Origin of the sequence: Streptomyces flavochromogenes (assembly GCF_000717595.1) — a bacterium.
In the GTDB taxonomy this organism is placed as follows: domain Bacteria; phylum Actinomycetota; class Actinomycetes; order Streptomycetales; family Streptomycetaceae; genus Streptomyces; species Streptomyces flavochromogenes.
Genome location: NZ_JNZO01000008.1, coordinates 112,485 through 226,366 on the forward strand (window position 1 = coordinate 112,485; position 113,882 = coordinate 226,366).

Sequence of the window (113,882 nt, forward strand, 5' to 3'; positions counted from 1 at the left end):
TCCTACCCGGTGGGCACGAAGTTCCGCCTCCAGCGCGACGCCGGGGACTCGGCCTCCTTCCACATCATCGACCTGATCGACCTGGAGCAGGTCGCGCCCCCCGCCGCCAAGCCGGCGAACTGCGTCTCCATCACCGAGTACGGCGCCGTCCCCAACGACGGCACCGACGACACCGACGCCCTCCAGCGCGCGGTGACCGCCGACCAGAACGGCCAGATCCCCTGCGTCTGGATCCCCGCCGGCCAGTGGCGCCAGGAGCAGAAGATCCTCACCGACGACCCGCTCAACCGCGGTCAGTTCAACCAGGTCGGCATCCGCGACGTCACCATCCGCGGGGCGGGCATGTGGCACTCCCAGCTCTACACCCTCACCCCGCCGCACGAGGCCGGCGGCATCAACCACCCGCACGAGGGCAACTTCGGCTTCGACATCGACCACAACACCCAGATCTCCGACATCGCCATCTTCGGCTCCGGAGCGATCCGCGGCGGTGACGGCAACGCCGAGGGCGGCGTCGGCCTCAACGGACGCTTCGGCAAGGACACCAAGATCAGCAACGTCTGGATCGAGCACGCCAACGTCGGCGTCTGGGCCGGCCGCGACTACTCCAACCTCCCCGAACTGTGGGGCCCCGGAGACGGCCTGGAGTTCACCGGCATGCGGATCCGCAACACCTATGCCGACGGCATCAACTTCGCCAACGGCACCCGCAACTCGACCGTCTTCAACTCGTCCTTCCGTAACACCGGTGACGACGCCCTGGCCGTCTGGGCCAGCAAGTACGTCAAGGACACCTCGGTCGACGTCGGCCACGACAACCACTTCCGCAACAACACCATCCAGCTGCCCTGGCGTGCCAACGGCATCGCGGTCTACGGCGGTTACGGCAACACCATCGAGAACAACATCATCTCGGACACCATGAACTACCCCGGGATCATGCTCGCGACCGACCACGACCCGCTGCCCTTCTCCGGCCAGACCCTCATCTCCAACAACGCCCTGCACCGCACCGGCGGCGCGTTCTGGAACGAGGACCAGGAGTTCGGCGCCATCACCCTCTTCGCCCAGGGCCAGCCCATCCCCGGGGTCACCATCCGGGACACCGAGATCCTCGACTCGACCTACGACGGCATCCAGTTCAAGACGGGTGGCGGCGAGATGCCGGACGTGAAGATCACCAACGTCCGCATCGACAAGTCGGTCAACGGCTCCGGGATCCTCGCGATGAGCGGCGCCCGCGGCAGCGCGACGCTGACCGGCGTCACCATCACCAACTCGGCCGAGGGCGACGTCCTCGTCGAGCCCGGTTCCCAGTTCGTCGTCAACCGGACCGGCTGACCCCGTGCACACGAATCGAGAGCGAGGACGCATGAGTTTCCGCCACTGGAGATCACGGGGCCTGAGCGCCGTGATCGCCACCAGCCTCCTGGCCCTGGGAGGACCCCTCATGTCCGCCCGGGCGGCGGGCGGCCCCAACATCGCCCTGGGCGACCCCGCCGCGGCGTCCGGATCCCACGCCGAGTACGGCGCCGGGAACATCACCGACGGCAATCAGGGAACGTACTGGCAGAGCGCCGGCAGCAGCCTGCCCCAGTGGGTCCAGGTCGACCTCGGAGCCACCACCCGCGTGGACGAGGTCGTCCTGAGACTGCCCGCCGGCTGGGAGAGCCGCAACCAGACGCTGTCCGTACAGGGCAGCGCCGACGGCACGAGCTTCGCCACCCTCAAGAACTCCGCCTCCTACACCTTCGCCCCGGGCGCCGCCAACACCGTGACGGTCTCCTTCCCGGCGACCCAGGCCCGTTTCGTCCGGGTCGACATCACCGCCAACACCGGCTGGCAGGCCGCGCAGCTCTCCGAACTGGAGGTCCACGCGGCCGACGGGTCCTCGGCCAACCTGGCGAGCGGCCGCACCCTGACCGCGAGCAGCCACACCGAGGTGTACGCGGCGGGCAACGCCAACGACGGCAACCGGGCCACGTACTGGGAGAGCGCCAACAACGCCCTCCCGCAGTGGATCCAGGCCGACCTCGGCTCGTCCGTCCGCGTCGACCGGGTCGTCCTCCGGCTTCCCGACGGCTGGGGCGCGCGCAGCCAGACCCTCAAGATCCAGGGCAGCGCGAACGTCACCGCCTTCACCGATCTGACCGCCTCCCAGGCGTACACCTTCGACGCCGCCGGGGGACGGGCCGCGACGATCGCCTTCGACGCGACCACCACCCGGTACGTCCGGGTCCTCGTCACGGCGAACAGCGTCCAGCCGGCCGCCCAGCTCTCCGAACTGGAGATCTACGGGCCGGCCTCGGGCGACACCCGGGCTCCGTCCGCGCCCGCGAACCTCGCCCTCGCCCAGCCGGCCACCGATCAGATCCGGCTCACCTGGAACGCGGCCACCGACGACACCGGTGTGACCGGCTACGACATCTACGCCAACGGAACCCTGCTGGCCGGCGTCGCCGGGAACGTCACCACCTTCACCGACACCCGGCCCGCGAACCAGACGGTCACCTACCGCGTCCGGGCCAGGGACGCGGCGGGCAACCAGTCCGCCGACAGCAACGCCGTCACCCGCACCGGCGACACCGGCGACACCCAGGCCCCGACGGCGCCCGCGAACCTCGCGATCACCGAGCCCACCGCCGGCCAGATCAAGCTGACCTGGAACGCCTCCTCGGACAACACAGGCGTCACCGGCTACGACGTCTACGCCGACAACGTCCTGCGCGGCAGCGTCGCCGGAAACGTCACCACCTACACCGACAACCAGCCGGCCTCCGCGACCGTCACCTACCGCGTCCGCGCGAAGGACGCGGCGGGCAACCGGTCGAGCGAGAGCAACGCCGTCACCCGCACCGGCAGCGGCGGCACCGGCTCCAACCTCGCGGTCGGCAAGGAGATCGACGCCTCCTCCGTCGTGCACACCTTCGTCGCGGCCAACGCCAACGACAACGACACCAGCACCTACTGGGAGGGCGCCGGCGGCAGCTACCCGAACACCCTGACGGTCAAGCTGGGCTCCAACGCCGACGTCAACAGCCTCGTCCTCAAGCTCAACCCTGACACGGCCTGGTCGACCCGGAGCCAGACCGTCGAGGTCCTCGGCCGCGAACAGAGCGCCACCGGCTTCAGCGGCGTCGCCGCCGCGAAGAGCTACACCTTCGACCCGGCGAGCGGCAACACCGTCACCATCCCCCTCTCCGCGCGCATCGCCGACGTCCAGCTGAAGTTCACCGCCAACACCGGCTCCGGGGCGGGCCAGCTCGCCGAGTTCCAGGTCATCGGCGTCCCCGCCCCCAACCCCGACCTCGAGGTCACCGGCCTCACCACCACACCCGCCTCGCCCGTCGAGTCGGACCCGATCACCGTCAGCGCCACCGTCCGCAACAGCGGCCCGGCCGCCGCACCGGCCAGCGCCGTCGCGCTGCGCCTCGGCGGCACCAAGGTCGCCACCGCGCAGGTCGGCGCCCTGGCCGCCGGAGCCCAGACCACGGTCAGCGCGTCCATCGGCGCCCGTGACGCCGGCAGCTACCAGCTCAGCGCCGTCGCCGACGAGGCGAACGCCGTCGTCGAGCAGAACGAGTCCAACAACACCTACACCCGCCCCACCGCCCTGGTGGTCGCGCCGGTGTCCAGCTCCGACCTGGTCGCCGCCTCGGTGACGACCTCACCGTCCAGCCCGTCCGCCGGTGACACGGTCACCTTCAAGGTGGCCCTGAGGAACCAGGGCACCGCGGCGAGCGCCGCGGGCGGCCACGGCGTCACCCTCACCCTCACGGACTCGACGGGCGCCACCGTCAAGACCCTGACGGGCACCCACAACGGAGCTCTCGCGGCCGGTGCGGGCGCCGAGGTGAACCTCGGCCCGTGGACGGCGGCCAACGGCTCGTACACCGTGAAGACCGTCGTCGCCGACGACGCCAACGAACTCCCGGTCAAGCGCGCCAACAACACCTCCACCCAGCCCCTGTTCGTCGGCCGCGGCGCCGACATGCCGTACGACATGTACGAGGCGGAGGACGGCACCGTCGGCGGCGGGGCGAGCGTCGCAGGGCCGAACCGCACCGTCGGCGACATCGCGGGCGAGGCCTCCGGCCGCAAGGCCGTCAGCCTGGACGCGACGGGGGAGTACGTCGAGTTCACCACCCGGCGCTCCACCAACACCCTGGTGACCCGCTTCTCCATCCCGGACTCCCCGGGCGGCGGCGGCATCGACTCCACCATCAACGTGTACGTCGACGGGGTGTTCAAGAAGTCGCTCCCGCTCACGTCGAAGTACGCCTGGCTGTACGGCGCCGAGGCCGGCCCCGGCAATTCCCCGAGCGCGGGGGCGCCGCGCCACATCTACGACGAGGCGCACCTCCTGCTCGGCGAGACCGTCCCGGCGGGCAGCAGGATCCGGCTCCAGAAGGACGCCGCGAACACCTCCACGTACGCGATCGACTTCGTGAACCTGGAGCAGGTCGCCCCGGTCGGGAACCCGGACCCGGCCACGTACACCGTGCCGGCCGGATTCGGCCACCAGGACGTGCAGAACGCCCTGGACAAGGTCCGGATGGACACCACGGGCACTCTCGTCGGCGTCTACCTGCCGCCGGGCGACTACCAGACGGCGAGCAAGTTCCAGGTGTACGGGAAGCCGGTCAAGGTGGTCGGCGCCGGACCGTGGTTCACGACGTTCCACGCGCCGTCGAGCCAGGACAACACCGACGTCGGGTTCCGCGCCGAGGCGGCGGCCAAGGGCTCGCTGTTCAAGGGCTTCGCCTACTTCGGCAACTACACCTCGCGCATCGACGGACCGGGCAAGGTCTTCGACTTCGCGAACGTCACCGACATGGTCATCGACGACATCTGGAACGAGCACATGGTGTGCCTCTACTGGGGCGCGAACACCGACCGGATCACCATCAAGAACTCCCGGATCCGCAACCTGTTCGCCGACGGCATCAACATGACCAACGGCTCGACGGACAACCACGTCGTCAACAACGACGCGCGGGCGACCGGCGACGACAGCTTCGCCCTGTTCTCCGCGATCGACGCCGGCGGCGCCGACATGAAGAACAACGTCTACGAGAACCTCACCACCACCCTGACCTGGCGAGCGGCGGGCGTGGCCGTCTACGGCGGCTACGACAACACCTTCCGCAACATCCACATCGCCGACACGCTGGTCTACGCGGGCATCACCATCTCGTCCTTGGACTTCGGCTATCCCATGAACGGCTTCGGGACCGAACCCACGACCTTCGAGAACATCTCCATCGTCCGGGCGGGCGGCCACTTCTGGGGCTCCCAGACCTTCCCCGGCATCTGGGTGTTCTCCGCCTCCAAGGTCTTCCAGGGCATCAGGGTGAACCATGTGGACATCGTCGACCCCACGTACAGCGGGGTGATGTTCCAGACGAACTACGTGGGCGGTCAGCCACAGTTCCCCATCAAGGACACCGTGTTCACGGACGTCTCGATCACGGGCGCGCGCAAGAGCGGTGACGCGTTCGACGCCAAGTCCGGGTTCGGCCTGTGGGCCAACGAGCTGCCCGAGTCGGGGCAGGGGCCCGCCGTGGGCGAGGTGACCTTCAACGGGCTGCGGCTGAGCGGCAACGCGGTCGACATCCGTAACACCACCTCCACCTTCAAGATCAACGTCAACCCGTAGTCCGGCCGGCGCGGCACCAGCCCCGTCACTCCCCTCGTGAGGCCGATGCAGGTGGCTTGCAGCCACTTGCATCGGTCTTGCGTGCGTTCTGTCGCGTGTGCCGCGCGACGGGCCCCTGGGCTGCGGCCTCGCGCCCCTGAACTGTCGGTTTCCTGAGTGGCCAACCCGGCCCATCGGCCCTCAACTGTCAGGCAATTACGAAATCAGCGCGATATCTTGCGTTCACTTGTTGATGGTGGTTGAGTGTGCGACGCCCCACAACGCACAGGCGGTGGGGCGACCTCCACGTTCAGGCCCGAAGGGGACCACTCATGAGAAGTGCCCGGTTCCGCCGTACGCGCCGCGCAAGCGCGGTCACCCTCGTCTCCGCGCTCACGCTGACCGCGCTCGCCGCCTGCGGCACGAGCAGCAGCAGCAACAACGGCAGCGGCGGTTCCGAGGGCGGTGGGTCCTCCGACCCCACCGCCCCGCTGGACCCGAAGACCAAGGTCACGCTCACGATCGACTGCATGCCCCCCGCGGCGAAGGCGGCCGAGCTCAAGGAGTGGAAGGAGGACGTCGCCGAGTTCAACAAGACGTACCCCAACGTCACCATCGAGGGCCGCTCCACCCCCGGCCAGTGCCTGGAGCCGCCGCGTTTCACCGCGATGCTCAAGGCCAAGTCCCAGCCGGACGTGTTCTACACCTACTTCACCGACCTGCCGCAGGTGCTCTCCGAGAACGGCGCCGCGGACATCACCGCGTATGTCAACGACAAGAGCGTCCCGCTCCTCAAGGACATCGACCCGAACGTCCTCGGCTCCCTCAAGCAGGACGGCAAGCTGTACGGCCTGCCCACCAGCAACTACACGATGGGCCTGCTGGTCAACCGCAAGCTCTTCAAGGACGCCGGGCTGAACCCCGACGCCCCGCCGCGCACCTGGGACGAGGTCCGCACCGCCGCCAAGAAGATCGCCGGCCTCGGCAACGGCGTCGCCGGCTTCGGCGAGTACAGCGCCGGCAACACCGGCGGCTGGCACTTCACCGCCCAGATGTACAGCATCGGCGGCGAGGTCGTCGACGCGAGCGGCAAGAAGGCCGCCTTCAACAACGAGCTCGGCAAGCAGGTCGCCAAGAACCTCCACGCCATGCGCTGGGAGGACGACAGCATGGGCAAGACCCAGCTGCTCCAGTGGGGCGACCTGCAGAAGCAGATAGCCACCGACAAGCTCGGCATGTTCCTCGCCGCCCCCGACGACATCGCGTACATGGTTCAGCAACTCGGCGCGAAGTACGAGAACTTCGGCATGGGACCCATCCCCGGCGAGAAGAACACCCTGGCCGGAGGCAACAACTACATGATCAAGCAGGGCATCTCCGGCGACAAGATCAAGGCCGCCGTCGCCTGGCTCAACTTCAAGAACCTCACCGTGGGCAAGGGTCAGTTCGACTGGGCCCGCACCAAGCAGGACGCCCTCCCCGTCGGCGTCCCGCAGCCCAACTTCTGGCTGAACGACTCCAAGGCCAAGGACGACGCCGCACGCGTCGCCAACGCCACCATGCCGGTCGAGAACTTCAAGTCCTTCATGGACAACCCCGTCGCCGGCAAGGCCGAGCCCCCGAAGGCGCAGGAGGTCTACAAGGTCCTCGACAACGTGATGTCCGGTCTCCTCACCAACAAGGACGCCGACATCGACAAGCTCCTCGCCACCGCCGAGGCACAGGTCAACCAGGTCCTCGCCACCCAGTGACGGGGACCGGCGGGGGGGGGGCGGCCCGCCCGCCCCCCCCCCCCGCGCCCCCCCCCCCCCCCACCTCACCGCCCACGGCTTCCTCATCGGCGCCGTGCTCTGCTTCGCCTTCTTCTCCTGGTACCCGATGGTCAGGGAGTTCCTCCTGGCCTTCCAGAAGACCGAGAGCGGACAGTCGACCTGGGTCGGCTTCGACAACCTCGTCACCGTCGTCAACGACCCCGCCTTCTGGCAGGCCTGGCGCAACACGCTCCTGTTCACCGTGCTCGCGCTCGTCTTCGGCTTCGTGGTCCCGTTCGTCGTCGCCCTCGTCATCAACGAGTTCCACCACGGCCAGGGCTATCTGCGCCTGCTCGTCTACCTGCCCGTGATGCTCCCGCCGGTCGCCTCGGTGCTCCTCTTCAAGTACCTGTACGACCCCGGCTACGGCCTCCTCAACGAGCTCTTCCGCTTCCTCCACCTCCCCGAGCAGCAATGGCTCCAGGACCCCGACCTCTCCATGCTCTCCGTCGTCATCGCCTCCACCTGGATGAACATGGGCGGCGCGGCCCTGATCTACCTCGCAGCACTCCAGAGCATCCCCGGCGAGCTGTACGAGGCGGCCGAGCTCGACGGCGCCGGGCTGTTCCGCAAGATCTGGCACGTCACCATCCCGCAGACGCGCCTGATCCTCTCCCTGATGCTGCTCATGCAGGTCATCGCCACCATGCAGGTCTTCGTCGAACCGTTCCTGCTCACCGGCGGCGCGGGCCCCGAGGGATCGACCACGACCGTCGTCTACCTCATCTACCAATACGCCTTCAACTTCAACAACTACGGTGCCGCGGCGGCGCTCGGCCTGCTCCTCCTCGTACTCCTGGCCGGATTCTCGGCGGCGTACGTGAAGCTCAGCCGCGCCGAGGACGAGTAGGACCGGGGAGACCAGCATGTCCACACGCACACTCATCTCGCCGGCGCTGCTCGCCCGCCCGCGGGGCCGGGCCCTGTACTGGGTGGTCTTCGCCGTGGTCGTCGGCGGCTTCACCCTGGCGTTCCTCGGCCCCCTCTACTGGATGGTGTCCAGCGGCTTCAAGGACACCCAGGAGGTCGTCCAGACACCGCCGACCCTGGTGCCGCACACCTTCGAGCCCGGGAACTACTCACGTGCCTGGGAGGTCATGGACCTCTCCACGCTGCTCTTCAACACCCTCTACTACGCGTTCGGCGCGCTCGCCTTCCAGCTCGTCCTGGACGTGGCCGCCGCCTACTCCCTCTCCAAGCTCCGGCCGGTCTTCGGCAAGGCCGTGCTCGGCATGATGCTCGCCACCCTGATGATCCCGGCGACCGTCCTCGTCGTACCCCAGTACCTGACCGTCCTGGACCTGCCGATCTTCGAACGCAACCTGCTGAACTCGCCCTGGGTGATCTGGCTGCCCTCGGTGACCAACGCCTTCAACATCTTCCTGCTCAAGCGCTTCTTCGACTCGATCCCCAAGGAACTCCTGGACGCCGCGTCCATCGACGGAGCGTCCCCGATGCGGATCCTGTGGTCGATCGTGCTGCCCATCTCACGGCCGATCCTCGGCGTCGTCTCGATCTTCGCCGTCGTGGGCGTCTGGAAGGACTTCCTCTGGCCGATGCTCACCCTGCCCGACCCGGCCGGCCAGACCCTCAACGTCGGCATCTACTCCCTCGCCAACGGCGTCCCGGTCAATGTCCTGATCGCCGCGCTCACCATCGCGTCCGTGCCGACCCTCCTGATCTTCCTGGTCTTCCAGCGCAACATCATGAGCGGCCTCACGGCGGGCGGCCTCAAGGGCTGAACGGCCGTCCGCGCCACCGCGGGCACCAGCGCCACCCCGGCCCCGGCCACCCCGCCCGGCCACCCGGCCCCCGGCCCCGGCCACCCGGCCCCCGGGCCGACCGGGCGGCCCGGCCTCCCCGCGCCCCGAGGCCTCCGCACCACCCCATGCCTTCGTCGCCGGCCCGCCTCCCATGCCCCGCAGCAACCGGGCCGGCGACGAAGAACCCCGACCTGCCCGAAAGGACCGTCACGTGGCAGCCCCTCACTCGCATCGCACCGACGACTGGTGGCGCGACGCCGTCATCTACCAGGTGTATCCGCGCAGTTTCGCCGACGGCGACGGCGACGGCACCGGGGACCTCGCGGGCGTCCGGGCGAGACTGCCCTACCTCGCCGAACTCGGCATCGACGCCGTCTGGTTCACGCCCTGGTACCTCTCGCCCCTGGTCGACGGCGGTTACGACGTCGCCGACTACCGCACCATCGACCCCGCCTTCGGCACCCTCGCCGAGGCCGAGAAACTCATCGCGGAGGCCCGCGAACTCGGCATCCGGGTGATCGTCGACATCGTCCCCAACCACGTCTCCGACCAGCACGCCTGGTTCCGCGCCGCCCTCGCGGCCGGGCCCGGCAGCCCGGAGCGCGAGCTCTTCCACTTCCGGCCAGGACACGGCGAGAACGGCGAACTCCCGCCCAACACCTGGCCCTCCCAGTTCTCCGGACCGACCTGGACCCGGGTCGAGGACGGCGAGTGGTACCTCCACCTCTTCACCCCCGAACAGCCCGACCTCAACTGGGCCCACCCGGCCGTCCGCCGCGAACACGAGGACGTCCTCCGCTTCTGGTTCGAACGAGGAGTCGCCGGCGTACGCATCGACTCCGCCGCGCTGCTCGCCAAGGACCCGGCCCTCGCCGACTTCGTCGAGGGCGTCGACCCCCACCCGTACATCGACCAGGACGAACTCCACGACATCTACCGGTCGTGGCGTGCCATAGCCGACGAGTACGGCGCCGTCTTCGTCGGCGAGGTCTGGCTCCCGGACTCCGAACGCTTCGCCCGCTACCTCCGCCCCGACGAACTCCACACCGCGTTCAACTTCACCTTCCTCTCCTGCCCCTGGGAGGCGGACCGGCTGCGCCGCACCATCGACGACACGCTCGCCGAACACGCCCCCGTCGGCGCCCCCGCCACCTGGGTCCTCTGCAACCACGACGTCACCCGCACGGTCACCCGCTACGGGCGCGCCGACACCGGCTTCGACTTCGCCACGAAGACCTTCGGCACGCCCACGGACCTCGCCCTCGGAACCCGACGGGCCCGCGCGGCGGCCCTGCTGACCCTCGCACTCCCCGGATCGGTGTACGTGTACCAGGGCGAGGAACTCGGCCTGCCCGAGGCGGAGGTGCCGCTGGACCGGATCGAGGACCCCATGCACGCCCGCTCCGGAGGCAGGGACCCCGGTCGCGACGGCTGCCGCGTACCGCTGCCGTGGACCTCCGGAGCGCCCTGGTACGGGTTCGGCCCCGACGCCGGCTCCGAGCCGTGGCTTCCCCAGCCCCGGGACTGGGACGGCTACGCGGTGGACCGTCAGCAGGCGGACGGGGACTCGATGCTGACGCTGTACCGCGAGGCGCTGAGGCTGCGCGGCTCGGTGGAGGGCTTCGGCGACGGCCCCCTGACCTGGCTGCCCGCGGCGGAGGGGGTACTCGCCTTCGCCCGTGGTGAGGGTCTGCTGTGCCTGGTCAACCTCTCCGCGACCCCGGCCGAACTCCCGGCGCACGAGGCACTGCTCCTGGCGAGCGGCCCACTGGACACCGACGGCCGCCTGCCCGGCGACACGGCGGTGTGGCTGCGGACCTGACGCTGCTCGTACGGCCGCCCCGGCGCGGCACGGCGCTCCCGGCACCGGGGGCTCCGTGCCACCCCGGAGGGCTCCGGCCGCCGGGCGGCCGTGGGTTCAGACCGCGTCGTCGTACCTGCGGAGGACCTGCGGCAGATAGTCCGCGCCGGGACCGAGGCGGTCCGCCTCGGGGGCCGACGACACGAAGGCGACCTCGTCCAGCTCGGGCCCGGCGCCGCGCCCGGTCTCCGCGACCACCAGTTCGGCATGCCGGCGGAGCAGGAGGGCGGAGGTCACGGGCGGGGCGAGGAGATGGAAGCCGAGGCTGCCGAACCGGCGTCCGCGGGTGACCGCGAACAACCGCAACTCCTCGTCGGGGATCCGGACGCCGAGCTCTTCGGCGAGCTCGCGCGCGGCGTCCCGCCGCAGGGCGTCCTCGTCGAGCGGGTGGCCGTCGGCCGGCGGTTCCACCGAACCGCCCGGGAGCGTCCAGCGGCCGGGCGCGGCCGTGGTGGGAGCCCCGCGGCCGACGACGAGACCCCGCTCGGTGGGCAGCAGCACCGTGACGAACACCGACCCCGGCACGCCCCCGGCGGCCCGGAGCACCCGCAGGGCCCTGTGCCGGTAGGAGAGCCGGGCCCAACGCGCCACCAGCACACCGGGCACGGAGAGATCCACGCCCAGACCCGCGACCAGAGGACCGTCGAACGTGGCCGGGTTGCGGGCCTTCGTGACGGTCCAGAGCCGGTCCACCTCAGCCTGCTCCCACGGTGTCAGGACGGGCGGAGGATGCTCGACGAAGCTGATCCGACGTACGTCGAGGAACTCCACGGGCCGCGCCCGGAGGTGGTCGCTACCCGAGGTGGTCACGGAGCACCTCCTCCGCCTCGTCCAGCCGCTCGCGCAGTACGACCGCCGCCCGGACACGGTTCCGGGCGTACGCCTCCAGGGACGGCGTGACCGGTCCCAGCCCGTCGACGACGGTGTTCAAAGGGTAGACCGTGCAGCCGAGGTACGCGGCCGTCAGCCGCACGACGCTCACCAGCTCCTCCACCGACGGCGTCGGGTGGAGGTCGCGGTAGGCGGCGACGAGCCGGGCGAGGCCTTGCGGCCAGTCCGCGTGGGTCAGCACGGTGCGGGGGTCGAGCGCGAGGCGGCCCAGCTCCCACATCGGGTCGCGCCGGCCGGGCGGGTGGAAGTCGATCACGGCGGCGACGCGGTCACCGCGCAGCAGCACGTTCGGCCCTGACAGATCCCCGTGCACGATCTGCGAGGTCGTCTCCGACGGCGCCGTCTCGAGCAGCCGTTCCACGCGATGCAACGCGGCCAGCCGCTCCCTCGCGGCTCGCGCCGCCCACTGCTCGAAACCGCTTCGCGGCGGCTCCGCCTCGTACCGGCGCACCAGATCCGTGAGCCTCACGCGGGCACGCGCCGGATCGAAGGACCGGTCCCTCGGCCCGCGCGTGGGCCGGCCGAGCGGGTGCCGGGCCAGGCCTCTGTGCAGGCGCCCGATCGCCGTCCCGACCGCTTCCCACCTCCGGCCCGTGAGCCGTCCGTCGGCGGTGACCGCTCCGGCGACGAACGCCGTCACCGAGAGCGCCGTCCCCCGGTACGAGGCGACCAGCCGCCCCTGGTCGACGACGGGTCGGGCCCGCGCCACGGGCACACCGCAGAGCCCGGCGTACTCGCTGAGTCCGGCTGCGGCCTCGGCGCGGGCGAGATCCGTGCCGGTCGGGTACGTCTTCACGAACCACCGTTCGCCCGTGGCCGTCTCCGCCACGAAGTTGCGGGTCGCCGTACCGGCCGGCCCTTCGACGAGGGAGGCCGGAACGATGCCGAACTCGCCCGCGAGCAGGAGCGTCACACGGTCGAGCAGCGCTTGGGAGCTGATGGTCACGACCGAGCCTTCCCGCGAGGCGGCGCGATAACCCGGACCATGCCGCTGTGCGGAACGCATGTCACGCTCGGTGACCGAAGGGCAGGCCGTCACGCTCACGGCGCTGGGGCGCTCTCCTGAGGACGCCGCCCGGTTCGAGGCGATGTTCACCGATGCGCGATCCGAGGACCGGACGGAGTTCCTCGCGGACTGCGACACGTTCGGGGAGGAGATCGCCAAGGAGATCCGTACGGCCGAGTTCACCCTGGCCGAGCTCGAAGAAGAGGAACAGAGCCTGGAGCGGCTGCGGCGCTGGCACCGCGACCTGACCGCCCACGGCGTCGCCGCGAGCCTCGGCGGCTTCTCGGAGGACGCCGTCACCTCGCTCCTCATACTCGGCGGGCTCCTCGCCCTGTACGACGGCGCCGAGGTCCTCCTCAAGCCGGTCTTCGGCACCCTCGCCGACCGGATCGGCGCTCGACCCGTGCTCCTCGGCGGCCTGGTGGCGTTCGCCGCCGCCTCCGCCGTGTACGCGATCGCCGACAGCCCCGGCCGGCTGTGGGCCGCCCGTCCGGGTCAGGGCGCCGCCGCATCCGCCTTCTCGCCTTCGGACTCCGCGCTCGTCGCCCGCCTCAATCCGGCCGCCAAGCACGGGCGGGCCTTCGGCAGTTACGGCTTCTACAAGTCCATCGGCTACACCCTCGGTCCGCTCCTCGGCGGCATCCTCGTCTGGGCCGGCGGACTGCGCCTCCTCTTCACGGTCATGGCGGTCATCGCCGCGGCCGTCGCGGTATGGGCGACCGTCGCCGTGCCCGTCGTGCCGCCGCTCCCCAAGGCCCGGCAGACCGTGCTCGACCTGGCGCGCCGCCTGACTCCCGCACGTTCCTGGCTCCGACCGCGGCCTTGTCGGTCGGCGTCGGCTTCCTGCCGGTCTCCTCATCACCGCCGCCGGACTCGGCTGCGCGATGCTCCCCGGCCTCCTCGGCGTACTCACCGGCGCGACCCTCATCGGTGTGGGAACCGGCCTGATCACCCCCCTCGGCTTCGCCGCCCTCGCGGCCGGTACGCCTCAGGAGCGGCACGTTCGGCTTCGCCGCACTCGCCCTGCTGCTGGGCTCGGCCCGCTCCTCGCCCTGCGCCGGAGGGCCGCCTAGAACCGGGCCTCGTCCACCCTCACCTCCGCACCCCGGATCATGTCCATCACCGCGTCCGACACGGCGTGCATCCGGGGCTCGCGGAGGTCGAGGACCGGCGTCGGGTTCGAGACGCCGTGGGCGACGAGCAGGTTCATCAGGGGCCAGAGGGCCCCGGAGCGTCTCGGCAGGGGGATGCCGAGCCCGTCCGGCGCGACGACCTGGGCCGTCGTGACTCCGGCGAGAAGATTGGTGCGGGCCCAGTCGACCACCTGGGACCTGCCGTTCGGGCTGACCCGGAGAACGACGTCCCTCGTGTGGTGCAGAACCGCCAGATAGTTCATCGGGACCGTGAGGCGCCGGACCACGTCGTACGCGGGAGACCCGTCCGCCGGACGGACGCGGAGCAGCGTGTCCAGGACCGGACCGTGGTCCTGGAAGGTGGTCCGGCCGCGCAGCGACAGGAACCGGGCGAGCACCAAGTGGCCACCCCGGCGCGACCAGCGGCGGGGCACGGAGCCGAACGCCCCCTCGTCACCCGGGAGGAACTCCGCGAGCCGACGGGCCTCCTCGCCCGGCTCGGTGACCGGCGCCCGCTCCTCGGTGACGTCGCGGGCCACGGCCGCGTACCGGGCAGCCGTCGTCGCGTCGAGGCGCCGGAGGTCGATGAGATCGCCGTCCATCACGACACCGCCGACCGACCGCGAGATACGCATCTGCTCCAGCTGCCGACGGGCGTAGCGGGTCACGTCGGTCACGTGTCCGTCGAGGCCGATCACCCGGCAGGTCCTCGTCCCCGCGAGGAGGAGGCTGCGCGGCCAGTGGACCGTCACCTTCCCCGGCATCGCGGCGTCCGGGGGATCGACGAGGACGGCCAGTCGCCCCGCCGTGATCGCCGACAGGCAGAGGGACGGCACCCGCACCTCCTCGGTGACCTCGCGTCCCGCGGAACCCCGGCCCGCGTCCTCCTCGTCGTGGACCGACAGCCTCAGCTCGACCGTCGCCTTGAACTCCGCCGGATCGTGATCGCCGCCGTACGTCGTGAACGTCGCGCCCCCTTCGGGGCTGTACCGCACGAACGACGCCCGGAGGACGTCCGCCCGTACCAAGCGGGCGCCCACCGCACCCCCGGAGGAGCGAGGCGCCCACACCACCGTGGTGTCGTCCCCGTACGCGGGGCCCGCGTCCCGTGCACGGTTCCGCCCCGTGATCCGGGGAGACTCCTGCCGCGCGCTCCGGACGGCCGAGAAGGGGATCACGGCCGTTCCCACCGCCCCGACGACCGACGCGCCGGCCACCCAGAACCATGCGGCGCCCTCGACCCAGGCGACGTACCCCACGACGAGGAACACCGGTCCGGCCAGACCGGCGAACGCGGCGAGGATCAGATTGCCGATGAGCACGCCGGTGTAGCCGCGCATGGACCCCTCCTTCAGTCAGGTACCCCGGGGATCATCGTTCTGCCCGGTGCCGTGCCTGAGAAGGGGGCCCGCCCCGATTTCCGGCCTTTCCCGCTCGTACGGGGTCAGGACACGGACCTGCCGAAGAACTCCAGCTCCGCGACGGCCACCTGCTTCGTGGCGTCGGCCCGCCACGCCGTGCGCAGCACCAACTGCACCGTCAGCGCGTCCCGTACCCGCACGTCGACCCGCTGGGTGCCGCCGTCGTCGATGCGGTGCTGCGAGACGTGCGTCTCGCCGGAGGAGTCCTTGACCACCAGGTCGAAGGTGCGCGGGGTCGCCTGGCCGTCGGCCTGCGTGGTGTTCTTCGAGCTGCCGGGGGTGATCAGGACGCTCAGCAGATCGGTCGGCTCGGCGAACCGGGCCTCCATGTACTGACCCGCCGAGTCGCCCGCGTACCCCGTGCCCCACCAGGTGTTGGAGTACCCGTCGCCCGCCAGCTTCGCCTGCTGCCTCGGCGCCGAGTGGGAGGCCGCCCAGGCCACCGGGTGGACCGGGACCCGCTTCGCGAAGTGGTCCTGGATCGCGCGGACGGCCGGCGGACCGCCGACGATGCCGCCGACCACCACGGTGGCGACCCCTGCCGCGATCAGGGCGCGGACGATCCAGCGGCTCCGGTCGCGGGTCAGCCCGGGACGCCGGCCCGCGTACGGGCCCTCGGCCGTCGAGAGCTGCTCGGGAACCATCGGAGTCGCGCAGAAGCGGCAGAAATGACGGCCCGGGGTGTTGGCCAGCGAGCAGGCCGGGCACGGTGTGCCGCCCTGTACGGGGACGGGCGCCCCCGCGGCCCGGACGGTCGGACGGGCGGCCTCCGGACGCGCGGGGAGGACGGGCGCCGCGACGGCCGGCTCGACGGGACGGTTCCCGGGGACCGGAACGAGGAGGGACCGTACGAGCGTGTCCGACGGGCCGTCGGACACCGACCCCGCCTCCGGTACGGGGACGGGCGCGGCCCCGGACACGGGCCCGGACACGGGCTCGGGCGCCTCCGGGGTGGGGGCCACGGCGGGCAGCGGGGCGGTCGCTTCCTCGGGACCGACGGAGGACCGGCTGTCCGTCGCATCGGCGGGGGAGCCGGCCGAACGCTCCGCGGCGGCCCGCGGCGCATCCTCCGCCGGCGTGGCCTCCCGCTCCTCCCGGGCCGTCCCCCCGGACTCCGCAGAGGACGGGGCGGACGAGGCGGACGGCGCGGTGGCGGACGAGCCCTCCGTGCTCGCCGCGGCGGCCGGGCTGTCCCAGCGCAGGAACGCCCCGCAACTGTCACAGAACGACTGGTCCGCCGCACGCACCGGGCTCGCGCAGTCCGGGCAGGGGCGGGACAGGGGCGCGTCACTCATCAGGGTCAAGCTCCTTCGGATGTACGGGAAGAGGTCGCCGGGGAGTTCGTCACCGAGACCGTGAACGGCAGGTGCGCGGGACGGGCCGCGGCCACGACCGCGCGCAGCCGGTGCGGATCCACGGCGGCCGGGTCGGCGACCCGGAGCACCACGTGCAGTCCGGCGACGGGCGCCCCCGGGAACGGTCCGAGCGGCGCGGACGACCAGCTCGCACCCCCGCTCTCGGTGATCTCCGGGGGCACGCCGAAGGCGAGCCGGACCGCCGCCGCGAGCCCCTGCCGGGTGCCGCGCACCCGGTGCAGCGCCACGGCCGAGGCGACCGCGTGGCGGCGGAGGGGCAGCGGCTCGTCGCCGTCCAGCTCCGCTCCGACCCAGGTCGCGAGGTAGTCCACGAAGTCGGCGGGGGCGAGCGCCGGAGAGAAGTACGCCTCCAGGGAGTCCAGGACGTTGAAGAGGGGAGCGAGGACGACATCCAGGCCCGACACGAACCGCTGCCCGAAATCGTCCTCCGCGTACACGGCCGGCAGCGCCGCACCCAGCGGATACGGGGTCGCGAGACCCGGAACCGTACCTCGCGCCGAGCCGCTCACCGCGCCTCGATCACACGGACGCGATGGTCGAACGGGAAGAGCAGCGCGGACGGCTCCAGCTCGATCCGGTCCGTCGTGTCACCCCTGCGGCCGGTCAGCGGATCGGCCGGATGCAGCAGGACCTCGTCCACCAGCTCCACGCCCGGCACCCGCTGGAGCGCCGCGAAGACCTCACCGGCCCGCAGAGGGCGCCCGAACGGCCATCCCTCGCCGTGCGCCCCGCCCGTCAGCGGGTCCAGGTACGCGTACAGCGCGTCCAGCGCCTCCGCCCGTACGCGCTCCGCCTCGGCCGCCCGGAAGGAGTGCAGCGTCGCCACCACCGTCACGCCCTGGTAGAACGGCGGCCCGACGGCCAGCCGCGTGCCCAGCGGGCGCCGCTCGTCGAGGAAGCCCGTCACCCGGGACAGCAGCTCCTCGCCCGGCACGAGCTGCTCGAACCGCAGCCGGCCGCCCCGGTCCGGCACGGCCTGCGGCACGACCAGGACCCGGACCGCGTTGTCGCCCGCGTCGGCGGCGTCCGCGGCCAGGCAGGAGATCCGTGCCGCCTCGGGCGCCGCCCGGCGCGCCAGTTCCTCGTAGTCCCGGGCGGTGACGGCCCGTTCCTGCGCACGGAGGCTGATCGGCGCGCGGGACTTGGCCTCCTCGACGGTCTCCCCGTCCACCCCGCCGCGCGCCGCCTCGCGGTTCTCCACGCGGGCGATGTACGGGATGGAGCTGCGCAGCACGGTGATCGTGGAGCGGGCCACGTTCCCCGCCCGGCCGCCGCCGGTGCCGTACCGGACCGCCCGGATCGCCGCCCCCTTGGGCGGCACGGCACCGAACTGCCGCAGCGTGCCGTCCGGTTGGCGTACGCACGGCCCGAAGGCGATCTCGCCGGTGGTCGCGTCGAGGGTGAAGTGCCGGTCGCCGGGGCGCGAGGAGGCGAAGTCGCGGACGACGGTCCACTCCTGCCAGCCGGCCTCTGGGTCCTCCTCGTCGACGCCGCTGTCCGCCCGCTCGGCGATCTGGAGCAGCAGCGGCGGCCGGTCCACGACCGGCGCGTGCGCCAGCCGCAGCCGCTGCGCCGGCACGCCCTCGGACTCGCCGAGCTGCTCGTTCCGCACCGCCTCCGCGTGCGCCGCGCGGACCGTCCCGCCGATGGTGAACGCCTCCGCCGCCCGTACCGTCGGCGACTCGCTGTACGACGGCAGACCGGCGGCGGCCTCGACGACCCGGCAGCGCACCCAGCCCGCCTCGTGCCCGCCGAGGCGCGACACCGCGTGCCCGGACGGCATGTGCAGCACCACCTCGCCCGGGCGGTTGAGCCCGCCCGTACTGTCCTCGTCGACCTCGCACGCGACCCAGCCCTCGGCCCCGGTCCACGCCTCCCACACCAGGGGCGGCCTGCGCGGATCCACACCGACACCGTCCACCCTGCTGTCCAGGTCGAGGACGAGCACACAGTCCGGCACCGCCGCCGAGAGACCGAGCAGCAGCAGGTCGCCGACGCGGGGCAGCGGAGAGAACGCGGGCACGTCCGTACCGCCGAGGAGATCCTGCGAGCGGTCCTCGGGAGCGCCGCCCGCCTCCTGGCGCAGCATGTGCGTCAACGAGCAGGGAACGACGGTCAGGTCGGCGGCCGTCGCGAAGACGACCGCCTCCTCCGTCTCCGTACGCCCGGTGGACACCTCCGTGCCCGTGGGCAGCACGACCGGCTCCGGCTGCGGCGCCGAGAGCCGGAAGGTGATGTCGGCGCGGGCGGCCGCGGGCGGGAACAGCGTCACCCCGAGCAGGTCGAGGAAGGCCAGGTGGTTCTTCTCCGGGACCCGGTTGAGGCGGTAGACGAGCTGGTCCGCCATGTGCGCGACCGCCTCGACCAGGGTGACGCCCGGGTCCGAGACGTTGTGGTCGGTCCACTCGGGGCACGCCTGCTGGATGTAGCGCTTGGCGTCGTCGACGAACTGCTGGAAGCGGCGGTCGTCGAGATGGGGTGCGGGCAGGGCCATGGTGGCTCTTTCAGTCCTCGGAGGGGATGACGTAGAAGGGGAAGACGAGGTTGCGCGGGTTGTTGGCACCGCGCACCCGGTAGCGGATGTCGATGAAGAGGGTGGTCGGCTCCCCGGGGGCGGGAGAGACCGTGACCTCCTCCACGTCGATGCGCGGCTCCCAGCGGTCGAGTGAGGACATCACCTCGTACCGGACCCGGCCCATCGTCGAGTCGTTGACCGGTGCGAACACCAACTCGTGCACCGCGCAGCCGAATTCGGGACGCATCGGCCGCTCGCCCGGTGCGGTGGCGAGGACGAGCCGCATCGACTCCTCGATCTCCCGGTCGCGCCGGACGAGCGCGATGGAGCCGCTCGGGCCGGTCCGCAGCGGGAAGGCCCAGCCCGCGCCGACGAAGTGCTCACTCAAGGAAAGGTCCTCCTCTGGAATCCATGGGACGGTGCGGCGGAAGCGTCGTCAGAACGGCAGGCTCGCCTTGAGGGGGTTGGGGAACGGGGGAGTCATCGAGATGAAGGCCGGCGCGTTGACCACGGCCTCGGTGAGAGCCGTGACCTTGAACTTCGTCCCGGCCTTGATGTTCACACCGAGCCCCGCGTCGAGCGTGATCCGCCCTGTCGCCGAGAGCGTCAGATCCGCCCCCGACTCGACCTTCACCCCCTTCGCCCCCGTGATGGTGACCGTCCCGTCGCTGTCGATCGTCAGGGTGGTGCGGGCCTCGTTGAGTTCCACGCTCAGGCCCCCCTTCGCGGTGCGCAGCCGGATGCCGTGCGAGGCACGCGTCCGGCCGCCCTCCTCGCGCAGTTCCACGGTGTGACCGGTACGGGAGGTCAGGGCGCGCCACTGGACCCGCCCGCTGGTCGGATCGACGGGCGGCACCCGGTCGGTGGCCGGGGTGTGCTTGTCGACGCCGTTGTACAACCCGGCCAGGACATAGGGGTGTTCGAGGGAACCCCGGTCGAAGGCGCACAGCACCTCGTCGTCCACCTCGGGGAGCATCAGACCGCCGCCCCCGCGTCCGCCGAGTTGGGCCACCCGGCACCAGCCGCTCTCGTACGTCGCCGACAGCCACGGGAAGCGCAGTCTGACCCGGCCGAGCGAGAGCGGGTCCTTGGTGTTGGTGACCAGCGCGACAGCGACACCGGGCATCGGCGGGGCCGCCTCCCCGCCGCCGGAGGCCGTCCCGTACAGCGAACGGAACTGACGCCCGGACACGGTCAGCCATGTGGCGAACTGCCGTCCGGAGGCGAAGACATGCCGTACCCCGGTCGCGGTGTACCGCCCCTCGAAGGGGAAACCCGCGCCCTTCACGGCCACCGGCTGCCCCGGCTTCAGCGCCGGATTGCCGGTCACGGCCACCTCAAGCTCCGCGAAAGAACCGGTGACGTCGTCGGCGAGCGCCGCCGCCGCCTGGGTCACCTCCGACTGCGTGGTGAACGGCGTGTCCGTCGCGGCCAGTTCGGCCGGCCCGAACGGAGCGGAGAGCTGCGCCGGGGTGATGTCCGAGACGATCTCCTTGCTCGCGACCGCGGGCGTCGGGGAGGACAGGGCCTGCTTGGTGCGGGGATCCCAGCCCCGCACGTCGACCTTCCCGACCTGCCCGGCGGCGGTCACGGACACCCGGCTCTGCAGCGTGTTGCTGCCGAAGTCCAGGACGTACGGGCTGGCCGCCGCCGGCGTGGTGTCGGCGGGCGCCGAGGAGGCCGGGGGCAGCGCGGCGAACACGATCCGGCCCGCCGTGTCGAGCGACAGCCGGACGTCGTTCTCGCGTGCGAGCCGGGAGAGGAAGTCCCAGTCGGTGATGTTGGGCTGGGTGGCCAGCTCGTACACCGTCGGCGTCGCGTCGACCTTGCCGAGAGGGATCCGGTTGAGCCCGGCGAGCTTCCGGACGATGTCGGAGGCCGTCATGTTCGGATAGCCCTCGACGCGCCGGCTCCGCAGCAGACGGTGCCCGGGATCGTAGCCGCGCACGATCAGGTACCGGCCGTGACCGGGCGCCGCGTCCACCTCGACGGCCGTGACCTCGCCCGTGAGCATGGGCTCCCCGAGCCTGCCGTCGGTGAACGGGGACAGCACCGCCATCGCGCCGACCTTGAGGAACGGGAACTTCGTGGTGAGGGTGCCGTCCTTGTCGCTGAACGTCAGCTGGAACGCGGACGGGACGTTGACGCTCGCGTCCACCCAGCCCTCGGTGAGGCGGACCGCGAGCGGGTCCGGCAGTGGCGTGCCGTCGAGCTGCACGTGGAGGACGGTGGTGAAGGTCTTCTCGCTCATGAGGCGCCCTCGGTCTCCGGCGTTTCGGTGGTGGACGGGAGCAGCAGTTCGGTTCCGGGGCGCAGCCGCATCGGGTCGTCGATGCGGTTCGCCTCCGCGATGACCCGCCAGCGGGTCGCGTCGCCGTACTCGCGCCAGGCGAGGGAGGCGAGAGAGTCACCGGCGACCGTGCGGTGCACCCGGCGGGCCGAGAGCGCGCCGGACGTCGGGTTCTGCTTCTTGGTCGCGCTGGAGACCTCGGTGAGGGAGAGCGAACACGTCGCACGGATCGGGATCCCGCTGGGGCTGAAGAGGGTGTACGTCGCCGACACGGAGGTCACGTACGCGACGAACTGCACCGTCGAGAACGACCCCCAGGAGAACCGCACCCACGGGGGCGACGGAGCCTTCGCCGCGATGCTCTGCTGGGTCACCTCGCAACAGGACAGCAGCAACTCCACCTGCTGCTGCACGTCGTTCGACGACGGGTCGCCCGAGCGGTCCAGGAAGACCTCCAGCTGAAGCTGGGCCGGCTCGCTGCCGGTGAACTTGGGCGGCGCACCCCGGTCGTACGCGACGGCCTGCTCGGTGAACCAGTGCGCGGAACGGCTCAGTTGGAGCTGATCCGGATTGAACTCGAACTTCACCTCGCCGAGCTTCGCGCCGTACGAACTCGACAGATCGGTCGGTGGCTGGTGGATGGCGAGCGAGGCGCGGGAGAGGCCGCTGGCCGTCAACCCGGCGAAGAACGGGGCCATCTCAGGCGCCTCCCGCGTCGGTGAACCCGTGGTGCGCGATCTCCAGGGTCTCCGTCGCCACGGCCGGACTCGCCGGGTCGAGGGTCGGACCCGTCCAGCGCACCGGCAGTACCTCGACCAGACCCCACTGCGCCACGATCGACCCGTCCGCACGGAGCGCCGCGATCTGCGCGGTCGGACGGGTGATGCCCGTGGCCAGCGACGAGATCCAGGCGGCGACGTTCGCGGTCTCGGGGGTGAGAGGGCGGGTGAGCCGGATGGTGGAGAAGGTGACACGGGTGGGCAGCTGCCAGACGAAGCCGTTGTTGCCCCCCTCCCGGCGCTGCTCCACCTCGACCTCGGAGGAGAGACCGTCACAGCTGTTGAACACGCCGAGGTCCTCGCCGTCGATGGTGAGCTTGAAGAAGACGGTGGATGCGGGGTCCGGCTGCTGGGGCATGGTGACGGGTCTCTCGGATCGGCGCGGTCAGCGGTGGATGGCGTGGTGGTGAGAACGGGATTCCGGTCAGCGGCCGTGGTCGCGGAGGCGGCCCACCCGCTCGCGGTCGGCACGGAGCTCGGCCCGGAGGAGCCGCGAGAGGGGGGTGACGAGACGACGGGCCAACTCGTCGAGATGGGTGGGTGATTCGGGGTCGGCGGCGCCCGGTGCGGCGGAGCGCTGCACGGAGGCCGTGGGCGGAGCCGGGGCGGTCCGGGTGACCGTCGTGGCGGCGCGCGGCGCGTGTGCGGCAGGGGCTGGGGCGGGGGCGGCCGAGGTCCGCTGGAGCGGGGCGGGCGTGACCACGGGGACGACCGGCTCGGGGGCGGGCGCCGTGGCCGGGGTCGCCCCGGCGGCGGTCTGCCGCTGGACCACCGGCCGTGCGACGGGCCGTGCGGCGGACGGCCGGGCCAGGGGGACGACCGGACGGGGAGAGCTCTGGGGTGCGGCCGTGGCGCCGAGGGGCGGAGTGGCCGGAGCGCGCTGAACGGTCGGGGCGGGGGCGGGGGCGGCGGCCGGCGTGAAGAGGGGAACGGCGAGGGGCGTCGCGGGCACGCCCGCGGGCTGCTGGGGACCAGGCGCGGCGGAGGGAGCCGAGGTGCTGGACCTGGACGGAGCGGTCGCGCTGTTCGGCAGACTCGGGGCGAGCGGCCGGGCGGTGGCGAGCGGACGGGCGGTCCGCCGCTGCACCGTGGGCGCGGTGGCACGGGGGAGGTCGGTGACGGTGACGACGGGCGGCTGCGCGGGAGTGGGAGTCGGCGTGGTGACGGGGGTGCGCGGGGCGGTGGGCACCATGGACGCGGGGGAGTCGACAGGGGTCTCAGGTCCCGGTGCGGCCGTGGCGCGCTGGACCGGGGGAGGAGTCGACGGCCCGGTGGGCAGGTTCGCGAGGGGGGTCGTGGGGACGGCCGGCGCCTGGTGCTGGTGCTGGTTCGCGGTCGACCGCTGCACGGGCGCGGACTCGGCCGACGTGGGGAGGGGGGAGGCCGAGGTCGGGACGGGAGAGGCCGGCGTCGGGGCGGGGGCGGTCACCCGCGCGGGCACCTGCGGTCCGACGGGTCCGACCGGCCCGACGGGACGGGGGGCGGGTGTGACGGGGCTGCCGGGCGCAGGCGAGGCCGTCTTGGCCGGGGCAGACGTCGACGATGGTGCGGACGCGCGCGAGATCGGCGCGCCGATCGGAGACCTTCGCGACGTGGGGTTCGCAGGCGACACCGGCGCGTCGGCGGTGGCGCGCTGAACGGGGGCACCGAGTCCGGGCCTGGTCGGGGGAGTCTGCGGGGTGGCCGGCGTCCCGGGGGTGGGGGCGGGTGCCCGTGCGACGAGGGGCGTCGGAGCGGTCGGGCCCGCCTGGGACTTCGGTGAGGCGGCCCGTGCGGGCGCGGCTGCAGTAGTGGGCCCGGTGGCCGCCGGGGAGGCGGTCGTCGCGGGACGTGCCGGCGCGGTCGAAGGCGCGGGGGCGGAGGTGACGGGTGTCCGGGCCGCTGGGGCCGACGGCGTCACGGGGGGCGCGGGGGAGACGGACCTGGCGACGGTTCGGGCCACCGGAGGTGCGGGAGTCTCCGGGGCGGACGGGGCGGACGGGGCGGACGGGGCGGACGGGGCGGACGGGGTCGACGGGGCCAAAGGCATCGCGGCGGCTGCCGCGGAAGAGGAACGTGCGACGCTTCGGGCCACCGGGGCCACCGGGGCCACCGGGGCCACCGGGGCGGCCGGAGTCTCCGGCCGCGTCGGCGCGGAGGGTCCGTGCTTCGGTCCCTGCGCCACGGGCCCGGCGGGCGCGACGGCATCGGCCTTCTGTGCCGGAGCCGTAGGACCGGAGGGTGCAGGTTCCGGTGCCGACGCCCGCCGTGTCGAAGGGCTCGCCTGAGGTGCCGGCGCCGCCAGCGGGGGCGTCGAGCCCGTCGTGTTCCAGTCGCCGCCCGGTGCGCGCCGCGAGCGGCGTACGGGAGGGCGGCGCTGCACCGGGGTGCCGGGTGTGAGGCCGGGAGTCCCGGGCCCGCCGGGGGATGCGGGACCCGGGACGTTCTGGGGCCGACCGGCAGCCGAGGGCTCCGGTGCGGCGATGTCGGGCGCATCCGTGGGACGCGCCCCGTTCTCCGGCGTAGGGGCAGAGGTCGCTGTCCGCTGGACCGGCGCCGTGCCGTGCCCGGCTCCCTCCATCAGGCGCGCGGCACCGGCCGGAGCCAGGTGCCGTGGCGGCTGGACGGGCCGTGCCGAGACCAGTGGCGACCGCCGAACGGGCGCGGGCTGTACGGTCCTCGGCCGTGTGGGACGGTCGGACGGTTGCGTGATCCCGGCCTCACCGACCGTGTGCGCGGACGCCGGAGCAACCCGGTCGTCCGCCCTGCTGGAGGCCACGGCGGCACGCTGGACGGCGGCAGGCGCCGAGCGAGGCGAACCCGAAGCCGCACCCGAAGCCGCGCGCGAGTCCGCGCCCGTGTCTCCGGCCTCGCGCGCCGCGCCGCCACCCCGTACCGGAGCGGTCGTGGCCTCCCCCCGTACGGGACGAGGCGTCGGCGCGGGTCGACCGACCGGCGGCGTCGCGGGCGCACGCTGTACGTCCGGAGCCGCCGCACCCGCCACCGGCAACCGCAGCCCCGGCAGCTCCGTCCCCTCGGAGCGCCCCGCCGACTCCCGCTCGACGGGCAGAGGCACCGCCCGCACCGCGTCGAGCATGACGCCGCCCGGTGCGTCCGGGACCGCTCCGTGGCCGAGGTCGCTCTGGAAGGAGGGGTTCCAGTGGGTCGCGAGCGACGCGGAGAAGCCGTACTCCGCGACGGTCTTCGGACCCCCGGCCAGTACCCGCTGCACGGGCGGCAGCGCCCGCCACGCGTCGCCGGACGCCGCCGGCGCGACGGACGCCGAGCTCTCCTCGCGCACACCGGACTCCTCGCCGCGCGCGTTCCGCGTCCGCGCCGTCCGCCACTTCTCGAACATCCCCACAGTCCCCTCCAACCTCCCTTCCCTGTCCTGTCGTCACGCTTGCGACCGCTCCACCAGCGACGCCACCTGGGCCACGTACCTCCGCCGGTCCGCGTGTTCCAGATCGAGGATGTCGTCCATGCCCCAGTGGAAGTGGAAGGCGAGGTACGCGGTCTCCTCCTCGATCCGGTCGGCCGCGTACGTCACGATTCCCCCAGGCGGCTCCCGGCCAGCTCGACCTCGAAGGACTCCTCGCAATGCGGGCACGCCACGGCGGCCCGGGTATGGCCCTCCGCGTTGATCTGCCGGTAGAAGTCCTGGAGGAACGCCAGGTCGGAGGCGAACATGTTCTCCACCGTCCCGTCGTGGACCGACGGGAGCGTGCCGAGCCGGGTGATGACCCGGCCGAGCAGCACCACGGACAGGTACGCCGGGTTCTCGCGGACCCGGATGTCGCGCAGCGGCAGCAGCTCGTCCCGGGCCGTGGCCAGCCGCATCGCACCGTTGCGGTGCACGGTGCCCGCCTCGTCGACGAACCCGCGCGGCAGCTCGAACTCGAACTCCGTGCGGAGCGGCTCCTGTGGGCGGCCCTGCTGCGTGCCCGCCGATCCCTCGCGTCGCATCAGCCGAGCGTCAGCTCTTCGAAGGTGATGGTGACCTGCTCGGTGAGGGCAGCGGCGTCGCCGGCCTTCGTCGCGCTCAACTCCACCTTGGTGCACCAGGCGTTGCGCAGGTTGTACCGCTTGACCTCGGTGAGCTGGTAGTCCAGGAAGATGATGGACGCGTCCTTGCGGGCCGCGCCCATGTCGCCGGCGATGGACGACGTGATCCACTCGGTGAACGCGGCGGACTGGGTGGCCCCACGGGTCACCGTGCACGAACCGGCCTTCTTCACACCGGGGAGCTTCTTGATGATCGGCTTGCCGTCCGCCGAGACCTGCTGGAACTCGATGACGTCCTGCTCCATCGAGAGGCCGCTGATCTCCTGCAGGGTCTCGACCATGACGCCGTCGATCTGCAGGCCGAAATTGTGGGTGGTGAGGGCGTCACCGGTGTCGAGGGACATGGGGGTTCACTCCTGTTTCAAGGGGCGGATCCGGGCGCGGCAGGCGCACCGGCCCGGGGCCGGAAGGGCGGGGCGACGAGCGGGATCGAGGGCGAGGAGGGGAGGACTACTCCTCCAGCTCGCCCCCGCCGCCCTGGATCTGCGCGAGCCGGAAGACCACGAACTCGGCCGGCTTCACCGGGGCGATGCCGATCTCGCAGACCACACGGCCGAGGTCGACCGACTCCGGCGGGTTGGTCTCCGCGTCGCACTTCACGTAGAAGGCGTCCTCGGCGCGCTGGCCGAACAGCGCGCCCTGGCGCCACTCGTTGACGAGGAAGGCCGAGATGTTGCGGCGGATCCGGGCCCACAGCGACGGGTCGTTGGGCTCGAAGACGACCCACTGCGTTCCGACGAGGATCGACTCCTCGAGGTAGTTGAAGTAGCGGCGGACGTTCAGGTACCGCCACGCCGGGTCGGAGGCCAGCGTCCGCGCGCCCCACACCCGGATGCCGCGGCCCGGGAAGGCGCGGATGCAGTTCACGCCGATCGGGTTGAGCAGGTCCTGCTCGCCGCGGGTGATCTGGAGCTCCAGGTCGACCGCGCCGCGCACGATCTCGTTGGCGGGGGCCTTGTGGACACCGCGCTCGGCGTCGTTGCGCGCCCAGACGCCGGCCATGTGTCCGGACGGCGGAACCACCCGGGTCTGGCCGCTCGCCGGGTCGAAGGCCTTGATCCACGGGTAGTAGAGGGCCGCGTACGGCGAGTCGTAACCGGCGATCTCCTGCCGCCACTTGCGGATGTCGCGGGCGTTCAGCGACGGCGGCGGGTCGAGGATCGCCATCCGGTCGCCCATCAGCTCGCAGTGCGCGATGAGACCGATCTGGACGGCCTTGACCTGCTCCAGGTCGATGAGTCCCTGCTGGTAGGCGGCCATCAGGTCGGGCACGGCGACCATGTTGATCTCGTCGTAGGCCTCCAGGCCGCCGAAGCCGGTGCGGTCGGCGGAGTCGCCGATGAACTGCCCGGACTCCAGGGCGGCGGCGACGTCGGCGCCCGCGTCGACGGCCTGAGCCGGCGTCCGCGCGGGCGGGGCGAGCGTCACGGACTGCGCGTCGGGCCTGGCGAGCTGCCCGCCGGCCGCGGCCTCCTCCAGGAGGATCGTCTTGGAACGCTGCTTGACCTGTGCGACCACGTAGTTGCGGGCGCTCTTCTTGGCGGAGGCGTCGAAGCTCTCGACGACCTTCTCGCCGTCCTTGACGACCAGCTTGAAGCGCTCGGCCTCGCCTTCGACGTCCTGCACCTCGACGGTGAGCGCCCCGCCGGCCTCGGAGCCGGCCGTGATCGCGGCGACCTTGAAGCTGCCGAGCGCGACGGCCTCACCGGCGACGAGCTGCGGCGCGGCGGCGGGCGACGCGTCGGCCGATCCGAGGGCGCGGGTGGCGCCCTGCGCGTCGCCACCGCCGACGCGCACCACGTACGCGGCGGTGCCGCCGTTGTTGAAGAACCCGTATACGGAGTGGGCGAGGTAGTACCCGTCCGTGAAGTCACCGAACGACGCTACGTACTGAGACCAGTTGGTGACGAGCACGGGCTCGTTGAGCGGACCGGCGGGCGCGAGCCCGACGAACGCGGCGACAGAGGTTCCGAGGCCCTCGATGGGACGGGAGCCGCTGGCGACTTCCTCGACGTAGACGCCGGGGGACAGGTACGTGGGCATGGTGCGTGTTCTCCTCGGAGAGCGTGGTTCTGCGGAATGCGGTGGCTCTGCGGTGCCACAGCGTGGGGCGTGCGGTCGCCCGCGTCCGGCCTGCTGCGGTGCGTCGACCTCATCCCGCTCGCCCTCCCCTCGGCCGTGGACAGCTGTCGTACGTCTCCGACTCTCGCCGAGCCGCGCCGCGCCGAGCAGGGGAGAAGGGGCGCTCACGAGGGCAGGCCCGATTGCCCTCACGGACATCGCGCACCCGACGTCCGGCCCGCGGGTCGTGCGCCGGAGACCACGGGATTCGTCCACCCGGACCCGCGGCCCCGGCCGCTGCGGCGACTCCACCGCGGCCGACGGGCTGCCGGGGCACGTCACGCTGCCCCCGAGCAGGGACTTTCGGGCAGCCGGACGCCCCACCCGCGCCCTTAGCGTTCGCCCATGACCATGTGGACCTCTCTGGACCCGGCCGAGGTGACCGTCGAGCCCGGAGCACGGGCCGGCGCCCGGCTGCGGGTGCGGAACACCGGCGACACCGTCGAGGAATACCGCCTCTCGCTCGTCGGCAAACCCTCGGGCTGGTCCCGGATCGAGCCGGACGTGCTCCGCCTCTACCCGGGCAGCGAGGGCACCGCCGAGATCTCTTTCGCCCCGCCGCGCTCCTCGGACGTGGAGGCCGGACCCCTCGCGTACGGCATCCGTGTCGACCCCCGGGAGAACTCCGGCGCCCGCGACGTCGTGGAGGGCCGGCTGACCATCACGCCCTTCACCGAGACGCGCGCCGAACTGCTGCCTCCCGCCCTGCTCGGCCGCTTCCGCGGGCGGGCCCGTATCGCCGTGGACAACCTCGGCAACACCCCACTGACCGCGTCCCTCGTGGCGCGTGACGAGGCGAACCGGCTCACCTTCGACGTACGGCCGAACGCCGTGCAGATCGCCCCCGGCCGCGCCGCCTTCGGTGAACTCGTGGTGCGGCCGCAGGCCGTGCGATGGACCGGCGCCGAGGAGTCGCACCGGTTCACCGTGGCCGTCCGGAGGGCCGGCGACGACACCGCCCTCGACCTCGACGCCACGTTCGACCAGCGCCCCGTCTTCGGGAACTGGCTCGTCGTGGCGGGCGGACTCCTGCTGACGGCCGTGATCGCGTTCGTCGTGCTCTGGTTCAACTTCTCTCCGAAGGTCGTCAGCGCGGCGAAGGATCTCCGGGCGACAGACGCGCCCCGGCCCGCGCCGCAGGGGACCGGTGACGCGCTCCCCGACGCGCCGCCTCCGCCCGGCGGTTCCGGAGGACCCACCCCGGGCGGGAAGCCGCCCGGTCCCCTGCCGCCCCTGACGGACGGAGGGTCGCCGGGCGGCGGCGACGGGACGGGCGACGACCGGAACGGCGGAGGATCGACCGAGGGCGGCGCACCCGGGGGCGGGGGCAGCGGCGGCGGTGGACCGACCCAGGGCGGTTCCGGGCCCGGTGACGGCGGGAACGAGCCGCCTCCGGCCTCGTCCGCCGAGCCGGTGACCCTGCCGCCCTGGCGCCTCGGTTACCCGAAGGACGACGTCGTGGAGTTCGCCCAGGAACGCCTCGCGTCCCTCGGCAACGCGTGCACACTCCAGCCGGGCTGGAACCCGGGCGTGATCGACACGGCGACACGCAACTCGCTCATCTGCTACCAGCGCCTCGTGTACAAGGACGGTGTCGAGAAGCAGAAGAATTCGGCCGAGATCTTCCTGACGGACACGGAGGGCGAGCTCGGACGGGCCACCCTCGTCTCCCTGTGGGCCCAGCGCATCACTCCCGACACGGTGAAGCCCGGATCGACCACGATGCAGACCACCCAGCTGACGGCGGCCTTCTGGTGGGCGTACAACCGCGAGTCCAGCCCCACGGACCTCGCCAGGGAGCGCACCTTCGCCCGCCAGGGCATCGCGTACCTGCGTACGAACAAGGAAGCGCCCAGCACGTACAGCAAGCAGGTCGCCGACAAGATCCGCGCCTACCAGACGGCCGTCGGTCTGCCCGCGACCGGCACGACCGACTGGGCCACGCTCCGCAAGATGATCGGCGGCAGCGTCATGTGACCCGAGGGGCAGGGGAGTCGACGACGGAGGAGGGGGGCCACCCGACGGGTGGCCCCCCTCCTCCGTTCCGTTCCCGCCGTCACGGGGCCCAGGGCGCCCGCCCCTCCAGGACCAGCCGCCCCGCCTTGCGGTACTCGCGCCGCGCCCCCGCGCGTACGTCCTCGCCGGTCACCGCCGAACCACGGGCCGCGGCCAGGTATCCGGCCGTCACCGCGGCCGACCGGATCGCGCCGCCCGCCAGCTCGAACTCCTCGGCACAGCGCGCGATCTCCTCGGCCACGTCCTCCCCCTTCGGGGTGCCCGCCAGGCAGGAGTGCCACAGCGCCACGCGCTGCTCGGGGTCGGGGAACGGAAAGTCCACGACCACGTCGAGCCTGCGCGTGAACGCGTCGTCGATGTTGGCCCGGAGGTTGGTGGTGAGCACCGCGATCCCGTCGAACGCCTCAAGACGCTGCAGCAGATACGCGCTCTCCAGGTTGGCGTACCGGTCGTGCGAGCTCTTCACCTCCGACCGCTTGCCGAACACCGCGTCGGCCTCGTCGAAGAGCAGCACACAGTCCGTGCGGTCCACCTCGACGAAGATCCGCTCAAGATTCTTCTCGGTCTCACCGACGTACTTGTCGACCACCGAGGAGAGGTCCACCACATAGAGGTCCAGGCCCAGTTCGCCCGCGACCACCTCGGCGCCGAGCGTCTTGCCGGTGCCCGACTCCCCGGCGAACAGCGCCACGACACCGCGCCCGCGCCCGCCACCGGTGCGCAGACGCCACTCGCCGAGCACCCGGTCCCTGTGACGCGCCCGCGCGGTCAGTTCGTGGAGCAGACCCAACGGTTCGCCCGGCAGCACGAGATCGGCGAAACCGACCGCCGGCCGGATCCGGCGTGCATGACTGTCGAGCAGCGGCGCGGAGAGCAGCCGGGCACTGTGCTGCACCTGCGCCCGGGTCGGAGCGGTGCCCTCGAAGGCGGCGAGCGCACGTGCCGTACGGGCCGCACGGCGAATCTGATCGCCGCTGAGGCGGTACGCCGCCGTGGCCTCGGCCAGGTCGAAATCAGCTGGCAGGGGACCGAGTTCACGCTGCCACAGATCGGCGCAGCCGGCCGCGCCGATCGGCGCGTCGACGGCCAGGAGCTCCGTGTCCGGCGCCCAGCCGGGGTCGGGCGCGTCGGCGCCGGCGAGAACCACCGTCGTACCGGACGAGGCGAGCGCACGCACCAGCGGCCCGGGCCGCTGCGGCAGCGGCTCGACGACCACGGCGGCGCCGCGCAAGCGCGCCTCACGCAGTACCGTCCGGGCCACCGTCGCGTCGACGGACTCCGGCCGGTACCGCAGGACGGGCCGCCCGGCTCCGAGCAGCGCCGCCACGACCGCGTCCGTGGCCGCCCCCGGCACGCGCTCCCGCAGATGTACGGTGACGGGCCCGGCGGCGGCCACCCGCGCGCCGAGCGGCGTGGTCGCCACGTCCGACTCCGCGTCGGCTGCGGACGGTGTCAGCAACTCCACGCCGACCCCCGACAGATGGGCGTCCATCCGGGTGTCGTCGCCCAGCAGATGCGCCACCACCCGCTCCGGTACGCGCAGGGACCGACCCGGCAGCGGACGGTCCTCGTCCTCGACGTCGAGCAGGCCGCCGGAGCGCAGTGGCGCGCCCGGATGGAAGCGGTCACGTGCGGCGGGGTCGAAGGGCCCGGTACCCGCGAGGTCGAGGGCGAGCGCCATCGTGGCGCGCCGCCGCCCCACATCGTCGTTGAGGTACCCGTAGAGCGCCTCGAAGCCGCGGTCCACATCGGGCGCGAGCGCCACGAGCAGGATGTGCGCATCGAGTGGGGAAAGGCCGAAGGCCCCCGCGAGCGCGCCGAGGCGATCGTTCCCGCCGAGGTCCGGCAACGGGAGGGCGACGTCGTGCGCCTCTTGCGCCTTCTGCGCCTCTTGGACCTCGTGAGCCTCAAGCGCCTCGTGGCCGACGGGCCCCGCGGCGATCCGGCGTGCGGCCTCCGCGGACACGTAGAGCCCGCGCAGGGGATCACCGGCCGTGGGGTCACCGGCACTGCGTACGTCGACGAGTTCGCCGACCCGCGCGCGCAGCACGGCGAGGTGGTCGAGCAGCGGGACACCGAGGACGGCCCGGTCGTGGCTCATGCGCCGGCTCCGTCCTGCGAGCCGCCGCTGCCGCTCTCCAGCGCTTCGGGGGCCTCCAGGGCCTCGGACGCCGCCAAGCCTTCCGTGCCCTCCTCGGCCTCGTCGGGCGTCGGGGCCCGACGAGTCACCCGTGCCGCCCCCTGGCGCCGGATCATCCGGGGCTTCGACGCCACAGGCGCACCCGCCACGCCACGTACGACGATCTCCCCCTCGGTGACCGGGGGAGCCACCGCGTACACCGGCGTCACCGGGAACGGCGTGGTGATCACGACGTCCAGCGAGGGCTTCAGCTCACCGCCGAGCGCCGACCAGATGTCGGCGAGCGAGCGCGACTCGGCGGGCGGGACCGCGACGGAGATCGGCAGAGACGTGGTGATCGAGCGCACCGACTCGGGCACCGCGTCGTCGGGCAGCACCTCGTGCGGGAGCAGCAGCGCCATCGCCCCCGACAGCAGCCGGTGCTCGTCCTCGGGCCGGGAGGTCCAGGCGGTCACCAGGTACGAGAGCCGGAACCAGCGCGGTGGTCGGCGCTTGCGCGTGACGACGCCCTGGGCGTCCCTCTCGGCGTGGGCGCCGCGCTCGCGGCGGGCCACGTCCTCCCGGATGTCGTACAGATACGCGTTCAGGGTCGGGGCGTTGCGGCGGGCCGCCCAGTCCCGGGTCGGCGCGTCGAAGGCGACATCGCCCTCGACGGCGGGCGTCAGCAGCCGGCGCAGCGCCTCGTCGATCTCATGGAGCATCAGATATAGCCTTCGCGGAGCGCGTACGCGACGGCATGCGCCCGGTTGGTGAGCTGCAGGCGCGTCATCAGCGCGTGCAGGATGTTCTTGACGGTGCGCTCGGAATAGGCGAGCTTCTCGCTGATCTGCCGGGTGTCGAGCCCCTCGGCGAGCAGCCGCAGGACGTCGACCTCGCGCGGCGCCATCCCGAAGAGCGGCGCCGCCCCTCCGGTGGCCGCCCCCGCCGTCGTCGCCCGCTGCAAGCGCCCCACCTGGTTCAGCAGACGGCTGACGAGGTCCGGAGGGAGCTCTCCCTCGCCGCGCGCCGCGCTGTGCACGGCACTCAACAGACGTTGTTCGGTGGCCTGATGACGCCAGATGATGGCTCGTACCCCGTACTCGACGACGGCCAGCAGATCGGGCTCGCGGAGCTCGCGTGCGACGAGCACGACACGCTGGTCCCTGCCGCGCAACAGGCGCCGCAGTTCGGCCGTGGTGGGTTCGTCGATCCGCTCGGCGAGCATCACCGCGACCGCCGGGGCGTCCGGGCACACGTCGTCCTGGTCAGGGACGACGTCGACGGTCGGCTGATGCCTCAAGTGGCTGATGAGTCCGGCCCGGCTGAGTGGGTCGGACGCGTGGACGGTCACCGTCACCCGTTTGGTGAGCACTTCCGCTACCTGCTCTTTCTCACTCGCCTCGACCGTCCGTGCGCGGCCGCATGGCGAGGTCCCCGTGGTCTGCTGATTACCGGTCTGATGTGCAGCCGTGCTGCTCTCCGTGGCCGGCGTGCCGGCCACGGTGGTCCCTCACAGGTTGCCGCGCGCCACTCACGTCCCGCTGCCGCCGTGCTAACGCATCGCTGTCGTCCCCCAGAACCTCGGGTCCCGGGCCCTGAACAGCCAATTCGCATGTGGCGGAGCTCACTTGTGGGTGCCCGTGATCCGCTCCACGTCCGTCATCAGCGATTCCAGCCACTCCACGGCCGCGTAGTAGGGCCGAGGAGCCCCCGGTGGCTCGACGGCGAAGTCGGCGAAGTCCCGTGCGCCGACGGCGGCCGGTGTGCCCGGCGTGTCGCCGACGGGGTCCAGACGGGCGGAGACCAGCAGCATGCCCGCGGCCACCCGGTCGCCGATCCGCGTCACCGCCTCGGCCGGCTCCGGGGGCAGGGGCGGGACGACGGTCGGCTCGGGTGGCACGAGCAGCCGGTCCGCACCCCACAGGGTGTGGTGGCCGGACAGCAGGGCGGCCTGCCAGTCCCGCGGGTCGTTCGGTGTGTCCAGCGCCTTCGGCTCGCTCCGGTACTGCGCGTACGCCGATTCCGCCATGATCAGAGCGTGCTGCAGGGACCGGTGACCGGGCGAGGTGGCCACCGGGGCACGCGTCCCGCCCGAGGCGAGCTGCGACGTCGTGGCCACCACGGTCTCCGCGGCGCTCCGGAGCATCGTCGCCACCGACCGCCGCAACTCGTCGTGGGCTCCCTTGGGCCAGGCGAGCAGCCCGAACACGGCGCCGACCGCGCTGCCCGCGAGCACGTCGAGCAGCCGGAACTCGGCGAGCCGCCAGGTCGCGGGGGCCAGCTGGGCGAAGACCAGGGCGACGACCATCGTGAACATCGCCTGGGCCCACCCCACTCCCTTCACCGGACCCAGCGTGAAGGCGACCAGCATCAGCGGCGGCAGAGCGGCGGCGTACACCGCGGTGTCCGTCCCTGTCAGAGCGAGCAGAGCGGCCACGACGACCGCGCCCACGAGGGTCCCGGTGAGGGCCGCCCGCACCGTGCTCCTCGTCTCCCGCGCCGTCGTACGGGTCATGGTGAGTGTGGCGAGGAGCATCCAGAATCCGTGCGGCAGCGTGTCGAGGCCGGCGATGGTCCGTGCCGCCGCGAGCGCCAGCGCGATGCGCACCGCGTTCTGGAAGAACACCGACCGCTGCCCCGCATGCCCGGAGAGCCGCCGCCACCACAGCTGGGGGGCCCGCATCCGCGCGTACCAGAACCGCCCCGGAGCCGGCGCGGGGGCGGCTCTGCCCCGGACGGCGATCTCCGCCGCCGTGGCCATCGCCAGCGCGGCGTCGGCGACCTCCAGGACCGCCGCGTGGCGGCGCAGCCCTGCGGGCGTGGCACCCGGCTCCGCGCCCTCGGACAAGGCCTGACGGGCCTCCTGGAGCCGGGAGCGGGCTGCTCCGGCGCTTTCCCGGCCGCGCAGCAGGGACGCGGTCTCCAGGCACGTGTCGCGCACCGCGCGCAGCACGTCGGGCCAGGTCCCGGTCTCCGCCGGGCCGCCGGGCGGCGGCGGGAGCGACGCCAGCCGCCCGAGCAGTGTGCGGGCGGCCAGGCCGGTGTGGGCCAGGGCCCGGGCCCTGACACCGGGGCCCGCGGGCCGTTCCGCCTCGGGCACCCGCGAGGACCGCAGGCCGCCGCTCAGCTCCCGGACGGCCCGCAGCGCCGTGTCGCCGAGCGTGTACGGGGCTGAGGCAAGCTCGCCGGCGCAGCGCCCCGCGCGGTCGGCGGCCCGGGCGGCCAGCTCGCGGTACGGGACGCCCGGTACGCGATCGGGCAGCAGGAACGCCTCGGCGAGGATCAGCAGCGCCAGGCCGACCGTCGCTCCCACCAGCCGTTCGCCGAGGGTCTCGGGGACGTAGGGCGGAAAGGACGGCAGGATGTACATCAGCTGCAGTCCCGGAGCCGCGCCGGCCGGCCGCGGCCCTCCCACGGCCATGAAGGCAAGGACGAACCCGACGACCAGCATGCCGAGGGCCGCGCTCCACGTCCGTACGGACAGGTAGGTGCCGATGGTGATGAGCACCCAGCAGGCGGGCACCACGGGCAGCAGGGTGGCGGCGCGCTGCCGCCCGGTGCCGGGGATGTGCGACAGACCCGCCATCGCGACCGCGGCGAAGAGCGCGTAGGTGGCGGCGACGGGCGAGTCGAAGCCGTACAGGAAGAGGTAGAAGCCGACGGTGGCGGCGAGCGTGACGCGGACCGACCGCCGTACGGCCGCCGCGTAGGCGGGCGGGAGCCGGGCCTTCGAAGGCCGCACCCCGGGAGTGCCACGCATACCCCCAGGATCCACCGGGACGCTCCGTCCGGCATGCGGCGGGCGTCCGCCCTGCGCCGATCGGTGCTCCCGGGCTGCCCGGCATCCACGCAGCGCGGCGCCGTCGCTCAGACCCCGGCCAGCAAGGAGGCGCCGAGCGGGGTGAGGCTGTGGAGCACCGACGTGCCCGTCCGTACGGTGGTGATCAGACCGGCTCCGCGCAGGACCCCCGCGTGCTGGCTGGCGGCCGACAGCGAGAGGGCGGCGCGCTCGGCGAGCGCCGTCGTGGTGGCGGGAGACCGGAGCAGCGCCAGCACCCGCGCCCGATTGCGCCCGAGCAGCGCCGCCAGCGCGTCCGGCCGGTCGCCCGACCCGTCCGCGCGGCCCGCGCCGGCACCGTCGTCGTACAGGGGATAGACGAGCACCGTCGCCGCCTCAGGGCGGTACATCACCATCGGGCCGGTCGCGAACCAGGACGGAACGAGGAGCAGACCGCGCCCGCACAACGGGATGTCGTACGTCGAAGCGGAGGGCAGGTGCAGCGTCGGCGGCTGCCAGTTCCAGGTCGTGCCCAGTGTGGTGAGGAGGGCGTCGACACCTCCGCGCAGCAGCATCTCCGCCCGGAGCGCGCGATCGGTCAGGGCGTCGCTGCGGATCCGTGGCCAGAGCGGCTCGATCGCCGTACGGAAGTAGCCGCGGGTGTCGGCGACCAGGGCGGCGGTGGCGGCCGGTGCGCCCTGGGCGAGTTCATGGGCCCACCGGCCGGGGCGGCCCAGGCCGCCGTTCCATCCGGCTACCTCCGGTATCCCGAGATCGAGCGCGAGCCGCTCCGGCGGCGTGGATGCGGCCGACTCCAGGGCCTCGGCGAAGTCGTGCGCCGACGGCTGCAGCAGGAAGTCGGGGACGAATCCGTCCTCGGCGAGCAGCTCGGCGAGGACACCCGCCCCGAGGTTCGCGCCTCCCGGCAGGGACGCGTGCCACCGCCGGGCCGCGGTCCGCACCCGCGCACCCCGGCGCAGGCCCGGACACAGACCCGGACGCAGGCTCAGAACGGTCTCCGAGAGCGCGTTCGCCGCCGGAGCGAGCGTGATCCGACGCAGATCGGCGGCGGTGAAGTGAAGGCGGATCATGCCGACCGATTATCGGCCCCACGGCGCCGTTCACCCAGAGGCGACGGCCGACCCGTTCGAGGGAGACGACGCCCGACCCTTTCGCCCGGACGTGAAAGGCGATGCGTCACGGAGGACGAAGGAGCACGCTCCTCGTGTCCACGTCGCCGAACGTGTCCACCGACCGGCCTGAGCCCACCTCGCCGACCCGTGTCCACCCCGGCGATCCGTCTCCACGGCTCCTCGTCCCACCGAGCTCCCGCCGAACCACCTCCGGAGGTCACACCCATGCGCCGCGCCCCCACCCGTACCGCCTGTCTCGTCGCCACGGTCCTGCTCACCGCCCTCGCCGGCGCGCCCGGCCCCGCCGTCGCCAGGGATCTGCCCGACACGTATGTCGTCTCCCGGGCTCCCGGTGTGCTCCCCGAGGGGATCGCGGTCACCCCGGACGGCACCCTGTACGTGTCCTCGGACGGCACGGGCGCGTTGTACCGCGGCCACATCGGCCGCACGGACCTGAGGCCGTTCCCGGCTCGGGGACTGGAGGGCCGGACCAGCACCCTGGGCGTCCACACCGACCGGCGCGGCCGTGTCCTGTCGGTCGGCGGAGCGACCCTGACCGTCCACGACCGGCACGGACGCCTGCTCGCCACCCGTACCGCCGTGGGCGGACCGCTCGGCGCACCCGATCTCAACGACCTGACCGTGACGAAGGACGCGGTGTACGTGACCGACTGGGCCAACCCCGTCGTGTACCGGGCGGACCTGCGGGGCGGCACCCTCGGACCCCTCGAACCGTGGCTCGACATCCGTGAGGCGTTCCCGCAGTTCCCGGCGCGGTACTGGTTGTTGAACGGGATCGTGGCGAACGAGTCGGGCACCACGCTCCTGGTCGCCTCCAACGGCACCGAGGCCGTCTGGCGCGTGGACACCGCCGACCGGACCGTCACCCGGCTCTCCCTCGGTGAGCAGTCCTTCGGGCCCGACGGGATGGTGCTGCGCGGCCGGACGCTGTACGCCGTGCTCAACTACGGTGCGCCGCACGGCGTGTACATCGCCCGCCTCGACGAGGAGCTTCGTACGGGCACGGTGACCCACCGCCTCACGGGTGAACCCTTCGACCTGCCCACCACCCTCGCCCGGCACGGCTGCCGCCTCTACGTGGTGAACAGCCAGCTGGACGAGCCGCCGGGCCGGCCCCCGTACACCGTGAGCGCCGTCGACGACCCGACCTGCCGCACCCCCTGACCCCTCCCGGTGGGCCGCCGCCCCGAGGGACGGCGGCCCGCCGGGGCGGCCTGTCACGTGGCCGGCACCGTGTCCTGGAAGGTCGTGCCCGCCGTTCGGTACGCCCCGACCTTCGCGGCCACCTGGGCCGGGGTCAGGACCTGGTCCTTGACGTGCAGGACGTAGTCGACCTTCTGGTCGTAGGAGCGCGGCGTCGTCGAGGTCTGGCCGGCGAGGTCGATCAGCCACTGGTTGAAGTTGATCGACATCGGACGCTCGGGGAGGTACCGGGCGTCGTGGCGGCCGAACTCCTGGCCGTCGACGTAGTAGACGATCGTGCTGTCGTCGACGGTCAGTACGAGGTCGTGCCAGCCGGCGTAGCTCGTGCGGGACTCGGAGTGCTGGTTGACGGCCTCCCAGGGGTCGGGCCGGTAGGTCTCCCACGACGTGGTGTAGAGGATGTTGGCGGGCTCGCCCCAGCCTCCGTTGGGCAGGTACTCGAAGTCGTACTCGGCGTAGTCGTCGGCCATCGGCGCCTTGAGGTCGTTGATGGTGAAGAAGGTCTGCACGACACGGTCGCCGTCCGGACCCGACACCGGCGCGTCGGAGAAGCGCACCCGCGCCGCGTACGTGCCGTTCTTGAACTTCGAGGCCCGGGTGAGGATCTCGGTGTGCCGGGTGGACTCACCCGTCCCGGCGGTCGAGCTCCGCAGGTTCATGATCGAGTTCGTCCCCTCCTTGGCGAAGGTGACGTTCTCGGGCGCCCAGGTGGCGCCCGGCACCCCGGGACCGCCGGAGTTGGAGCGGACGCTCCAGCCGTGGGCGTCGATCGCCGGGTCCGTGTGACCGGTGTAGTCGAAGTCGTCGAAGAGCGTGGCCCCGTTGGGCGGCGGGGTGGTCGGGGGAGTGGTCGGGTCGGTGGGCGTCGGGGTGGGCTCGTTGCCCGCCGGGGCGGTGCCCCAGACAGGGACGCCGCCCACGGTCGCCGTGACCTTGGACCAGTTGGCGTACGTCGTCTGGGCGGGCCCGAACGAGTAGTCGTCGCTCTGGTTGAGCGCCTGCCAGTTGGAACGGTGGAAGCGCAGCTGCATGTCGCCGGTGTCCGCGCCCGGCGCGAGGGAACCGGCGCCGGCCGTGAAGCCGATCTCCAGGTAGCGGTCGGCGGTCGCGGTGGGGTTGGCGAGCGTGCCGAAGGTGCCGGTGAGGTTCGCGCAGCCCTTCACCGCCCAGGAGCAGGCGTAGGTGTACGAGGCTCCCGCGTCGGCCTTGAAGTAGTAGCGCACCTTGACCTGGCTCAGCGGGACGCTCGACGAGCCGGTGTTGACCACCTTGAGCCAGGGTTCGACCTGGTCGCCGCCGGTCGAACTCTGCCGGTACTGGACGGTGACCGCCTCACCGGCGGCCGCCGCCGGCAGGGCGGTGAGGGCGGTGGCGCCGAGCCCGGTCACCGCGGCGACGGCGAGCGCGGCACGGATCCGCAGGCTCCTGGTCCTTGTGGGGTCGTTCATGGTGATTCCTCTCCTTGGGTGGGGTGCTTCGGGGGTGTCTCCGGTCGGTGGACGGGGTCATGGGGCGGGGGTGAGGAGGGGAGCGGGCGCGGGCGGCAGACGGCGCGGCACCCCGAGGGTGTCGAGCCGTGTCCGGTGGTGGCGAAGGCGCTCCTGGAAGCCCGGCCAGTCGTGGCGGCCGGTCCAGACGACCTCGGCCAGTGCGCAGAGCCGCGGAAACGTGAGGTACTCGGCGTGCGCCGTGGTGGGCACGTACTCGGTCCACAACTGCACCTGGGAGCCGAGGACCTGGGCCGCCTCCTCCGGGCTCCAGTCCGCCGGGGCGGGCTCGTTGCCGTGCACGGTGCGCAGGTCCACGACCTCGCCGGCCTGGCCCGGCGGCTCGGCCGGGCTGGTCGACTGGGGGTAGTCGAGGTAGGTGGTGCGGTGGGGCGCCATGACGACGCGGTGCCCGCGGCGGACGGCCGTCCGGCCGTGGTCGGCGTCGCGCCAGGGCATGACGGTGAAGTACGGCGGGAGGTCGGCGCCGTTCTCGGTCCAGCTCAGCGGCAGCCGCCCCGCTTCGAGGAGGTGGCGTCCGATCCGTTCCATGAACCAGCCGTGCAGGGCCGCGGGGCCCGGCAGCCCCTCCTCGGCCGCTCGGCGGCGCGCGGCCGGCGAGTCGTGCCACTCGGTGGTGGGGCACTCCTCGCCGCCGATGTGCACGTACGAGGAGGGGAAGACGTCCATCACCTCGTCCAGGACGGTGCGGCAGAAGTCGAGCGCTCCGTCGTGGACGCCGAGGATCGTGTCACAGACGCCCCACCGGTCCCAGACGTCATAGGTACGGCCCGGATGGTTGCCGAGCTCCGGGTAGGCGGCGAGCGCGGCCCGGACATGCCCCGGCATCTCGATCTCGGGCACGACGGTGACGCCGCGCTCCGCCGCGTACGCCACCAGACCGGTGAGCTCCGTACGGGTGTAGGCACCGCCGTGCGGCAGTCCGCCGACCTCGGTGAGCCGGGGGAGTGCGGCGACCGGCATGCGCCAGCCCTGGTCGTCGGTGAGATGGAGATGGAGGACGTTGAGCTTGTGGAGCGCGAGGAGGTCCACGTACCGCCGGAGGTAGGAGACGGGCCGGAAGCGTCGGGCGACGTCGAGCATGGAGCCGCGCCAGGGGAAGCGGGGGGTGTCGGTGATCTGCGCGCAGGGCACGGACCATGCGACGCCGGCCACGGGTTCCGCGCGGAGCGCCTCGACGGGCAGCAGCTGGCGCAGCGTCTGGACGCCGGCGAGGAGCCCCTGCGGGCGGGCGGCCCGCAGCAGCACCCCTTCGGCGCCGACGGTGAGGCCGTACCCCTCCTCGCCGAGGCCGGTGAGGGCGCGGTCGAGCGCCAGGACGACGGAGCCGTCCGCACGCGCCGGCAGCGGCAGGCCGGTGGCCGGGCCGAGCAGGGTGCGGAGCAGTCCCGCAGCGCCTTCGGCGCCCGGTGAGACCTTGAGCGCGGTCGAGTCCGTGAAGGTGAACGTGCCGGGCAGGCACTGGAGGTGGGTGGGTTCGGGGACGAGTCGGGGCTGGGGCATCGCGGGGCGTTATCCCTTCACGGCTCCGCCGGTCATTCCGGCGGCGACCCGGCCCTGCAGGACCAGGAAGAGGACGAGGACGGGCAGGGCGAAGAGGGTGGAGGCGGCCATGGTGGCGCCCCAGTCGGTGCCGAAGACATTGGAGAAGGACGACAGCCAGACGGGCAGGGTCCGGTCGTCCTGGTTCTTGATGATGAGCATGTTGGCGAAGGCGAACTCGTTCCAGGCGGTGATGAACCCGAAGAGCGAGGTCGCGAGGAGTCCGGGGGCCAGCAGGGGGAGCGTCACCCGGCGGAACGCGGCGGTGCGGGTGCACCCGTCGACCTGCGCGGCCTCCTCCAGCTCGGCCGGGACCGCCGCCAGGAAGGAGCGGAGGGTCACGATGGTGAAGGGCAGGGTGACCATGAAATAGATGAGGCTGAGGGTCGCGAGCCGGTCGAGCAGGTCGGCGTCCCGGGCGATCACGTACATCGGGATCAGCAGCGCTTCCCAGGGCGCCACCTGGGCGATGAAGACCATGAGGATGAAGCCCCGCCGGCCGCGCCAGTTCATCCGGGCGACGGCGAACGCCGCGGCCAGCGCCACCACGAGGGCGAGCACGACGCAACCGGCGGTCACGAGCAGGCTGTTGCGCCAGAAGATCCAGAACCCGTCGGCGGCCACGGCGTCCCGGAAGTGCTCCAGGGTGACGGAGACGGGCAGGAACCGCGGGGTCTCGGACTGGATGTCGGGGGTCGGCCGGAAGGCCGTGAGGACCATCCAGTACACCGGGAAGACGGCCACGACGAAGACGAGCGCCGCCGCGGTGTTCAGGGGGAGTCGGCGCAGGACGCGCGGGGTCACCGGTCGGCCTCCTGTCGGAGCATCTGTCGGAAGTAGGCGATCAGCACGGCCACGAGGAGGAGGACGGTGAGCGTGGACACGGCCGCCCCGAGGTCGTAGCGGTGGAGCGACTGGGCCACCCGGTAGGCGTACACGGGCAGGGTGGTCGTCGCCTCGCCCGGCCCGCCCTTGGTCACCGCCCAGATCTGCGCGAAGCAGCGGAAGACCCAGATGACCTCCAGACAGAGGACGAGACCGAAGATCGGGCGCAGCAGGGGGAGCGTGACCGAGCGGAAGATCCGCCAGCCTCCGGCCCCGTCGAGCCGGGCGGACTCGTACAGCTCGGCGGGGACGGTGAGCAGCGCGGAGTGAAGGGTGATCGCGGCGAAGGGCACCGACTGCCAGACCACCAGCAGGACCAGGACGGTGAAGGCGGCGGGGCCGTCGGCCAGCCACGAGTACCCCTCGAAGGACTCGAACCCGAGCTGTACGAGTACCCAGTTGACCACTCCGAGCCGGGAGGCGAAGAGCCACTGGAAGACGGTCGTGGTGGCGATGACAGGGCTGGCCCAGGCGAGCACCAGGCCGGTGGTCACCAGGATCCGCATCCGCCGGCCGAGCCGCTGCATCATCAGGGCGACGAGCGTCCCGATCACCATGATCAGGACGACGTTGACCAGGGTCCACCAGAAGGTGCGCCTGACGACCTCCCAGAACTCGGGGTCGGCGAGAACGGTCCGGTAGTTGTGGAACCCCACGAACGCGGCGTCGCCACGGATGAGTTCGCCCAGGCCGTACTCCTGGAAGGAGATCAGCAGGTTGCGGGCGAAGGGATATCCGAGGAGGAGCAGTCCGCCGAGGACGGTGGGGGCGACCAGGAGGTAGGGCCAGAGGGCCGCCCGGTTCGACCGGTGGGGGAGCCGTACGGCGGGGCCGCTCACGAGCCGAGGGTCTTGGTGATGCTCTGCGAGGCGGTCGCGGCCGCCTGTGCGGGGTCGGTACCGGTGAGCACGGCGGTCATGTACTGCTTGATCGGGTTGGTGGCCTCGACGGCCGCCCACTGCGGGGAGTTCGGCGTCGCCCGGCCCTGTGCCGCGCCGGCGGCCATGGCGGCCGTCCCCTCGTCGTCCTGGATCACACGCGCGAGCGAGGTGCGGTTGGGCACGTAACTCATGGTTCTGGCCATGTCCGTCTGCCACTTCTCGCCCGCGAGCGCCTTGACCACCTCGTAGGCGGCGTCGGGGTGCGTCGAGGCCTCCGGCACGATGAGGTCGGAGCCTCCGGTGAAGACGGAGCCGGGCTTCCCCGCGGTCTTGCCGGGTACCGGGAAGAAGCCGAGCCTGCCCTTGAGCGCGGGGTTGATCTCCTCGACGATCTTCGCGCCGCCGGGTACGGCGATGATCTGGGCGACCTCGCCCTTGGCGAAGACCTCGGCCTGCGGGGGCTTGGCCTCGTCGGAGTCCTTGGGGCCCTTGCCGAGGGTCTGGAGCTGCCGGTAGAAGTCCATGCCGGCGCGCGCCTGGGCGGTGTCGAGCGCCCCCTTCCAGCCGGACCCGTCCTTGACCGCGAGGTCGCCGCCCTCCTCCCAGATGAAGCCGGACAGGGTGTACCAGTTCTGGCCGGGCAGGTAGATGCCCTGGGTCTTGCCCTGGTTGAGCTTCGCGGTGACGGTGAGCCACTCGGCCTGTGTCTTCGGGGGCGTGGTCACGCCCGCGCGGGCGAACAGGTCCTTGTGGTAGATCACGACCCGGTTGGCCGCGTACCAGGGGATGCCGTACTGCTTGCCGTCGACCTTCCCCGGCTCGGCGAGCCCCGGCAGCCAGTCCGCGCCGTTCAGCTCGGCGGTCTTGTCGCTGAGGTCGCGGACGCCGCCGCTCGCCGCGTACTGCGCGATCTGGGTGTTGCCGACCTCGATGACGTCCGGGGCGTCCTTGCTGGCGAGGGCGGCCGTGACCTTCTCGCCGATGCCGTCCCACTCCTGGATCTGGATGTCCAGGTCGATGTCCTTGTGCTCCGCCTCGAAGCCGGTGCGGAAGCGGTCGAGGAAGGCGTCGGTGACGCTGTCCTTCATGATCCATACGGTGACCTTCTCCGGTCCGCCGGAGGCTGCCGGGTCGCCCGATCCGCCACAGGCCGTGGCGGTGAGGGCGACGGTCGCCGCGAGGGCGACGGAGCCGGCGAGGGGACGAGTCTTCACGGGCACCTCGATGAATGGTTGACCAATTGGTCAAGTGGTCAGGTGTGTGACCAGAAGGTGGCACGGTCGAGGTGCGTCGTCAATCCCTTGAAAAACATGGGTTGTTCATGGGGTCTCGGGCCAACCACTGCGGCTAGTATCGGACTTACCAGTTGACCAGTGAGGGTGAGGGTGGATGGCATGAAGGACGGCTCCTCCAGCGGGGTGCTGAAGAGGGAGCGGGTACGCGAACACCTGCTGGGCCTGATCGAGGCGGGCGGCCCCGGCGACCCGATCCCCTCCGAGCGCACCCTCTGCGCCACCCTCGGCGTCTCCCGGCCCACCCTGCGCGCGGCCGTCGACGAACTCGTCGCGACCGGCGCGCTGGTGAGGGAACACGGCCGCGGCATGTTCGTCGCCCCCGCCAAGATCACCCAGCGGCTCGCCCCGGACGACGCTGCCTTCACCGTGCCCCGCGCGTCGGGCAGCTGGTCCAGCACCGTCCTGGAGTCCGCCACGGTCCGGGCCGGTGCCCGCATCGGCCGCAGACTCCGCCTCTCGCCCGCCGCCGAACTGCTCTACGTCGCCCGCCTCCGCCTGGTCGACGGCGCACCCATGGCCATCGAGCACCTGCACATCCCGGCGGACCTGGTCGGCGCCGCCCTCACCCCGGAGGAGCTCGAAGCGGGCGACCTCTACGACCATCTGCGGGCGCACCACCGGGTCCACGTCCAGGAGGCCACCCAGTCGATCGAGCCGACCGTCGTCAGCGAGGACGAGGCCGCGCTCCTGGACGTCCCCGTCCTCTCGCCCGCCCTGCTGATCGAACGCCTCACCCTCGACACGGCGGGCCGCCCCGTCGAGTACGTCCACTCGGTCTACCGGGGCGACCGCTACCGCATCGTCTCCCGCCTCGACTTCACCCGCGACGGCCTCGTGACCTCCTCGACGGAGGGGGATGCATACTGACCCGCAGTGGAACGGCGCACGGGGGAGTGGACGGCATGGAGCTGAAGCGGGAGCGCGTACGCGAGCACCTCCTGACCGTGATCGAGAGCCGCCGTCCAGGCGACGCGATCCCGTCCGAGCGCACCCTCTGCGCCACCCTCGGAGTCTCCCGGCCCACCCTGCGGGCGGCGGTCGACGAACTCGTCGCCACGGGCCTGCTGGTACGGGAACACGGCCGCGGCATGTTCGTCGCACCGGACAAGATCACCCAGGAACTCGTCGCCGAACACCGGGCGGCGGGCGCGCCCCGGAGCCGGGGCGACTGGACGAGCACGGTCCTCGAACTCCGCACCGTACGGGCCGGCGCCCGCATCGGCCGCAGGCTGGCCATCTCCCCGGCGGCGCAGCTCGTCCACGTGACACGCCTCCGGCGCGTCGACGGCGCCCCGATCGCCCTGGAGCACCTCCACGTCCCGGCCGACCTGGTACCCGGACTCACCGCCGCGGACATGGAAGGCGGCTTCTACGCGCATCTGCGGGAGCGGCGCGGCATCCGGCCGGCCCACGCGGTCCAGTCGATCGAGCCGACCGTCCTGAGCGAGGAGGAGGCGGCCCTCCTCGACGTGCCGGTCCTGTCGCCCGCCCTCCTCTTCGACCGGATCACCTCCGCCACGGACGGCAGACCCGTCGAGTACGTCCGCTCCCTCTACCGGGGCGACCGCTACCGCATCGTCTCCCGTCTCGCCCTCGGCGACGGCGCGCCCGGCGACCCGGCGACGGACGCGGCGCGGGGCGGGACGTGGTGGGGCACGGTCGAGTGACGACCGCTCCTCCGGTGCGCCGGGTGAACAGGCCCGGGTGGGGGGCGAGGCGGGACTCCTCGGGATGGCGCGGTCAACCGGATCCTGCCCCACGCCTCCTCGCGACCCGACTCCGTCCCGCAGGACGACGAGCACGTCGGGTGCAGCGTCCACGGGGAACCCGTCGCCGTGGTGAACGGTCTCGTCGACCCGGGGGAGTCGTCCAGAAGGCGACCGCCCCGCATCCCCCGTGCTCGGACTCGGCGTGCGGTCCGCGGCGGACCGTCACGGGACGACCGGCGGCAGCGGTTCACGGGCCGCGTGCCAGGCCGCCGGGAGGGCGGCGACTCCCGTCCGCGCGGCGATCACCCCGCCCGCGATGGCGCAGGTGGTGTCGATGTCACCGCGCCCGGCGACCGTGAACCACAGGCCCTCGTGCAGGTCGTCGAGGTGCCCCGCCGCGCACCACAGCGCGTAGGGAACGGTGTCGGGTCCGGACATGCGGTAGCCGGAACCCAGGACCTCCGCGGCGTGCCGGACCGAAGTGCGCTCCGGCATCCGGGCCGCGATGCGCACACCCGACCGGACGTCGCTTTCGGGGAGGCGCGCGGCGATCGCCCGGAGGAACTCCGGCCGCCCCGGAGCGGGCCCGCCCCGGCTTGTCGTCGCCAGAGCGGCGGCGAGGGCGACCGCCACCGCCCCGGCGACCGCTTCAGGATGACGGTGCGAGACCGTGCTCTGGCGGGCCGCCTGCTCGGCGACGACGTCGAGATCGGCGGCGTGCCAGGCGCCGAGCGGGGCGACGCGCATGGCGGCGCCGTTGCCCCAGGAACCCTGGCCCTCGAACTGTCCGGCGACCACCTCCCGCCAGGGCTCGCCCGCTCCGATCCGACGGAGCACGTCGTGCATCGAGGCGCCGTACCCCCGGTGGGTGTCGTCGGCGTAGGCCGCCGCGAAGCGCAGTGCGAGGCGGTCCTGGTCGACGCCGCCGCCACTGTCGGCGAGCTCCCGCACGAGAACGAGTGCCTGGGCGGTGTCGTCACTCCACTGCCACAGGGTCTCCGGGGGCACGGTCCGCGACTCCAGGGCCGCCGGGCCCTCCCGGCGCAGGATGCCGAACCATCGGTCACCGAAGGCGTCACCGAAGGCGAGCCCGTGCAACGAGTCGAGGACGGCTACAGGCACGTTGATCATCGGAGGAGTATCACAGCAGGCTCGCGCCCCCGGCACCGTGTTTATGCGGTGCCGGGGGCGTACCGGCGTCACCGCCGGCGCGCCACCGCCGGCTCGACGAGATACCGCTTGGTCACCGGTGGTCCCGCCCCCCCGGCCGCCCGGGGGTGATCCGGGCAGCAAGAGGCGTGCGAAGGAGCCGAGCCGCGTGCCGGTGCCTCGGGTCCTACGCCGTCGCGAGCGCCAGCGTCGGTGACAGTCGGGACGCCCTCACCGCCGGGTACAGCCCCGCCACCGTGCCGATCGCGAGTGTCGCCGCGAAGCCGCCGCCCACCGCCCACAGCGGTACGACCCACGGCAGCCCGCCCGTCGACGCGTACACCCCCGTCGCCGCCCCGCCGAGCCCCACACCCGCCAGGCCGCCGAGGCCGGACAGCATCAGGGACTCCGTCACGAACTGGATCCTGATCTGCCCCCTGGTCGCGCCCAGCGAGCGGCGGAGGCCGATCTCGTGGCGGCGTTCGAGGACCGAGATGATCATCGTGTTGGCGACGCCGACCCCGCCGACCAGCAGCGCGATTCCGCCGAGCCCCAGGAGCAGCGTGGAGAACGCTCCCTCCGTCGCCGCCTTGGCCTTGAGCGCCGAGGACGGGTCGCCGACCGACACGTTCTGCGGATTCTGCGGATCGATCGTCGGAGCGAGCAGCTGCTGCACGTCCTCCACGGACGCGTCGGTGGACCGCTCGTACACCGTCGTCGGATGCCCGTCGAAGCGCAGCAGTCGCTCCGCGCCCGCCCAGCCGACCAGCGCCGACCGCTCGATCTCGGGCGCGAGCGGCAGTGGGTCGAGGACGCCGATGACCGTGAAGTACCGGTCGTCGATCCAGACCTGCCGGCCGGGCTCGGTGATCCCGAGCCGTTCGGCGGCCACATGGCCGAGGACCACGGACGGGTAGCGGCCCGTGGCGGCGTTCAGCCAGGTGCCGGACGCGAGCCCGCCCCTGAGGACCTCGAGGAGTCCCTCCGTCGCCGCCTTCACCGCGATCCCGCCGGTCTCGGCCTCCGGGATCTTCTCGGAACGGCGCACCGAGCTCGTCAGATCACCGGTCCCGGCGGCCTTCTCCACGCCGGCGATCCGGCCGACCATCCCCACCGCGTCCTTCGGCAGCTTGACCTCCTGCCCGCTGAACATCCCCTCGCCCGGCTTGGCGACCAGCATGTTCGTACCGAGCGCGTCGAGTTGGCGCAGCAACTGAGCTTGGCTGGAGGCGGAGATGCCGACGACCGCGATCATCGTGGCGATCCCGATGGCGATGCCGAGGGCCGAGAGCACCACGCGTACGGGACGGCTCCGCAGCCCGGCCGAGCCGACGTGCAGGACGTCCCGCGGACCGAGCCGAGCGGCCGTGAGTCTCCTCGTACGGGACATCAGGCCGCGCCCTTTCCATCACCGGAGGCGTCTGGTGCACCGGGTGCACCGGTCACACCGACCTCGCCGGAGGCGAGTGACGTGTCCGCCACCACCCGCCCGTCCCGTATCCGCACCTGCCGCGGCAGCCGCCCCGCGATCTCCGTGTCGTGCGTGATGACCGCGATCGTCGCGCCCTCCGCGTTGAGCTCGTGCAGGAGCGTCATCACCGCCTCCCCGGACGCCGAGTCAAGCGCGCCCGTCGGTTCGTCGGCGAGCAGCAGGGCCGGTTCGCCGACCACCGCGCGCGCGATGGCGACGCGCTGCCTCTGCCCGCCCGACAGCTCGTGCGGCCGGTGCTTCATCCGGTCGCCGAGGCCCACCCGGGCCAGCGCCTCGGCGGCCATCTCGCGCCGCCGCGCGCGGGGAAGCCCGGAGTACAGCAGCCCTTCGGCCACGTTCTCCAGCGCGCCCACGCCCGGCACCAGATGGAAGGCCTGGAAGACGAAGCCGATGCGGCGGGCGCGCAGGGCCGACAGCCTGCGGTCCGACAGGGAGGCGATGTCGTACCCGGCGATCTCGACCGTGCCGGCGCTGGGCCGGTCCAGGGTGCCGACGATGTGCAACAGCGTCGACTTGCCGGATCCGGACGGCCCGACGATGCCGAGCAGCTCACCTTCCCCGATGGTGAGGTCGACGCCGTCGAGGGCACGGACACCGCCCGCGTACTCCTTGGTGACTCCACGGAGGCGTACGACCGGGGTCGCCGTCGCACCGGCCGTCGGCGTTCCACCCGGCGTCGGGAGCGGGCTCGTGGTCATGGCCGAGGTGGTCGTCATGCGGACGGCACCCCGACCTTCATGCCCTCGCGCAGCCCCTCGCCGCCGACCTCGACCCGGCCCTGCCCGAACATGCCGAGCTCGACCTCCACGTCCCGGGCCGTTCCGTTCTCGACGACCTGGACGCCGAAGCCGCCGCCGGGCAGGGCGAGCAGCGCGTTCACGGGCACGGTCAGGACGTTCCGGCGCGTCTCGCCGGTGAGCTCGACGGTGACCGGGGACTGGTCGATGCCCTTGACCTTCTCCGGCTGGTCGAAGGAGACCGTGACGGGGATCTTCGGTGTCCTGTCCTGAGGGTCGTCGCCCGCGGACGCGGTCTTCCCGACGGCCGACACCTTCCCCGGAAGCTCCGTACCGTCCGGCAGCCGGACCTTCACCCGCGTCCCGGTCTTCGCCGACTCCGCCTCCGACACGGGGATCGTGAAGCGCACGACCCGCTCGGATCCGGTAACGGTGAGCACCGGCCCGCCCGGCGCGATCCGGTCGCCGGGCGCGGCGCCCGCCTCCTTCACCCGTACCGCACTGCCCGCGAAGGCGATCTGGTCCGGGCCGACGGTGCCGGTCTGCTTCAGGTCGTGGGACTTCTGCCACCGCTTCACGGCGGCGGCCGTCTTCGCCGTGTACTCCTCGTCGACGTCGAATCCGATGTACCCGAGGGCGGCGAGGTTCTCCTCCAGCTGGCGCACGTCCTTGCCCTTGTCACCGGTCTTGAGTGCCCGGTACATGGGTTCGGCGCCGTACATCAGACGGACCGGGCCGCCCTCGACCTCGTACAGCCGCTGGTCCCGTCCGACGACCGAACCGGTCGCCGCGACCCAGGTCAGGACCCCGGCAGGACCCGCGTTGATCTTCCGTTCGCCGAGGTGGCCGAGGGTGCCGTCCTGCTGGGAGCTGTTGCTGAGGTCGCCCCGGGTGACAGGAGCGGTCGCGGCCGGCAGACCCTTCGAGTCGGCGGCGCCGCCGGACCCGTCCGCCGCCTTGTCGGGCGCGGACACGGCGGTGACCGCCGCGCCGCCGCCCGCGACGGCGACGATCGCCGCGAGGGCGAGCACCAGCCGGCGCCGGGCCATCGGCCGCTCGCGGCCGCTCATCGGGCCACGCTCTCGCACGCCTTGGCGGCCTTGTCGAACTTCTGCCTCTCCGCGCCCTGCGGTATCGGCATGGCCGCCTGCGCGCCGCCGTCGAACTTCGGGTCGGGCATGTTGAAGCCGTTCTCCCGCATGCACTTCGCGTATGCGAGCGCCTTGTCCTTGTCGGCCTGTGTGGGCTCCTTCCCGAAGCCGGCGCCGCCGGCCTTGTCCTGGCAGGCCTTGAACGCCTTCTCCATCTTCTCCTTCGACATGCCGTCACCGCCGATGGTGAGCCCGACCCCCTGCTCGCCCGGCTTCGGCTCGGGCACGTCGAGACCCTGTTCGCGCAGGCACTTGCGGTGCTCGAAGGCCTGGTCGGCCTTCTTTCCCTCGTCGTTCACGCTCCCGTCCTTCTTCCCGCTTCCGGAGCCGGCCGAGTCCGAGCCCGCTCCCGAGCAGGCGGTGGCGAGCAGGGTGAGGGCGGCGGCCAGGGAGGTGGCGGCGGCGGCCCGGGTGATCCGTCGAATCGTCATGGCACGGAGCGTGCCGCGAAGGGGTGTTTCGTTTCTCTCAGCGGTTTTGTTTACACCGGCGAAAGGTGGCCTTCGGATACACAGGAGGCATGCGCGTACTGGTGGTGGAGGACGAGGCGTTTCTCGCCGAGATGATCGCCGAGGGGCTGCGCCGCGACGCGCTCGCCGTGGACATCGCGGCCGACGGCCTCGAAGCACTGCGGAAACTGGAACTGGGGGAGTACGACGTGCTCGTCCTGGACCGGGACCTGCCCGGGCTGCACGGCGACGACGTCTGCCGCCGCGTGGTCGGACAGCGGCTGATGACCCGGGTCCTGATGCTGACGGCGGCGGGTACCGTACGGGACCGGGTCGAGGGCCTCGGCCTCGGTGCCGACGACTATCTGTCCAAGCCCTTCGCGTACGACGAGCTGCTCGCCCGTGTCCTGGCGCTCGGCCGGCGTGCCCGGCCCGCCCTGCCGCCCGTTCTGCAGCGGGCCGGGATCGTCCTGGACACCGCCCGCCGCCAGGCCAGCCGGGACGGTCGCCATCTGCAGCTGTCACGGAAGGAGTTCGCCGTCCTGGAGGCCCTGCTGCGGGCCGAGGGCGCGGTGGTCAGCGGCGAGGACCTCATCGAGCAGGTCTGGGAGGAGCACACCAGTTACCGCACGAACGCGGTACGGGTCACGCTGAGCAAACTGCGCGCGAAGCTGGGCGAGCCGCCGGTGGTGGAGACGGTCCCGGGCTCGGGCTACCGGATCGGGTCATGAAAGGGGTCGTGAAGCGGGTCGTCACGGGGGAGCGGGCCCGGTTGACCGCCCTGTACGGGGGGCTTCTGCTGCTCGCCGGCGCCCTGCTGACGGGGGTCGTGTACTTCCTCGTCAAGGAGGGCCTTTACTCGTCGATCAGTCTGGCCGTCACCGGGACCGTGCCGGCGAGGCGGCTGGAGGAGTTGCCGAGCCCGTATCCGACGGCGATCACCAGCGCCGTTCCCGCCAGTCCGTTTCCGGCCACTGCGCAACCGGTGAGTCCGGCACCCGCGAGCCCGGCCCCGAGCGGTGCCGCCCAGCTGCCCAGCGAGGTGCTCGCGATCACGCGGTCGGTGAGCGGCGCGGCGGAGTCGGCGGCGCTGGAGCGCCTTCTGACGGTGTCGCTGATCGTGCTCCTCGTGTACGCGGTGCTCTCCGTGGTGCTCGCGTGGTGGATGGCCGGCCGGGTGCTCCGGCCGGTGGCCGTGATCACGGAGACGGCCCGCCGGCTGTCGGGCGAGAACCTGCACGAGAGGATCGCGCTCGACGGGCCGCCCGGTGAGCTGAAGCGGCTCGCCGACACCTTCGACGGGATGCTCGGCCGGATGGAGGGGCTGGTCTCCGCCCAGCAACGGTTCGCGGCGAACGCCGCCCACGAGCTGCGCACACCGGTGGCCGTGCAGCGCGCGGCCGCCGAGATCGGGCTCGCGGGGGAACCCTCGCCGGACCGCGTCGCCCGCATCCGGGCGAAGCTGATCGAGGTCGCGGACGACAGCGAACGGATCATCGAGGGCCTCCTGCTCCTCGCCGCGTCCGACCAGGGGCTCCGGGAGCGCCGCCCGGTGGCCGTGCACGAGGTGGCCCGCCAGGCGGTGGACGCGATGGCGGCGGAGGCCGCGGAACACGAGGTGACGGTGTCGGTACGGGCCCTGCCCCTGACGGTCGACGGCGATGCGGTGCTCCTCGACCGCCTGGTGCACAACCTGGTCGTGAACGGTGTACGCCACAACGTCCCCGGCGGCAGGGTCGAGGTCCGTACGGGCCCGGCAGGTGTCGAGGTGTCGAACACCGGACCCGAGGTCCCGCCCGAGACCGTGCCGCTGCTCTTCGAACCCTTCCGCCGTCTGACGGAACGCACCCACGCCCCCGGCGAGGGCGCGGGCCTCGGACTCTCGATCGTCGAGTCGATCGCACGGGCCCACGACGCGACGACGGAGGCGTTCCCCAACCCGGAGGGCGGCGGCCTGACCGTGCGGGTGCGGTTCGGTGGGGTGCGGTTCGGTAGGGAGGGGTGAGAACGCGACGCCCGGTCGACGGCGGTGTGGCGGTGGGAGGGCTTGACGGCGCTTGAGGGGGCTCGGCGGGGCTTGAGGAGTCGAGTGGCGCTTGACGACGGCAAAGTGTGAGTGGTTAAGTACTCACATGAAGCCAGAACGTCCCCGCCAGTTGTCCACCGCCGAGGAGCGCCGCGCGACGGTGCTGCGCACCGCCATCGGCGCCTTCGCCGCCCGCGGTTACTTCGGCACCACGACGACCGAGGTCGCCAAGGCCGCAGGCATCTCCCAGGCGTACGTCTACCGGCTGTTCCCGAACAAGGAATCCCTGTTCGTCGCCGTGGTGGAGCACAGTTTCGTCCAGGTGCGGGCCAGCCTGGAGCAGGCTGCCGCCGAGGCGCGGGGCAGCGCTCCGGAGGTCGTCCTGTCGGCCATGGGGGAGTCGTACGCCAGGCTGATCAGCGGCAGCGAGGGCGACAGTGACCTGATGCTCGTGCAGCTCCAGGCGCAGGCGGCCTCGACGTCCGAACCGGCTGTGCGCGAGGCCGTTCGACAGGGCTACGCCCGGCTGGTGGAGTACGTGCGCGGCGCCTCGGGCGGCAGTGAGCGGCAGGTTCAGGAGTTCTTCGCGCTGGGCACGCTGTGTCATCTGATCGTGTCGATGGGGGCGGGTGAGGTGGACGCTCCCTGGAGCCGGACGCTGTCGGCCGGCATCAGGCACTACTGACCCGGGCCCGCTTCGGCGGGCGGGCGGTGCGCGGGGAGTGATCGGCGGGGTGTGGCGGCCCCGCCTGTTTTTCGGGCACGGATGTGAGTGGTTGACCACGCATTGATACGCGAAGGGGCGGGAGCCTGTCATGCAGAAACCTTCGGGAACCATCACCCGCCGCTCCTGGGCCGCGCTCGCGGCACTGTCGGGTGCTCAGTTCACCGTCATGCTCGCGACGTCGATCGTGAACGTGGCCCTGCCTCAGATCCGATCCGGAGTGGGCCTGTCGGACAGCGGGACGACCTGGGTCGTCAACGCCTACGGTCTCGCCTTCGGCGCACTGCTCCTGGCCGGTGGCCGCGCCGCGGACCTTGTGGGCGGTCGGCGGGTCCTGCTCGCGGGACTCGGGCTCTTCGGGGCGGCGTCACTGGCGGCGGGACTCGCGAGCACGCCGGACGTGCTCATCGCCGCGCGCGCCGTGCAGGGCGTCGGGGCGTCGGCCGTCGCCCCGGCGGCGCTGGCGCTTCTGATGGAACTGTTCCCACCCGGTCCGGGGCGGGGGACAGCACTGGGCGTCTGGGGCGCGGTCTCCGGAGCGGGAGGTGCGGCCGGCGTCCTTCTCGGCGGCGCCCTGACACAGGCGTGGGGCTGGCCGTGGATCTTCCACGCGGTGGCCGGAGGGACGCTGCTGGTCCTGGGCGGGGTGGCCGTCGCGGTGCGCACGGCGCCCCTCTCCGGCGGCGAGCCGTCGAGGCGAGGCCGCTTCGATCTGCCGGGCACCGTGAGCGTGACGCTCGCACTCGTCGCCCTGGTCTGGGGACTGACCGGCGCCCGCCGCTCCGGTTGGGCGGACGCCCGGGTGGTCGGAACCCTTGCCCTCGCCGCCGTACTCCTCGTCGTGTTCGCCCTGATCGAGCGCCGGCACCCCCACCCTCTCCTGCCGCCACGACTGTTCACCGAAGCCAGGGTCGGCGACGGCAACGCGCTCATGGCACTGCTCGGATCGGTCTGGATCGCCCTGTTCTTCTTCCTGCCGCTGTACCAGCAGCAGGTGCTCGGCTCCAGCCCCTTGATGACGGGCCTGGGTCAGCTTCCGCTGGCCGGAGCGATCATGCTCGGTTCGGCCTCGGCGCCGCGTATCGCCCGGCGGATCGGACCCACGGCGACCGTGACGGCGGCCCTGCTCGCCGAGGCGGGCGGGCTGCTGTGGCTCGCACGGATCAGCGCCGACGGCAGCTACGCCGCCGACGTCCTGGGCCCGATCCTGCTGATCGGGCTCGGCCTGAGCGTCGCCTTCGTCCAGCTCACCACCCTGTCCGTCGACGGAGTTCCGCGCACCGACGCGGGTCTGGCCGGCGGCCTCGTCAACACCACACGCCAGATCGGCGGAGCCGTCGGCCTCGCCGTGCTGACCACCGTGGCCGGCTCCGTCACGGCCCACGCGGAGAACGGCGGCCGACCGCACGCGGACGCGCTCACGGCCGGATTCCGCACCGCATTCGGCCTCGCGGCCGCGGTCCTCACGGTCACAGCGGCCCTCGCCCTGATCCTCTCCCGCCGAGCGGGCCGCCGCTCTCTCCCCCTCCCTCTGACGCACACCTCCTGACCGCGCCGGCAGCCCCGCACCCATCACCGCAGACCCGTTCCCCACGCACGACCCACCACGAGAGAAGGAAGACCCACCATGCACACCATCGACGAGAACGCCCCCGTCATCGTCCGCCTGTCCACCGTGATCGACGCCCCGATCGAGAGGGTGTGGCAGCTCCACACGGACATCGGCGCCTGGGCGGCCTGGAACGCGGACGTCGACGAGGCCACCCTCGACGGCCCGCTGCGTCCCGGCACTTCCTTCACCTGGAAGACCCACGGACTGGACATCACCTCCACGGTCACCGAACTCGTCCCCGGCGAGCGGATCGTGTGGGGCGGCCCCGCCAACGGCATCACCGGCATCCACGTGTGGACCTTCGAGCGGACCGGCGACCGGGTCACCGTCCGTACCGAGGAGTCCTGGAGCGGGGCACCCGTCGACGCGGCGACCGAGGAACTCGGCCAAGCCCTCGACCAGTCCCTGAGGAGCTGGCTCACCTCGCTGAAGGACCGCGCGGAACGCGGCGTGTGAGGCCCGCGCAGCCCCGCTCCCCCTGAGACACGCACACCCCACCGACACTCCACCCCACCGCACCGCCGTCGGGACACGACCGGACACACCGAGAAGTGAGGCTCCAGCCATGACCAGCAAGCCCTTCCTGACCGGCCACTACACGCCCGCCGTCGACGAGATCACCGCGACCGGGCTGACCGTCGAGGGCAGCCTGCCCCCGGAGCTGTCCGGCCGGCTGATCCGCAACAGCCACAACCCGAAGCCCGGCGTCACGCCCACCCACTGGTTCAAGGGCAGCGGCATGGTCCACGGCATCCGGCTCCAGGACGGCCGGGCGGAGTGGTACCGCAACCGCTGGGTGCGCACTCCCGCGCTGGAGGGCGCCCCGTACATGACCGAGACGGGTCCCGACCTGACCGCCAGCACCGCCGGAACGCACGTCATCGAGCACGGCGGACGACTCCTCGCCCTGTGCGAGGCCAACGTCCCGTTCGAGCTGACCCGGGATCTGGACACCGTCGGCGCCTACGACTTCGGGGGCAGGCTGCGCAGCGCGATGACCGCGCACCCCAAGACCGACCCGGTCACGGGGGAGCTGCACTTCTTCGGCTCCTCGCCCTTCCCTCCGTACCTCATGTACTACGTCGCCGACACGGAGGGCGCGATCACTCACGGCGTCGAGGTCCCCGGGGCCACGGCCTCCCTCAAGCACGACTTCGCCCTCACCCGCCACCACGTCGTCTTCGTCGAGGGGACGGTGTCCTTCGACCCGAACGGGCACTCCGGCATCCCCTACGCCTGGAACGACGCCCAGCCGGCCCGGATCGGCGTCATGCCGAGGGGTGCGGACGGCGCGGAGCACATCCGCTGGTTCCCCGTCGAGCCCGGCAGCATGCTGCACGCCGCCAACGCCTACGAGGACGACAGGGGCCGTGTCGTCCTGGAGGGTCCCACCGTCGACCGTGAGGGATTCCGGCTCTCCTGGAACTGGTGGGTCGGCGCCCCCGGGCGCGGTGCCGAGCCCAACGCCCGCTCCTATATCAGGCGTTGGGTGATCGACCTGACGACCGAGAGTGTCGACGAGCAGATCGTCGACGACCTGGCGGTGGAGTTCCCCACCCTGAACGAGGACTTCCTCGGCGCGGCGCACCGCTACCAGTACGCGGTGTCGTTCCCCGACCGGAACGGTCTCGGCGGCTACGGGATCGTCAAGTACGACCGTACGACGGGCACTCGGAGCATCCGTGAGGTCGGCGACGCGCGTCTGCCGAGCGAGGCGGTCTTCGTGCCGGCCGCGGGCGCCACCCGGGAGGACGACGGCTACCTGCTCACGGTGGTGTCCGACCTGAAGCAGGACGCCTCGCAGCTCCTGGTCATGGACGCCTCGGGGCTGGACCGGATCGCGACGGTCCATCTTCCCCGCCGGGTCACCGCGGGCATCCACGGCTCATGGATCCCCGACAACGCCTTCGGGGACGACGTCGACTGACGCGCCGCGCCCCGGCGAGGCATGGGCTCCCCCTCGAAGCGGCAGACGCCCTGCGGCCCCGGCCGGGGTCGGCGCCGGACGACCGTGAGAAGCGGTCGGCCGGCGCCCCGCCTCGTTCCGGGGTTGCGAGGCGTCGGCGGGGGAGTGGGCGGCGTCAGACCGTCAGCTGCCTGTGGCGCCCTGGCCGTGTTCCCCCAGCACCTCCAGGTAGTGCGGGTTGCGCATGATGCCGAGGACGTTGCCGAACGGGTCGAGTACCGCACCGGCGCGGAAGTCGCCGTAGTCGCGCAGCGGTTCGTGCTCCTTCGCGCCGAGGTCCAGCAGCCTGGCCATCTCGGCGTCGACGTCGTCGACGTGCCAGTAGGCGACGACTCCGGCCGGAGCGGACGGAGTTCGGGAGATGCCGAGCTCCTGGCGGTAGTCACCGAGCCGGAACTCGATGTACTCGGGGCGCTCGAAGTAGGGCTCGATGCCGAGGACTTCGGAGTACCAGGCACGGGCGGCGGTCAGGTCGTCGGCGTGATAGCGGATGGTCGCGAGGCCGCGGAACGTCGTCGTCATGCAGAGCAGTCTGCCCTCCATCTAGGCCAGTTACCGTCCTAGATGGAGGGATCCCCTGCGAAATCCCGCCCGCGTCGTCCTTGTGCGTGGCGCCGGCGGTCCTCATGATCGACTTACCGGTCGGCGGGGGGCTTGGGGCAAGGCCGGGGGCGTGCCGCAGAATCACCGGCCGACTCCGGGGCGTACGGACGGAGAGACGGAATGGGGAGCTGCGGGATGCGTGTGGTGCTGTCGACGTACGGAGGGCGTGGAAGCGTCGAACCGATGGTGGGACTCGCGGTACGGCTGCGGGAACTCGGCGCGGAGGTCCGGGTGTGCGCACCGCCGGACGAGGAGTTCGTGGACCTCTTCGCCGGCATCGGTGTGTCGCCGGTGCCGGTGGGCCGACCCGTCCGCCCATTGGTGGCCTCGGTCGAACCGGGGTCGACGGCGGGCCTGGCGGAGCGGGCGGCGGAGCTGATCGACGCACAGTTCGGCACGGTCGCCGCGACGGCCGAGGGGTGCGACGCGCTGGTGGCGACGGGCCCGCTGCCGGTGACGGCCGGCGCGCGGTCGGCCGCGGAGAAGCTGGGTATCCGTTACGTGCACGCGAGCCATCAGCCGATCACTCTGCCCTCGCCGCACCAGCCGCCGCCCGCGCGGCGGGGCCGGCCGTTGCCGCCAGGGGTGACGGACAACCGCGAACTCTGGGAGACGGACGCCAGGAACGCGAACGAGATGTTCGGCACGGAGATCAACACCCGCAGGGCGGCCATCGGACTGCCGCCGGTGGGCAACGTCCGCGACTACGCCTTCACCGACCGGCCGTGGCTGGCGACGGACCCCGTCCTCAGTCCGTGGCCGGAGGCGTCAGGTCTCGACGTCGTGCAGACCGGCGCGTGGATACGTCCGGACGACCGCCCGCTCCCCTCCGGCCTCGTGAAGTTCCTGGATGCCGGAGCCCCGCCGGTGTACGTGGGTTTCGGCAGTACGCCGATGGGTGCCGACGCCTCGACGTACATGGCGCGGGTGGCGGTCGAGGCGATCCGTGCGCAGGGGCGCCGTGTGATCGTCGCCCACGGCTGGGCGGGCCTGGACCTGATCGACGACGGAGACGACTGCTTCGCCGTCGGCGAGGTCAACCAGCAGGCGCTGTTCTCCAGGGTGGCCGCCGTCATCCACCACGGCAGCGCGGGCACCACGACGACGGCCGCGCGGTCGGGCGCCCCTCAGGTGGTGGTGCCCCAGGGCGGGGACCAGCCGTACTGGGCGGGCCGGGTGACCGACCTCGGCATCGGCGTGGCGCACGACGGCCCGACCCCGACCTTCGCTTCCCTGCTCGCGGGCCTCGAAACGGCCCTGACCACGGCGACCCGCGCGCGGTCCCGGGTCGTGGCGGCAACCGTCGGCACCGACGGCGCGATGACGGCCGCGAAGCGGCTGCTCGCCGAGTTCGACCCGGACGGGCGGCCGCCGCACGCCTGAACCAGAGCCGGCCTGCCCGCCGGGCACGCGGCCCGCCCCCACGGGCCGAACGCGCCTTTCCCCCTCCACCCGCCTCCCACCCGACCGCCGCGGACCGGCCGGGAGGCGGGTGGCTGCCTTCTCCTGCCACCGGGCGGTGGCCGACGCGGGGCCGGGCGCGAAGCGTTCGTCGAGGGGACGGTGTGTCAGACGACGGCGAGCCGGTCCACCAGGAGTTCCACCCTCCACGCGGTGTGCTCCGGCGGCAGCCGTCCCGCCCGGGTCAGGGTGGCCAGTCCATGCAGCGCCGCCCAGAACACCTCGGTGAACAGTCCCGGGTGGACGCCGTCCCCGGCGACCTCGCCGAGGCTTTCCAGCAGGGCGGCGAACGCGTCCTTCAAGGGTTCCGGGGTGTCCTCGTGTGCGAACGCCAGGCCGCCGTCGAGGTGGAACATGGCGTCGTAGACCGCCGGGTTGCGCTCGGCGAAGTCGAGGTAGGCGCGGGCGAGCGCGGCGACCCGGCTGCGAGGGCCGTCCGCGTCGGCAGCCGCGGTCCGCACCGCCGCGGCCATCTCGGCGGCGCCTTCCAGGGCGACGGCGCCGATGATCTCGCGCTTGCCGCGGAAGTGGCTGTAGAGGACGGGCTGGCTGTACTCGATGCGCTCGGCGAGGCGGCGGGTGGTGACCGCGTCCCAGCCCTGCTGCTCGGCGAGTTCGCGGGCCGTCGCCACGATGAGGCGTTCGCGGTCCGCCCGTTCGCGTTCCTTGCGTTGTTGTACCGACATGAAGAAATTCTAGCACTGCTAGACATTCGAGCGGTAGCAGTACTAGCGTTGCCTCATCAGCTAGCAGCGCTAGATCCCAGGAGGGGTCATCATGCTCAACGCACTCCAGGTCCTCACCACCGTCGTCGTCGGCCTGATGGTGGGGGTGGAGTTCTCCGTCGCCTTCATCATGAACCGGATCCTGGACGCGCTTCCCGAGGACAGCGGTCAGCTCGGCCACGCCCACGGCGGCCGGATGCTCGGCACCCTGATGCCGTTCTGGTACATAGGCTCGCTCGTCCTCGTCGCGGTCTGGGCCCTCGCCGGCTGGCGCCACCACGGCGCCGGACTCGTCGTCACCGCCGCCGGACTCCTGATCCTCAGCGTGGTCATGTCGATCCTGCTGCTGGTCCCGATCAACAACAGGAACAAGAGCTGGACCCCCGAGAACCGGCCCGCCGACTGGAAGAAGCAGCTGCAGCGCTGGAACCGCTACCACTACCTCCGCGTCGCCGTCATCATCGCCGCGTTCACCCTGCTGGTCGCCGCCCTCGCCTGAAGCCGTCGCCGGCCCGACCCGCACGGGTTCGCCCCAGTGCGCGGACGGCTCCTGCCCCTCGGGAACGCGGCTGCCGGGTCGGATCCCACAGCCGCGATCCCGGCACGCCGCACCCTCGATCGGCCGGGTCCACGCGGCCTGATCAGGCCCCGCACGACTCGGCACGCTCCACGAGGCTCAGCGAGCCGAGTGCGGTCTGAGCCCGCGGGTGACGGCGCCGGGCTACGGGCTGCCGAGCGGCCGTCCGGCGACGCCGCCGGCCTCCTGCTCATCGACGCGAGTCTTGTCCGTGACTCCAGGCCGGGCGACTCCGTCCACTGCCACGCAGATGCCGAAGACCCGGGCATGGCTGGTCCAGCCGTTGACGCGGCCGCGGTTGTTGCTGATCTGCACCCGCTTCCTGGCGGGATCCACGGACGACACCCTGTGCAGGTACACCGTCCCGGCGACACGGGCGAGGACGATGTCCCCGACCTCCACCTTCGCCGGGTCGACCGGAGCGACGACGACCTGCTGCCGGCTGCGTATCAGCGGCACCATCGAGGAGCCGCTGGGCCGGAACGTCACGGTGGCCCCGCCGGAGACCCTGCCTGCCACTGCGTCCAATGCGCTCATTCGAGGATCGTTGCAGATGGCCCCCGCATCACCCCACCGATTTGCCTTCCGTGCCGCACCGAGCGGGTGGGCCTCGCTCGGCGTCGTACCGTGAGTGGAGACGTCCGGGGCCGCCGCGCCCCTGCCCCGGACGCCATCGATCGGTCAGTCGGTCAGTCAGTTGGCCGGCCCGTCAGTCGGGCGATCCGTCCCTCCGCGTCTCCGCCGGGGCCGTGCGCGCGAAATGACGGGCCGTGGGCACGAGCGCCGCGGCGGCCGGTACGAGGAAGCAGGCCGCGGCGCACGCGGCGAGGACCGGAGTGACGCCGAAGCGGTCGATGGCGGGTGCGATCAGGGCGAGGCCGATGGGTGCGAGGCCGTAGGACACCAGGAAGTCCAGTGACGAGACCCGGGCCAGCTTGTCCGGCGCGACCTCCCGCTGGGTGGCGGTGAACCAGGGCACGTTGAACAGCTCGATGCCGATCCCGGCGACGGCGTACGCCGCGACGACCACGACCGGGTGCACGGGCAGCATCAGACTCAGCGGCGCGACACCGTACGCGCCGAGGCCGGCGAACGCGGCCCAGCCCTGGGAGCGGGGCCGCAGGCGAGCGATGACGAGGGCCCCGCCGAGGGCTCCCACGGTGTACGCGGTCATCGCCGCGGCCAGAACCCACTCGGTGCCGTATCGGTCCCGGCTGATCAGGGGCAACGCGACGCTGGTGGCCGAGTAGCCGAGCGCGATGACGGCGATGAGGGCGGCGAGTCCGGCGAGGAACCACGGGTGGCGGCGTGCCTCCCGTATGCCCTCCAGGAATTCGGCGCGGAACCCGATACGTGGGGACGGACCAGTGACGCATTCCGCGGTCGTCGCCGCCATCCCCTTCGCGGGCTGCTCCGTGGTCACCTCCGCTTCCGCCGCGGCTTGCCGGGCGCACGCCTCCGCGCCCGGATCCGCCGTCGCGGCGGCGCCCCCCTGGTCCGGGGCGAGTGCGGCGACCAGCCACAGTGCCCCGATGGCGAGCAGCAGCGTTCGGACGTCGAGGAACGCCGCGAGCAGCGCGGTCAGGGTGGGTCCGGCGAGTGTGGAGCCGCGCACGGCCATGGTCATGGCGGCGTTGGCCTGCTGGCGTTGTCCGGGTTCGACGGTCTCCGCCGTGAGTGCCTGGAACGCGGGCCGGCAGGCGCCCTGTCCGGCGCCGGCCAGGGCCGCGGCGAACGTCATCAGTGCGAGCGACCGGCCGAGGCCTGCGGCGAGCAGCGGCGCGGCGGCCGCCGCGGCGAGGGCGGACCAGAGGACGACCGCCCGGCGGGAGTGACGGTCGGCCAGCACGCCGCCGACGGTGACGGCGGCGAGGAATCCGGCGGTGCGGGCGGCGAGGACGAGACCGAGTCCCGCGGCGCCGAGGTCGCGGTGCAGGACGGCGAGCCCGAGGACGAAGGGCAGGGCCCAGGTCGCGAGGCCGGACGCGGTGGTGCCTGCCCACAGGCGCAGGAAGGCAGGGTCCCGGAGGACCGAACGCGGTGGCGGGGCAGGGGACTTGGCCGCGGTGGGTGCGGGCGTGGTGGCCACGGTGTGCTGCTCCTCGGAGGTGGGGGAGCGGTTCGGCGAACCGCCCTCGGGTTCATTAATGAAAATGATTGCCATTACAGTACCCTTCGAACGCGGCACTCCTGCCCGGTGCACGACAACACCCATGCCCGTCCCTCCCAGACCGGAGAACCCATGCGCAACACCGCCCGTCTCGGCATCGCCCTGACCCTCGCCCTCGCCACCGCGGGCTGCTCCACCGCGGGCGGCGGTGGGTCGGCGGCGCACACCAGGCCCGGTGCCGCGCCCGGCGCGGGGCCGGGGGGCTCCGTCACCAGCTGTGGCCGCCAGGTGTCGCTCGCCGGCCCGCCGCGGCGGACCGTCGCCCTGGACCAGAGCTCGACCGAGACCCTGCTCGAACTCGGGCTCCAGGACCGGATGGCCGGCACGGCCAACCTCAAGACCAAGATCCCCGCTCCGTACGAAGCCGCGTACGCGAAGATCCCGGTCATCGCACCGAAGATCGCCACGGGCGAGCAACTGCGCGCGGCAACACCCGACTTCGTCGTCGCGGGCTCCGCCGACCTCTACACGGCGGACCGCGCCGGCACCCGCGAGGAGCTGGACGCCCTGAAGGTCCCCACCTTCGTCAGCGCCGTGGACTGCCCGCAGCACAACCCGCCCGGCCGGACGCCCTTCGAGCTGCTCTTCTCCGACTACGAGAACCTGGGCACGCTCTTCGGCGCCGAGGAACGCGCCGGAAAGCTCGCGGCGGACCAGCGCGCCGCGGTCGCCCGTGCGGGCGCCGCCACCTCCGGCGTGCGGAGCGGGGACCGGCCGACCGTCGTCTACCTCTACTCCGTCTTCAACGGCATGCCGTACGTGGCGGGCAGGACCGGCCTGCCCAGCGAGATGAGCCGGATCGTCGGCGCCGAGAACGCCTTCGACGACGTCCAGGAGGACTGGCCCGAGGTCTCCTGGGAGGAAGTCGCCCGGCGCGACCCGGACTTCATCGTGATCGGCGACCTGTCCGAGCGGGGCCGCCCCGGCGACAGCGCCGCCGAGAAGCGGGCCACGATGAAGGCGCACCCGGTGATCTCCCGGCTGGCCGCCGTCCGCGACGACAAGATCCTCGAAGTGCCGGGCATCGAACTCGACCCCTCGGTCCGCTCCGTACACGCCCTCGAACTGCTCGCCCAGGGCATGAAGGACCTCGGACATGCCCGCTGACCACCAGATTCCCGGGACCTCGGGAGGCGTGTCGGTCGGCGGGTGCGAGGCCGGGATCCCGCGCGCCCCTGCCGGCCGCGATGCCCGACGGTCCTCGCCCCCGCCCGCTGAACCGCCCGTCAGTACGAGCCCGGCCGACCTCCTGCTCCCCACGGCCCGCGAACGCGGCCGTACGGCGGAGACCGCCTCCGGACATCCGCTGCCGGGTACGCCGGGTGTGCCGAGTCCGCCGGAGACAGGCGGCCGGTCCGGCAGGCTCGACAAGTCCGCAGCACCCCACCCCGGAGGCCCCCGGCACGGCTCTCGCCCCGGAAGTCCCCGCCTCCTCCTGCTCCTCTCCGCGATCACCCTCGTGGCCTCGATCGCAGCGGCCGTCCGCATCGGCACGGCCGACACCGGCTGGACCGACCTGGCCCGCGTCCTCTCCACCCATCTCGGCCTGGACGTCGAGCCGCTGCCCCCGTTGGTGGACTCGCTCATCTGGGACCTGCGGCTGCCGCGCGTCCTGATGGCCGCGCTCGTCGGCGCCTCGCTCGCCGTGTGCGGCACGGTTCTCCAGGCGGTCACCCGTAACGCACTCGCCGACCCCTACCTGCTCGGCGTCTCCTCCGGAGCGTCGACCGGAGCCGTCGCCGTCGTCGTCCTCGGGATCGGCGCGAGCGCGCTCGGAGTCACCGGCGGCGCGCTCGTCGGCGCGCTGCTCTCCTTCGCGCTGCTGCTCCTCCTGCTGAGGCGTACCGGCCTCGACTCCGTCCGTATCGTCCTCACCGGCGTGGTCGTCGGACAACTGCTCACCGCGCTGACCTCGCTGATCCTGATGGCCTCGGCGGACGCGGACACGACGCGGGCCGTCACGCACTGGCTGCTGGGATCGATGGCACCGGCCCGCTGGAACACCGTCGTGGTCTGCGCGATCGTCACCCCGCTGGGCCTGACCGTGGCGTGGCTGTGTTCGAGTGCCCTCGACGGGCTCGCCTTCGGCACCGACACCGCCGCCTCGCTCGGCATCGGCGTACGGCACACCAGGATGCTGCTGCTCGTGGTGACGGCCGCGCTGACCGCGGTCGCCGTGGCCACCGTCGGCGCCATCGGCTTCGTCGGGCTGATCGTGCCCCACGGGGTGCGGTTCCTCGTCGGACCCCTGCACCGGGTGCTGTTGCCGTACGCGGCGCTCGCCGGCGCGGTGTTCCTCGTGTGGACGGACGCCCTCGCACGGATCGCCTTCGCACCCCGCGAGGTCCCCGTCGGCGTCATCACCGCGCTCCTCGGCGTGCCCCTCTTCCTTCTCGTCCTGCGCAAGAGGGGTGAACTGTGAGGATCACCGCCGAGAATGTGAGCTGGTCGGTGGCAGGCACACCGGTGGTACGCGAGGTCAGCGCGAGCATCGCCTCCGGCGAGACCGTCGGCCTCCTCGGCCCGAACGGCTCCGGCAAGTCCTCCCTGCTGCGTTGCCTGGCCGGGCTCCGAGCCCCCGACGCGGGTGCGGTCAGGTACGACGGCACATCCGTGGGGGAGTGGAGCGCGCGCAGGATCGCCCGCCATGTCGCCTTCGTCGCCCAGGACTCGGGAGCCGACAGCGATCTGCGGGTCGCCGACGTCGTCGGCCTCGGCCGCACCCCGTTCCGGGACCGCTGGCGCGGGGCGGACGCCACCGACCGGGCCGTGATCGCCGCCGCCCTTGAGGTCGTCGGCCTCACCGCGCTCGCCGGCCGCTCCTGGAAGGCCCTTTCGGGCGGCGAGCGGCAGCGCGCCCACATCGCCCGCGCGCTGGCCCAGCAGCCGTACGCGCTGCTGCTCGACGAACCGACCAACCACCTCGACGTCAGGCACCAGCTCGACCTGATGGAGCTGCTGACCGGCACCGACCGGACCGTCCTGGTCGCCCTGCACGACCTGTCGCTCGCGGCCCGGTACTGCGACCGGCTCCTTCTCCTGCACCACGGTCGACTGATCGCGGCCGGCACCCCCGAGGCCGTCCTGACGGCCGATCGGCTCGCCGAGGTGTTCGAGGTCGACGCCGAACGCGGCACCGACGCCCTGGGGCACCCGACCGTCATCTACCGCCGCTCCCTTGGCGCCTTCCTTCCGACGCCCCGACCCACTCTGAAAAGGACACGACCTTGACCCCGTCCGCCCACACCGAGCCCGACCCCGGCGCCACCCTCTCCGGCGCTCCCTCGGCCCCCGTCCCGCTGTCGCTCTCCGTCGACAAGCTCATCGGGGCCGTCCTGGCCGGCGAACACGGTCCGCTCCCCGCCGAACTCATCGCGACCAGCGTGTTCTGGATCCACCACGGAACCCGGCTGGCCGGCGGCGACACCACCTACCTCAACCAGTACGTTCTGGTCCGCGTCGGCGACACCTTCGGCGGCTGTGCGTTCGAGGCCGGCGAACTCACCCCGACGATCTGCCGCGACCACTCCGGCACGCCGCTCGACGTCCTGCTGCGCGACGCCCCGGGCCCCCTGCGGATCGCCGCCCTCGACGCCTACCTCGCCCACACCCGACCGCACCGGGCCGCCGCCGAAGAAGGGGACGCCGAGCCGGTCAGCCTCCCGAGCGGCACTCCTGAGATCCGCGCGAGGGCCCGCGACGCGGCCATCGCGGGTCTGCTCGACATCGAGGAGGGTGCGAAGGTCGGCCTCATCGGAGTGGTCGACCCGCTGGTCGCGGCGATCCGCGAGCGCGGCGGCGAACCCCTGCCCTGCGACTTCAACCTCAGGACGACCCGGTGGGGCGACCCCGTCACCGACGACATGCACGAGGTGCTCGACCGCGCCGACGCGGTCGTCGCCACGGGAATGACGCTGAGCAACGGTTCGTTCGACACGATCCTGGAGCGCTGCCGCCACCGCGGCATCCCCCTGATCGTGTACGCGCAGAGCGGCAGCGCCGTCGCCCGTGCCTTCCTCGGCTCGGGAGTGACCGCCCTGTCGGCGGAACCGTTCCCCTTCTCCCAGTTCAGCGCGGAGGAGACCGTCCTGTACCGCTACCGCTCGGTGGACGGCGCATGACCCCCGCCACGCACCGAGCCCGCGCCCCACGGCCATCCCACCCGGCCGCGCTCGACGCCGGCAGCGGAGCCGCCGCCGGTGCCGGAACCGGCCATGCCCCCTGTCACCACGGCGAACTTCTCCAGGGCGTCTTCCTCGACGCCGACGGACGCAGGTGCGCGGGCCTCGTCACCCTCCCCCTGGCCGGCCCCGGCAGCCGGGCCGATTTCGTCCGTCGGCCCGGCGCACCGCCCGAGGCGCTCACGGTCGTCCCCGCCGACCGGGGAAAGGCAGGACGCGCTGCGGGCATCACGGTGACGGAGTGCGCGCGACAGCTCGGACTTCCGCCCAGCGGTGGGCAGTTGAGGCTCACGGGCGACGTACCGGTGGGCCTGGGCATGGGCAGCTCCACCAGCGACGTGATCGCGACGGTCCGCGCGGTCGCCGACTCGTACGGGCTTCGTCTCGCCCCCGACACCGTCGCCCGCATCGCCGTCCGCGCGGAACGGGCCAGTGATCCGCTGATGCTCGACGCCCGCCCGGTCCTCTTCGCCCAGCGGGAGGGCCGGATCCTGGACGTCCTGGGTCCTGCCCTCCCGCCCCTGGTCGTCGTGGGCTGCGTCCTCGGTGGGGGAGCGCCCGTCGACACCCTCGCCCTGCCCGTACGGGAGGCCACCGACGCCGACGTCCAGGAGTACCAGCGGCTGCGCACCCTCCTGCGCCGAGCGATCGCCACGGGGGACGCATCACTCGTGGGGCGCGTCGCGACGGCCAGCGCACGACGTGGCCAACAGGTTCTGCATCACCCGGAGTTCGAGACGCTGACCGCGATCGCCCGGCGGTCCGGAGCAGCGGGCGTGCAGATCGCGCACAGCGGCGCCGTGGCAGGCGTCCTGTTCGACCCGGCCGCACCCGGGGACCTGCGTCATCGCGTACGCGCCTGCCGCCGCGCGCTGAACACCCACGGGATCCCCACCACCCGCACGTTCACCACCCCCGCCCCTGATGCGAGACCTGCCCCGACCCGCCCCGGAAGCGCCCCCGCATCTCCCTCGCTCACCACCAAGGAGTCGCCCGATGGACCAGCACGTCGCCGAGGCGATCGGACGGCCCGACCTGATACGTCTCGACGACCGTCTCGTCTGCCTGCGCTTTGAGACCATGAAGGTGGTCTCCGCGCTCGCGGCCGTACGCCACCTCCTCGACACCGGAGTCGTACGGCGCGGGGACACGCTGCTCGACAGCTCCAGCGGGATCTACGCGTACGCCCTCGCCCTGGCCTGCCACCGGCACGGCATGCACTGCCACGTCGTCGGCTCCACGACCGTCGACAGGACGCTGCGCACCCAGCTCGCCGTACTCGGCGCCACGCTCGAACAGATGGAACCCTGCGACGACCTCAAGCTCGACCAGAAGCGACGTGTCGAGCGGATCCACGAGATCCTCGCCGCACACCCCGAGTACCACTGGATGAGGCAGTACCACGACGACATCCACTACCTCGGCTACCGCGTCGTCGCCGACCGCATCCGTGAGGAGACGGGTACGGACCGGCTCACCGTCGTCGGAGGAGTGGGCTCGGGCGCCTCCACGGGCGCCCTCACCCGCTATCTGCGCGACGCCTCAGGCGCCGCGCCGACCGACGTCGAGCTCGTCGGCGTCCAGCCCTACGGCAGCCTCACCTTCGGTGCCCAGCACACCTCCGACCCCGAGATCATCATCGCGGGCATCGGGAGCTCCATCCCCTTCGGAAACGTCGCGCACGAGCTGTACGACACCCTGCACTGGATCTCCTTCGACGCCGCCCTGTCCGGAGCCGTCGACCTCCTGCGGCGCCACGCCGTCTTCGCGGGCCTGTCGAGCGGCGCGGCCTACCTCGCCGCCCGACACGAACACGACCGCGCCCCCGAACGCACCGTCCTCTTCATCGCCCCCGACACCGGCCACCGATACACCGACACCGTCTACACGCGCCACCGCGAAGCGGCACCCCTCGCCGACCTCGCTCCGCGGGACATCGCCGACCAGACCGAACTCGCCCTTCCCTGGTCCCGGATGCCCTGGAACCGCACTCCGACCCCACCGCTCACCGCGTAACACCCCGGCCCAGGCCCAGGACACCACCCTCGTACGCCGTTATGGGATGTTTGCTGTGTTGTTCACCCGATGGATACGGAAAGCGGGAATGGTGCGGAACGGTGGCAGTTACGGCGAGGAGACCACGGAACACGGTGACGGCCGGCTACGGATTCTGCTGTACGTGGCGTTTCTCCTGCTCCTGGGCTCCGCCCTCACCCGCTTCCTGGTCCGGCACACCGGTGAGAACCTCGCCCCCTGGGTCATCGTCCTCTCCGGCACCCTGGCGGTGCTCTACGTCGTCGAACCACTCCTGGGCCCCGGCCGGACCCAGCGCCGCCACGTCTGGCTCGGGGCGGTCGTCGCCGTCTGGATGGCGCTGGTCTGGCTCGCGCCGAGCTTCGGCTGGTGCGCGGTCCCGCTCTTCTTCATCGGCCTGCGCACCCTGCGTCCACCGGCCGCGATCGCGCTCATCGCGCTGATCACAGCGACCTCGGTGACCGCCCACCTGCGGCTGGCCGGTCGGCTGGACGTCGACGTGTTCCTCGCGCCACCGGCGATCGCCGCGATCGCCGTCGCGGTCTTCGTCCAGATGGACCGCCAGGCGCGGCGCCAGCGCGAGCTGATCGACGACCTGATCCGGACCCGGCGCGAACTCGCCGCGACCGAGCGCCGCGAGGGCACCCTCGCCGAACGCCAACGCCTGTCCATGGAGATCCACGACACCCTGGCCCAGGGCCTCTCCAGTCAGCAGATGCTGCTCCAGGCCGCCGACCGCGTCTGGGACACCGATCCGGCGACGGCGCGCACCCACGTCCGTACCGCCACCGCGATCGCCGAGCACAACCTCAACGAGGCCCGCCGATTCGTCCACGATCTGGCCCCGGCCGACCTCGCCGACGGCAACGGCCTCGACCAGGCCCTGAGGACACTCGCGGAGCGCGAGACCTCCCACCGTCTCACCGTCCGCTGCCACATCGACGGAACCCCCGCCGAGCCACTGCCCGATCGCGTCCAGTCCGCGCTGCTCCGCATCGCCCAGGGCGCCCTCGCGAACGTCCGCGAACACTCCGGCGCGACGACCGCCGCGCTCACTCTGACGTACCTCGACGACCAGGTGGTCCTGGACGTCGCCGACGACGGCCACGGCTTCGACCCCGAGGCCGAACCCGCCGCCGTGCGGGACAAGGGAAGGGAAGGGGAGGGGAGGGCGCGGGACGGTGAGCCGGCGGGCACACGAGGCCACGGCCTCCCCGCCATCCGGACCCGCACCCGTCAACTCGGCGGCACCCTCACCATCGAATCCCTCCCGGGCGAGGGCACGGTCCTCTCCGCGGCGATCCCCGTCCGACCGGCGACGGCCTGACCCGGCACGTGTCGCACCCGCCGGAAGGAATCCGCGGCCCCGTCCATCCGGTGGCGGCCACCTACCCAGTCCGACCGTCGTCGTGCCGCCCCCTGCCCGCCGACGAGAAGTGCTTCCGCGTGGTCCGTCCGGGCAGGGTTTCGGCGGTCGACGGCGTCCCGCGCACCGACGGCGGGCATTCCGGCGCCCGTGTGCGAGGTACGCCGTCCCACCGTCAGATGCCGCAGCCGGACGCCGACCAGAAGCGGGCGGCCCGGTGGTCGAGGTGGGTGTGGTCGCCGTGTCCGGGGTAGCCCGGGCCGAGGATTCCGTTGAAGCCGTGGTTACGGGCCTGCTGGGCCAGCAGACACAGCGAGTGGGGCCCGGCGCCGAGGTCGGCCGCGTCGCCGTAGAGGTGGCGGCTCGAAGCGGCGCCGCCGACCGCGTCGTTGCAGGCCTGGCTGCGGAAGCCGCTGGTGACGCGGATGCTCTGGTCGCCGAGGGCGTGCCGCAGGGCCTCCAGCTTCCACATCGTGCGCAGGGCGTTGGACTTGGCGGTGGCCGCGCTCACGGCGCCGCCGGCCCAGGTGGTGTTGCAGTCGTTGAGCTCGGCGTAGGAGAAGTGGACGGGGGTGCAGTCGTCGTCCTGGAGCGCGTAGATCTTGCTGAACGTCGCGGGTCCCGCGACGCCGTCGGCGGCCAGCCCGTAGGCGGCCTGGAAGCGCTTGACCGCGGCCGCCGTTCCGGGGCCGTACGCGCCGTCGATCGCCAGCACCCCGCCGTAGCCGGGATACCCGGCCACCCGAATCTGCAGCGCCGTGACATCGGCGCCGGAGGCGCCCTGGGAGAGGGTGCGCGACCAGGTGTAGCAGCCGTCGGCCTGGGCGGTGCCGGCGGTGGCGACCACCCCGCCCAACGAGGCAGTCATGATCATGACAAGCGATAGGAGTAGGCGGAGCGGCAGGGAACGCAGGGGGCGTCGGGACATCGATCCTCCATGGCCTCACGAATCCGAGGTGACCCAGGGTGAGAGTCCCCCCGAGACTGACGGCCCGGTCGACGCGCGTCAACCACACCGGAGCAGGCGTCATTTGTCGAGCCAATGACGCCCGGATGAACGCGCCGGGCACGGACCCCCGGATCGTCGCCCGCCACTCTCGCACCACGACACGCCCCACCACGCCCGGGGCACGCGACCGACAGGAGTCCGCGATCCCCGGCAGCACCCTCTCGACTCCGGGCGGCAGGCCCTGCGCGAGCGCACTCCCCGGGCGGAAGCCGAGCGTCCCACGGGCTCACCGGCCGTTGTCAGACCCTCGCGAGAGGATCTCCTCATGACGACGATTCCCGCCGATGAGGCGCTGTCCGGCCTGTCCGACCAGCCCACCGTGTCCGACCGCGCCGCGTACGAGGCCGCTCTCCAGCGCCTCCGCGAAGCCTCGCAGTCCTACTACGGGGACGGCGACAGCGCGATGGACGACACCTCGTACGACCGCCTCCGCCTCGCCGTCCTGGCCTGGGAGGAGGAGAACCCGACGGAGGTCTCCCCGGACAGCCCCACCGGCCTGGTGGCGGACGGGGCCGCCCCGGCCGGCGACGTCGCGCACACCACCCGACTGCTGAGCCTGGACAACGTCTTCGACGCCGAGGGCCTGGTGGCCTGGGGCGCCTCCGTCGAGCGCCGCCTCGGCCGCGCCCCGGCCGGTGGATTCACCGTCGAGCCGAAGATCGACGGAGCGGCCGTGGCCGCCCGTTATCGCGACGGCCGCCTGGTGCGGGTCGTCACCCGCGGCGACGGCACGCACGGTGAGGACGTCAGCCATGTGATCGGTCAGATCGACGGCCTGCCCGAGCAGCTCGCCGACCCGGTCACCGTCGAGGTCCGGGGCGAGGTCGCCTTCACCCAGGAGCAGTTCGAGACGGCGAACGAGGTCCGTGCCGCCCATGGCGCCCAGGTCTTCGTCAACCCCCGCAACGGCACGGCGGGCACGCTGAGGGCGAAGGGCCGCCCGTACCGGCTCCGGATGACGTTCTGGGCCTACGGGGTGGTGGAGCTGGACGGTGTGCCGTTCCTTCCGGCGGGAGCGACCCACGCCGAGGCGCTGGCAGCGGTGGCCGACGCCGGCGTGCAGACGACCGCGGCCTCCCCGGCGGGCCTGCTCGTCGTCTCCGACCTGGCCGCCGCCCAGGCACAGGCCGACGCGGTCGCCGCGATACGTACGGAACTCCCCGTGGGAATCGACGGCCTGGTCGTCAAGCTGAACGACACGGCCGAGCAGGAGGCGGCCGGACTCGGTTCCCGCTTCCCGTACTGGGCCATCGCGGTTAAGCTGCCCGCGATCGAACGGCAGACGGTGCTCGAGGACGTCGTGTGGGAGGTCGGTCGCACCGGCGTCCTGGCCCCCACCGCGATCCTCACCGCGGTCGAGATCGACGGATCGACGGTCACCCGGGCCACCCTGCACAACCCGGCGGACATCCGCCGCCGGGACCTGCACATCGGCGACACGGTGACGGTGTACAAGGCGGGCGACATCATCCCGCGCGTCCAGGCGGCGGTCGTCCCGCTCCGCCCGGCCGGAGCGACGCAGGTGCCGCTGCCCGAGGCGTGCCCGCGCTGCGGCGGCGAGATCAACACGGCCCAGGAGCGGTGGCGCTGCGCGAAGGGCACGGCCTGCGCACTCCCGGCCCTGATCGAGTACGCCGCCGGGCGCGAGATGCTCGACATCGACGGCCTCGGCAAGACGTACGTGGCGGCTCTGGTGGAGTCGGGGGACGTCGGCGACGTGGCGGACCTCTTCACGCTGACCGTCGAGCAGCTGACGGCCGCGTCCGGCAGCGCGAAGCGGGGGGCCAAGCTGGCCGAGCAGATCACGGCCGCGAAGGACCGTCCCCTCAACCGTGTCTTCTGCGCCCTGGGGGTGCTCGGCACCGGGCGCAGCATGTCCCGCCGCATCGCCCGGCACTTCGGCACCATGGACGCCATCCGGCAGGCCGACGCCACCGAGATGCAGGACGTGGAGGGGATCGGCCCGGAGAAGGCCCCGGTCATCGTCGAGCAGGTGGCGGCGCTGGCCCACGTGATCGACAAGCTGACGACGGCCGGAGTCAACATGACCGAACCCGAGGACCCGTCGGCGGCCCAGGGCGGCGGCCCGCTGGAGGGCAAGGTCGTCGTGGTCACCGGAAAGATGGCGGGGCCGCTGGACGGTTTCGGCCGCTCCGAGATGAACGCCCTGATCGAAAGGGCCGGCGGTCGCGCGGGAAGCAGCGTCAGCGCGAAGACATCCATACTCGTGGCGGCCCCGTCCGCGAACGGCAAGCCGAGCTCGAAGGCGGTCAAGGCCGCCGAACTCGGCGTCGAGGTCCTCACCCCGGAGGCCTTCGCGGAGCGGGTCGCCGACTGTCTGGCCTGATGGGCCGATGAGCTGATGAGGGCGGGGCGCGGCGGTTCGCCGCGCCCCACGGGCCGCTGCGGGGCGACGATGGAACACCGTGCCGAAGCGAGGAGCCCGCGAACCGTGGCGCCACCCTCTGCCGTCGCGCGCGCGGGACCGCCCCGTGGCCGACGCCTCGATCGGGAGCGCGACGACCGATGAGTCCGCCCGTCGCATCCGGTCCACCCTTCACCACCGATGAGTCCAAGGAGCGGAAGATGACCGAACCGACGACATTCGACCTCGGGCCACAGACCCGCGTCGTGGCCCGTCTCGCGGCGGCCGTACCCGACGCGAGGCTCGCCGACCCGACGCCCTGTCCCGACTACGCGGTCCGGAACCTCCTGGGCCACCTCACCGGACTTGCCGTGGCCTTCCGCGACGCGGCCCGCAAGGACCTCGGGCCCACGACGGACGCGGCCCCCGACACGACCGTGCCCTCCCTCCCCGCCGACTGGCGCGAGGCGCTGCCGCGGGTGCTGGACGAACTGGCCGAGGCCTGGAGGGATCCGTCCGCGTGGACGGGCATGACCCGTGCGGGCAGCGTGGACCTGCCCGGCGAGATCGCGGCGGCGGTCGCGGTCGACGAACTGGTGATCCACGGCTGGGACCTGGCCCGGGCCACCGGCCAGGAGTACGTCCCCGACGCGACCGCGCTGGGGGCCTCGCACGCGTTTCTGCTGGCGGCCGCGGAGGACGAGAGCCGCGGCGGAGGCATCTTCGGGGCCGTGGTGCCCGTCCCGGACGACGCGCCGCTGCTGGACCGGGCGGTGGGCCTGAGCGGCCGAGACCCGAGCTGGACGCCACTGGCGGCACGCGGCCGGTGAGGGAGTCGGCCGGTGGGGGTCCGGCGACCGGACCGTACCCGTCGCCACGGCGAGGGCGGTGCGGATCCCGAACCACTCGGCCGGCGCCGACCGGGCCGGCGCCGTGCGGCATCGCGCCCCAGCTGCAGAGCCGGGTGGCGACGCCGTACCGGCCGAGCATGGCGTCGGGGGCGAACCGCTGACTGTCGGTCCGTGAGTCGACCCTCCACAGCATCCCGCCCATGCCGGCGTGTGCCGCGAGATCTCCCGGCGTACGAGGGCTGTTCTTCTCTGCCCCGAAGCCCCACCATGCTCCTGACTACTCGTGCGTAACACGTCGTAGGGGGAAGTGTGTGGAAGCCCGGTTCCCGGATCGCCGCCAGGATCGCGGTCCCGATGCTCGCCACCGTCATGTCCTTGTCCGTGCCCACCGCCACGGTCCGGGCCCAGGCGCCCGCCCGGAGCGCTGTCGCCCACACGCCGGTCGTGTTCGTCCACGGCTACAACGCCGACCCCGGCGTATGGGGCGGCCTGCGGGAGGACTTCAAGGCCGACGGATACACCGACGGCGAGCTGTTCTCCTTCGGCTATGACACCCACCGGTCCGTGAACGAGGTCCTGTCCGGCGAACTCGCCGCGTACGTCGAGGGCGTGAAGCGGCAGACCGGCGCTGCCCGCGTCGACCTCGTCTCCCACTCCTTCGGCAGTCTCGTCACCCGCTGGTACGCGAAGTACGACCCCGCCGGCCAGGCCTCGGTCGCCCACTGGGCCTCCCTCGCCGGTCCCAACCACGGCACGAGCACCGCATGGGCCTGCGCGCTGTGGGACCAGGCGTGCCGCGACATGACTCCCGGCTCGTACGTCCAGAAGGGCCTCGCCGCGGGCGACGAGACGCCCGGAACCGCGCGCTACGCCACCTGGTGGTCCGACTGCGACGAGGTCGTCAACCCCGACAGCAGCGTTCCCCTGACCGGCGCGACCAACAACGCCGCGGGCTGCCTGGCCCACAACGACCTTCTCGGCGACGACGCCGTCTCCCAGGGCGTCCGCGCGTTCCTCCGTTCCTGAGGGCCGTTCTTGACCCTCACGTGGCGTGAGGCCGCATAGTCGGGCGCCAGCGACCTGCCGGCTCGGCACCCTGTGTGGCCGCTGCAGCGGAGAGCCTGCCGTTCGAGGATCAGTCCTTCGACGTCGCGATGGCCGTCTCCACGGTCCACCACTGGGGGGACCCGGTTGCGGGGCTGCGGGAGATGAGGCGTGTGGCACGCCGGGTCGTGGTGCTCACGTTCGACACGGACGAGCCCGGATGGCGGGACCGGTTCTGGCTCACCCGCGACGAGGGTGGGGCCGGAGGCCGAGCAGCGGGCGGTACGACGCCTCGGCGACGACCTCGACTCCGGCAGATGGGACGAGCGGAACAGCGACCTCACCGGCCTCGACGCGGCAGATCTCGGCCTCCGCCTGCTCATGACGTGAACCGCGTCCCGGCGACGAAACAGCCGCCGCCCGCACCTCATTCCTGGTGCGGGCGGGACAGCGACGACAGAGCCTAGCCCTGGAGAATCCTGCGCTTCTGTTCCTCGAACTCACTGTCGGTGAGTACGCCCTGGTCCCTGAGCTCGCCGAGTTGCTTCAGCTGATCGATCTTGCTCGTCATGTCGGAGCCCGCCGCAGGGGGCGCGGGTGCATCCGCAGGGGGCGGCGGCGGAGCCGCGTACTGCTGTTCCTGCTGCGCCGCCCACCTGCCCTGCTGGCGGCGGCTGACCCGGTTCGACACGGCGGTTGCGGTTCCGGCGACGACGGCCGTACGCGCGACACCGCGGAGGAGGCCTGGCATGGGAGTTCCCTTCTTTCCTCGACTGACGTCAGCACACGCTCAGCGAGCGTCGTCCGTGGTGTCGAGCGCGGCCATGAGGGCGGGCACCGGGATCCGTCCGGAGGCGACCACCTGGGCACCGCCCCGGTTCAGGGCCGCCGCGAAGGGTGCGGCCCAGCGGTTCTCGTAGACGAGGATGCCGGCGGAGCTGCCCGGCTGCAGGGCGCTTGCGGCCTCTTCGAGATCGTCCTGGCCGAGGAGTCCGGAGGACGCGCCCTCGAAGACGGCCAGGTCGAGCTCGCCGTCACCCGTGAGGTCGGCGATCTCCAGGCCGCTCACCGAGCCGTCCTCCTCCTTCCTGACGAAGGTCAGGTCGAGGATGCGAATGAGGCCACGGTCCACAAGATCGACCAGAAGGGGCAGGCCCTCACCGGTCATTCGGTTGCCTGGGAACTCCACGATCAGATAGTCGATCGGTCCCAGCTCTTCGGCTTCGTCGTTCACGGCGTAACCCCTGGTGTCGTGGCTCTCTCAGTGGATCCATTGCATCACCGGGCGGGTCCCCGCGCATGTCGGTACGAACGCACCTCGACCACACTCCCGGGAAAACCCGTTGGCCGCCCGCCGTGACCGTTGCTAACCTCGCGGAGGCCGTGCGAGAGAACGAGGAGGTGGTACCCGTGAACGCAGTATCGACATGGGTGCTCCCCTCCGGGGTCACGGTCGGGCGATAGGTCGTCCGGGAGCGCCGTACAAGAGCCTCCCGAAAGGCACGACCGTGCAATTCACTTCCGAACAACGCCTCGACGACGGCGTCCTCGAGCGCGAATTCACCCTCGGCGAGATCCCCGGCACCCTCTGGACGCCCGGATCCGCGCCCGCCCCGCTGGTCCTGATGTCCCACAACAACGGCCTTCCCAAGGCGGACCCCCGACTGGTGGCCCGGGCCCGGTACACGGCGTCGCGCGGCTACGCGGTGGCCACCATCGACGCCGTCGGATGCGGTGACCGTCCCCGTTCGGCCGCCGACGAGCAGGTCCGTGCCGAGCTCCGGCGGGCGATGCAGGCCGGTGAACCGGTCGACGAGATCTTCGAGTCCTTCATCGGCCCGCTGGTCGAGAACGCGGTCCCCGAGTGGCAGACCACGCTGGACGCCCTCCTCGACCTGCCCGAGATCGGCGACCGGGTCGGGTACTCCGGGGGATGGACCGCCCTCGGCATCCGGCTGGCGGTGGCCGAGCCGCGCATCGCCGCCGCGGGCTTCTTCGCCGGGGGCTACGTGCCCCGTGCCCAGCGCGAGGAGGCCCGGCAGGTCACCGTTCCGCTGCTGTTCCTGCTGCAGTGGGACGACGAGGGAAACCCCCGGCAACGGGCCCTGGACCTCTTCGACGCCTTCGGCAGCAAGGAGAAGACGCTGCACGCCAATCTCGGAGGGCACACCGGCACCCCGTGGTTCGAGCTCGAGGACGGGTGCCGGTTCCTGGACCGCCACCTGAAGTGACGCCGGGCCGTCCGGCCCGCGGCAGACGGTAGTCCGGGCCGGCCGGGCTGCCGCCGTCGAGTACAGGGCCCTCCTTCCTCGACGGCGGTGGCCGACAGGACTCCCCGTACCCCCTGAGCACCACCCGTGGGCCTTCCTGCGGGACGTGCGCCGTACGTCGGCCGAGTCAGCCGCAGTCGTACGTGAACGTCGCGGCCGACGAGTGGGTACTGGGGGAGGTGATCACGAGCCGCGCCACCGCCTTGTGGATTCCGGGCCCGTGGAACGTCCACAGAAGATGGAGACTCGCTTCCTTCTGTCCGCGGGCCAGCTTCTCGCTCAGGGCCCCGGACCGGGTTCCGTCGCTGCGTTCCCAACGGTAGGTGAGGGTGCCCGGTCGCCCGTCCGTGCGCACCAGGCCCACCACGTCCGCCGTCCCGTCGCAGCCCAGCCTGGGCACCGACGCGCTGACGGCGACGTCCCGCACCGCGACGCCGGGCCCGTACTGCCGCCAGGCGAGGAAGATCAGGACGGCGGCCAGCACGACGGCGGGGAACGCGTAGCGCCACGGCCATCGGGAGCGGGCGGGCCGGGGCGCGGGGACGCCGGGGAGCGTGCCGTGCCAGATCTCGACCACCGTGGGACTGTTCTCGGCCCGCCGGAGGGCCGCCGCGGTCACGCCCGGCCCGAACCGCAGCACTTCGCCTTCCACCCGGTCGGGTGCCGCTTCCGGCGTCGGACGCTCGAACCAGTGGCTGCCGAGCTCGGTGGCGCTGTAGTCGTCGTCGTTCATGAGATCGTGCACCGCCGGATGAAGATCTGCTGCAGGGAACCGCCGTTCGCGGCGGCGGGGTACGTGGTCGCGCGCAGGCCCCAGTAGCATCCGGCGCCCCGGACGTCGTGGGCGAGCGAGAGGGAGTACCGGGTGGCCCCCTCGCGCTGGTAGGTCTCGGAGCCGTCCGGGGCGCCCGGCGCTCCCTTCTCGTCCCCGGTGAACCACTCGATGTGGATCGTCACCGGTCCTGTTCCGTCCGTGGTGACCTCGACGGTGCCCGAGGCGGAGGCCGACCCCGTCTGGCGCAGGCTCGTGACGGAGACCGCGGTCACGACGACCGGAGGGGGAGCGGGAGTCGTGGTCGAGGACGTGACGGTCGGGGTGGGCGGGGTCGTGGGCGCGGTGGGCGATGTCGAGCCGGACGTGGGCGTGGGGGGAGAGGTCACGGTCGGCGCCGTCGTCGTGTCGTCGGTGGGAGTCCCGTCGGACGTGGCGCCCGGCCCGGTGCTCCCGGGCGACGAGGGCGACGGAGTCGTTGCCGACGGAGAGATTTCCGGGCCCGGGGACGACGCCGACGGCGATGGCGGTGCTGTGCCGGGCGGGGGTGGCGACGTGCCGGGGACGGCACTCGTCGTCGCGAAGGCCTGGGCGGCCTTGTCGCCGTTCGTCTCCTCGCCGCCGGCCCGCGCGGCGAGCGCGAGCAGCAGCGCCAGGACGAGCGCGGCCGCACCCGCCGGCACTCCGCGAGGGAGATGCCAACGGCGGCGCGGCGGCGGGGCCGGCAGCGTGGTGGTGGCGAGCGCGGTCGTGCCCTCCGACACGCCGCCGCCGGAGGAAGGGAAGAACAGAGGCAGCAGCGCGGCCAACGCCGCCAGCCGTCCCCGGCCGCGCTCTTCCCAGTCCGGACCGTAGGCGGCCGAGGCGACCGCTTCCAGCTCGGTCACGAACGCGGCCGCGTTCTCCGGCCGCTCGTGCGGGGACTTGGCCAGACCCCTCCGGATCAACGGGCGCAGCGGCTCCGGAGCCTGACCGTCGGGGACCGGCGTGCCCAGGTGGTGCAGGGCGAGCTCCGCGAAGTTGTCGCCGGAGAACGGCTTACGGCCGGTCAGACACTCGAAGAAGGTCGCGGTCGCCGCGTAGACGTCGGCCGCCGGTGAGGCGGGAGCGCCGTTCCACTGCTCCGGCGCCATATAGGCGGGGGTTCCTGCGACACCCGGTCTGGCGCCCCGGCCGGCCGCGATCCCGAAGTCGACGAGCTTGGACGATCCGTCGGCGGCCACCAGAACGTTCTCCGGCTTGTAGTCGCGGTGCACGACACCCGCGCGGTGAGCGGCGGCGAGGCCCAGGAGCGATCCCTTGAGCACGACGAGTGCGGCTTCCGGACCCGTCGACCCCTCCCGCGCGATGAGGGCACGCAACGCGACGCCGTCGACGAGTTCCATCACGATGGCCGCGCCCCGCGGCGCCTCGACGTACTCGTAGAGCCCGACGACATGCGGACTGTCCAGGGCCCCGAGCAGCCGGGCCTCGGACCGGAACCCCCGCACGAACGCCTCGTCCGAACGGAACCGCTCGCTCAGGTACTTCACCGCGACCGGCAGACCGGTCCCCTCGTGCGTGGCAAGCACCACGCGCCCACTGCCACCGGAACCCAGCTCCCGGGCTTCGGTGTACCCCGGCACCACCCATGCGCCCATGTCACTCCCCCTGACGCCGTGGCCGACTTTCCCCCTCACAGGGACAGATTCTCGCCACGGCCGGTTCCCCGGGGAAGAGGGAAACCGGGCCCGCTGCCGAACCCGGCCTACGGAAGGGACCTCTGGGAGGCCGGAGGCCCGGGGGCACTACGAACCGCGCGGGGACGAGGCGGAGCCGCCGCAAGGCGAAGGCCGGAGCAGGAAGCCCGGGCCACGGAGCTACCGCCCGAGTACGCCGACACCGACGGGCCGGCCCTCCTGATCGTCCACGGAGCCTGGCACGGAGCCCGGTGCCGGGAACTCGTACGCGCCGACGCGGCAGCCTTGACGGCCGCTTCGCGCCACGGGCTCGGGCTCACTGAGGGTGCGGCTTTCCCGCCAAGACCGTGGAGCGGAACGACGCCACCACCGGCCGGAGATCGACCCGGTGCCACGCCGCCCACAGCTGCACCGACCCGTCGTACCAGGGGAGTTCCCGTACGACGATGCCCTCGGTCGAGCCGCGCACCATGCTCTGCTGTACGAGCGCGAGGCCGAGGCCGGAGGCGACCAGGCCCAGCGCGGTGAGGGCGTCGGCGGCGTCGAGGCGGATGTCCGGAGTGAACCCGGACGCGGTGCACGACGCGACGAACGCGTCACGCCATCCGGGGGCGTGGGAGTCGCCCACCGCGATCCACGGCTGACCGTCCAGGTCGCCGGGGGTCACGTCCTCCCGACCCGCGAGGGGATGGTCCTCGGGCAGCGTGAGCAACAGCGGGTCCCGCAGCAGGGGCGCGGCGTCCAGGTCCGGATCGTCCTCCGGAGGGGGCGTGCGGACGAGCGCGATGTCCAGGCTCCGCTGGCGCAGGCCCTCGAACTGGTCGGCCGACTCCTGGTCGTACAACGCCACGTGGATTCCCGGCCGCTCCTCGCGCAGGGTGCGCAGGGCCGTCGGCAGGACGCCGGTGTGCATGGCGTCGGCGACGTATCCGATGCACAGCCCGCCCTCCTCGCCCCGGCCGAGCCGCCGGCCCAGGTTCTCCAGCCGGTCCGCGTGCCGCAGCAGAGCGCGGGCCTCGGTCAGGAAGACATGGCCGTCCGAGGTGAGCCGGATGCGTTGCTGGCTGCGCTCGAAGAGGGTGAGGCCCAGGTTCTTCTCGAGCTGGGCGATCTGCCGGCTGAGAGGCGACTGGGAGATGTGGAGCCGTTCGGCGGCCCGCCCGACGTGTTCCGTCTCGGCGACGGTCACGAAATAGCGGAGTTGTCGCAGGTCAAGCATGTGGGACCTCAAAGGACTGAAGTGAGCCCGAGTAAGTCTTGGACAGTCTCATCCACGGATCCTAACCTCGGAAGCACAAGGCCGACGGATCGGCCATCTCTCAGCAATCCATCGCATTCCAAGGCAAAAGGATCTCTCGTGACCATCGCGTCCCTCCTCCCCGGCGCCCTCGGCTTCGGCACCGCTCCCCTCGGCAACATGTTCCGCGCCATCCCCGACGACGAGGCCGCGGCCACCGTCGAAGCCGCCTGGACCCAGGGCATCCGCTACTTCGACACCGCCCCCTTCTACGGCGCGGGCCTCTCGGAGATCCGCCTGGGCGACGTGCTCGCCCAGCACCCCCGAGACGAGTTCGTCCTCAGCACCAAGGTCGGGCGTCTCGTCCTCGACGAGATCGAGGACCCGGCCGCCCGCGACCTGGGCGAGAAGGGCGGCCTCTTCCAGCACGGACGCCCCCACAAGATGGTCAACGACTACAGCGCCGACGCCACGCTGCGTTCCATCGAGGACAGCCTGAAGCGACTCAGGACCGACCGCCTCGACATCGTGTGGGTGCACGACGTCGCGCAGGACTTCTACGGGGACGAGTGGCTGGCCGCATACGAGACCGCCCGCACCGGCGCCTTCCGCACCCTCCAGCGGCTCCGCGACGAGGGCGTCATCAAGGCCTGGGGCCTGGGAGTCAACCGCGTAGAGCCCCTGGAGCTCACCCTCGACCTCGACGAGCCGAAGCCCGACGCGTTCCTCCTCGCCGGCCGCTACACGCTGCTCGACCACGACCGCGCCCTGCAGCGCCTGCTCCCCGCCGCCGTGGAACAGGGAGTCGACATCGTCGTCGGCGGCCCCTACAGCTCGGGCATCCTCGCCGGGGGCACGCACTTCGAGTACCAGAAGGCACCCGCGGCCGTCATCGACAAGGTCGAGCAGATCAAGGCCGTCGCCGGTCGTCACGGCGTCGGCATCAAGGCCGCCGCCCTGCAGTTCTCCCTCGCCCACCCGGCCACCGTCGCCGCGATCCCGGGCGCCACGAAGCCCAGCCGCATCGCGGAGGACGTCGCCGCCCTGGAGGAGACGATCCCTTCCGCGTTCTGGACCGAGCTCCGGGCCGAAGGGCTCATCGCGGGGGACGCCCCCGCGCCGGCCCCCACCGCCTGATCCTCTCTCCCCACCGCCCGACGGACCTCTCCCCGACATCCTCTGACATCCCTGATCCGCCGTCCCTGCAGAACCCGAAATCCAAGGAGAACCCGTGGCCACCACGACCGCGACCATCGACATCCCTGCGTCCCCGGACAGCGTCTGGCAGCTCATGGGCGGTTTCGACTCGCTCCCGGAATGGCTGCCCTACATCCCCGCCAGTCGCCTGGGGGAGGGAGGCCGCGTCCGGACCCTCACCAACGAGGACGGGGGCGTGATCGTCGAACGCCTCGAGTCCTTCGACGACAAGGCCCGCAGCTACAGCTACTCCATCCTCCAGGCCCCGTTCCCCGTCACCGGCTACCTCTCCACGCTCAGCGTCCACGAGGGACGGGACCAGACCACGGCTCGTGTGGAGTGGACCGGCACCTTCACACCGGACGGCGTCGGCGACGAAGAGGCCATCGCCCTCTTCCACGGCATCTACCGGGACGGCCTGGCCGCGCTGCACCGGACGATCACCTCACGCCTGCCCCAGGGGACCTCGTGACGGCCCGGCGTCCGCGGCCCATGGCCTGCGCAGACGCAGGCGCAGGGGCGTGAGAGCGGGGCGGCGCCATGACGCCCGGTCAGCCGTCCGGCAGCACCAGCCAGACCTCGGAGAGGGCGAGGCCGTGTTCGTGGGTCACCACCCCGCACGGGCAGCCCAACGACATCCGGCCCTCGTCCCCGGTCACCGTCCACGGGCCGGTCGCACCCCCGCACGCGGGGCACCTGAAGGTCTCGGCCGTCCACACGTCGGCAGCGGGCCTGCCGTAGTGCCGGAAGCGCCCCGCGTACCGGACCCGCCAGAGGCCGACCGGGGGAGTGACGGGGACCGCCCCCGGCCGCCTCCCGGAAGCCAGCAGGGTGAACAGCTCGATCAGATCGGGGAGAAGAGCCTCGCCGGCGTCCGTCGGCGGCACGGTCGGGTCGTCCGCCGCCCCGACCGACCTTCCGTACCTCGGGGCCGCCGCAGCGCGTGGTGGGTTCGGAGTGCCGTGCCACGGCAGGAACGCACGGGCGACGGCGGCCAGGAGGGCGGCCGCACGCGGGCTGACGGCGCCGGCGTCGAGATGATGGAGCGCGGTGCGCAGGATGCGTTGGAGCCGTCGGTCCCGGTCCGTGCGCGTCGTCCGTGCGGACGCCGCACGCCGGAGCGGGAGCGGAGCCGCGAGGCGCGTCAGTACCGCCGCCGCTGCCTCGGAGTCCGGTGCTGTCGGGCACCACTGCCCGGAGGCCAGGAGCTGCCGCGCCCTTCCGGCCTCACGCACGAGGGCTTGCGTGGGCAACACCGGCCGCGGCTGACGACGGGGCGGCCCCGGCGGGTGTCCCGGCGAGCCGAAGTCCGCCCCGTGTGTCTCGTTGCTGCTCGTCATGCTCCTGCCCCCATGGAGTTCGCCGGCGTCCGTTCCCCCGGCGAGCATCCCGGACAGCGCTCGCCGCGCACGTGCGGGCCGGCCTCCGGCATCGGTGCCGGGTCAGGAAGCCCTCGCCCTGGTGAGCGGGTCGCGTGCGAGCAGCCCCGCGCCCAGACACGAGGCGCCGCCACCGAGCGCGGCCGGAACGACAGCGGGCATCCGCTTGAACGTCACGTGTTCCTGCGCCGTCGCCCGCAGCGTGGTCCTACTGATCCAGTACGGCGGCGACGGCCTCGATCTCGACGAGCTGGTCGTCGTAGCCGAGCACGGTGACGCCCATCAAGGTGCTGGGGACGTCGTGGTCACCGAAAGCGTCCCGGACGACCTCCCAGGCTGCCACCAGATCCCTCTGCCGGGCCGATGCGACGAGGACCCGTGTACTGATGACGTCCTGGAGCGACGCGCCGGCGGCAGCGAGAGCGACCCGCATGTTCTCCACGGCTTTCGACGCCTGGCCCGCGTAGTCCCCGACAGCCGCCGTCGAGCCGTCGTCGTTCAGAGGGCACGCCCCGGCCAGGAAGATCAGGCGGGACTCGGCGGGTGCCGTGGCGGCATAGGCGTACTCGGCGACGTCGGACAGGGCGGCGGAGCGGATCAGAGTGATGGCACGAGCCACGGTCGGTGGGTCCTTTCCCAGCGGGTGCAGACCGCGAACATCCTGCCAACGTCACGCCGCCGTCGCCTTCCCTTTTCTCACAGCCCTCACAGCCCTCACAGCCCTCACAGCCCTCACAGCCCTCGCGGCTCTGGCTGCCTGGTTGTCGTGGTCGCCCTCGCTTCCCGCGCACGGCTCAAGAGGACCGACGGTCGCCTGCACGGCCCGTCAGTCCTTGTCCTTGGGGCGGAGGGTGACCAGGTCGTCGCCGTCGCAATAGGTGAGGCCGACCCACGGACCCTTGCCATGGCCGGCGAAGGCCCGGCAGTCCGATGTGCCCTCCCAGAGGACGCGATCCTCGTACCCCAGCAGGAGCAGACGTCGGCCGTCCTGCCAGAACCTGTCCATGAGGAGGCGTGAGGCGGGGCTCAGGCCGCGAGGGCGGAGCGGCCGGCCGGTCTCGTTCAGGGTCCGGTCCGGGCGGCCGGGTGCGCGGATGATCTGGTTCATGGTGCCGTCGGTGACCAGGTACTCGCCCGGGGCGAGCCGCCGGGAGTGGCCCAGGGTGCCGCTGTAGTGCGGGACGACGAGGGCTCCTCCGGCCTCGGGCAGCGCCATCCCGTAGCCGATGAACAGGGGGAGAGTGCGGTCCCAGCGGCATCCCGTACGCGGGTCGCGAGGTGCCTGGGGCTGGTCCCACACGAAGGAGCGCTGCCAGTCGTATTCTTCGTGACCGGCGTACTCGGCGATCCGCCAGGCGAGGACGGTGGCGCGGCAGCTGCCCTTGGCCGGGGCGGTGGCCATCGTGACGTGCCCGCCGTTCTGGGTGATCCGGTCGATGGGTTCGCGGGGCATCCGGAGACCTGTCATCCAGGCCGGTCGGCCGGTCTCCGGGCCGAGGGTGGCGACGCGGCCCGGGGTGACGAGATAGGGCCGGCAGCGGTGGACGTCGGAGGGCGGCTCGACGGCGAAGGCGTCGGCCCGGCAGCCGTCCAGGACCCGTACCGCCCCGGACTCCGTGCGCGTCCACTTGCGCACGCCCGACCAGGAGTCCCAGCCGGTCAATTGGCAGGAACCGGGGCGGCAGTCGGCCGCCAGCACCGTCGCGAACCCGCTCTCGTACAGGAACACCCGGCTGCCCGGCGGCAGAGGCTGTCGCCAGGCCAGGCGCCCGTGCTGCGGGTCGAGCCCGGCGATGGCCGTCGGTCCCCGGTGACCTTCGCCCCCGCCGACCAGCACGACTTTGTGGTCCTGGACCAGCGCGGAGTGTGCCGCACCCGGTCGGGTTGAGGTCAACGCGAACTCGGCGGGCAGCGTCAGCCGCCAGCCCTGGCGCTCAGGCCCCTTCAGCCGGACGAGCGTGCGCCCCTGGCCGAGCAGCCCCGCCTCGGTGGAATTCACCGCCCAGGTGCCGTCAGGCCCGGGCCGCACCGGCATCCGCACACGCGAGGCTTCCTCGGGGACCGCCGAACCATCGCCGAACATCGGCCCCTGCGGGGCGAAACACCCCGTGACCAGTAAGGCCAGTACCCCACCCAGCAGCCACCGCCACCCCCGACGCCGCATCGCACCCCCCCCAGGTCCGCGCCCACGGTAGAGCTGCCCCGACCTCTCTGCCGCCCTCGTTCCCCATTCGTGACGGCCTCGTAGCCACAAGGCGGCCGAATGCGCACCTCCGGCGACTCCATCCTTCGGCCTACTGCCTTCTCGGCCGTGCGAAGGACGATCTTGCGGCCCCGCCGGGAGAGGCTTGATCCGTGAGCACAACCATCGGATACACCGCCGAAAGCGTCGGCTACGTCATAGGAGCCCAAGGGCTTGTCAGCTTCGCTTCGCAGACCCTCTTCGGCACGGAGTGGGGCTGGCTGCACAAGGTCGTCGACCTCCCGCCGGCCGCCTCCCTCGGCATCGTCGCCGTGGGGCTGGCACTCGTCCTCGTCGGTGTGAAGACGCGAAAGGCGCCCGCGCGGCAGGAGGCCCGCTGACCGACGGGCCGCCCGAGGCACGCCAGGGGAGCCGTCGGGCCGGGGAGCGGGAGCGGGGGAGCGAGGGAGCGGAGGAGTGGGGAAGGCGAACTACAGGCGGTCCGCGTGCGCACGCGGCGAGGCAACGGTCGCCGTGATGCGCGGGTAGTCGGTGTAGCCGTTCTCGCCGCCCGTGTACATCAGGCCTTCCTCGCGGACGGGGTTGATGGGGGCGCCGGTCCGGAGGCGTTCGACGAGGTCGGGGTTGGCCAGGAAGGGGCGGCCCAGGGAGATGAGATCGGCTCCGGCGGCGAGGAGGCGTTCGGCGGCGTGTCGGCCGCCGTCTGCGGGTAGGGGGCTGCCCCAGCCGAGCACCGGATTCGCGATGAGGGTGCGCGGCCAGGCCTTGCGGATGTCCTGGAAGAGCGGCTGGTCCGGGTCGGCGAACACGAGGTGCAGGTAGGCGGGACCGATGTCGTTCAGTGCGGCGACGAGGGCGGGGTAGATGTCCTCGGTGTCGCCTTCCTCGATGCCGTTGACGGTCAGGCCGGGTGCGAGCCGGACACCCACCCGGTCGGGGCCGATCGCGTCGGCGACGGCCTGGACCACCTCGACGACGAAGCGAATGCGGTGCTCGACCGCACCGCCGTACGCGTCGGTGCGCTGGTTGGTTCCCTTGGCGAGGAACTGGTGCAGCAGGTAGCCGTTGGCAGCGTGCACCTCGACGCCGGCGAAGCCCGCGTCGACGGCCTTGCTGGCCGCGGCGGCGAAGTCGGCGACGGTGGAGCGGATCTCCTCGACGGTCATCTCCCGCGGGACGACGGCCGTTCGGCGGCCGGCCGCCGTGTGGATCGGCTCGGGCAGGGGGATCGGCGAGGGAGCGACGGGCGTGAGCCCGCTGTTGTCGGGGTGCCCGACCCGCCCGCCGTGCTGCAGCTGGAGGAACATCCGCCCACCGGCGGCGTGCACGGCGCCGGTGACCTGACGCCACCCCGCCACGTGGGCGTCGTTGTGGATGGCGGTGATGTTCGGGTAGGTCTGGCCGACGGCGTTCGGCGTGGAGGCCTCGGCGATGATCAGGCCGGCGGAGGCGCGCTGGGAGTAGTAGGTGGCCATGAGGGGCAGCGGGACGCCGTCGGCCGTCGCGCGGTTGCGCGTCATCGGCGCCATGACCAGGCGGTTGGGGAGTTCCAGCGGGCCGAGGAGGGCGGAGTCGAAGAGGCGGGATTCGACCGGTGCGTTCGTCATGCCCGTACGGTAAAAGTTGACACTGGTGTCAGGGGCAAGGCCGTGACCGGCGATCGGGGTGGGGAATGCGGATCGGTGAACTCGCTCGGCGCAGCGGCGTGAGCGACAGGTCGCTGCGCTACTACGAGGCACAGGGCCTCCTTGCGTCCGAGCGAACGCCCGGAGGACAGCGCGACTTCGGCGAATGGGCGGTCGACCGGGTCATCCGCATCCAGGCGCTGTACGCCGCGGGGCTCACCAGCAAGAAGATCGCCCGGCTGCTGCCCTGCATGCGGGACACGGACGGCGCGCCGAGCGAGATCGCCACGGCAAAGCTGGTCGAGGAGCTGCACGCGGAACGTGAACGCATCGACCGCACGATCGCGGACCTGATCCGGTCCCGCGACGTCCTCGACGAGGTCATCTCCGCGGCCTCTCCCTCCCTCCCGGCCGCCCTACGCACGGAGGCGTCGCCCGCCGTCGTGTGACGCGCGCGCCCCCACCACCGTCGGCCGGCATCCTCGCTCACCGACGAGGGCACTCCGGCCTCGGACTCCCGCGACTGTTCAAGGCCGTAGCCCGATGCGCTGGAGAGCGACCGCGCTGAGGTCCGCGATGACCTCCCGGTCCCCCTGACGCCAGGCATCGGCCCATCCGCCAGGCGGTACGGGCAACTTGGCGAGTGCGCCCGGCGGGCCGGTCAGGGCGCGCAGGGCGAGTAGGTCCGCGCCTCCGGGAGCCTCGGCGAGGCGGCGCAGGGTGCTGCTGCGCCGGATCCAGAGGAGGCGCGGCGGGAGCCACAGCAGCAGGACGAAGAACACCGGAATGACGATCAGGGCCGTCGTGATCACATTGGCGACCTGGTTGACGGTCTCCTGGAGCGAGACTCCCGCGTCGGCGAATCCGGAGCCGGCGTCGGCGGCGGCCTCGAGGGGCTTCTTGAGGACGCCGCCGATCAGCGGCACATCGGACGCCGCGTCTCCCGCGTTGCCGAGCTCCTCGGCGAGGCGGTCGCCGGAACTCTCGACCCTGCGGCCCGGTTCGGCCAGCAACATGATCGTCTCGCGGACGACGAGGGCCGCCCAGACCGCGACGGCGATCACGGCCACGGCGATCAGGTCCACGAGCACCTGAAGGTTCCGGCGTGCGGGTGTCTGGGCGTAGAGGCGCATGGATGACTCCCGTTCGAGTCGTGGCGTCAAGGAGGTCCGGCCGGTCGTCGGATTCAACTCTTCCACCGCGCCCCACGGGCAAACCTGCGACACACGAGACCGACCCCATGCGCCACGTCCCCGGCAGGTCCTCGGCATATCTCGCGAGGAGGCCGTCGAGCGGGCGCTCGAACTCCTGCGAAGGGTCGAGACCCCCGCCCCGAGCGGGGTCACGCGCAGCTCTCCGCACGAGCTGTCCGGCGGTACGGCCCAGCGCGTGCTCATCGCCGGCGCCATGACCCGTCGGGGGCTCACCGCGCTGAGCAGCGTATTCACGCGCTGTTGATCAGATGTCGATCCCGGTTCGGCACGGTGTCGGAGAAGCGGACCGCAGCGGCCCACGGCAATTCCTCGAACAGGTGAGAGACATGCTCAAGATCGGCCTCGGAGCCCCCCAGTACGGATTGTTCACCGACCCCGCGGTGATCTCGCAGTTCGCGGCCACGGTCGAAGCGATCGGCTACGACAGCCTGTGGGTGGGAGACCGGGCCCTCGTCCCGACCGAGCCCCGTGACCGGTATCCCGGCGGCGGTTCCGTACCGAAGGAGCACCGTACCTTCCTGGACCCCGTCGTCACCCTGTCCTTCCTGGCGCACGCCACCCGACGGCTGCGACTCGGGACCAGCACGCTGAACGCGCCGTTCTACTCCCCGCTCCTGCTCGCCCGTTCGCTGACGTCCGTCGACATCCTCAGCGCGGGGCGGCTCGACATCGGCTTCGGGCTCGGCTGGTCGTCCGACGAGTACGAGGCCATCGGCGTGCCGTGGCGGGGGCGCGGGGCACGGCTCGAGGAGATCCTGGACGTCCTGGACCACATCTGGTCCGGTACGTCGGCCGAGCACGACGGGGCCGTCTGGAGGATCCCGAGTGCGCACATCGGGACCCTTCCCGTACAGCGCCCCCGCCCGCCGGTGCTCCTGGGCGGTTTCACCCCGGCGACGCTGGAACGCATCGGCCGCCGGGCGGACGGCTGGGCGGGAGCGGCGATGCCGCTGCCGCAACTGGCCCATGTCATCGGCCGGATCAGGCAGATCGCCGAGGCGAACGGACGTGACCCCGAGGCCATGCGCGCCGTCGTACGGGTGAACCCCGCGGTGACGTCCGACGCGGCCCCGAGTGACGCCGTTCCGCACCGGGGGACGGTCGAGCAGGTGTCGGACTACCTGCTCGCCGCCCATGCGGCCGGGGCGGACGAGATCCTCGTCGACCTCCAGCAGACCGCGCGGAACGCAGAAGAGCTGACGGACCTCGCACGACGCTTTCACGACCGACTGAGCAGGGGGTAGGAGCACCCTGGCCGCGGCAGCTGGATCGGAGCCGGATGGCCGTGCCGTGGCGGCGGTGCTTCGCAGCTTCTGCCAGGCGTGCCTGTGGCTCGTGTCCGCCGACCGTGGCCCACCCGGTGGAAGGCCCGTCGGTACGGGGCGGGGCCGACGGCCGCCGCCACCGGGGCACGGGTAGGCGGTTTTGCCCGAATAGCCCTCGTTCCGGGGCTCGGTCAGGCTGCGAGTCGGTTGATCTCGGGGGTCCGCAGGATATGGGGCTCGGCGCCGTGGAGGCGGGTGGTGGCGAGCATCGCGCGGCCCACCTGTTCGGTGCTGGTCACATAGCGCGGGGCCACGCGGCGGATGACCGGGTAGAGCCATGAGGTGAGGCGGTACATCACGCGGTACCAGCGTGTGCCCGACGTCTCGCCGTGGAGGGGCTGGATCCATCCCGGCCGGAAGGCGTAGGCGTGCATGTCCATGGCCAGGAGGGCGTTCTCCGTGCGGCCTTTCACACGGGCCCAGGCCGAGCGGCCCTGCTCGGTGCTGTCGGTGCCTTCTCCGGAGACGTACACGAAGGTCAGGTCGGGGTTGGCGGCGGCGACCACGTGGGCGGCCGCGAGCGTGTAGGTGTAGGTGATCGTCTCGTACTCGGCGGCGTCGCGCCCGGCCGCGGAGACGCCGAGGCAGTAGAAACACGCGTCGGCCCCGGCCAGGTCGTCGGCGATCGGGGTGAGGTCGATGAAGTCGGAGTGGAGCACTTCGCGGAGCTTGGGGGCGGTGCGACCGAGCGGGCGGCGGGCGACGGCGAGGACCTCGGTCACTTCGGGGTCCTCCAGACAGGCGCGCAGCACACCTTGGCCGACCATGCCGGACGCCCCGAACAGGATCACCTTCAACGCGTGGCCTCTCTTGGGTGGTTCGTGCGGGGATGATACGGCAGCGCCCGCGGGTGCTGTGGCAGGCAAGGAGGTCCACGACGAGTGTGCAGCAGGCGGCCTACGCTGTGGGTGAGCCGACCTGATGCAGTGACCGCGGCCGCCTGCGGCTCCGTGGGGGCCCGGGCACTGTATCCGCCATATGGGCATTAGGTTAGGCTGACCTTGCCTGACGTGCGGACCCAGGCGTGCGGGTGGGGTTCCGGTCCTCAGGCGGGAACCCAGAAGACGGAACGGGCAGAGGCGGGGCGCAGGTGAGAGACAGCGAGCGAGCTCGGGCGCGTCGTGCGCCCGGCGAAGCGGGACGCCCCATGCGCGTGACGTGGGTCGCGGGTTTCGTCCCGGCGCACGGGACGAGGCGCCGTGGATAAGATCGCGCTCACGGCCGGAGCCCTCTACATCATCGTCCTCCTTCGCGCCGGAGGGACGTTCGCCGTCGGGTGGCTCGCCGGCGCCGGTGCCCGGCGCAGCAGATTCGCCGGGCGGATCTCTTCGGAGAAGTTCGGCCGCGCGGAGCGGGCGATCCAGCGGTGGGGCGCGCCGGTGGTGGCCGTCTCCTTCCTGACCGTCGGGTTCCAGACCGCCGCCAACTTCCTCGCCGGCAGCATGCGCATGCCGTTGCCTCGCTACCTGCCCGCCCTGTTCGTGGGTGGAGCGGCCTGGGCGATGGTCTACGCGACTGCCGGTCTCGGGGCGCTCGAAGTGCTGGGAAGGCTCTTCGCCGAGCAGACGGCCCTCGGGGTGTCCGCCGTGGCAGTCCTCCTCCTCGCGGTGTGCGGGGTGGTGGTGTACCGCAGGAGAAGGGCGGTCCCGTCCTCCGCCGACGCCGTGACCGACGAAGCCTGAGCCGTCCGCCGAGGTCAGGTGGACACCGGAGTCGGGGGCGTACGCGACGACCGTCGGCCTGCCGACGAGAGCGTGGCGCTGGGGCGAACGAGGACGCCGCCGTCGCGGTCCTGGAGAGCGAGGTTCGCCTCCCGGCCGAAGCCGTCGTCGGCGAGAAAGGTCTCGGCCGCGTGCGCCTGTGAGCCGGCCACGGCGCACGCGCCGTGCGTCATGGCGGCCCTGCGCGCAGGGCGGGACGGGCCGCGGTTCCGGCCAGGAGGTTCAGGCGCGTGAGGCCTGCGAGGGCATCGATGCCCGGCGACGCGGCGGCCGGCCGCCGGCCCACCCGGCCCGGGTGCGGGGCGCCCGCGTCCACTGGACCGCATTGCGGAGGCCGGTGAGGCCGAGGTCGTGCGCCGCCACCTGGCCAAGCTACGCGAGGGGACGGCCGAGCCGGTCCGCGTGGATGTCCCAAGCCCGCGCCGTATCGCCTCGTGGATCCTGCGGCCTGGCGAGACGCTCGCGGACCAGGAGAAGGAAAGGCTGCTCGGCGCCCGGCCCTGATCTTCCCAACGCCAAGCTCGGCTGCCTACCGCCACAGGTCCGCGCCGTCGCGCCCGCTCGGATCCATCGTCAGCAAGTCCTCGTGAAGGCCCGCGAGGGGGCGACCTGCGGAAGCCCCGTCTTCACCGGACTCCATGACCACCCAGCCGACATCCACGCCGGACACGTTGACGTCCCCGCCGCAATCCAGCTCGTCCACCGCGGAGAAGACAGCTTCGTAGGCAACGGCCCGGGCCGGCAGCACCAGGTCGTCCCTGTTCGCCCCCGCGTCCAGCAGACGCCGGCCCGCCGCCACCTGCTCCAACGCCTCCGGCGCAGCCCAGCCGTCGATCGCACCACGCCACAGCGAACGCGCAGCACGAAGCGTGCCAACTGCGGCTGGTTCTCATCGATCGCCGACCGCGCCCAGTCGACGGCGTCGACCGCACCGAGCGCCTCGAACTGCATCCGAAGCGACTCCGCCGCCGACCGCTTGGACGGAGCAAGCCCGGAGAGCCAGGACTGCCATGCCGCATCGGTGTCATCCATCGCTTCAGGATGCCCCGTCGGACGCGCCCACCACACGCAAGGTCAAACAGTTCAGCGTGAACCCCATCGCCCGTGCGCGGGCGACCAGCCCACCCCGCAGCAGCCGTCGTGGGGCTTGCAGCGGCGCCGGCCCGTGGGCCCATCGCTCCGTAACGGCTCTCTGTACGCGAGAGACCCCCGGAAGGCGACCTCCCAGGGGCTGCGGCTCAGTAGCGCGGACCGTCAGTAGGCCACTGCCGGCTTCGGGCTCGGGCCGTAGGCGTTCTGGTGCTGCTCGCCTTCGGTGGCAAGGAAGACGATCAGGATGATGCCGCCGACCAGCGGTATCAGACCGAAGAGGACCGACCAGCCGGAGCGACCGGTGTCGTGCAGGCGGCGGACGGTCACGCCCAGGTGCGGCAGGAGTACGGCGAGGAAGTAGATCGGGTAGAGCAGTGGGAAGGTGCCGAGAGCGAGGTCGACCGTCGCGACGATGATCACCGCGATGATGTTGAACAGGAAGAACATCCAGTGTTCCTTGCGGCGTGCCCGTCCGCTGAACACCACGTACTTCTTGAGAACTTCGAGGTACCAGTTCACTTTTCCCCCATTGACTAGGTGTGCGAGCGGAAGCCTGTCCTTGTGGAGCACGCTGTGAGATCGCGTTCTCGGTGGCGAGTACCGCGGTGTCGGCCGTCGCCGGATTTCCGCGGTGAGGCGCTCCTGCAGGCGCTGCGCAGCGCTGGGAAGTGTACGTAGAGCTCGAACGCCAGGCGCAATAACCAGCCAGGCAGGAAAGGAAGTTGACGGTCTCTGCGGCTGATGAGGTGCGTTCCGCAGCATGTTGTCGGGATGGTCGAGCAGGCGGCCTGGGGGGCAGCGGTGTTTGACTGCCGACAGGTCCATCCTGTGGGCTGCAAGCGCAGGGATCGCGTGGGGTGCGTACGTTCAGCCTGGCGGAGACCGAAACGCCCCATCAGCGCTGCCGCCGCCCCCGAGGCCTCGCACGACGCGACTTCCTCCACCAGGTCTGGCCGCCGCGCCGCACCGCACCCGGCCGGGAGCTCCCCCGAAACCGTGCGACCGGCGCCGACAACTCAGCCAGGAGTGCCGCATCCTGTGCGAACAACGGCAGGAATTCGACGATGTCCTGTCCGCGGTCGACCGTTGGCGGAAGCAGGGGGCGCCTTCGCCTGCGAACTCCGCCTCCGCCCTCGGCCGCCGCACATGCTCGATCTTCTCGGCCCTAACGCCGGCGCGACACAGCGTGCGTCCCCTGTGCACCCCGCCGCCGTAGCCCCCAGACCTCCGTACAGGGCATCTGCGAACTGACCAGCGACCGCGCACAAGAACTCGCCGAGGCAGAGACCCTCCAGCCGCGGCGCAAGCGGGCGAGGCCGGCATGGGCCCGCACGTACGCGGCTCCGAACGGGCTGCCGCTGTCGGCGAGAGGAAGCGCCGGCCTGGGGCGGAGAAGCCGGGCGGTAGCCGGTTCGTGCCGGTTCGTTCTCAGGCTGTGGCTGTGAGGAGGTCGACGACGAAGATGAGGGTGGAGCCGGCCGGAATGAGCGGCGAGGGCGACTGCTTGCCGTAGCCGAGGCGTGGGGGAACGATGATCTCGCGTCGTCCGCCGACTTTCATTCCCCTGATCCCCCGGTCCCAGCCTTTGATGACTCTGCCACCGCCCACGGCGAACTTGAAGGGCTGGCCGCGGTCCCAGGAGGCGTCGAATTCCTTTCCGGACTCGAAGGTGACGCCGACGTAGTGAACCTGGACGACTCTGCCGGGCTTCGCCTCGGTCCCGTCCCCGATGACGAGGTCCCGGATCGTCAGCTCGGTGGGAGGGTCACCCTCGGGAACGTCGATCTCGGGCTTCGTCAGTTCACTCATCGCGGCCTCACTGCTCCTTGCCGGAGGCCCGGGTGTGGACCTGCCGGGCGCATGGACGCTCCACACGGCGGATGGTCACGTTACCGAGAATGCCGACCCGGTGGAGGACGACGAATTCCCCTGTGGACGGCGCGGGGCCGGCATTCCGCACGGTCGTCGGCATCGGGCCCAACCGCTCGCCCCGAGCCGGGGCCGTCTGACGGGCCGGCAGGCTGTCACCCCATCGGGGTGAGATCCGCCCACAGGGCCACGGCGTCGGGTGAGAGCGGTGCGACTTCGACGCCTACCCCTACTTCTACGCCTTCCCCTGGTGCCAGACCGTCCTCGTCCCACCACACGCCCTGGCCGGCCGCCAGGACATGCCCGTCCTCGCCTGTCTGCCACCGGCCGCGCAGGACGTAGAACACCCCAGCGTGTGCGGACGGCGCCAGGACCCTGCCGGCGACCCGCTCCACCCGAGCCGTCCAGTTCCCACGCCGCACCATGATGTTCAGCACCCGGCAGCCGGCACTGGAGACTTCGGCGGAGAGCGCCAGGTCGCCGGAGAACGCAAACGGCTCGCCCGCGCGTGCGGGCAGACGCTCGAACTCCCCGGGAGACGTCAGCAGAACACCGTCGCCCGCCAGCAGGGTGAGTGTCCGATCGACCCCGCCGAACGTCGAGAACGGCCCGTCCCGGTCGATGTCAGCGACACTCGCACGCCACCCGAAGTCCTCGGCGCCTACGGGCCGGGAGGCGATTTCCCTGGTCGTGCCGCCGCCGTTGCGCCACCGGCCCGGAGTCAGTGTCTCGACATCGAAGTGGTGCATGGGCGGGCTCCTGAACTGCGTGGGGTACGGGTACGGATTCCCCGGATGGGCGACACGACCCAGCGGCGGCACCTGCGCTGGAGGGCGACGCCGTGTCCACGTGGGTCAGTCGTCGGCGCCGGGGCGCGCCGAACGCAGTGTATGCGGCCCCACCGGGCCCTCCCGTTCCCTCCGGTGAGCCGGCCGCCGAGCTGCGCAGCCGGTTCCGGGCGCTGCGACGGAGGGCCGCGCGGTGAAGGCGCGGAAGGGGGTGTGGCTCGCGCTCTGGCGAGGGTGCCGGGTGTCAGAGGTGGCCGTCGAGGAACTCCCGGACCTCGGCGCTGGTAGAGGGCCCCGCCCCGTGGGCCACCGGCTCGCCGTCCTTCAGCAGGATGTAAGAGGCGGCTCCGGTGATCCCGTACCGTTCGGTTGCCGCCGGACAGCGTGTGATGTCGGTCCGTACGGCCGTGAGGCGGCCCGCGTATTCGTCGGCGATGCCACCGACGACGAGATCCATCGCCCGGCAGGGCTCGATGGCCTTGGGCCATGTCCCGGTGAAGTACGCGAGGACCGGGACCGCGCTCATTCTGAGGATGAAGTCGAACTCCGCGTCCTCACGGGGCTGGTGAACCCGCTTCGCCATGGAAGCTCCTGACCTTGTGTTCCGTCTTTCCCCTCCATCATCCCCCGCGCGATACGGCGGGCCGGCCAGGGCACCGGGCGGGGAGCGGGCCCGACTCGGCGCGTGGGCGGTTCGTTCACCGGTCCCGGCTTGTGGTCGGCATCTCCGCAGCCGCGTCCGTGAACCCGTATTCCGCCGCGGCGAAACAAGACTCGGCACAGTCCACTCACGCGCAATCGACTCCGGACAGGGATCGAGCACACGTCCGCACAGTGCGTTGATCAGCTGTGTCCTACCCTGACAGGGCTTCGACTGTTCAAGCCAGGGGTGGGATCCGCATGGCAACGCACACGACCGACGACACGGGGCCGGGACGGGAACGGCGACTGTCCGGCCGTCAGGGAAGGGGGTTCATCCGCCCCCTCCTCTCGGCCGCCACCGCGCTCCTCGTCGCCGGCTTCGCCACGGGCTGCTCCGCCCTGGGGGGCTCGCTGCGCGTCGTCTGGGAGGCCCCGGTCGACAGCAGCGCCAGAAACTACGGCAACGGCGCCTGGCTGGTCGGCGACACACTCGTCCGAAGCCGGTATGACGCGGTCACCGCCTTCGACGCGGGGACGGGGAAGGGCCGCTGGGAGTACGCCCCACCCGCACAGGAGCACATCTGCGCCGTCAGCCGGCGGACGGCCGACTCCGTCGTTCTGATCGTCCGGGGGCCGGTAGCGGACGCGGGTTGCACGACCGTCGCCGCGCTCGACCTCACGACCGGCCGCGAGCGATGGCACACGCCTCGCACTGCGGGGGACCAGGCCGAGACGTTCACCGACATGGTCGCCGTCGGTGGCAGGATCGGGGTCCTGCGAGACGCCGACGACAGGTGGGCCCTCGACACTCGGCCCGCCGTCTCCGGAACCAAGGCCCTGCGCGCCTTCGATCTGAGGACCGGCGCCCCGCGCTGGACAGCGGCCGTCCCTGAGGGCTGCGTGCCCGAGCAGGTCGCCGCCGGGGAGCGGCAGGTCGTCGCCGTACTCGCCTGTGCCCGCACCGAACTGCGGCTCGCCGCGTTCGATCCGGCTGATGGCCGGCAGCGATGGACCGCGCCCCTCGGCGGCCGGACGACGCCCGTACCGGATGGGCAGGTGACCCTGCGATCCGCCGAGCCGGCGGTCGTACAGACCGGCGGAACGACGGAGGGCCGGCCAGGCGCCTTCCTGGCCTTCGGCACGGGCGGAGAGGTCACCGCCCGGATCGGGACCACGGGCGGATACGGAACAGTCCAGGCGCACACGCCGGCCCTCGTGGCCGTCGCGGACGGACGGCTCTATCTGGGCGCCGAGAGCAGGGAGCGCGAGGCGTACCGGGATCGCGTGGTCGCCTTCGACCTCACGAGCGGCAGCCAGGTCTGGCTGGAGGACGTGGCCGTCGCGGGCGGTCTGCGAGCCCTCGACGTCACCGCGGGCCGGGTGACCGTCCTCGCCGACCGCGGCCCCCGGCACGACGGCCTCGACGAACTGCGAGTGCTCGACGCCGCCTCCGGTGACGAGAAGGAGAGCATCGATGCCGGTCTCGACGTGGACCGGGCGCAGGGCGAGCTGGCGGACCTGCTGGTGCACGCGGACCTGGTCGTCGCCGTGCGGCAGGACTCGGGGATGCACCCCTTCTCGGTGTACGCGCGCGAGTGACGGATCGGGCCCTGCCCTGGCGATCACGAGGGCGGGGTTCACGGTCCGCACTCGACAGGCCCTTCCTGTCACGGCCGACCCTGACCCGGGGCCGTATGCCGTCGATCAGCCGGCGCCGGGGCCGGAACCCAAGATCCACTTTGATACGCGCCCTAGCCGTCGAGGAGGAAGTCCACCGCCACACGGCGTGGAGGACGATCATGGCGCTGCCGCAGAAGATTAGGACGGCGCCCGCGTAGGTGTTCACCAGGTGCGTGAACGGCGGTGTCGGCACCAGCACGTCCGCCGGGTCCTCCGGGGGGTGGGCCACGGTGATCATGGGGCCTGCCTCGCCGTGCAGGAAGCCGCGGTACGTCCCGGCCGCGTCCGGGTAGACGTACCCCCCGCGGGTCATCGTCGCCCGGGTGGCCGTCACCATGACGCCGTGCCGGTACAGCCACCGTTCCCGTCGCGCGCGGATCACCCCGTACAGGCCCGACCACAGGCCCAGCCAGGCGAAGCCGCCGATGGGGACAGTGAGCAGCACCAGGTCCCACCTGCCCAGTGAGCCGGCCACCACGCAGAGAGCGACGAGCGCCAGCAGGTGCCACAGCGTGCCCCGCATGATCCGGCGGTGGAACCTCGTCCGCCACGTGGGGGTGAGCGAGCGGACCACGGCGAACGGCGCCCCGTCGACGTCATCGCTGTCCGTCCGGTTCGCCAGGAGCGCGTTGACCCCGTCGGCGAAGGCGGTGGCCGCCGCCTCGTCCACGTCGTCGATGCGGTGGACGCGTGGCGTCACCCCGGCCTTACCCCCGACGGGCTGGGCCGGATACGCGCCGAGGGCTGCTCGGTCCTGATCGGCCTACGTCCTACAGAGGGGCCGTGCAAGGATGCCGCGATGATCTCAAGCTCACGCATACCGGCAGTGGTTCCCGCAGGGCAGATGGCCAAGATGGACCAGCCGGTGCTCGGCCTTCCGAGCGGCCTGGAGCTGCGCCCCTGGCGTCTCTCCGACGCCGCTGTCCTGGTGGCCGGGAGCCAGGATCCCGGAGTGCGTCAGTGGAACCGCCTGCTGGTGGAGACACCGGAGGACGCGCGTCGGAAAATCGAGAGAATGCACGAGCGTTGGCGGGCCGAGCTGAGTGCGATCTGGGCCATCGCTCGACCGGAAGGTGAGGCCGTGGGCCTGATCGGGTGGGGCGACATCGACCTCAGCGGTGGCAGCGCCGAGATCGTCTACTGGGTCCTCCCCGCAGCACGCGGCGGCGGTGTGGTGGTCGAAGCCACGAAGCGCGTGAGCGAGTGGGCCCTGAAAGACCTCGGCCTGCATCGCCTGCGGCTGTGTCACTCGGTGGCCAACCCGGCGTCCTGCCGTGTCGCGGAGAAGGCCGGATACTCACTCGAAGGCACCATGCGCAGCGCGCTGCTGCACGCCGACGGATGGCACGACGAGCACCTGCACGCCCTCGTCCAGGGCGACATCTGACCTTGCGTCAGTCGGCCGGACCGCTTCCGGAAGAGGTCGTTCGCTTCACCGGATGCCTGCCTTGAGGCTCTCTCCCTCATGCGGCGTCCGGGCGAGCGGCCCGCCGCGCTCCTCCCGACACGCGTCGGGTGCCCCGTCGCCGTACGCGCTCTCACCGGCCCCTGGTGCGCGGCGACGATTCCCGGTGCGCGAGACACCGTCCGGCTACCTGTCCGCGTCCGGCGCCGGGCTGGGCACCGCCGCGCCGTATTCGACCCGTCCGGCGGCTTCGTCAGCTGCGGCCCGGCCCCGACGCGTCGGCTGATCGAGGGGCCGGTCCGTGGACGGCTGCCCTGGGGGGAATGGGGCCGCACCCGCCGTCCAATTGTCCGGAGAGCTTTCCTTTCCCCCGTTTCCCCAGGTGCCGAGCCGGGCCACGTGCATCGGCCAGAGGCCCTGGGGGAGCCGCTCTTGAGGGCCTGCGCCCGAGGGCCGCCGGATTCCGCCCTTGGCCGAGCGGGATACGGCTGGTGGGGTGGGCCGCTTCGTGCCGCAGACGTCCTCGCCGTGCGGGGCTTCCACCGGGTCGCCGCCGTCGCGCAGAACACTCGGCCCGAGGGCTTCGACCGAGGCGCAGGGCGGCACGGGAGCGCGGACGTGGCCCCGCTCCGATGCCGCGCGGCCCTCATGGAGAAGCTGCCCGTGCTCGCCCCCGTGACCGAGACGTGGACGACGGCGCCCGTTGTGCCGGACGTGACGCTGATGGTGGCGGGCTCGGTGTCGGCCTCCAGCGGCCAGTCGCCCAGCGGCAGGGGCGAGTGCCCCGGGTTCGCGGACGGTTGCGACGCTCCCCCTGCCGCATCAGGCGGCGGGCCGCTACCGTGGTCCTCATGGCGCGCGAAATCAGGATCGAGATCAGCGATGAGGCGTACGAGGCGCTGGAGCGTGTCGCAGCCGAGAAGCACGTGCCCGCCGAGGACTACGCGGGCCGGGTGCTGGACGCCGACCTGACCCGCGCACGGTTCGTCGAAGGCGCCCGGTCCTTCGTCGCCCAGCACGGCCAGGCCTTCGCGAAGCACTTCGGCCGCCCCGCCGGCGCCGACGCGGCCTGATCGCGGCCTGCGCGTGATACTCACGGTCGATCTCTCCTGGCTGCTCGAAATCGCCCAGCAGGAGATCCCCGGCGATCCGGAGATCGCCGACTGGGGCTCGCTCGAAGCCGCCCGCGCCCGCCACGCCTTCCGCGTCATGGACGTCCCGGTCTACGAGCGCCCGCACCACCGTGCGGCCGCCCTGTTGGAACAGCTCGTCCGCGTCCCCGCCCTGGAGCACTCCAACGAGCTGTACGGCGTGGTCGTCGCGGCTGCTTACCTCCACGCCTGCGGGTATCCGGTCGACGTGACGGCGGAAGAGGCGATCGACCTCGTCGAGCAGGTTGCCGAAGGCCGGGTCGACGTCCGGCAGGTTGCCGTGGTCCTCAAGGAATGGGTTCGCTGACCCACCGGCTCGTCCCAGGGGAGCCGGATCAGATCTCGGTGAGCTGGAAGATCAGCTTGCCGAGCCGTGGCAGGCGTACGGGCACGGCGGAGTCGATGCGACAGCAGTCGCAGCTTCGGCAGATGCGGGAGCAGGCTGCGGACGGGCGCCGTCGAAGCCCGCGGGGCAGTTTGAGCGCTGAGCGCTATGGCGTGTCGTCAAAAGGACGACGGCCCGTGAGGTCGGGCTGACCCGCGCGGAGGACGGGGCAGCCGTGGACGAGACCTAGGTGCCGGCGCCGCAGTGCCTGGGTGATGATTCACCGATGTTGAACGTCTCCGGCGCGGACGATGCCGAAAGTACAGCTCTCCTGCTGACCGTGATGTACCGGCTGCACAAGAAACTGGGTGATTTCACCACTCAGCTCTACGTCGCGCACACCTTCGGGGATGACTCCGGGCTGGTGCACGACATCGTGATCGAAAGGCACGCCGCAGGACCTGAACTGAGGCTCTACCATCGCTTCAGCTTCTTCGCGGAGGGCGATGCTGAGGTCAGCGAGCTGCGGTTCTCGGCAGGTGTGACCATGACATCGGCCGGGTGCATCGTTGAAGCCACGGTGGATGTCTACCTTGAACGGCCCTTCGGAGAGTTCGGCGCCGACGTCCACACCCTCTACTTCGAGCGGATCGATCAACTTTCCCTCACGGACGCCCTGAGTTGTCTGGAGGAGCAGGTCACGGCGCTCTGCACCATGGGCGATATCCCGAATCGTCTTGGTTTCGACACGCGTTGATCGTGACCATCTCCTCGGCGGCACCACAGGAGACGGGCGCAAGCTTCACTCCCAGCGAGGAGTGCAGCCAGGGTGACGGCTGTTCGGTGACGGTTGTTTCGTAGGGGCCGGCGATTCTGTCGTACCGGGTGGCGATGCCTCGCCACTGTTTGAGGCGGTTGAAGCGTCGTTCCACGACGTTGCGGTACTTGGAGGTCTCGCGGTCGAAGACCGGCGGGCGGCCTCCGCAGCTGCCCCGCCGGGCCCGATTCCGGACCGGGCGCGGCCGGACTGATGCCCCGCCCGCACGCCCACCTCCACCCCGCCGCGTGACCGCGAGGTGCGCCGCAACGGGGCGCACCTCGCGGTCACCGCTCGCGTCACGGTCCGCCCGAATACCGCTCGGCCTCTTCCCAGCCCCGCAGTTCACCGGAACCAGGCACCGTGCCGGTCAGCCGCACCTGGCCGTCCGCGTTCGTGCGGACAGCCAGGACCTGTCCCCGTACGGTGGCGGAGACGGGACCACGGGCGGTGACCGTGGTCACGGCGCGGCTCCCGGCGGCGAGGAAGTAGCGTGCCCCGGACGGCGCCGTCCAGTACGTGCCGGCCAACAGATGCTGGCCGAAGCGACTGCACGCCGCCGTGTCCTCGCGTGCCGGGCCCGGCACCCGTACCGGCCGGCTGTGTGCGTCCTCCCCCTCCCACGCCACGGTCACGCGGCCGTGCCCGTCCCAGTTCTCCGCGCGCGTGCAGGTCCAGGTGGCGCGTCCGGCCCGCTCCGGAAGGGCCTGGCGGGCGAACTCCCACCGGTTCACGGCCCGTACGCCGGTGCCCCGCAATCCCGGCAGCGCGCAGGCCGTACGGGCCCAGGCGGCGAGGCCCGCCGCCGACGTCGCCTCTCGCGGCTGGCGGGCCGGGGCTCCGGTCCCCGGTGCCGGGGACCACGTCAGGTGCGCGGGGCTGAGCTCCCCGAGGTCCGCAAGCAGGAAGGAGTGGTCCTCGACGATCCGGGTGGAGGACCGCACCTGCAGCGCGGGAAGGCGACGGCAGTCGCCCGGCGCTTCCGGTACGGGGTCGGTGACGCCGTCCACGGAGACGGCCAGCCGCCGGGCGGGCACGTCGGGCCGGAGGAGGTCGCGCACCGCGCTCTCGTCGATCCAGGGGGCGAGCAGGAACCGTGCTCCGAGTCGTGTTCTGCTCACCGCCACGGCCGCGCCGGTGGTCACGTCCGAGTCGTCCGCCCGGGCCAGTTCGAGGACCGCCCCGCCCCGGCCGGTCGACGGCTCGGCATACCGGATGATCCGGCCGCCGTCGTGCAGGAGGACGATGGCGGAGCCGTCGACCGTGCCGGCGAAGAGCAGCCGGGCCGGTGCGGCGGGCGGGGTCGTCGGTGTGCCCGGCGTGACGCTCACCCGGACGCCGGGTCGGTCGCCGGTGCTCTGAGCCCAGGCGTGGAGGGCGCGGGACAGCAGGGCCGTGTCGCCGGTCCGCGTTCCGCGGGCGGGCCACTGGGTCAGGTCGACGCGAGCGGTGTCGGACCATCGGTCGGCGGGGGTGCGGAGCAGGAGCCCGGGGTCGGTCGCGCGGGCGGCCGCGGCGGCGAGGGCCGTGACGGGTGGCGACGGCGTCGGCGGGGTGGGCGGCTCGGGGCGTAGGGTGAGTACGGCGGTCGTGGACGCGACGAGCAGCACGGCGGCAACGAGGGCGGTGAATCGCTTCCGGTGCCGGCGGCGCAGCAGGTCCGTCGGTCGTGCCTGCACGGTGCAGGGGTCGAACTCCGCGCCGTGCAGGAGCGATTCGGCATCGGTGCCGACGGTGGTGCGGAGGCGCTCGGCGGCGTGGAGGGCTTCGTCGGGCGTGGGCACGCCCGCGGCGGTGAGGAGCAGGGCTGCGGACTGCGCGGTGAGTCCTTCGAGGACGCGCAGGGCGAAGGCGGCCCGTGCGTCAGGGGTCATCGTGGCCAGTCTGGATTCCAGCGCGAGCTCGTCGTCGCTGCCGGCCCGGGGGAAGAGCCTCAGCCCCATGACGGTGGGAAGCGGGGTGCGCCCGAGGGACCACCGGGGGCGGGAGGCCGCCCGCAGCGCGGCGGACACGACGCCTTGCCGTAGCCAGACGAGGACCGGTCCCGGCTCGCCGCGCTGCGCGGGAACCGTGGGTGCGGGTGTCGGGCCGGGACGAGAGGGGGCCGCCGCCGCGAGGGACTTCTGCACGAGCGCGTGCGCGGCGAGCACCCGGCGGTGCCTGCCGAGGGCGGGCGGGAGAATCAGGTGGGCGAGCCGGACGAGCCGTGGATAGTGCTCGACGAGCGCCGCCTCGGCATCGTTCCGACTCGGGCGAGGGGGCGCGGCGGAGGATATGTCGGTGCTGGGGAAGGTGTCGTGGGACTGCATGACTGTGCAAACGAGAGGCGCAGGGACCGGTCACCTCGGACGGGTGCTCTGGGGGTGCCCCGGGGCGGAAGCCGCACTCGCATCGTTTGTGCGTCACTCTGGGGGAGGGAGCGCAGAGGCGACACGCGGCGACTTGCGGCGGCACCACGGGCCCTTGCCCGGGGGCGGGCGTGTTCCCTACGACGCAGCGGCCACGACGTCGTAGGGAACAAGCCGCCGCGGTCGCGAAAAGCCGGCTCGGGAGGCAGCACCGCGGCCGGCACAGCGCGGGTCCTGCTCGCCTGCGTGCCGGGCGAGCAGCACGCTCGCGCGCCTGTCCGGCCCGCGCGATCCGGCCCCCGCCGGCCTCAGCCGCCTGGCTCGGCCAGGGGCAGCAGCGCGGAGGTGATCTCGGCGGTGAGGCGGTGCCAGCGGGTGGCGCCCCGGAGCATCGAATGCCCTCCGGTGGCCATCCGGATCCCGACCGCCTCGGCGCCCGCCTCCCGGGCCCTGCGCACGAAGTCCCAGGACTCCCGGGCGGAGGTGATCCGGTCCGCCTCGTCGTGCAGGACGCGGATCGCGCGTCCCGCGAGGTGCCCGACGGGCTCACCCGGCGGGCACCAGGGAGCCAGGGCCACCACACCGCGCACCATCGGGTCGCCGGCGGCGCTCAGCGCGGCGCGGCCGCCCATCGAGTGACCGACGAGCACGACGGGGATCCGTCCGGCCCGCTCCCGCAACCGCACGAGCGCTGCCGCCGCGTCCAGGGCCGCGTCACGGCGGGCGCCGTTCCAGCCCCGGTGCCGGTAGCGGACCTCCGCGACGAGCACCTCCCGATCGGCGAGCGCACGCGCGACGGCGGTCGCGAACGGGCGCATGCGGAGGGCGGGCAGGTTGACCGGGGGTGGCGGCCCGAGGCCCTCGGAGCGACCGCCGTGCAGCAGGAGCACGGCCGCGACGGGGACGGCCGGCGCGCTGCGTACGACGAGACAGCCTGCGTCGCCGTGCCGGACCGCAGAGGTGGCCTCGGGCGTCATCGGGCTTCGGTCCGGTGGACGGGCCGGCGGGGCGGGCGAGGCAGGAAGCCGCTCGTACGGGCGGCGTAGGCCGCGTAACCCGGGCGGTGCGCCATGTGGGCCTCCAGGAGCCGCTTGCCGCTTCCCCAGATCAGCAGGGCACTCATCACCAGGGGTGACACCAGGACGATGACAGCAGTCTGCCAGTTCGCGCAGGCGCACAGATAGAGCCCCCACCAGACCAGGAAGTCACCGAAGTAGTTGGGGTGCCGGGTCCAGCTCCAGAGTCCCCGGTCCATGATCCGTCCGCGGTTCGCCGGGTCGGACTTGAATCGGGCGAGCTGGTGGTCCCCGACCGTCTCGAAGGCGAGGCCCGCCGCCCAGAGGCCGAGGCCGAGCGTGAGCAGCGCATCCGGTCCCTCGGGCAGGTAGGCCGCAGCCTGGACGGGAAGGGAGACGAGCCAGACGAGGGAGCCCTGGAGGAGATAGACGGTGCGCAGTGCGTAGAGCGCCGGATGGCCGGAGGCCCGGGCGAGCATCTTCGCGTAGCGCGGGTCCTCGCCGTGGCCACGGCCTCGGCGGGCGATGTGGAAGGCGAGCCTCAGCCCCCACAGACTGGTCGCGAGGGTGACGGCGAGTCTCCGGCCGTCGTCCCCGTACCCGGCGGAGAGGGCCCAGGTGACGACGGCGACGGCGGTGAACGCGACGCCCCAGGCGATGTCGACGATACGGTGGACGCCCTTCACCGAGGCGATCGCGAAGGTCACCAGCATGACGGTGAGGGCCGCTCCGGCCGACGCGGCCAGGTTGACCGCCAGCGCGGACGCGTTCATCGGGATGCTCCGGGGCCGTCGGTCGCGACGAGGGGGCCATCGGTGGCGACGAGGCGGAGCTGGCGGACGTCCAGGTAGCGCGCGCGGAAGCCCGCCTCGGAGTAGGCCAGGTACAGCTCCCACATGCGCTGGAAGGTCCGGTCGAAGCCGAGTGCGCCGACCGCCGCCGACTCCTGGAGGAACGTCTCCCGCCAGAGCCGCAGCGTCTCGGCGTAGTGCGCCCCGTAGCCGGTGTCGTGGGTGATGCTCAGGCCGGCGGTGGCGCTCTCGTGGGCGAGGGCGTCCGGCGACGGGATGAGGCCGCCGGGGAAGACGTACTTGCTGATCCAGGTGTGGGTGCGGGCGGTGTGCAGCATCCGCTCGTGCGGCATGGTGATGGTCTGCAGGGCGACGGCTCCGCCGGGCGCGAGGAGACGGCGCAGGGCGGCGAAGTAGGTGGGCCAGTACTCGGCGCCGACGGCTTCGATCATCTCGACGCTGACCACGGCGTTGTACCGGCCTTCGACCTGCCGGTAGTCGCGCAGTTCGACGCGTACCCGGTCCGAAAGGCCGGCCTCGGCGATCCGGCGCAGGGCGAGCGCGCGCTGCTCCTCGGAGAGCGTGACGGTGAGGACGTCGGCGCCCCGGGACGCGGCGCGTATCGCGAGTTCGCCCCAGCCGGTGCCGATCTCAAGGAGCCGGGTTCCCCCGCCGACGTCGGCCAGGTCGAGCAGGCGGTCGATCTTGCGGTGCTGCGCCGCGGTGAACGCGTCCGGTGTGGCGGGCAGGGTGTCGAACACGGCGGCGGAGTAGGTCATGCTCCGATCGAGGAAGCGGGCGAACAGGTCGTTCGACAGGTCGTAGTGCCGTTGGATGTTGTCGCGGGCGCCTTCGAGGGTGTTGCGGTCGCGGGCCGGGCGGCGACGGACCCATGCGCCCCTGAGCCGGCGCAGCGGTGCCGGTACGAGCTCGTCCACGTGGGCGGCGAGCACGCTGAGGAGGCCCACGAGGTCGTCGCTGTCCCACTCGCCCGCCATGTACGACTCTCCGAAGCCGATCAGCCCGTCGGCGCCGATCCGCCGGTGGAAGGCGGCCGGGTCGTGCAGCGTCAGGGTGGGTGGGCCGGCCTTTCCGGTGCCGGCCTCGCCGGCGGTGGGGCGGGGGACGGTGCCGGGCGGGCGACCGTGGTCCGCCCGCAGTGGCAGCCGGGCGAAGGCACGGGCGAGGAGCCGCCTGGCGACGGCCGTGCGCAGGGCCGAGGCGCGCGGGAGGCGGGCGACGTCGGGCCAGCGCTCCGGATCGACGGGCGTGCGGCCGAGGGCCGCGACGCGAGGGGCGGCCGGCGGGACGGAGACGGTCACAGCATGCCTTCTCGGGTGGGCGGGACGGGACGGGGACGGACGGGAAGTCCCTTGAGGTACAGGCGGATCCCGTGCCACCGGATGCCGATGCTGACGGCGGCGGTGGACCACGGGTGGCGCAGCGCCGCGGTGAGCAGGCCTCGCGTGTCGGCGGGCCGCCGGTGGCCGCGGACGGTGGCGGTCAGGGGCCGGCTTCCGTCGCCGTGGCGCAGTTGGACGGTGAGATCGAGACGCTCGCCGGGCAGCGGCAGCCGCATCCGGTAGGAGCCTTCGACGTCGAAGAACGGGGAGACGTAGAAGTCCTTGGCGACGTCGGCGCGACCGGCGGCGTCGGGCCGCAGGAGGTAGCAGTGCCGACCGCCGTAGGTGTTGTGGACTTCGGCGACGACGCAGACGGGACTGCCGGTCCGGTCGTGGCACCAGTACAGGGTGAGCGGGTTGAAGACATGGCCGAGCACGCGCGCGTGGGCGAGCATCAGCACCCGTCCGTCGGCGTTCCGTACGCCCTGGGACGCGAGGTAGGCGTCGAGGCCTGCGCGGAGGGTGGGTGCCCGGCCGCCGAAGTGGTCGCGGGCGTCGAAGCGGGCGAGCGTGTGCAGGGGGCGGGGCAGTCGGGGCAGGGCGTCGAGATCGACCAGCCACAGGTACGTGCGCTGCCGCAGGGCGTGGCGCACGGGCTGGACGCGGGTGTGGGCGACCTCGCAGGGGTAGAGCGCCGGCGTGACGGGAGAGGTGGGCGCGGCCGGTGCGGCGGGTGTGGCGCCGGCGGTGGTCACCAGGTCACCCCCAGGGCACGGGCCGCCTCGACTCCGGAACGGCAGCCGTCCTCGTGGAACCCCCAGCCGTGGTAGGCGCCGGCGAAGGCGGTCACGGACGTGGCGAGGCCGGGCAGTTCGCGCTGGGCGGCGACCGATCGGGGCGTGTAGACGGGGTGCTCGTACACCATGCGGGCGAGCACCGTGCTCTCGTCGACGCGTCCGTCCGCGTTGAGGGTCACGAGGTGGGGTTCGTCCACCGGGAGGCGCTGGAGCCGGTTCATGTCGTAGCTGACCTTGACCGCCCCGGGGCGCGCGTCGCAGGAGGGGAGCCAGTAGTTCCACGAGGCCCGGGCGTGTGGCCCGGCCGGCAGCACGCTGGTGTCCCGGTGCAGCACGGTGGGGTTGCGGGAGTACGTGAACGCGCCGAGGACCCGCCGTTCGTCGGGGGTGGCGTCGGTGAGCATCCGCAGGGCCTGGTCGGGGTGGACGGCGACGACCACGGCCGCGTGGGTCTCGGACTCGCCGTCCTCGGTGGTGACGCGGACCCGGTCCGTGCCACGTTCGATCGCGCGGACCGGGGTGGCGGTGCGGACGGCGGCAAGGTGCTTGGCCACCTTCTCGACGTACGCGCCGGAGCCTCCCGTGACGGTCCGCCACTGCGGCGAGCCGGTGGTGGAGAGGAGCCCGTGGTGGTCGAGGAACCGGAAGAGATGGGCCGCCGGGTACAGGAGCGCGGTGTCGGGGGCGCACGACCACACGGCGGAAACGAGCGGGACGGCGAAGTGGCCCACGAAGTACGGCGAGAACCCGCCGCGCGCCAGGAACGCGCCGAAGGTCTGGCTGTCGTCCGCGGCGGCGAGCAGTCGGCGGGCGGCCCGGTGGAAACGCGGCACGTCGGCGAGCATCCTCAGATGGCGACCGCGGCGCAGGTTGCCGCCGCCGAGCAGGCCGCGGACGCCACGGGCGCCCGCGTAGGCGAGGCCGCAGCCGTCGCACCGGACGGACATGCTCATCTCGGCGTCCTGGGTGGCGACACCGAGCTCGCGGAAGAGGCGGAGCAGCTGCGGGTAGGTGCGCTCGTTGTGGACGATGAAGCCGGTGTCCACACGTACGGTGCCGCCTTGCCGGGTCGGCAGCTCATGGGTGTGCGCGTGCCCGCCGAGCCGGGCGTCCGCCTCGTAGAGCACCACGTCGTAGGTCCGCGACAGCACGTGAGCGGCTGTCAGGCCGGCCACGCCCGACCCGACGACCGCGACGGTTCGCCGGTCCATTCGTTCCCCCTCGCGTCACGGCGCGTCCGCACATTGGCGTGCGGCGCGTTCTCATGGGTGATTCGGTGCCGTGGCCCGTTCGGATGGGTGGCGGTTTCCACGTCTCCTCCGGCCCGCGGTGTCTGGGCGGATGCTTTGTACCTCCTCAGACTCCGGCGAATGACGGCAGCACCTCAAGGCGCATCGTTTGTGCGTCGCTAGGAGAGGACCCGTGATGACCGGGCGGAGGAGGGGGAGAGGGAGCCTGGGATCAGTCCCGGCCGGGGCCTGCCGACGGTCGGGGTGACGGCGCTTCAGCACGGCCTGAACGGTCAGAGCGACGCGTGCGCGCTGGTGCGTGGGGAGCGTGGTCCCGCGCGGCACCGTGCGGTGCGATGAGCATCGGGGCTGGAACAGCGGGGCTGCGGCGCTCCGGACGGCTCGTCCTGTCGCGGCCGACACCGGCCCGCAGACGGCGCCCGGCGGGGGCGCGACGAGCAGGGGGCCGTCAACGGCCGAGGCTGCTCGGACTGAAGGTAGAGGTGTTACTGCCGTCCCGGGCGTCCCGGGCTCAGGACGACCGCGTGAACGGGTTCGGGCGCGGAGACTTGCCGTCCCGGGCGTCCCGGGCTCAGGACGACCGCGTGAACGGGTTCGGGCGCGGAGAGCCGGGCGTTCTCCGCCCCCTCCCCGCCCCGGGGGAGGGAACCCGGCCGCTGGGCTGCCGGGCTCCCTCCCCTCGGTGCGGCCGTCAGGCCAGCACGACCGGGAGGTCGAACAGGTCGTTCTGCGTGACGACCGGCTTGTTCCGCAGCTTCTCGGGCGCGACGGCGAGACGCAGCCCCGGGAAACGCGCGTACAGGGCGGGCAGGGCCACCGACGCCTCCAGACGGGAGAGGGCGGCACCCGGGCAGACGTGCGGGCCGTGACCGAAGGAGATGTGGCGGTTCGGCGTACGCGTCACGTCGAACGAGCCCGCCGTCGGGCCGTGCTGCTCCTCGTCCCGGCCGATCGCACCGAACGAGACGATCAGGGCCTCGCCCTTCGGCAGGACCCGGTCGCCCACCTCGATGTCCTCGGTGGCGAAGCGGATCAGCACGTGTGAGGTGGGCGTCGACCAGCGCAGGGTCTCCTCGATCACGTTCGCCCACGGCACCTCCCCGGAGAGGACCAGGGCACGCTGCTCGGGGTGGGTCTCCAGGGCCACGACGGCGTTCACGATGAGGCTGATCGTCGTCTCGTGCCCGGCCGCCACCATCAGCTGGAGGGTGTTGGTGATCTCCTCCGTGGTGAGCCGGTCGCCGCCCTCCGACGCCTCGATCAGCGCGCTCGTCAGGTCGTCACCGGGCTTCTCGACCTTGCCCGCCACGATCCCCGCGAACAGCGTGCCCAGGTCCGCCATCATCTGCGGCACCTCCTCGGGCGGCGTCTGCGTCGAGAAGAACTTCTCGAACAGGGCCTTCATCCGCGGGTGGTCGACCGGGTCGACGCCCATGAGGTCGCTGACCACGTTCATCGGCAGCGGGTAGGCGAACTCCGCCTTCAGATCGACGGTCTCACCCGCCGGACGCTCCGCGAGCCGGTCCAGCATGCCCGTGGTCAGGGCCTCGATGCCCTCTCGAAGCCGCTCCACCCGGCGCGCGGTCAGCGCCTGCGCGACCAGCGTGCGCAGCCGCCGGTGCTCGTCGCCGTCGACCGTCAGCATCGACTTGCCGGGGTTCGCGAGGCCGATCAGCGGCCAGTCCATGGGTATCTCGCCGCGCTGCCAGGCCCCCCAGACGTCGATGTCCTTGACCAGGCGGGCGTCGGTGAGCAACCGCCGCGCCTCGGCGTGGCGGGTGACGGCCCAGCAGGCCACACCGCCGGGCAGGACGACACGGGCCAGCGGGCCGGCGGCCCGCAGCCGGGCGCTCTCGCCGTCGAGGTCGGCGACGAACGGGTCCAGGGCGATGGCGTCGGCGGTGGACGCGGCGTGGGCGTGCGGGCAGGTCATCCGAGGGCTCCAAGGGCGGGGGTCGGGGTGTAGGTCACGGGGAGCGCGGTGAGTCCGCGCAGCCAGGGGGAGGGGCGGCGGGCGAGATCGGCCGCGGGGACCGCGAGGTCGACGTCCGGCAGCCGGTCCAGCAGCACCTCGATCCCCGTGCGGGCGATGGTCTCGGCGACCTCCTGCGCGGGGAAGGGGCAGCGGTGCTCGCCGTGGCCGAAGGAGAGGTGGGCGTTGTTGCCTCCGGTGAGCCGGCCGCCCGCGTCGGCGCGCACGTGCGGGTCGGAGTTGGCGGCGGCCAGGCCCAGCAGCAGCAGGTCGCCGCGGCCGATCCGGCGTCCGCCGAGGTGGGTGTCGCGCGAGGCCCAGCGGCCGGCGACGTTCTGGGTGGGGGTGTCCTCCCACAGGACCTCGTTCATCGCCTCGCCCACGCTGTGGCGGCCTCCGGACAGCGAGGCGGCGAACCGGTCGTCGGTGAGCATCAGCCGCAGCGAGTTGCCGATCCAGTCGGCGGTGGGCTGGTGGCCGGCGGCCAGCATCACCATGAGGTCCTGGGCGACCTCCTCGACCGTGAAGCCGTCGGTGTTGCCCAGCATCCGGGAGGCGACGTCGTCGCCGGGCTCCTCGGCCTTCGCGGCGAGCAGGGCGAACATGGACTCGGCCAGGTGGCGCTGGCCCTCCAGCGCGCCCTCCTGGCCGTTGATCATGTCGTTCAGGGCGGTGACGAGCCCCGGCCCCTGCTCTTCGGAGAAGCCGTAGACGCTGGCGAGGACGCGTACCGGCAGCAGCATCGCGTACTCGGCGATGATGTCGCAGGCCCCCTTGCCGCACAGCGCGTCGATCAGTTCGTCGGCGAAGCGCTCGGCCCGCTCCTTCAGCACGAACGGGTCGATCCCCTCCAGGGCCGTGGAGATGACGTTCGCGCGCTCGCGGTGCCGCTCGCCGACGGTGTAGAGGATGGACGGCTGCTTGCGGCCGATCATCGGCAGCAGCGGCCAGTCCGCCGGAATGGAGTCCCACTGGTTCCACAGCTCGGAATCGCGGGAGAAGAGGACCGGGTCGCTGGTGACCTGGTGGAGCTCGCGGTAGCCGAGGACCAGCCAGGCCGGTACGTCGCCGTCGAGCACGACGGGGGCGACCGCGCCGTGCTCGCGCCGGATCTGCCGGTACAGCTCGGTGGGGTCGGTCTGGAAGCGCGGCCCGCTCAGGGGGACGGGCGGGTGCTCGGGGAGGGTCACGGGGTGGGCTCCGGGATCGGCTGCGGGACCGGCCGTGCGGCCGGGGCGACGACGGTCCGCAGGTGCTCGACGAGCGTGATGAGGACCTGCTTGCTGGACTCGCGCGACCGGGCGTCGCAGAAGACCAGCGGCACCTCGTCGGCGAGGTCGAGGGCCCCGCGGATCTGGGCGGGGGTGTGGGCGGGACCGCCGAAGTCGTTGCAGGCGACGACGAACGGCGTCCCGTGGTGCTCCAGGCGGTCGATGGCGTACCAGGAGTCGGCGAGCCGTCGGGTGTCGACGAGCACCACCGCGCCGAGCGTCCCGGAGAACAGCCGGTCCCACAGGAACCAGAACCGCTCCTGCCCGGGTGC

At 72.3% G+C, this 113,882-nt stretch carries 102 protein-coding genes and 4 pseudogenes (2 of these 106 cut by a window edge); 42 read left to right on the top strand and 64 right to left on the bottom strand.

The window, feature by feature from the left end; genetic code table 11:
• From IF00_RS0111525 to IF00_RS0111550, 6 genes are all read left to right on the top strand, one after another.
• On the top strand, window positions 1-1,341 hold the 3' end of the coding sequence (locus IF00_RS0111525) for a CARDB domain-containing protein (protein ID WP_030317063.1). Its footprint begins 2,028 nt before the window's first position; only the last 1,341 of its 3,369 coding nucleotides appear in the window; its start codon lies off the left edge, out of view; the stop codon is at window positions 1,339-1,341.
• 31 nt (window positions 1,342-1,372) lie between these two features.
• Entirely contained in the window at window positions 1,373-5,659 is a 4,287-nt protein-coding gene (locus IF00_RS0111530) for a discoidin domain-containing protein (RefSeq protein WP_030317064.1), read from the top strand.
• 311 nt (window positions 5,660-5,970) lie between these two features.
• A complete protein-coding gene (locus IF00_RS0111535; protein WP_030317065.1) occupies window positions 5,971-7,389 on the top strand; it encodes an extracellular solute-binding protein in 1,419 nt (472 codons plus the stop codon).
• A 94-nt stretch (window positions 7,390-7,483) separates the two neighbouring features.
• Complete coding sequence (locus tag IF00_RS0111540; protein WP_425338297.1) at window positions 7,484-8,299, top strand: carbohydrate ABC transporter permease; 816 nt, start codon at window positions 7,484-7,486, stop codon at window positions 8,297-8,299.
• A gap of 16 nt (window positions 8,300-8,315) precedes the next feature.
• On the top strand, window positions 8,316-9,191 hold the full coding sequence (locus tag IF00_RS0111545; RefSeq protein WP_030317069.1) for a carbohydrate ABC transporter permease: 876 nt from the start codon (window positions 8,316-8,318) through the stop codon (window positions 9,189-9,191).
• Between the two features lie 232 nt (window positions 9,192-9,423).
• Complete coding sequence (locus IF00_RS0111550; protein WP_030317071.1) at window positions 9,424-11,034, top strand: glycoside hydrolase family 13 protein; 1,611 nt, start codon at window positions 9,424-9,426, stop codon at window positions 11,032-11,034.
• A 96-nt stretch (window positions 11,035-11,130) separates the two neighbouring features.
• On the opposite strand, the gene IF00_RS0111555 is transcribed toward IF00_RS0111550, so the two are convergent.
• Entirely contained in the window at window positions 11,131-11,883 is a 753-nt protein-coding gene (locus IF00_RS0111555) for an NUDIX domain-containing protein (protein WP_030317073.1), read from the bottom strand.
• Entirely contained in the window at window positions 11,867-12,910 is a 1,044-nt protein-coding gene (locus tag IF00_RS0111560) for a phosphotransferase enzyme family protein (protein ID WP_051820084.1), read from the bottom strand. Before IF00_RS0111560 ends, IF00_RS0111555 begins: the two co-directional genes overlap by 17 nt.
• A 58-nt stretch (window positions 12,911-12,968) precedes the next feature.
• Here IF00_RS0111560 and IF00_RS47995 point away from each other — a divergent pair.
• A pseudogene (locus tag IF00_RS47995) lies at window positions 12,969-13,706 on the top strand (MFS transporter); the annotation flags it as partial.
• Between the two features lie 333 nt (window positions 13,707-14,039).
• Here the strand turns inward: IF00_RS47995 and IF00_RS0111570 are convergent.
• From IF00_RS0111570 to IF00_RS0111640, 13 genes are all read right to left on the bottom strand, one after another.
• Window positions 14,040-15,443 (bottom strand): hypothetical protein, encoded by a 1,404-nt coding sequence (locus tag IF00_RS0111570; protein ID WP_051820093.1) that lies wholly within the window; start codon window positions 15,441-15,443, stop codon window positions 14,040-14,042.
• A gap of 104 nt (window positions 15,444-15,547) precedes the next feature.
• Entirely contained in the window at window positions 15,548-16,819 is a 1,272-nt protein-coding gene (locus IF00_RS42610) for an NADase-type glycan-binding domain-containing protein (RefSeq protein WP_051820095.1), read from the bottom strand.
• Window positions 16,820-16,824: 5 nt separating this feature from the next.
• Window positions 16,825-17,409, bottom strand: a complete 585-nt coding sequence (locus IF00_RS0111580; RefSeq protein WP_030317081.1) for a phage tail protein — start codon at window positions 17,407-17,409, stop codon at window positions 16,825-16,827.
• On the bottom strand, window positions 17,406-19,394 hold the full coding sequence (locus tag IF00_RS0111585; protein WP_030317083.1) for a putative baseplate assembly protein: 1,989 nt from the start codon (window positions 19,392-19,394) through the stop codon (window positions 17,406-17,408). Before IF00_RS0111585 ends, IF00_RS0111580 begins: the two co-directional genes overlap by 4 nt.
• 10 nt (window positions 19,395-19,404) lie before the next feature.
• Window positions 19,405-19,803: a GPW/gp25 family protein gene (locus IF00_RS0111590; RefSeq protein ID WP_030317086.1), complete on the bottom strand. Its 399-nt coding sequence runs from the start codon at window positions 19,801-19,803 to the stop codon at window positions 19,405-19,407.
• A 48-nt stretch (window positions 19,804-19,851) separates the two neighbouring features.
• A complete protein-coding gene (locus IF00_RS0111595) occupies window positions 19,852-21,666 on the bottom strand; it encodes a VgrG-related protein (protein ID WP_030317087.1) in 1,815 nt (604 codons plus the stop codon).
• Window positions 21,663-22,403 (bottom strand): CIS tube protein, encoded by a 741-nt coding sequence (locus IF00_RS0111600; protein WP_051820097.1) that lies wholly within the window; start codon window positions 22,401-22,403, stop codon window positions 21,663-21,665. The genes IF00_RS0111595 and IF00_RS0111600 overlap by 4 nt, the downstream gene beginning before the upstream one ends.
• A gap of 1 nt (window position 22,404) precedes the next feature.
• A complete protein-coding gene (locus IF00_RS0111605; RefSeq protein WP_030317091.1) occupies window positions 22,405-22,842 on the bottom strand; it encodes a phage tail protein in 438 nt (145 codons plus the stop codon).
• A 66-nt stretch (window positions 22,843-22,908) separates the two neighbouring features.
• Window positions 22,909-23,913, bottom strand: coding sequence for a hypothetical protein (locus IF00_RS0111610; RefSeq protein WP_158710444.1), 1,005 nt, complete (start codon window positions 23,911-23,913; stop codon window positions 22,909-22,911).
• Window positions 23,914-25,860: 1,947 nt separating this feature from the next.
• Window positions 25,861-26,013: a DUF6760 family protein gene (locus IF00_RS46080; RefSeq protein ID WP_167346856.1), complete on the bottom strand. Its 153-nt coding sequence runs from the start codon at window positions 26,011-26,013 to the stop codon at window positions 25,861-25,863.
• Window positions 26,010-26,429, bottom strand: a complete 420-nt coding sequence (locus tag IF00_RS0111630) for a hypothetical protein (protein WP_030317097.1) — start codon at window positions 26,427-26,429, stop codon at window positions 26,010-26,012. Before IF00_RS0111630 ends, IF00_RS46080 begins: the two co-directional genes overlap by 4 nt.
• A complete protein-coding gene (locus IF00_RS0111635) occupies window positions 26,429-26,872 on the bottom strand; it encodes a phage tail protein (protein WP_030317099.1) in 444 nt (147 codons plus the stop codon). The genes IF00_RS0111630 and IF00_RS0111635 overlap by 1 nt, the downstream gene beginning before the upstream one ends.
• A gap of 106 nt (window positions 26,873-26,978) precedes the next feature.
• The gene (locus IF00_RS0111640) at window positions 26,979-28,571 is read right to left on the bottom strand and encodes a phage tail sheath subtilisin-like domain-containing protein (protein WP_030317100.1); all 1,593 of its coding nucleotides are present in this window, start codon (window positions 28,569-28,571) and stop codon (window positions 26,979-26,981) included.
• A gap of 423 nt (window positions 28,572-28,994) precedes the next feature.
• Here IF00_RS0111640 and IF00_RS47610 point away from each other — a divergent pair, with 423 nt between their 5' ends.
• On the top strand, window positions 28,995-30,626 hold the full coding sequence (locus IF00_RS47610; RefSeq protein WP_030317102.1) for a COG1470 family protein: 1,632 nt from the start codon (window positions 28,995-28,997) through the stop codon (window positions 30,624-30,626).
• Window positions 30,627-30,705: 79 nt separating this feature from the next.
• Here IF00_RS47610 and IF00_RS0111650 read toward each other — a convergent pair whose 3' ends face one another.
• From IF00_RS0111650 to IF00_RS0111670, 5 genes are all read right to left on the bottom strand, one after another.
• Window positions 30,706-32,766, bottom strand: a complete 2,061-nt coding sequence (locus tag IF00_RS0111650) for an ATP-binding protein (protein WP_030317104.1) — start codon at window positions 32,764-32,766, stop codon at window positions 30,706-30,708.
• The gene (locus IF00_RS0111655) at window positions 32,763-33,506 is read right to left on the bottom strand and encodes a Pvc16 family protein (RefSeq protein WP_078944631.1); all 744 of its coding nucleotides are present in this window, start codon (window positions 33,504-33,506) and stop codon (window positions 32,763-32,765) included. The genes IF00_RS0111650 and IF00_RS0111655 overlap by 4 nt, the downstream gene beginning before the upstream one ends.
• Window positions 33,506-34,156 carry a helix-turn-helix transcriptional regulator gene (locus tag IF00_RS0111660; protein ID WP_030317109.1) on the bottom strand — a complete coding sequence of 217 codons (651 nt, stop codon included), beginning with the start codon at window positions 34,154-34,156 and terminating at the stop codon, window positions 33,506-33,508. Before IF00_RS0111660 ends, IF00_RS0111655 begins: the two co-directional genes overlap by 1 nt.
• Before the next feature lie 252 nt (window positions 34,157-34,408).
• Window positions 34,409-36,544 (bottom strand): FUSC family protein, encoded by a 2,136-nt coding sequence (locus IF00_RS0111665; RefSeq protein WP_030317111.1) that lies wholly within the window; start codon window positions 36,542-36,544, stop codon window positions 34,409-34,411.
• 107 nt (window positions 36,545-36,651) lie between these two features.
• Entirely contained in the window at window positions 36,652-37,653 is a 1,002-nt protein-coding gene (locus IF00_RS0111670; RefSeq protein ID WP_030317112.1) for an ArsR/SmtB family transcription factor, read from the bottom strand.
• A 267-nt stretch (window positions 37,654-37,920) separates the two neighbouring features.
• Here IF00_RS0111670 and IF00_RS0111675 point away from each other — a divergent pair, with 267 nt between their 5' ends.
• Window positions 37,921-38,880 (top strand): SMP-30/gluconolactonase/LRE family protein, encoded by a 960-nt coding sequence (locus IF00_RS0111675; protein WP_051820098.1) that lies wholly within the window; start codon window positions 37,921-37,923, stop codon window positions 38,878-38,880.
• Between the two features lie 53 nt (window positions 38,881-38,933).
• Here IF00_RS0111675 and IF00_RS0111680 read toward each other — a convergent pair whose 3' ends face one another.
• From IF00_RS0111680 to IF00_RS0111700, 5 genes are read right to left on the bottom strand one after another with little or no spacing between them, the layout of a single operon-like run.
• Window positions 38,934-40,367 carry a cellulose binding domain-containing protein gene (locus tag IF00_RS0111680; protein ID WP_030317115.1) on the bottom strand — a complete coding sequence of 478 codons (1,434 nt, stop codon included), beginning with the start codon at window positions 40,365-40,367 and terminating at the stop codon, window positions 38,934-38,936.
• A 57-nt stretch (window positions 40,368-40,424) separates the two neighbouring features.
• Window positions 40,425-41,930 (bottom strand): beta-N-acetylhexosaminidase, encoded by a 1,506-nt coding sequence (locus IF00_RS0111685; protein ID WP_030317116.1) that lies wholly within the window; start codon window positions 41,928-41,930, stop codon window positions 40,425-40,427.
• A gap of 9 nt (window positions 41,931-41,939) precedes the next feature.
• Complete coding sequence (locus IF00_RS0111690; protein WP_030317117.1) at window positions 41,940-42,773, bottom strand: carbohydrate ABC transporter permease; 834 nt, start codon at window positions 42,771-42,773, stop codon at window positions 41,940-41,942.
• A complete protein-coding gene (locus IF00_RS0111695; RefSeq protein WP_245234489.1) occupies window positions 42,770-43,693 on the bottom strand; it encodes a carbohydrate ABC transporter permease in 924 nt (307 codons plus the stop codon). The genes IF00_RS0111690 and IF00_RS0111695 overlap by 4 nt, the downstream gene beginning before the upstream one ends.
• Window positions 43,690-44,949, bottom strand: a complete 1,260-nt coding sequence (locus tag IF00_RS0111700) for an extracellular solute-binding protein (protein WP_030317119.1) — start codon at window positions 44,947-44,949, stop codon at window positions 43,690-43,692. Before IF00_RS0111700 ends, IF00_RS0111695 begins: the two co-directional genes overlap by 4 nt.
• A 180-nt stretch (window positions 44,950-45,129) precedes the next feature.
• Here IF00_RS0111700 and IF00_RS0111705 point away from each other — a divergent pair, with 180 nt between their 5' ends.
• Window positions 45,130-45,897, top strand: a complete 768-nt coding sequence (locus IF00_RS0111705; RefSeq protein ID WP_037637991.1) for a GntR family transcriptional regulator — start codon at window positions 45,130-45,132, stop codon at window positions 45,895-45,897.
• Between the two features lie 35 nt (window positions 45,898-45,932).
• The gene (locus tag IF00_RS0111710) at window positions 45,933-46,697 is read left to right on the top strand and encodes a GntR family transcriptional regulator (RefSeq protein WP_037638057.1); all 765 of its coding nucleotides are present in this window, start codon (window positions 45,933-45,935) and stop codon (window positions 46,695-46,697) included.
• Between the two features lie 264 nt (window positions 46,698-46,961).
• On the opposite strand, the gene IF00_RS0111715 is transcribed toward IF00_RS0111710, so the two are convergent.
• From IF00_RS0111715 to IF00_RS0111735, 5 genes are all read right to left on the bottom strand, one after another.
• Window positions 46,962-47,870, bottom strand: coding sequence for an ADP-ribosylglycohydrolase family protein (locus IF00_RS0111715; RefSeq protein ID WP_030317124.1), 909 nt, complete (start codon window positions 47,868-47,870; stop codon window positions 46,962-46,964).
• A gap of 205 nt (window positions 47,871-48,075) precedes the next feature.
• The gene (locus IF00_RS0111720; RefSeq protein WP_030317127.1) at window positions 48,076-49,278 is read right to left on the bottom strand and encodes an ABC transporter permease; all 1,203 of its coding nucleotides are present in this window, start codon (window positions 49,276-49,278) and stop codon (window positions 48,076-48,078) included.
• Entirely contained in the window at window positions 49,278-50,078 is an 801-nt protein-coding gene (locus IF00_RS0111725; protein WP_030317129.1) for an ABC transporter ATP-binding protein, read from the bottom strand. The genes IF00_RS0111720 and IF00_RS0111725 overlap by 1 nt, the downstream gene beginning before the upstream one ends.
• 14 nt (window positions 50,079-50,092) lie before the next feature.
• A complete protein-coding gene (locus IF00_RS0111730) occupies window positions 50,093-51,187 on the bottom strand; it encodes a peptidoglycan-binding protein (protein ID WP_078944632.1) in 1,095 nt (364 codons plus the stop codon).
• The gene (locus IF00_RS0111735; protein WP_030317133.1) at window positions 51,184-51,699 is read right to left on the bottom strand and encodes a hypothetical protein; all 516 of its coding nucleotides are present in this window, start codon (window positions 51,697-51,699) and stop codon (window positions 51,184-51,186) included. The genes IF00_RS0111730 and IF00_RS0111735 overlap by 4 nt, the downstream gene beginning before the upstream one ends.
• Before the next feature lie 89 nt (window positions 51,700-51,788).
• Here IF00_RS0111735 and IF00_RS0111740 point away from each other — a divergent pair, with 89 nt between their 5' ends.
• The 6 genes from IF00_RS0111740 (at window position 51,789) to IF00_RS0111765 (ending at window position 58,006) form a co-directional block, all read left to right on the top strand.
• The gene (locus IF00_RS0111740) at window positions 51,789-52,448 is read left to right on the top strand and encodes a response regulator transcription factor (protein WP_030317135.1); all 660 of its coding nucleotides are present in this window, start codon (window positions 51,789-51,791) and stop codon (window positions 52,446-52,448) included.
• Window positions 52,445-53,722, top strand: coding sequence for an ATP-binding protein (locus tag IF00_RS0111745; RefSeq protein WP_037637993.1), 1,278 nt, complete (start codon window positions 52,445-52,447; stop codon window positions 53,720-53,722). Before IF00_RS0111740 ends, IF00_RS0111745 begins: the two co-directional genes overlap by 4 nt.
• 127 nt (window positions 53,723-53,849) lie before the next feature.
• Complete coding sequence (locus IF00_RS0111750; protein WP_030317138.1) at window positions 53,850-54,428, top strand: TetR/AcrR family transcriptional regulator; 579 nt, start codon at window positions 53,850-53,852, stop codon at window positions 54,426-54,428.
• A 130-nt stretch (window positions 54,429-54,558) separates the two neighbouring features.
• Complete coding sequence (locus IF00_RS0111755) at window positions 54,559-56,016, top strand: MFS transporter (RefSeq protein ID WP_051820104.1); 1,458 nt, start codon at window positions 54,559-54,561, stop codon at window positions 56,014-56,016.
• 78 nt (window positions 56,017-56,094) lie between these two features.
• A complete protein-coding gene (locus IF00_RS0111760; RefSeq protein WP_030317142.1) occupies window positions 56,095-56,535 on the top strand; it encodes an SRPBCC family protein in 441 nt (146 codons plus the stop codon).
• Between the two features lie 109 nt (window positions 56,536-56,644).
• Window positions 56,645-58,006, top strand: a complete 1,362-nt coding sequence (locus IF00_RS0111765; protein WP_030317144.1) for a carotenoid oxygenase family protein — start codon at window positions 56,645-56,647, stop codon at window positions 58,004-58,006.
• Window positions 58,007-58,168: 162 nt separating this feature from the next.
• On the opposite strand, the gene IF00_RS0111770 is transcribed toward IF00_RS0111765, so the two are convergent.
• Window positions 58,169-58,567, bottom strand: coding sequence for a VOC family protein (locus IF00_RS0111770; RefSeq protein WP_030317145.1), 399 nt, complete (start codon window positions 58,565-58,567; stop codon window positions 58,169-58,171).
• Window positions 58,568-58,783: 216 nt separating this feature from the next.
• Between IF00_RS0111770 and IF00_RS0111775 the strand changes: the two genes are divergently transcribed.
• Window positions 58,784-60,031, top strand: a complete 1,248-nt coding sequence (locus tag IF00_RS0111775; protein ID WP_051820111.1) for a glycosyltransferase — start codon at window positions 58,784-58,786, stop codon at window positions 60,029-60,031.
• Between the two features lie 185 nt (window positions 60,032-60,216).
• Here IF00_RS0111775 and IF00_RS0111780 read toward each other — a convergent pair whose 3' ends face one another.
• Entirely contained in the window at window positions 60,217-60,795 is a 579-nt protein-coding gene (locus tag IF00_RS0111780) for a TetR/AcrR family transcriptional regulator (RefSeq protein ID WP_030317147.1), read from the bottom strand.
• 91 nt (window positions 60,796-60,886) lie between these two features.
• On the opposite strand from IF00_RS0111780, the gene IF00_RS0111785 reads away from it, so the two are divergent.
• Window positions 60,887-61,333, top strand: coding sequence for an anthrone oxygenase family protein (locus tag IF00_RS0111785; RefSeq protein ID WP_030317149.1), 447 nt, complete (start codon window positions 60,887-60,889; stop codon window positions 61,331-61,333).
• A gap of 222 nt (window positions 61,334-61,555) precedes the next feature.
• On the opposite strand, the gene IF00_RS0111790 is transcribed toward IF00_RS0111785, so the two are convergent.
• Together IF00_RS0111790 and IF00_RS0111795 are read right to left on the bottom strand one after the other, a co-directional pair.
• A complete protein-coding gene (locus IF00_RS0111790) occupies window positions 61,556-61,948 on the bottom strand; it encodes a S24/S26 family peptidase (RefSeq protein WP_051820112.1) in 393 nt (130 codons plus the stop codon).
• Window positions 61,949-62,120: 172 nt separating this feature from the next.
• Complete coding sequence (locus tag IF00_RS0111795) at window positions 62,121-63,500, bottom strand: MFS transporter (RefSeq protein ID WP_030317155.1); 1,380 nt, start codon at window positions 63,498-63,500, stop codon at window positions 62,121-62,123.
• A 153-nt stretch (window positions 63,501-63,653) separates the two neighbouring features.
• Here IF00_RS0111795 and IF00_RS0111800 point away from each other — a divergent pair, with 153 nt between their 5' ends.
• The 7 genes from IF00_RS0111800 (at window position 63,654) to IF00_RS0111830 (ending at window position 71,123) form a co-directional block, all read left to right on the top strand.
• A complete protein-coding gene (locus tag IF00_RS0111800; protein WP_030317157.1) occupies window positions 63,654-64,688 on the top strand; it encodes an ABC transporter substrate-binding protein in 1,035 nt (344 codons plus the stop codon).
• Window positions 64,678-66,003 (top strand): FecCD family ABC transporter permease, encoded by a 1,326-nt coding sequence (locus IF00_RS41105; RefSeq protein WP_245234490.1) that lies wholly within the window; start codon window positions 64,678-64,680, stop codon window positions 66,001-66,003. The genes IF00_RS0111800 and IF00_RS41105 overlap by 11 nt, the downstream gene beginning before the upstream one ends.
• A complete protein-coding gene (locus IF00_RS0111810; RefSeq protein ID WP_030317163.1) occupies window positions 66,000-66,812 on the top strand; it encodes an ABC transporter ATP-binding protein in 813 nt (270 codons plus the stop codon). The genes IF00_RS41105 and IF00_RS0111810 overlap by 4 nt, the downstream gene beginning before the upstream one ends.
• Window positions 66,813-66,880: 68 nt before the next feature.
• Window positions 66,881-67,702 carry a Rossmann-like domain-containing protein gene (locus tag IF00_RS0111815; protein ID WP_030317165.1) on the top strand — a complete coding sequence of 274 codons (822 nt, stop codon included), beginning with the start codon at window positions 66,881-66,883 and terminating at the stop codon, window positions 67,700-67,702.
• Window positions 67,699-68,838: a GHMP family kinase ATP-binding protein gene (locus tag IF00_RS41110; RefSeq protein ID WP_051820114.1), complete on the top strand. Its 1,140-nt coding sequence runs from the start codon at window positions 67,699-67,701 to the stop codon at window positions 68,836-68,838. The genes IF00_RS0111815 and IF00_RS41110 overlap by 4 nt, the downstream gene beginning before the upstream one ends.
• Window positions 68,759-69,778 carry a pyridoxal-phosphate dependent enzyme gene (locus IF00_RS0111825; RefSeq protein ID WP_030317168.1) on the top strand — a complete coding sequence of 340 codons (1,020 nt, stop codon included), beginning with the start codon at window positions 68,759-68,761 and terminating at the stop codon, window positions 69,776-69,778. Before IF00_RS41110 ends, IF00_RS0111825 begins: the two co-directional genes overlap by 80 nt.
• 88 nt (window positions 69,779-69,866) lie before the next feature.
• Window positions 69,867-71,123: a sensor histidine kinase gene (locus IF00_RS0111830; RefSeq protein WP_030317170.1), complete on the top strand. Its 1,257-nt coding sequence runs from the start codon at window positions 69,867-69,869 to the stop codon at window positions 71,121-71,123.
• Window positions 71,124-71,337: 214 nt separating this feature from the next.
• Here the strand turns inward: IF00_RS0111830 and IF00_RS0111835 are convergent, their stop codons facing one another.
• On the bottom strand, window positions 71,338-72,030 hold the full coding sequence (locus tag IF00_RS0111835; protein ID WP_245234491.1) for a D-Ala-D-Ala carboxypeptidase family metallohydrolase: 693 nt from the start codon (window positions 72,028-72,030) through the stop codon (window positions 71,338-71,340).
• A gap of 406 nt (window positions 72,031-72,436) precedes the next feature.
• On the opposite strand from IF00_RS0111835, the gene ligA reads away from it, so the two are divergent.
• The 4 genes and pseudogenes from ligA to IF00_RS43570 all read left to right on the top strand — a co-directional run.
• Window positions 72,437-74,518: an NAD-dependent DNA ligase LigA gene (gene ligA / locus IF00_RS0111840; protein ID WP_030317172.1), complete on the top strand. Its 2,082-nt coding sequence runs from the start codon at window positions 72,437-72,439 to the stop codon at window positions 74,516-74,518.
• A gap of 239 nt (window positions 74,519-74,757) precedes the next feature.
• Window positions 74,758-75,366, top strand: coding sequence for a TIGR03086 family metal-binding protein (locus IF00_RS0111845; RefSeq protein WP_030317173.1), 609 nt, complete (start codon window positions 74,758-74,760; stop codon window positions 75,364-75,366).
• A gap of 375 nt (window positions 75,367-75,741) precedes the next feature.
• Window positions 75,742-76,413, top strand: coding sequence for an esterase/lipase family protein (locus tag IF00_RS0111850; RefSeq protein ID WP_030317174.1), 672 nt, complete (start codon window positions 75,742-75,744; stop codon window positions 76,411-76,413).
• 35 nt (window positions 76,414-76,448) lie between these two features.
• Window positions 76,449-76,821, top strand: a pseudogene (locus IF00_RS43570) (methyltransferase domain-containing protein); the annotation flags it as partial.
• A 73-nt stretch (window positions 76,822-76,894) separates the two neighbouring features.
• On the opposite strand, the gene IF00_RS0111860 reads toward IF00_RS43570, so the two are convergent.
• Together IF00_RS0111860 and IF00_RS0111865 are read right to left on the bottom strand one after the other, a co-directional pair.
• Window positions 76,895-77,182 carry an SHOCT domain-containing protein gene (locus IF00_RS0111860; protein ID WP_030317175.1) on the bottom strand — a complete coding sequence of 96 codons (288 nt, stop codon included), beginning with the start codon at window positions 77,180-77,182 and terminating at the stop codon, window positions 76,895-76,897.
• 39 nt (window positions 77,183-77,221) lie between these two features.
• Window positions 77,222-77,665, bottom strand: a complete 444-nt coding sequence (locus IF00_RS0111865; protein WP_209439746.1) for a DUF6325 family protein — start codon at window positions 77,663-77,665, stop codon at window positions 77,222-77,224.
• Between the two features lie 274 nt (window positions 77,666-77,939).
• Between IF00_RS0111865 and IF00_RS0111870 the strand changes: the two genes are divergently transcribed.
• Complete coding sequence (locus IF00_RS0111870) at window positions 77,940-78,662, top strand: dienelactone hydrolase family protein (RefSeq protein WP_030317178.1); 723 nt, start codon at window positions 77,940-77,942, stop codon at window positions 78,660-78,662.
• Between the two features lie 166 nt (window positions 78,663-78,828).
• Here IF00_RS0111870 and IF00_RS0111875 read toward each other — a convergent pair whose 3' ends face one another.
• From IF00_RS0111875 to IF00_RS0111885, 3 genes are all read right to left on the bottom strand, one after another.
• Window positions 78,829-79,446 (bottom strand): hypothetical protein, encoded by a 618-nt coding sequence (locus tag IF00_RS0111875; protein ID WP_030317179.1) that lies wholly within the window; start codon window positions 79,444-79,446, stop codon window positions 78,829-78,831.
• Complete coding sequence (locus tag IF00_RS0111880; protein ID WP_030317181.1) at window positions 79,431-81,113, bottom strand: serine/threonine-protein kinase; 1,683 nt, start codon at window positions 81,111-81,113, stop codon at window positions 79,431-79,433. Before IF00_RS0111880 ends, IF00_RS0111875 begins: the two co-directional genes overlap by 16 nt.
• Window positions 81,114-81,468: 355 nt before the next feature.
• Window positions 81,469-82,371 carry a LysR substrate-binding domain-containing protein gene (locus IF00_RS0111885; RefSeq protein ID WP_030317183.1) on the bottom strand — a complete coding sequence of 301 codons (903 nt, stop codon included), beginning with the start codon at window positions 82,369-82,371 and terminating at the stop codon, window positions 81,469-81,471.
• 138 nt (window positions 82,372-82,509) lie between these two features.
• Here IF00_RS0111885 and IF00_RS0111890 point away from each other — a divergent pair, with 138 nt between their 5' ends.
• Both IF00_RS0111890 and IF00_RS0111895 read left to right on the top strand, forming a co-directional pair.
• The gene (locus IF00_RS0111890; RefSeq protein ID WP_030317185.1) at window positions 82,510-83,526 is read left to right on the top strand and encodes an aldo/keto reductase; all 1,017 of its coding nucleotides are present in this window, start codon (window positions 82,510-82,512) and stop codon (window positions 83,524-83,526) included.
• A gap of 94 nt (window positions 83,527-83,620) precedes the next feature.
• Window positions 83,621-84,058 carry an SRPBCC family protein gene (locus IF00_RS0111895; RefSeq protein ID WP_030317188.1) on the top strand — a complete coding sequence of 146 codons (438 nt, stop codon included), beginning with the start codon at window positions 83,621-83,623 and terminating at the stop codon, window positions 84,056-84,058.
• Between the two features lie 79 nt (window positions 84,059-84,137).
• Here the strand turns inward: IF00_RS0111895 and IF00_RS0111900 are convergent, their stop codons facing one another.
• The 5 genes and pseudogenes from IF00_RS0111900 to IF00_RS0111910 all read right to left on the bottom strand — a co-directional run bounded on the left by IF00_RS0111900 (window position 84,138) and on the right by IF00_RS0111910 (window position 86,964).
• Window positions 84,138-84,821, bottom strand: a complete 684-nt coding sequence (locus tag IF00_RS0111900) for a hypothetical protein (RefSeq protein ID WP_245234493.1) — start codon at window positions 84,819-84,821, stop codon at window positions 84,138-84,140.
• A gap of 207 nt (window positions 84,822-85,028) precedes the next feature.
• Window positions 85,029-85,172, bottom strand: a pseudogene (locus tag IF00_RS46845) (ROK family protein); the annotation flags it as partial.
• Between the two features lies 1 nt (window position 85,173).
• A complete protein-coding gene (locus IF00_RS0111905) occupies window positions 85,174-85,584 on the bottom strand; it encodes a RidA family protein (RefSeq protein WP_030317191.1) in 411 nt (136 codons plus the stop codon).
• A gap of 51 nt (window positions 85,585-85,635) precedes the next feature.
• Complete coding sequence (locus IF00_RS45575) at window positions 85,636-85,785, bottom strand: hypothetical protein (RefSeq protein WP_158710445.1); 150 nt, start codon at window positions 85,783-85,785, stop codon at window positions 85,636-85,638.
• 6 nt (window positions 85,786-85,791) lie between these two features.
• Window positions 85,792-86,964, bottom strand: coding sequence for an outer membrane protein assembly factor BamB family protein (locus IF00_RS0111910; protein WP_158710446.1), 1,173 nt, complete (start codon window positions 86,962-86,964; stop codon window positions 85,792-85,794).
• Between the two features lie 356 nt (window positions 86,965-87,320).
• Here IF00_RS0111910 and IF00_RS0111915 point away from each other — a divergent pair, with 356 nt between their 5' ends.
• Window positions 87,321-87,548 carry a hypothetical protein gene (locus IF00_RS0111915; protein WP_030317195.1) on the top strand — a complete coding sequence of 76 codons (228 nt, stop codon included), beginning with the start codon at window positions 87,321-87,323 and terminating at the stop codon, window positions 87,546-87,548.
• Between the two features lie 90 nt (window positions 87,549-87,638).
• On the opposite strand, the gene IF00_RS0111920 is transcribed toward IF00_RS0111915, so the two are convergent.
• Window positions 87,639-88,775, bottom strand: coding sequence for an alkene reductase (locus IF00_RS0111920; RefSeq protein WP_030317197.1), 1,137 nt, complete (start codon window positions 88,773-88,775; stop codon window positions 87,639-87,641).
• Between the two features lie 65 nt (window positions 88,776-88,840).
• Here IF00_RS0111920 and IF00_RS0111925 point away from each other — a divergent pair, with 65 nt between their 5' ends.
• Entirely contained in the window at window positions 88,841-89,242 is a 402-nt protein-coding gene (locus tag IF00_RS0111925; RefSeq protein WP_037638001.1) for a MerR family transcriptional regulator, read from the top strand.
• A gap of 78 nt (window positions 89,243-89,320) precedes the next feature.
• Here the strand turns inward: IF00_RS0111925 and IF00_RS0111930 are convergent, their stop codons facing one another.
• Complete coding sequence (locus tag IF00_RS0111930; RefSeq protein ID WP_030317200.1) at window positions 89,321-89,926, bottom strand: hypothetical protein; 606 nt, start codon at window positions 89,924-89,926, stop codon at window positions 89,321-89,323.
• A 407-nt stretch (window positions 89,927-90,333) separates the two neighbouring features.
• Here IF00_RS0111930 and IF00_RS0111935 point away from each other — a divergent pair, with 407 nt between their 5' ends.
• Window positions 90,334-91,251, top strand: a complete 918-nt coding sequence (locus IF00_RS0111935; protein WP_030317202.1) for a TIGR03619 family F420-dependent LLM class oxidoreductase — start codon at window positions 90,334-90,336, stop codon at window positions 91,249-91,251.
• 212 nt (window positions 91,252-91,463) lie between these two features.
• Here the strand turns inward: IF00_RS0111935 and IF00_RS0111940 are convergent, their stop codons facing one another.
• Complete coding sequence (locus IF00_RS0111940) at window positions 91,464-92,123, bottom strand: NAD-dependent epimerase/dehydratase family protein (RefSeq protein WP_245234504.1); 660 nt, start codon at window positions 92,121-92,123, stop codon at window positions 91,464-91,466.
• Between the two features lie 408 nt (window positions 92,124-92,531).
• Between IF00_RS0111940 and IF00_RS0111945 the strand changes: the two genes are divergently transcribed.
• Complete coding sequence (locus tag IF00_RS0111945) at window positions 92,532-93,014, top strand: DedA family protein (RefSeq protein WP_030317206.1); 483 nt, start codon at window positions 92,532-92,534, stop codon at window positions 93,012-93,014.
• 14 nt (window positions 93,015-93,028) lie between these two features.
• On the opposite strand, the gene IF00_RS0111950 is transcribed toward IF00_RS0111945, so the two are convergent.
• The 6 genes from IF00_RS0111950 to IF00_RS0111980 form a co-directional block, all read right to left on the bottom strand.
• Window positions 93,029-93,226: a hypothetical protein gene (locus IF00_RS0111950; RefSeq protein ID WP_030317207.1), complete on the bottom strand. Its 198-nt coding sequence runs from the start codon at window positions 93,224-93,226 to the stop codon at window positions 93,029-93,031.
• A 356-nt stretch (window positions 93,227-93,582) separates the two neighbouring features.
• Complete coding sequence (locus IF00_RS0111960) at window positions 93,583-93,861, bottom strand: hypothetical protein (RefSeq protein WP_245234494.1); 279 nt, start codon at window positions 93,859-93,861, stop codon at window positions 93,583-93,585.
• Window positions 93,862-94,307: 446 nt separating this feature from the next.
• Complete coding sequence (locus IF00_RS0111965) at window positions 94,308-94,664, bottom strand: DUF805 domain-containing protein (RefSeq protein ID WP_030317210.1); 357 nt, start codon at window positions 94,662-94,664, stop codon at window positions 94,308-94,310.
• A gap of 909 nt (window positions 94,665-95,573) precedes the next feature.
• Entirely contained in the window at window positions 95,574-95,954 is a 381-nt protein-coding gene (locus IF00_RS0111970) for an FKBP-type peptidyl-prolyl cis-trans isomerase (protein WP_030317212.1), read from the bottom strand.
• A gap of 215 nt (window positions 95,955-96,169) precedes the next feature.
• Window positions 96,170-96,763 (bottom strand): HutD/Ves family protein, encoded by a 594-nt coding sequence (locus IF00_RS0111975; RefSeq protein WP_030317213.1) that lies wholly within the window; start codon window positions 96,761-96,763, stop codon window positions 96,170-96,172.
• A 283-nt stretch (window positions 96,764-97,046) separates the two neighbouring features.
• Window positions 97,047-97,385 carry a thioredoxin family protein gene (locus IF00_RS0111980; RefSeq protein ID WP_030317215.1) on the bottom strand — a complete coding sequence of 113 codons (339 nt, stop codon included), beginning with the start codon at window positions 97,383-97,385 and terminating at the stop codon, window positions 97,047-97,049.
• 317 nt (window positions 97,386-97,702) lie between these two features.
• Between IF00_RS0111980 and IF00_RS0111985 the strand changes: the two genes are divergently transcribed.
• From IF00_RS0111985 to IF00_RS0112010, 5 genes are all read left to right on the top strand, one after another.
• Window positions 97,703-99,043 carry an outer membrane protein assembly factor BamB family protein gene (locus IF00_RS0111985; RefSeq protein WP_030317217.1) on the top strand — a complete coding sequence of 447 codons (1,341 nt, stop codon included), beginning with the start codon at window positions 97,703-97,705 and terminating at the stop codon, window positions 99,041-99,043.
• A 925-nt stretch (window positions 99,044-99,968) separates the two neighbouring features.
• Window positions 99,969-100,511, top strand: a complete 543-nt coding sequence (locus IF00_RS0111995; protein ID WP_245234495.1) for a GNAT family N-acetyltransferase — start codon at window positions 99,969-99,971, stop codon at window positions 100,509-100,511.
• Between the two features lie 869 nt (window positions 100,512-101,380).
• Complete coding sequence (locus tag IF00_RS0112000; RefSeq protein WP_030317221.1) at window positions 101,381-101,602, top strand: hypothetical protein; 222 nt, start codon at window positions 101,381-101,383, stop codon at window positions 101,600-101,602.
• Window positions 101,603-101,615: 13 nt separating this feature from the next.
• Entirely contained in the window at window positions 101,616-101,987 is a 372-nt protein-coding gene (locus IF00_RS0112005; protein WP_030317222.1) for a toxin Fic, read from the top strand.
• Between the two features lie 304 nt (window positions 101,988-102,291).
• Window positions 102,292-102,762 carry a hypothetical protein gene (locus IF00_RS0112010; protein ID WP_030317224.1) on the top strand — a complete coding sequence of 157 codons (471 nt, stop codon included), beginning with the start codon at window positions 102,292-102,294 and terminating at the stop codon, window positions 102,760-102,762.
• A gap of 109 nt (window positions 102,763-102,871) precedes the next feature.
• Here the strand turns inward: IF00_RS0112010 and IF00_RS46400 are convergent.
• The 10 genes and pseudogenes from IF00_RS46400 to IF00_RS0112055 all read right to left on the bottom strand — a co-directional run.
• Window positions 102,872-102,970: pseudogene (locus IF00_RS46400) on the bottom strand (IS5/IS1182 family transposase); the annotation flags it as partial.
• 151 nt (window positions 102,971-103,121) lie between these two features.
• Complete coding sequence (locus IF00_RS0112015) at window positions 103,122-105,131, bottom strand: hypothetical protein (protein ID WP_063740649.1); 2,010 nt, start codon at window positions 105,129-105,131, stop codon at window positions 103,122-103,124.
• A 347-nt stretch (window positions 105,132-105,478) separates the two neighbouring features.
• Complete coding sequence (locus IF00_RS0112020; RefSeq protein WP_078944637.1) at window positions 105,479-106,147, bottom strand: alpha/beta fold hydrolase; 669 nt, start codon at window positions 106,145-106,147, stop codon at window positions 105,479-105,481.
• Complete coding sequence (locus IF00_RS0112025; RefSeq protein ID WP_030317232.1) at window positions 106,144-106,959, bottom strand: DUF1295 domain-containing protein; 816 nt, start codon at window positions 106,957-106,959, stop codon at window positions 106,144-106,146. The genes IF00_RS0112020 and IF00_RS0112025 overlap by 4 nt, the downstream gene beginning before the upstream one ends.
• A complete protein-coding gene (locus tag IF00_RS0112030) occupies window positions 106,956-108,299 on the bottom strand; it encodes an SAM-dependent methyltransferase (protein WP_051820124.1) in 1,344 nt (447 codons plus the stop codon). Before IF00_RS0112030 ends, IF00_RS0112025 begins: the two co-directional genes overlap by 4 nt.
• Window positions 108,296-109,075 (bottom strand): DUF1365 domain-containing protein, encoded by a 780-nt coding sequence (locus IF00_RS0112035; RefSeq protein ID WP_037638004.1) that lies wholly within the window; start codon window positions 109,073-109,075, stop codon window positions 108,296-108,298. The genes IF00_RS0112030 and IF00_RS0112035 overlap by 4 nt, the downstream gene beginning before the upstream one ends.
• Entirely contained in the window at window positions 109,072-110,328 is a 1,257-nt protein-coding gene (locus IF00_RS0112040) for an NAD(P)/FAD-dependent oxidoreductase (protein WP_030317237.1), read from the bottom strand. The genes IF00_RS0112035 and IF00_RS0112040 overlap by 4 nt, the downstream gene beginning before the upstream one ends.
• A 730-nt stretch (window positions 110,329-111,058) precedes the next feature.
• Complete coding sequence (locus IF00_RS0112045) at window positions 111,059-112,300, bottom strand: cytochrome P450 family protein (RefSeq protein ID WP_051820126.1); 1,242 nt, start codon at window positions 112,298-112,300, stop codon at window positions 111,059-111,061.
• Window positions 112,297-113,529, bottom strand: coding sequence for a cytochrome P450 (locus tag IF00_RS0112050; protein WP_030317241.1), 1,233 nt, complete (start codon window positions 113,527-113,529; stop codon window positions 112,297-112,299). The genes IF00_RS0112045 and IF00_RS0112050 overlap by 4 nt, the downstream gene beginning before the upstream one ends.
• Window positions 113,526-113,882, bottom strand: partial view of a GTP-binding protein gene (locus IF00_RS0112055; protein ID WP_030317243.1) — the 3' portion only. The gene runs 273 nt beyond the window's last position; only the last 357 of its 630 coding nucleotides appear in the window; its start codon lies off the right edge, out of view — the gene reads right to left on this strand; the stop codon is at window positions 113,526-113,528. The genes IF00_RS0112050 and IF00_RS0112055 overlap by 4 nt, the downstream gene beginning before the upstream one ends.

Bases quoted from the DNA above. Each gene is read 5' to 3' on its own strand.
- IF00_RS0112045 (WP_051820126.1), bottom strand. From the start codon at position 112,300: ATGACCTGCCCGCACGCCCACGCCGCGTCCACCGCCGACGCCATCGCC.
- IF00_RS0111725 (WP_030317129.1), bottom strand. From the start codon at position 50,078: ATGACCACGAGCCCGCTCCCGACGCCGGGTGGAACGCCGACGGCCGGT.
- IF00_RS0111710 (WP_037638057.1), top strand. From the start codon at position 45,933: ATGGAGCTGAAGCGGGAGCGCGTACGCGAGCACCTCCTGACCGTGATC.
- IF00_RS0111825 (WP_030317168.1), top strand. From the start codon at position 68,759: ATGGACCAGCACGTCGCCGAGGCGATCGGACGGCCCGACCTGATACGT.
- IF00_RS0111935 (WP_030317202.1), top strand. From the start codon at position 90,334: ATGCTCAAGATCGGCCTCGGAGCCCCCCAGTACGGATTGTTCACCGAC.
- IF00_RS0111770 (WP_030317145.1), bottom strand. From the start codon at position 58,567: ATGACGACGACGTTCCGCGGCCTCGCGACCATCCGCTATCACGCCGAC.
- IF00_RS0111775 (WP_051820111.1), top strand. From the start codon at position 58,784: ATGCGTGTGGTGCTGTCGACGTACGGAGGGCGTGGAAGCGTCGAACCG.
- IF00_RS0111530 (WP_030317064.1), top strand. From the start codon at position 1,373: ATGAGTTTCCGCCACTGGAGATCACGGGGCCTGAGCGCCGTGATCGCC.
- IF00_RS0111600 (WP_051820097.1), bottom strand. From the start codon at position 22,403: ATGGCCCCGTTCTTCGCCGGGTTGACGGCCAGCGGCCTCTCCCGCGCC.
- IF00_RS0111970 (WP_030317212.1), bottom strand. From the start codon at position 95,954: ATGAGTGAACTGACGAAGCCCGAGATCGACGTTCCCGAGGGTGACCCT.
- IF00_RS0111860 (WP_030317175.1), bottom strand. From the start codon at position 77,182: ATGCCAGGCCTCCTCCGCGGTGTCGCGCGTACGGCCGTCGTCGCCGGA.
- IF00_RS0111705 (WP_037637991.1), top strand. From the start codon at position 45,130: ATGAAGGACGGCTCCTCCAGCGGGGTGCTGAAGAGGGAGCGGGTACGC.
- IF00_RS0111670 (WP_030317112.1), bottom strand. From the start codon at position 37,653: ATGATCCGCCTTCACTTCACCGCCGCCGATCTGCGTCGGATCACGCTC.
- IF00_RS0111595 (WP_030317087.1), bottom strand. From the start codon at position 21,666: ATGAGCGAGAAGACCTTCACCACCGTCCTCCACGTGCAGCTCGACGGC.
- IF00_RS0111745 (WP_037637993.1), top strand. From the start codon at position 52,445: ATGAAAGGGGTCGTGAAGCGGGTCGTCACGGGGGAGCGGGCCCGGTTG.
- IF00_RS0111925 (WP_037638001.1), top strand. From the start codon at position 88,841: ATGCGGATCGGTGAACTCGCTCGGCGCAGCGGCGTGAGCGACAGGTCG.
- IF00_RS0111830 (WP_030317170.1), top strand. From the start codon at position 69,867: ATGGTGCGGAACGGTGGCAGTTACGGCGAGGAGACCACGGAACACGGT.
- IF00_RS0111685 (WP_030317116.1), bottom strand. From the start codon at position 41,930: ATGCCCCAGCCCCGACTCGTCCCCGAACCCACCCACCTCCAGTGCCTG.
- IF00_RS0111765 (WP_030317144.1), top strand. From the start codon at position 56,645: ATGACCAGCAAGCCCTTCCTGACCGGCCACTACACGCCCGCCGTCGAC.
- IF00_RS0111800 (WP_030317157.1), top strand. From the start codon at position 63,654: ATGCGCAACACCGCCCGTCTCGGCATCGCCCTGACCCTCGCCCTCGCC.
- IF00_RS0111730 (WP_078944632.1), bottom strand. From the start codon at position 51,187: ATGAGCGGCCGCGAGCGGCCGATGGCCCGGCGCCGGCTGGTGCTCGCC.
- IF00_RS0111785 (WP_030317149.1), top strand. From the start codon at position 60,887: ATGCTCAACGCACTCCAGGTCCTCACCACCGTCGTCGTCGGCCTGATG.
- IF00_RS0111760 (WP_030317142.1), top strand. From the start codon at position 56,095: ATGCACACCATCGACGAGAACGCCCCCGTCATCGTCCGCCTGTCCACC.
- IF00_RS0111545 (WP_030317069.1), top strand. From the start codon at position 8,316: ATGTCCACACGCACACTCATCTCGCCGGCGCTGCTCGCCCGCCCGCGG.
- IF00_RS0112015 (WP_063740649.1), bottom strand. From the start codon at position 105,131: ATGCAGTCCCACGACACCTTCCCCAGCACCGACATATCCTCCGCCGCG.
- IF00_RS0111740 (WP_030317135.1), top strand. From the start codon at position 51,789: ATGCGCGTACTGGTGGTGGAGGACGAGGCGTTTCTCGCCGAGATGATC.
- IF00_RS0111675 (WP_051820098.1), top strand. From the start codon at position 37,921: ATGCGCCGCGCCCCCACCCGTACCGCCTGTCTCGTCGCCACGGTCCTG.
- ligA (WP_030317172.1), top strand. From the start codon at position 72,437: ATGACGACGATTCCCGCCGATGAGGCGCTGTCCGGCCTGTCCGACCAG.
- IF00_RS0111920 (WP_030317197.1), bottom strand. From the start codon at position 88,775: ATGACGAACGCACCGGTCGAATCCCGCCTCTTCGACTCCGCCCTCCTC.
- IF00_RS0111640 (WP_030317100.1), bottom strand. From the start codon at position 28,571: ATGCCCACGTACCTGTCCCCCGGCGTCTACGTCGAGGAAGTCGCCAGC.
- IF00_RS0111655 (WP_078944631.1), bottom strand. From the start codon at position 33,506: ATGCTCCATGAGATCGACGAGGCGCTGCGCCGGCTGCTGACGCCCGCC.
- IF00_RS41105 (WP_245234490.1), top strand. From the start codon at position 64,678: ATGCCCGCTGACCACCAGATTCCCGGGACCTCGGGAGGCGTGTCGGTC.
- IF00_RS0111650 (WP_030317104.1), bottom strand. From the start codon at position 32,766: ATGAGCCACGACCGGGCCGTCCTCGGTGTCCCGCTGCTCGACCACCTC.
- IF00_RS0111585 (WP_030317083.1), bottom strand. From the start codon at position 19,394: ATGGCCCTGCCCGCACCCCATCTCGACGACCGCCGCTTCCAGCAGTTC.
- IF00_RS0111845 (WP_030317173.1), top strand. From the start codon at position 74,758: ATGACCGAACCGACGACATTCGACCTCGGGCCACAGACCCGCGTCGTG.
- IF00_RS0111630 (WP_030317097.1), bottom strand. From the start codon at position 26,429: ATGCGACGCGAGGGATCGGCGGGCACGCAGCAGGGCCGCCCACAGGAG.
- IF00_RS0111975 (WP_030317213.1), bottom strand. From the start codon at position 96,763: ATGCACCACTTCGATGTCGAGACACTGACTCCGGGCCGGTGGCGCAAC.
- IF00_RS47610 (WP_030317102.1), top strand. From the start codon at position 28,995: ATGACCATGTGGACCTCTCTGGACCCGGCCGAGGTGACCGTCGAGCCC.
- IF00_RS0111755 (WP_051820104.1), top strand. From the start codon at position 54,559: ATGCAGAAACCTTCGGGAACCATCACCCGCCGCTCCTGGGCCGCGCTC.
- IF00_RS0111980 (WP_030317215.1), bottom strand. From the start codon at position 97,385: ATGGCGAAGCGGGTTCACCAGCCCCGTGAGGACGCGGAGTTCGACTTC.
- IF00_RS0112020 (WP_078944637.1), bottom strand. From the start codon at position 106,147: ATGACGCCCGAGGCCACCTCTGCGGTCCGGCACGGCGACGCAGGCTGT.
- IF00_RS0111570 (WP_051820093.1), bottom strand. From the start codon at position 15,443: ATGCGCGGCTACACCGGCGTGCTCATCGGCAATCTGATCCTCGCCGCG.
- IF00_RS0111715 (WP_030317124.1), bottom strand. From the start codon at position 47,870: ATGATCAACGTGCCTGTAGCCGTCCTCGACTCGTTGCACGGGCTCGCC.
- IF00_RS0111605 (WP_030317091.1), bottom strand. From the start codon at position 22,842: ATGCCCCAGCAGCCGGACCCCGCATCCACCGTCTTCTTCAAGCTCACC.
- IF00_RS0111535 (WP_030317065.1), top strand. From the start codon at position 5,971: ATGAGAAGTGCCCGGTTCCGCCGTACGCGCCGCGCAAGCGCGGTCACC.
- IF00_RS0112040 (WP_030317237.1), bottom strand. From the start codon at position 110,328: ATGGACCGGCGAACCGTCGCGGTCGTCGGGTCGGGCGTGGCCGGCCTG.
- IF00_RS0111665 (WP_030317111.1), bottom strand. From the start codon at position 36,544: ATGCGTGGCACTCCCGGGGTGCGGCCTTCGAAGGCCCGGCTCCCGCCC.
- IF00_RS42610 (WP_051820095.1), bottom strand. From the start codon at position 16,819: ATGAGTGACGCGCCCCTGTCCCGCCCCTGCCCGGACTGCGCGAGCCCG.
- IF00_RS0111985 (WP_030317217.1), top strand. From the start codon at position 97,703: ATGGCAACGCACACGACCGACGACACGGGGCCGGGACGGGAACGGCGA.
- IF00_RS0111885 (WP_030317183.1), bottom strand. From the start codon at position 82,371: ATGCTTGACCTGCGACAACTCCGCTATTTCGTGACCGTCGCCGAGACG.
- IF00_RS0111950 (WP_030317207.1), bottom strand. From the start codon at position 93,226: ATGACGCACGGCGCGTGCGCCGTGGCCGGCTCACAGGCGCACGCGGCC.
- IF00_RS0111850 (WP_030317174.1), top strand. From the start codon at position 75,742: ATGCTCGCCACCGTCATGTCCTTGTCCGTGCCCACCGCCACGGTCCGG.
- IF00_RS0111930 (WP_030317200.1), bottom strand. From the start codon at position 89,926: ATGCGCCTCTACGCCCAGACACCCGCACGCCGGAACCTTCAGGTGCTC.
- IF00_RS0111720 (WP_030317127.1), bottom strand. From the start codon at position 49,278: ATGTCCCGTACGAGGAGACTCACGGCCGCTCGGCTCGGTCCGCGGGAC.
- IF00_RS0112025 (WP_030317232.1), bottom strand. From the start codon at position 106,959: ATGAACGCGTCCGCGCTGGCGGTCAACCTGGCCGCGTCGGCCGGAGCG.
- IF00_RS0111635 (WP_030317099.1), bottom strand. From the start codon at position 26,872: ATGTCCCTCGACACCGGTGACGCCCTCACCACCCACAATTTCGGCCTG.
- IF00_RS0111735 (WP_030317133.1), bottom strand. From the start codon at position 51,699: ATGACGATTCGACGGATCACCCGGGCCGCCGCCGCCACCTCCCTGGCC.
- IF00_RS0111780 (WP_030317147.1), bottom strand. From the start codon at position 60,795: ATGTCGGTACAACAACGCAAGGAACGCGAACGGGCGGACCGCGAACGC.
- IF00_RS0111995 (WP_245234495.1), top strand. From the start codon at position 99,969: ATGGCCAAGATGGACCAGCCGGTGCTCGGCCTTCCGAGCGGCCTGGAG.
- IF00_RS0111835 (WP_245234491.1), bottom strand. From the start codon at position 72,030: ATGACTGCCTCGTTGGGCGGGGTGGTCGCCACCGCCGGCACCGCCCAG.
- IF00_RS0111750 (WP_030317138.1), top strand. From the start codon at position 53,850: ATGAAGCCAGAACGTCCCCGCCAGTTGTCCACCGCCGAGGAGCGCCGC.
- IF00_RS41110 (WP_051820114.1), top strand. From the start codon at position 67,699: ATGACCCCCGCCACGCACCGAGCCCGCGCCCCACGGCCATCCCACCCG.
- IF00_RS0111680 (WP_030317115.1), bottom strand. From the start codon at position 40,367: ATGAACGACCCCACAAGGACCAGGAGCCTGCGGATCCGTGCCGCGCTC.
- IF00_RS0111880 (WP_030317181.1), bottom strand. From the start codon at position 81,113: ATGGGCGCATGGGTGGTGCCGGGGTACACCGAAGCCCGGGAGCTGGGT.
- IF00_RS0112000 (WP_030317221.1), top strand. From the start codon at position 101,381: ATGGCGCGCGAAATCAGGATCGAGATCAGCGATGAGGCGTACGAGGCG.
- IF00_RS0112010 (WP_030317224.1), top strand. From the start codon at position 102,292: ATGTTGAACGTCTCCGGCGCGGACGATGCCGAAAGTACAGCTCTCCTG.
- IF00_RS0111790 (WP_051820112.1), bottom strand. From the start codon at position 61,948: ATGAGCGCATTGGACGCAGTGGCAGGCAGGGTCTCCGGCGGGGCCACC.